This window comes from Vibrio ostreae (assembly GCF_019226825.1).
GTDB lineage: Bacteria > Pseudomonadota > Gammaproteobacteria > Enterobacterales > Vibrionaceae > Vibrio > Vibrio ostreae.
Genome location: NZ_CP076642.1, coordinates 1,326,017 through 1,410,506, shown reverse-complemented (window position 1 = coordinate 1,410,506; position 84,490 = coordinate 1,326,017). Strand labels below are relative to the sequence as shown.

At 49.5% G+C, this 84,490-nt stretch carries 68 protein-coding genes, 10 pseudogenes and 1 riboswitch (1 of these 79 only partly in view); of the genes and pseudogenes, 39 read left to right on the top strand and 39 right to left on the bottom strand.

All coding sequences use genetic code 11. From position 1 onward, the window contains the following. Positions 1-176: 176 nt before the first annotated feature. The 5 genes and pseudogenes from KNV97_RS22220 to KNV97_RS06125 all read left to right on the top strand — a co-directional run bounded on the left by KNV97_RS22220 (position 177) and on the right by KNV97_RS06125 (position 2,267). On the top strand, positions 177-302 hold the full coding sequence (locus KNV97_RS22220) for a TAXI family TRAP transporter solute-binding subunit (protein ID WP_407701884.1): 126 nt from the start codon (positions 177-179) through the stop codon (positions 300-302). Positions 303-865: 563 nt separating this feature from the next. Beyond that, positions 866-1,153 (top strand): annotated as a pseudogene (locus KNV97_RS22215) (TRAP transporter large permease subunit); the annotation flags it as partial. Between the two features lie 19 nt (positions 1,154-1,172). Next, on the top strand, positions 1,173-1,484 hold the full coding sequence (locus tag KNV97_RS21925) for a TRAP transporter large permease subunit (RefSeq protein WP_256611604.1): 312 nt from the start codon (positions 1,173-1,175) through the stop codon (positions 1,482-1,484). Further along, positions 1,420-1,611 carry a TRAP transporter large permease subunit gene (locus KNV97_RS22210; RefSeq protein WP_218561800.1) on the top strand — a complete coding sequence of 64 codons (192 nt, stop codon included), beginning with the start codon at positions 1,420-1,422 and terminating at the stop codon, positions 1,609-1,611. Before KNV97_RS21925 ends, KNV97_RS22210 begins: the two co-directional genes overlap by 65 nt. Next, on the top strand, positions 1,545-2,267 hold the full coding sequence (locus KNV97_RS06125; protein ID WP_322972680.1) for a TRAP transporter large permease subunit: 723 nt from the start codon (positions 1,545-1,547) through the stop codon (positions 2,265-2,267). Before KNV97_RS22210 ends, KNV97_RS06125 begins: the two co-directional genes overlap by 67 nt. 458 nt (positions 2,268-2,725) lie before the next feature. Here KNV97_RS06125 and KNV97_RS06120 read toward each other — a convergent pair whose 3' ends face one another. The 6 genes from KNV97_RS06120 to exaC form a co-directional block, all read right to left on the bottom strand. After that, on the bottom strand, positions 2,726-3,637 hold the full coding sequence (locus KNV97_RS06120) for a hypothetical protein (RefSeq protein ID WP_218561798.1): 912 nt from the start codon (positions 3,635-3,637) through the stop codon (positions 2,726-2,728). Between the two features lie 114 nt (positions 3,638-3,751). Further along, positions 3,752-4,138 (bottom strand): hypothetical protein, encoded by a 387-nt coding sequence (locus KNV97_RS06115; RefSeq protein ID WP_218561797.1) that lies wholly within the window; start codon positions 4,136-4,138, stop codon positions 3,752-3,754. 55 nt (positions 4,139-4,193) lie between these two features. Continuing rightward, a complete protein-coding gene (locus KNV97_RS06110) occupies positions 4,194-4,490 on the bottom strand; it encodes a hypothetical protein (RefSeq protein ID WP_218561796.1) in 297 nt (98 codons plus the stop codon). 839 nt (positions 4,491-5,329) lie between these two features. Continuing rightward, a complete protein-coding gene (gene tdh, locus KNV97_RS06105) occupies positions 5,330-6,361 on the bottom strand; it encodes an L-threonine 3-dehydrogenase (protein ID WP_136486928.1) in 1,032 nt (343 codons plus the stop codon). 123 nt (positions 6,362-6,484) lie between these two features. Then, positions 6,485-7,678 carry a glycine C-acetyltransferase gene (locus KNV97_RS06100; protein WP_218561795.1) on the bottom strand — a complete coding sequence of 398 codons (1,194 nt, stop codon included), beginning with the start codon at positions 7,676-7,678 and terminating at the stop codon, positions 6,485-6,487. Positions 7,679-7,948: 270 nt separating this feature from the next. Beyond that, complete coding sequence (gene exaC, locus KNV97_RS06095; protein ID WP_136486932.1) at positions 7,949-9,469, bottom strand: acetaldehyde dehydrogenase ExaC; 1,521 nt, start codon at positions 9,467-9,469, stop codon at positions 7,949-7,951. Positions 9,470-9,808: 339 nt separating this feature from the next. On the opposite strand from exaC, the pseudogene KNV97_RS06090 reads away from it, so the two are divergent. The 3 genes and pseudogenes from KNV97_RS06090 to gloA2 all read left to right on the top strand — a co-directional run bounded on the left by KNV97_RS06090 (position 9,809) and on the right by gloA2 (position 13,347). Then, a pseudogene (locus KNV97_RS06090) lies at positions 9,809-11,556 on the top strand (sigma-54-dependent Fis family transcriptional regulator). Positions 11,557-12,013: 457 nt separating this feature from the next. Continuing rightward, positions 12,014-12,944, top strand: a pseudogene (locus tag KNV97_RS06085) (LysR family transcriptional regulator). Between the two features lie 19 nt (positions 12,945-12,963). Beyond that, the gene (gene gloA2, locus KNV97_RS06080) at positions 12,964-13,347 is read left to right on the top strand and encodes an SMU1112c/YaeR family gloxylase I-like metalloprotein (RefSeq protein ID WP_218561794.1); all 384 of its coding nucleotides are present in this window, start codon (positions 12,964-12,966) and stop codon (positions 13,345-13,347) included. A gap of 115 nt (positions 13,348-13,462) precedes the next feature. On the opposite strand, the pseudogene KNV97_RS06075 reads toward gloA2, so the two are convergent. The 4 genes and pseudogenes from KNV97_RS06075 to KNV97_RS06060 all read right to left on the bottom strand — a co-directional run bounded on the left by KNV97_RS06075 (position 13,463) and on the right by KNV97_RS06060 (position 16,972). Next, positions 13,463-14,964, bottom strand: a pseudogene (locus KNV97_RS06075) (PepSY-associated TM helix domain-containing protein). A gap of 182 nt (positions 14,965-15,146) precedes the next feature. Further along, positions 15,147-15,530, bottom strand: coding sequence for a DUF2946 family protein (locus KNV97_RS06070; protein ID WP_218561793.1), 384 nt, complete (start codon positions 15,528-15,530; stop codon positions 15,147-15,149). 200 nt (positions 15,531-15,730) lie between these two features. Continuing rightward, a pseudogene (locus tag KNV97_RS06065) lies at positions 15,731-16,116 on the bottom strand (cytochrome b562). A 112-nt stretch (positions 16,117-16,228) separates the two neighbouring features. Further along, complete coding sequence (locus tag KNV97_RS06060; protein WP_136486946.1) at positions 16,229-16,972, bottom strand: phosphatase; 744 nt, start codon at positions 16,970-16,972, stop codon at positions 16,229-16,231. 228 nt (positions 16,973-17,200) lie between these two features. On the opposite strand from KNV97_RS06060, the pseudogene KNV97_RS06055 reads away from it, so the two are divergent. The 5 genes and pseudogenes from KNV97_RS06055 (at position 17,201) to KNV97_RS06035 (ending at position 24,301) form a co-directional block, all read left to right on the top strand. Next, positions 17,201-20,079, top strand: a pseudogene (locus tag KNV97_RS06055) (HD domain-containing phosphohydrolase). A 291-nt stretch (positions 20,080-20,370) separates the two neighbouring features. Next, on the top strand, positions 20,371-21,873 hold the full coding sequence (zwf, locus tag KNV97_RS06050; RefSeq protein ID WP_168797043.1) for a glucose-6-phosphate dehydrogenase: 1,503 nt from the start codon (positions 20,371-20,373) through the stop codon (positions 21,871-21,873). Beyond that, a pseudogene (gene pgl / locus KNV97_RS06045) lies at positions 21,870-22,585 on the top strand (6-phosphogluconolactonase). The gene zwf and the pseudogene pgl overlap by 4 nt, the downstream one beginning before the upstream one ends. A gap of 10 nt (positions 22,586-22,595) precedes the next feature. After that, positions 22,596-24,044: a decarboxylating NADP(+)-dependent phosphogluconate dehydrogenase gene (gene gnd, locus KNV97_RS06040; protein WP_218561792.1), complete on the top strand. Its 1,449-nt coding sequence runs from the start codon at positions 22,596-22,598 to the stop codon at positions 24,042-24,044. Between the two features lie 119 nt (positions 24,045-24,163). Beyond that, the gene (locus KNV97_RS06035) at positions 24,164-24,301 is read left to right on the top strand and encodes a hypothetical protein (RefSeq protein WP_168797053.1); all 138 of its coding nucleotides are present in this window, start codon (positions 24,164-24,166) and stop codon (positions 24,299-24,301) included. A gap of 88 nt (positions 24,302-24,389) precedes the next feature. On the opposite strand, the gene KNV97_RS06030 is transcribed toward KNV97_RS06035, so the two are convergent. Next, the gene (locus tag KNV97_RS06030) at positions 24,390-24,632 is read right to left on the bottom strand and encodes a CG2 omega domain protein (RefSeq protein WP_218561791.1); all 243 of its coding nucleotides are present in this window, start codon (positions 24,630-24,632) and stop codon (positions 24,390-24,392) included. 437 nt (positions 24,633-25,069) lie between these two features. Between KNV97_RS06030 and KNV97_RS06025 the strand changes: the two genes are divergently transcribed. Then, the gene (locus KNV97_RS06025) at positions 25,070-25,981 is read left to right on the top strand and encodes a homocysteine S-methyltransferase family protein (protein WP_206208439.1); all 912 of its coding nucleotides are present in this window, start codon (positions 25,070-25,072) and stop codon (positions 25,979-25,981) included. Between the two features lie 68 nt (positions 25,982-26,049). After that, a pseudogene (locus tag KNV97_RS06020) lies at positions 26,050-27,326 on the top strand (basic amino acid/polyamine antiporter). 87 nt (positions 27,327-27,413) lie between these two features. Here the strand turns inward: KNV97_RS06020 and KNV97_RS06015 are convergent. Beyond that, a pseudogene (locus KNV97_RS06015) lies at positions 27,414-28,210 on the bottom strand (DUF6279 family lipoprotein). 281 nt (positions 28,211-28,491) lie between these two features. Between KNV97_RS06015 and KNV97_RS22205 the strand changes: the two are divergent. Genes KNV97_RS22205 through KNV97_RS22200 form a run of 3 tightly spaced genes read left to right on the top strand, consistent with a single transcriptional unit; the run spans position 28,492 to position 29,594 of the window. After that, entirely contained in the window at positions 28,492-28,707 is a 216-nt protein-coding gene (locus KNV97_RS22205; RefSeq protein WP_407701876.1) for a sugar diacid recognition domain-containing protein, read from the top strand. Beyond that, entirely contained in the window at positions 28,616-29,494 is an 879-nt protein-coding gene (locus KNV97_RS06005; protein WP_407701883.1) for a PucR family transcriptional regulator, read from the top strand. The genes KNV97_RS22205 and KNV97_RS06005 overlap by 92 nt, the downstream gene beginning before the upstream one ends. Continuing rightward, complete coding sequence (locus KNV97_RS22200) at positions 29,451-29,594, top strand: helix-turn-helix domain-containing protein (RefSeq protein ID WP_218561787.1); 144 nt, start codon at positions 29,451-29,453, stop codon at positions 29,592-29,594. Before KNV97_RS06005 ends, KNV97_RS22200 begins: the two co-directional genes overlap by 44 nt. 4 nt (positions 29,595-29,598) lie before the next feature. Here the strand turns inward: KNV97_RS22200 and KNV97_RS05995 are convergent, their stop codons facing one another. The 13 genes from KNV97_RS05995 to garD all read right to left on the bottom strand — a co-directional run bounded on the left by KNV97_RS05995 (position 29,599) and on the right by garD (position 41,490). Next, positions 29,599-30,525 (bottom strand): glycerate kinase, encoded by a 927-nt coding sequence (locus KNV97_RS05995; protein WP_322972672.1) that lies wholly within the window; start codon positions 30,523-30,525, stop codon positions 29,599-29,601. Next, positions 30,494-30,742 (bottom strand): glycerate kinase, encoded by a 249-nt coding sequence (locus KNV97_RS22125; RefSeq protein WP_322972671.1) that lies wholly within the window; start codon positions 30,740-30,742, stop codon positions 30,494-30,496. Before KNV97_RS22125 ends, KNV97_RS05995 begins: the two co-directional genes overlap by 32 nt. Positions 30,743-30,804: 62 nt before the next feature. After that, positions 30,805-31,341 (bottom strand): NAD-binding protein, encoded by a 537-nt coding sequence (locus KNV97_RS22120; RefSeq protein WP_322972670.1) that lies wholly within the window; start codon positions 31,339-31,341, stop codon positions 30,805-30,807. Beyond that, positions 31,304-31,690: an NAD(P)-binding domain-containing protein gene (locus KNV97_RS22115; protein WP_322972669.1), complete on the bottom strand. Its 387-nt coding sequence runs from the start codon at positions 31,688-31,690 to the stop codon at positions 31,304-31,306. Before KNV97_RS22115 ends, KNV97_RS22120 begins: the two co-directional genes overlap by 38 nt. A 21-nt stretch (positions 31,691-31,711) precedes the next feature. After that, positions 31,712-32,482, bottom strand: a complete 771-nt coding sequence (garL, locus tag KNV97_RS05985) for a 2-dehydro-3-deoxyglucarate aldolase (RefSeq protein ID WP_218561786.1) — start codon at positions 32,480-32,482, stop codon at positions 31,712-31,714. Positions 32,483-32,503: 21 nt separating this feature from the next. After that, complete coding sequence (gene gudD, locus KNV97_RS05980; RefSeq protein WP_218561785.1) at positions 32,504-33,844, bottom strand: glucarate dehydratase; 1,341 nt, start codon at positions 33,842-33,844, stop codon at positions 32,504-32,506. 12 nt (positions 33,845-33,856) lie between these two features. Next, a complete protein-coding gene (locus tag KNV97_RS05975; protein WP_136487372.1) occupies positions 33,857-35,371 on the bottom strand; it encodes a tripartite tricarboxylate transporter permease in 1,515 nt (504 codons plus the stop codon). Positions 35,372-35,404: 33 nt separating this feature from the next. Next, the gene (locus KNV97_RS05970) at positions 35,405-35,818 is read right to left on the bottom strand and encodes a tripartite tricarboxylate transporter TctB family protein (RefSeq protein ID WP_136487373.1); all 414 of its coding nucleotides are present in this window, start codon (positions 35,816-35,818) and stop codon (positions 35,405-35,407) included. A 385-nt stretch (positions 35,819-36,203) separates the two neighbouring features. Beyond that, the gene (gene poxB / locus KNV97_RS05965) at positions 36,204-37,931 is read right to left on the bottom strand and encodes a ubiquinone-dependent pyruvate dehydrogenase (protein WP_218561784.1); all 1,728 of its coding nucleotides are present in this window, start codon (positions 37,929-37,931) and stop codon (positions 36,204-36,206) included. A 324-nt stretch (positions 37,932-38,255) separates the two neighbouring features. Further along, positions 38,256-38,666: a hypothetical protein gene (locus KNV97_RS05960; RefSeq protein WP_218561783.1), complete on the bottom strand. Its 411-nt coding sequence runs from the start codon at positions 38,664-38,666 to the stop codon at positions 38,256-38,258. A 169-nt stretch (positions 38,667-38,835) separates the two neighbouring features. Then, a complete protein-coding gene (locus tag KNV97_RS05955) occupies positions 38,836-39,498 on the bottom strand; it encodes a hypothetical protein (protein ID WP_218561782.1) in 663 nt (220 codons plus the stop codon). Next, positions 39,461-39,874 (bottom strand): hypothetical protein, encoded by a 414-nt coding sequence (locus tag KNV97_RS05950; RefSeq protein ID WP_218561781.1) that lies wholly within the window; start codon positions 39,872-39,874, stop codon positions 39,461-39,463. Before KNV97_RS05950 ends, KNV97_RS05955 begins: the two co-directional genes overlap by 38 nt. Before the next feature lie 65 nt (positions 39,875-39,939). Next, on the bottom strand, positions 39,940-41,490 hold the full coding sequence (gene garD / locus KNV97_RS05945) for a galactarate dehydratase (protein ID WP_218561780.1): 1,551 nt from the start codon (positions 41,488-41,490) through the stop codon (positions 39,940-39,942). 526 nt (positions 41,491-42,016) lie between these two features. On the opposite strand from garD, the gene KNV97_RS05940 reads away from it, so the two are divergent. The 3 genes from KNV97_RS05940 (at position 42,017) to map (ending at position 44,904) form a co-directional block, all read left to right on the top strand. After that, positions 42,017-43,177: a 2-hydroxyacid dehydrogenase gene (locus tag KNV97_RS05940; RefSeq protein ID WP_218561779.1), complete on the top strand. Its 1,161-nt coding sequence runs from the start codon at positions 42,017-42,019 to the stop codon at positions 43,175-43,177. A gap of 77 nt (positions 43,178-43,254) precedes the next feature. Next, on the top strand, positions 43,255-43,698 hold the full coding sequence (locus KNV97_RS05935) for a GNAT family N-acetyltransferase (RefSeq protein WP_218561778.1): 444 nt from the start codon (positions 43,255-43,257) through the stop codon (positions 43,696-43,698). Positions 43,699-44,118: 420 nt separating this feature from the next. Beyond that, positions 44,119-44,904 carry a type I methionyl aminopeptidase gene (gene map / locus KNV97_RS05930; protein WP_218561777.1) on the top strand — a complete coding sequence of 262 codons (786 nt, stop codon included), beginning with the start codon at positions 44,119-44,121 and terminating at the stop codon, positions 44,902-44,904. Between the two features lie 70 nt (positions 44,905-44,974). On the opposite strand, the gene KNV97_RS05925 is transcribed toward map, so the two are convergent. Together KNV97_RS05925 and KNV97_RS05920 are read right to left on the bottom strand one after the other, a co-directional pair. Continuing rightward, a complete protein-coding gene (locus tag KNV97_RS05925) occupies positions 44,975-45,448 on the bottom strand; it encodes a GNAT family N-acetyltransferase (RefSeq protein ID WP_407701875.1) in 474 nt (157 codons plus the stop codon). A 141-nt stretch (positions 45,449-45,589) separates the two neighbouring features. Beyond that, positions 45,590-46,837 (bottom strand): dicarboxylate/amino acid:cation symporter, encoded by a 1,248-nt coding sequence (locus KNV97_RS05920; protein WP_206208441.1) that lies wholly within the window; start codon positions 46,835-46,837, stop codon positions 45,590-45,592. 397 nt (positions 46,838-47,234) lie between these two features. On the opposite strand from KNV97_RS05920, the gene KNV97_RS05915 reads away from it, so the two are divergent. The 3 genes from KNV97_RS05915 to KNV97_RS05905 all read left to right on the top strand — a co-directional run bounded on the left by KNV97_RS05915 (position 47,235) and on the right by KNV97_RS05905 (position 50,213). After that, a complete protein-coding gene (locus KNV97_RS05915) occupies positions 47,235-47,720 on the top strand; it encodes a DUF3015 domain-containing protein (protein WP_136487381.1) in 486 nt (161 codons plus the stop codon). Between the two features lie 459 nt (positions 47,721-48,179). Continuing rightward, the gene (locus KNV97_RS05910; protein ID WP_218561776.1) at positions 48,180-49,652 is read left to right on the top strand and encodes an Lnb N-terminal periplasmic domain-containing protein; all 1,473 of its coding nucleotides are present in this window, start codon (positions 48,180-48,182) and stop codon (positions 49,650-49,652) included. 132 nt (positions 49,653-49,784) lie between these two features. After that, entirely contained in the window at positions 49,785-50,213 is a 429-nt protein-coding gene (locus tag KNV97_RS05905) for a hypothetical protein (protein WP_136487383.1), read from the top strand. A 201-nt stretch (positions 50,214-50,414) separates the two neighbouring features. Here the strand turns inward: KNV97_RS05905 and KNV97_RS05900 are convergent. Further along, a pseudogene (locus KNV97_RS05900) lies at positions 50,415-51,265 on the bottom strand (ABC transporter substrate-binding protein). Positions 51,266-51,745: 480 nt separating this feature from the next. Between KNV97_RS05900 and KNV97_RS05895 the strand changes: the two are divergent. Together KNV97_RS05895 and KNV97_RS05890 are read left to right on the top strand one after the other, a co-directional pair. Then, the gene (locus KNV97_RS05895; RefSeq protein WP_256611587.1) at positions 51,746-52,723 is read left to right on the top strand and encodes an amidoligase family protein; all 978 of its coding nucleotides are present in this window, start codon (positions 51,746-51,748) and stop codon (positions 52,721-52,723) included. Next, entirely contained in the window at positions 52,696-53,358 is a 663-nt protein-coding gene (locus KNV97_RS05890; RefSeq protein WP_136487385.1) for a gamma-glutamyl-gamma-aminobutyrate hydrolase family protein, read from the top strand. The genes KNV97_RS05895 and KNV97_RS05890 overlap by 28 nt, the downstream gene beginning before the upstream one ends. 143 nt (positions 53,359-53,501) lie before the next feature. Here KNV97_RS05890 and KNV97_RS05885 read toward each other — a convergent pair whose 3' ends face one another. From KNV97_RS05885 to KNV97_RS05875, 3 genes are all read right to left on the bottom strand, one after another. Further along, entirely contained in the window at positions 53,502-53,870 is a 369-nt protein-coding gene (locus KNV97_RS05885) for a DOPA 4,5-dioxygenase family protein (protein ID WP_136487386.1), read from the bottom strand. Between the two features lie 96 nt (positions 53,871-53,966). Then, the gene (locus KNV97_RS05880) at positions 53,967-54,881 is read right to left on the bottom strand and encodes an EamA family transporter (protein ID WP_136487387.1); all 915 of its coding nucleotides are present in this window, start codon (positions 54,879-54,881) and stop codon (positions 53,967-53,969) included. A 156-nt stretch (positions 54,882-55,037) separates the two neighbouring features. Further along, positions 55,038-55,913, bottom strand: a complete 876-nt coding sequence (locus KNV97_RS05875) for a LysR family transcriptional regulator (RefSeq protein ID WP_136487388.1) — start codon at positions 55,911-55,913, stop codon at positions 55,038-55,040. 99 nt (positions 55,914-56,012) lie between these two features. Between KNV97_RS05875 and KNV97_RS05870 the strand changes: the two genes are divergently transcribed. Both KNV97_RS05870 and KNV97_RS05865 read left to right on the top strand, forming a co-directional pair. Continuing rightward, a complete protein-coding gene (locus KNV97_RS05870) occupies positions 56,013-57,380 on the top strand; it encodes an NADH-quinone oxidoreductase subunit L (RefSeq protein ID WP_218561775.1) in 1,368 nt (455 codons plus the stop codon). Next, positions 57,380-59,791, top strand: coding sequence for a DUF2309 domain-containing protein (locus KNV97_RS05865; protein ID WP_218561774.1), 2,412 nt, complete (start codon positions 57,380-57,382; stop codon positions 59,789-59,791). Before KNV97_RS05870 ends, KNV97_RS05865 begins: the two co-directional genes overlap by 1 nt. A gap of 206 nt (positions 59,792-59,997) precedes the next feature. On the opposite strand, the gene KNV97_RS05860 is transcribed toward KNV97_RS05865, so the two are convergent. Then, positions 59,998-61,212, bottom strand: coding sequence for an MFS transporter (locus KNV97_RS05860; RefSeq protein ID WP_218561773.1), 1,215 nt, complete (start codon positions 61,210-61,212; stop codon positions 59,998-60,000). A 170-nt stretch (positions 61,213-61,382) separates the two neighbouring features. Here KNV97_RS05860 and KNV97_RS05855 point away from each other — a divergent pair, with 170 nt between their 5' ends. From KNV97_RS05855 to KNV97_RS05835, 5 genes are all read left to right on the top strand, one after another. Next, on the top strand, positions 61,383-62,261 hold the full coding sequence (locus KNV97_RS05855; protein WP_136487392.1) for a LysR family transcriptional regulator: 879 nt from the start codon (positions 61,383-61,385) through the stop codon (positions 62,259-62,261). 86 nt (positions 62,262-62,347) lie between these two features. Beyond that, positions 62,348-63,106 carry a metallophosphoesterase gene (locus KNV97_RS05850; RefSeq protein WP_218561772.1) on the top strand — a complete coding sequence of 253 codons (759 nt, stop codon included), beginning with the start codon at positions 62,348-62,350 and terminating at the stop codon, positions 63,104-63,106. Positions 63,107-63,311: 205 nt separating this feature from the next. Further along, positions 63,312-64,886, top strand: a complete 1,575-nt coding sequence (locus KNV97_RS05845) for an EAL domain-containing protein (RefSeq protein WP_218561771.1) — start codon at positions 63,312-63,314, stop codon at positions 64,884-64,886. A gap of 104 nt (positions 64,887-64,990) precedes the next feature. Next, a complete protein-coding gene (locus tag KNV97_RS05840) occupies positions 64,991-65,539 on the top strand; it encodes an AAA family ATPase (protein WP_256611578.1) in 549 nt (182 codons plus the stop codon). Between the two features lie 130 nt (positions 65,540-65,669). Beyond that, complete coding sequence (locus KNV97_RS05835; protein ID WP_218561770.1) at positions 65,670-66,155, top strand: nucleoside deaminase; 486 nt, start codon at positions 65,670-65,672, stop codon at positions 66,153-66,155. Between the two features lie 19 nt (positions 66,156-66,174). Here KNV97_RS05835 and amrA read toward each other — a convergent pair whose 3' ends face one another. Continuing rightward, a complete protein-coding gene (gene amrA / locus KNV97_RS05830) occupies positions 66,175-66,765 on the bottom strand; it encodes an AmmeMemoRadiSam system protein A (protein ID WP_218561769.1) in 591 nt (196 codons plus the stop codon). Continuing rightward, complete coding sequence (gene amrB, locus KNV97_RS05825; RefSeq protein WP_218561768.1) at positions 66,743-67,558, bottom strand: AmmeMemoRadiSam system protein B; 816 nt, start codon at positions 67,556-67,558, stop codon at positions 66,743-66,745. Before amrB ends, amrA begins: the two co-directional genes overlap by 23 nt. 73 nt (positions 67,559-67,631) lie before the next feature. On the opposite strand from amrB, the gene amrS reads away from it, so the two are divergent. Beyond that, positions 67,632-68,717, top strand: coding sequence for an AmmeMemoRadiSam system radical SAM enzyme (amrS, locus tag KNV97_RS05820; RefSeq protein ID WP_218561767.1), 1,086 nt, complete (start codon positions 67,632-67,634; stop codon positions 68,715-68,717). 22 nt (positions 68,718-68,739) lie between these two features. On the opposite strand, the gene KNV97_RS05815 is transcribed toward amrS, so the two are convergent. Then, positions 68,740-70,125, bottom strand: a complete 1,386-nt coding sequence (locus tag KNV97_RS05815; RefSeq protein WP_218561766.1) for an FAD-binding oxidoreductase — start codon at positions 70,123-70,125, stop codon at positions 68,740-68,742. 341 nt (positions 70,126-70,466) lie between these two features. Continuing rightward, a riboswitch (cobalamin riboswitch) is annotated at positions 70,467-70,668 on the top strand. Between the two features lie 104 nt (positions 70,669-70,772). Between KNV97_RS05815 and KNV97_RS05810 the strand changes: the two genes are divergently transcribed. The 5 genes from KNV97_RS05810 (at position 70,773) to KNV97_RS05790 (ending at position 77,879) form a co-directional block, all read left to right on the top strand. Then, complete coding sequence (locus tag KNV97_RS05810) at positions 70,773-75,089, top strand: cobaltochelatase subunit CobN (RefSeq protein ID WP_218561765.1); 4,317 nt, start codon at positions 70,773-70,775, stop codon at positions 75,087-75,089. Continuing rightward, complete coding sequence (locus KNV97_RS05805; protein WP_218561764.1) at positions 75,086-75,556, top strand: MotA/TolQ/ExbB proton channel family protein; 471 nt, start codon at positions 75,086-75,088, stop codon at positions 75,554-75,556. The genes KNV97_RS05810 and KNV97_RS05805 overlap by 4 nt, the downstream gene beginning before the upstream one ends. Further along, positions 75,543-75,863, top strand: coding sequence for a DUF2149 domain-containing protein (locus tag KNV97_RS05800; protein ID WP_218561763.1), 321 nt, complete (start codon positions 75,543-75,545; stop codon positions 75,861-75,863). The genes KNV97_RS05805 and KNV97_RS05800 overlap by 14 nt, the downstream gene beginning before the upstream one ends. A 269-nt stretch (positions 75,864-76,132) precedes the next feature. Further along, entirely contained in the window at positions 76,133-76,801 is a 669-nt protein-coding gene (locus KNV97_RS05795) for a winged helix-turn-helix domain-containing protein (RefSeq protein ID WP_136487404.1), read from the top strand. Positions 76,802-76,988: 187 nt separating this feature from the next. After that, a complete protein-coding gene (locus tag KNV97_RS05790) occupies positions 76,989-77,879 on the top strand; it encodes a LysR family transcriptional regulator (RefSeq protein ID WP_218561762.1) in 891 nt (296 codons plus the stop codon). Positions 77,880-77,953: 74 nt separating this feature from the next. On the opposite strand, the gene KNV97_RS05785 is transcribed toward KNV97_RS05790, so the two are convergent. From KNV97_RS05785 to KNV97_RS05770, 4 genes are all read right to left on the bottom strand, one after another. Next, positions 77,954-81,106 carry an efflux RND transporter permease subunit gene (locus KNV97_RS05785; protein WP_218561761.1) on the bottom strand — a complete coding sequence of 1,051 codons (3,153 nt, stop codon included), beginning with the start codon at positions 81,104-81,106 and terminating at the stop codon, positions 77,954-77,956. Between the two features lie 14 nt (positions 81,107-81,120). After that, on the bottom strand, positions 81,121-82,290 hold the full coding sequence (locus KNV97_RS05780) for an efflux RND transporter periplasmic adaptor subunit (RefSeq protein ID WP_218561760.1): 1,170 nt from the start codon (positions 82,288-82,290) through the stop codon (positions 81,121-81,123). 394 nt (positions 82,291-82,684) lie between these two features. After that, a complete protein-coding gene (locus tag KNV97_RS05775; protein ID WP_240798216.1) occupies positions 82,685-83,419 on the bottom strand; it encodes a transporter substrate-binding domain-containing protein in 735 nt (244 codons plus the stop codon). A 365-nt stretch (positions 83,420-83,784) separates the two neighbouring features. Then, positions 83,785-84,490 carry the 3' end of an aminotransferase-like domain-containing protein gene (locus tag KNV97_RS05770; RefSeq protein ID WP_218561759.1) on the bottom strand. It continues 710 nt past the right edge of the window, so 706 of the gene's 1,416 nt are visible here — the last part of the coding sequence; the start codon falls outside the window, past its right edge — the gene reads right to left on this strand; it ends in the stop codon at positions 83,785-83,787.

The following is an 84,490-nucleotide window of genomic DNA, read 5'->3' as shown; positions in this document are numbered from 1 at the left end:
ATGAAGACAAGCTCAACAAAAGACTAAAAAATACCCGTTTTATCAAGTCTCCAAATTGAAATCCGGGATATATCCAGATATCAAGCAACCGGCTATAGGAAACAATTATCCTGCGATTCTCTTTACCAGCGGAAAAGAAGATCAGACTTCAAAGTTTATAACATTGTACAAATGCTATATTTTCTCATCTTGATGAATTGGGACAGGTACACCCACAGGCGAAAAATATTCAACTTGAGACTGCGCCGAATACACCAATTGCTCTACACCCGGGTGCTCAAAAGTTCTTTGATCAAGCTTAAAAGCTAACTAGAGGTACTTAAGATGACCAGACGACTTTTAAAAAGCTCCTTGCTTTCCATCTGAATATTTAGGTCGGAAGGAGCAGAAGCCAGTTTCCTTTGTTCAGCGTATTAGCCGTCAGTATCACAGGGCTAGTACTTTATGGAGCCCTATTACGGCGGTATCACAGCTCTCCTTTTACGATCATCATTTTTCTCCCTCGTAGCTTGTGCCGCAATGATCTTCTGTGCAGCTAAGCAACGTTCATCTCTCAAAAGAGGGATTTTATATCCTGTCGTTAATAGCCCTAATACCAGGTCCGTACTTATGGAATAGCTATATCGATATCATCATGCGCGGCGCAATGTCTGTGCCGGACGATATATGGGTGTTTTTAGCATTAGTTCTGATAGTGCTTGTTCTTCGTCAAAATGGCGGTGGGACGCACATTAGTCGTAATGAATGACGGTACAAGCGTTCGCTTACGCTTATTTCGGTTATCTCATTCCCGGTCAATACGGACACGGTGGATACGATCTCAATCGCTTAACGTCAACCCTCTTGCTATCTACGGAAGGTGTTTATGGCGTACCAATGGGCGTTGCTGTTGAATACATTTTTCCTATTCGGTTTGTTTGGGGCGATTCTGACCAAAATTGGTACTGGTGAAGTTTTCGTTGATATTGCTCGTGGTCTAACCGGTCGTGTCCAAGGTGGTCCAGGGCTTTCCGCAGCTCTCTCAAGTGCATTGTTGGGCTCACTAAACGGAAGTGCTGTAGCAAACGTTGTAACAACAGGTACGTTCACAATCCCATTAATGAAGCGTGTTGGCTATAGCCCTAAATTAGCGGGAGCAATTGAAGCCGCGGCTTCTTCTGCTGGGTCAAATCATGCCACCTGTCATGGGTGCCGCTGCTTTCCTTATGGCAGAGATGATCGGTATAACTTATGCGGAAGTGGCACTGGCTGCATTAGTTCCGGCTTTGCTTTACATTCTTGCATTGATGGTTTCTGTTCGTTTAGAAGCAGGTCGTCTAGGTTTACAACCTGATACAGAAGCCGGATGGCAACTGCTTAAAGAAACGTTAAAATCAAAAAAGCTATTTACTCCTACCACTAGTCGCGTTGGTTGGGCTCATGATCTCAGGCAAGTCTCCGACTCAAGCGGCAGTGATGGGTATTGTTGTAGGCTTAGTCATTAGCCCTTGGAGAGCATCGACTCGTATTAATTGGGTTGACTTGATTGGAGTCATGCAAGAGACATTAACCAACACATTACCAATCGTTGCTGCTGTTGCATCTGCTGGTATTGTCATTGGGGGGTTCTAAACCTGACCGGTATGGGGCTTATGGTTTCAGGTCTGATTATCGAAGTGGGTGACGGGAACCTTTGGGGCGTGCTTTTGTTAACGGCACTTGCGTCTTTCATTCTTGGTATGGGCTTACCAACTTCAGCGGCCTACCTGCTACTTGCAGTTCTGGTTGCGCCAGCGATGACAACACTGGGTATGGAAACACTTTCTGCTCATATGTTCATCTTTTACTTTGGATTAGTGTCTGCTATTACTCCACCAGTAGCACTGGCCGCTTACGCAGCAGCAACTATTTCAGGCGCAGAAGCCAATGAAACGGCTATTGAATCGATGCGGCTGGGCTTCGTCAAATTGCTGATCCCATTCTTATTCGTGACTATGCCAGGAATACTGCTAATTGGTGATTCTTTAAGTATTACCATTGCCATTATTGTTGCTACTTTGGCGACTGTATCATTAAGTATTGGATTCTCAGGCTGGCTTGGTTCACCGTTGTCCTGGGTTAAACGAATTGGCTTCATCGCAGCAGGGATTCTGATTGCATGGCCAGAGACTGCGACTAACTTCAGCACAGAAATCATTGCATTACGGCTATCAGGTCTGATTCTTCTGATCGCGCTTGGATTTATTACCAGCCCTATCTGTAAACGAAGCAAAACACAAATCGCTTAATCTTTTAAAAATGCACCTTCGGGGTGCATTTGCTTTTACAATAGGCATTATAACCTTACCTATTTTCACAGGCATCGGAAAAGTGAGTGCGGCCGCTATAAAGGCAAACGAATAATCCAAGGTAGGAGTGCATCGATATCAGGCTCAGCTTTCGCCAACTCCTTCATGCACTTAACCATACAGTCGTAGAGGTCATTAAACCACTACATACACCTTACGATCTAAAAGTCTTCTGTCAGATTAGGAAAAGTATGTTGATTCCTTGAGCGTTTGTTATACACTTCCTGCTTCAAAACTTAATAGTTCATCCATAGCATGAAACTCTAATTGCTTTGGGCTGCTTTTAACATTTAAGTACTCAGTTATTGATTCAAACAAGGCATCATGGTCAGCTAAATCAGAATCAGTGAAAACAAGGATTGAGATACCAAATTTTCTGAAATATGACTTTAACTTTCTCATTTCTTTTCAAAATTTGCTAAAGCTTCTTCATTGATTTCTTTTTGCAATTTACCTTTGGTACCAGTTAGGGTACCGTGAGTTGACCATGGTGATAACTCAAAGCCAACCTTAGTCATGTTATAAGGGTTGATCACTGTAAAATCTAAACGATATTCGTGCTTCTTCTCTAACCCACCATAACGAAATTCAGGGATTAGGAGTGGAACGTTTTCAGGGTTATCGCTCGCTTTAACAAACTCGCAGTATCGTTTTGCAAACTCCATTTCATGTGTAGAACCAGAGTTACGCACTAATGTATTTTTGAAAAAGCTCAAGTATTGGTCTAAATCTGAAAAGGTTATTCTCTCGTCTTCACTTGGTACAACAAAACCAGTTTCTAGGATGTGCCCTATTGTCCAGTACGTTTTCTTAAAACGTCGAATTTCGCTCTTGTCATTTTCCCATTGACCATTGCTAAATCTAGGAGTTACCAATATTCCATATGACGCATTTTCCTGACCGATCCACATCACTGACTCTTCAACAGTAGGACGGACTTTTGAAAGCTCCTCATAATTTCTTAAGTACGTTCGTTCTAGAAACAGGTGTAACCACTCCCTAACTTCTTCATGGTCGCGATAATGGGAAAAGGCATCGAAATACTTATTTCCAGGTTTCGCGGAACAACCAAGTTCTTCAAGCGTGTTCAAAAAGCCTTTTAAATAGAGTGAACGAAACTGCTGTGGTGTATCAATCACCTCATTTTTAAGATCAATATACTCTGCATACTTACCACCAAAAGTCGCGTTCAAAGAATGCTCATTTCTATAACCAGTAAGCTCTAAAATTTTGGGAAGCAAAGATTTAATCTTTGCTGACAAATTGCTAATCTCTTTGTTTCTTCTAGTTTTTTCGATCTCTTTTGCCATAACATTCTCTTTCTTTACTATATTTTCCGTACCTGACGAAGTGTATAACGCCCGGCTCACGCGCCGGGGTGGAGCCGCGAAGCGGTGGAAAACCGGTCGCTGTGCAGCCGATTGTTAAGAGTTTCCACTTTCATGAGCAATTATTATTTCGCTGTAGAATTTGTCCGCAGCGAAGGCCCATTCATTCACCATATTTAAAGCGTCGCCAATTGGAACGCTGTGCGTTTCATAGCTCGGAACCCAAGAACCTATCAGAATTATATTGGTGTACTCATCTGGCTTTTCTTCATCAGCAGCATAATCAATGTGCGTAATGCTTGTTTGACTCAATGCTCGGACCAACTTTTTAATTTGCTCGTCAGAGAAGCCGCGGCCAATTGATGCTGTTAGGCCAGGAGGCTTGAGGCCTGCGGGCCCGCCAAAGTATGAAGTGATTGGAATACCTTGAGACTTGAGCTCTTCATCTATAGCCTGCGCCCCTTCGATGTTTTGATTGAGCATAATACTATAGCCATCCCAAATTCCCCCCTTTTCCTTCGGCGCGCTTTCTAAAGTTTCATGAGGTCGGCTTTTGTCTCGCCCCGTCTTTCGCAATCAAGTATTCGTGATAAAACAAGTCTTCTTGCATTTCTGGTCGGAACCTTGTCTGAAGAAGGAATAGACAAATTAGAAAAATCGGCACGTTGAGTACAGCAGCAATTACAAGCGTGCTCCTTAACCAGACTGGGGTTTCTATAGCTATCGCAGCTCCTAGAAAACTGCCATTTACGATAATCAAACCGACAAGCCACGCAGCCAGTAGCTGTATGGGCTTGGTGATTCGTTGAGGCTCAATCTTTTGACGCTGAGACATAATTGTTTCCGCTTAACGTCTAATTCAATGGTGCATAAACACCGCTATTACAAAACGCATGTAACTTAAAAACAATAGCGCCCGACGTTATATGTATCCATTGCAATTTTTTGTTATGTTACCTACCAGTAACTTTTAAAAAATCAAGAATATCAACCATTAATGAGACCTTTTTCCGAATAATTTCTTCAAGGGCATTATCATCTCCGGTTGGAGTATGGGTAATTGATGCTATTTTATCTTTAAGTAATGACTCATCAACTGAATGCCCAGGTCATTTGCATACTGGTTAATAAATTCAAAGAACCTATGTAAATCAAGATCATGATTCGAAGACCACGTATCCATATTTGCCCAACTTTCTAACTTCGCTTCTGATTCAGTTGATAAATTCATAATGCCTCACTTTGATTGGTAACATAACAGTGCTTTTTCAGCAGACATTGTCTTTATAATATTTTCAGAAAATACAGAAACCAAAGAAGCAACATACTGTTCTATAGGTCTTATACTTCCTTCCACTCACAAATTGCAGAACATGTCTGTATAAACACAAGTGCTCAATTAGTTTTATATTCTTCCATTAGGGAAAGTAGGTCAAGAATTGACTTAGGAAAGTGGTCAGGAAATTGATACCAAATGATTTTGGGGCAAAAGTGAGATAAGAATTCTTGGTTTTTTTTTGGGCGCTCGTTGAAGGGTGACTTTCGCTTCTGGGCCTAAATTGGGGCTTTTTGGGGCACTAAATGGGACTATATTTTCCATTTTACTGTTTATACACCCAGTATTATCCCAAACAAAAAGCGCCCCAACCGGAGCGCTTCAGATTCAATTTTGGGTTATTCCCAATCAAGGATAACTTTGCCGGAAGCTCCGCTACGCATGGTGTCGAAGCCTTGTTGGAAATCATCCACCTTGAAGTGGTGGGTGATGATTGGCGTCAGATCCAGGCCAGATTGAATCAGGCTCGCCATCTTGTACCAGGTTTCAAACATTTCACGACCGTAGATGCCTTTGATGACCAGGCCTTTAAAGATCACCTGGTTCCAGTCAATCGCCATGTCTGATGGCGGAATACCCAGCAGAGCAATACGGCCACCGTGATTCATGGTTTGCAGCATTGAGCTAAACGCACTTGGTACACCGGACATTTCCAGGCCAACGTCAAAACCTTCAGTCATGCCCAGTTCTGCCATCACGTCTTGCAGTTTTTGCTCAGCCACGTTCACTGCGCGGGTCACGCCCATTTTACGCGCCAGTTCCAGGCGGTATTCGTTCACATCAGTGATCACCACATGACGGGCACCAACGTGTTTTGCGACTGCGGCGGCCATGATACCGATCGGGCCGGCACCGGTGATAAGCACGTCTTCACCAACCAGGTCAAACGACAGCGCGGTATGCACTGCATTACCGAACGGATCAAAAATAGACGCCAGATCATCAGAAATGCCTTCCGGGATCTTAAATGCGTTAAACGCAGGGATCACCAGATATTCAGCAAACGCACCGGTACGGTTTACACCCACACCAATGGTGTTACGACATAAGTGAGTACGGCCGCCACGGCAGTTACGGCAGTGACCACAGGTAATATGACCTTCACCAGAAACACGGTCACCGATTTCGAAACCACGAACTTCCTGGCCAATCGCAACCACTTCACCCACGTATTCGTGGCCGACAACCATAGGAACAGGAATTGTCTTCTGTGACCATTCATCCCAGTTGTAGATGTGAACATCAGTACCACAGATCGCCGTTTTCTTAATGCGAATCAACAGATCGTTGTGGCCCATTTCTGGTTTGTCCACTTCGGTCATCCAGATGCCTTGTTCTGGCTTTAGCTTAGATAGCGCTTTGATTTTCATGTTCTTCACTCAATATACCCCGCGCTGTGCGAGGCAAAAAATACGATGTTTTCGGCTCAAGGCCGTATCACTTCGGGCGGAGTTTTCTCCTCAGCCTGAATCAATACGGCTCCGCACCGGGGATCAGATAAGCCCCATCTCTTTACCGACTTCGATAAAGGCATCAATGGCTTTGTCGAGTTGCTCACGAGAGTGTGCCGCAGACATTTGAGTACGGATACGAGCCTGGCCTTTAGGGACCACAGGGAAAGAGAAGCCAATCACGTAAATACCTTTCGCCAGAGCGCGCTCGGCAAATTCCGCAGCAACCTTCGCATCACCCAGCATAATTGGAATGATGGCATGGTCTGCGCCTGCCATGGTAAAACCGGCCTCAGTCATACGAGCACGGAAGTGCGCCGCGTTGTCCCACAAGTGAGTACGCAGTTCACCGCTTTCCTGCAGCAGATCCAGCACACGCAGAGACGCAGAAACAATGGCCGGAGCCACAGAGTTAGAGAACAGGTAAGGGCGAGAACGCTGGCGCAGCCAGTCGATCACTTCTTTCTTACCAGACGTGTAACCGCCTGATGCACCACCCATCGCTTTACCCAGAGTACCTGTGATGATGTCAATACGATCAATCACGTTGTGGTATTCGTGGGTACCACGGCCGTTTTCGCCCATGAAACCAACCGCGTGCGAGTCATCAACCATCACCAGCGCATTGTATTTATCCGCCAGGTCACAAATCGCCGGCAGGTTAGCCACCACGCCGTCCATTGAGAACACACCGTCAGTCACGATCAGTTTGTTCCGTGCGCCTTTTTCATCGGCGGCGATCAGTTGCTCTTCCAGCTCCTGCATGTTGTTGTTGCTGTAGCGGAAACGCATCGCTTTACATAAACGCACACCATCGATAATCGAAGCATGGTTTAGTGCGTCAGAAATGATCGCGTCTTCTTTGTCCAACAGGGTTTCAAACAGACCGGTGTTGGCATCAAAACATGAGGTGTAAAGAATGGTGTCTTCTTTACCCAGGAACTCAGACAGTTTTTGTTCCAGCGCTTTGTGAGTATCTTGCGTACCACAAATAAAACGTACCGATGCCATACCAAAACCGTGCGAGTCCATGCCCTCTTTCGCGGCTTCAATCAACGCCGGGTGGTTAGCCAGGCCAAGGTAGTTATTAGCGCAAAAGTTGAGAACATCTTCACCAGAGGAGATATGAACCGACGCTTGCTGTTGCGAGGTGATAATGCGCTCAGATTTGTAAAGACCCTCAGCTTTGACTTCCTCAAGCTGGTTGCGAATCTGTTGATAAAAAGCAGAAGACATTGCATTTTCCTTCTTTGTTCTTAGGTTGACGTGCAGTCAGTAGGGCCAGAGAACCGATCCTGTTTAGGATCCATTTACACTGTAAACATTCACTACCAGTAAGTGTAATCCAAGCGCCAGAAAGGGATTATCCTGATTTGCGGAAAAACATTAGTGAATCATAGGAATAAATAGAGTTTATTATTTTAACATCGCACAAAAAACGCCCTTTCGGGCGCTTTGGTGTTGAATCTAAGCGGCTAATCAGCCAGGGAAGTGATGGAGCCGAACTTAGAAGAAACCCAGAGGGTTAACATCATAGCTCACCAACAGGTTTTTGGTGTTTTGGTAATGATCCAGCATCATCTTATGGGTTTCACGGCCAATACCTGATTTTTTGTAGCCACCGAATGCTGCGTGTGCCGGGTAAGCGTGGTAACAGTTGATCCACACGCGCCCTGCTTCAATATTGCGCCCCATACGGTAAGCCAGGTTGGTATCTCGGGTCCAGACACCGGCGCCGAGGCCGTATTCGGTATCATTGGCGATAGCCAGCGCTTCAGCTTCATCTTTAAAGGTGGTGATCGCGATAACCGGGCCAAAGATCTCTTCCTGGAAAACGCGCATTTTATTATGACCTGCCAGCATGGTCGGCTGAATATAGTAGCCTTGGCTGATATCGCCCTGTTGCAGCGCAGCAGCGCCTCCAAGCAGCACCTGAGCGCCTTCCTGACGGCCAATCTCCATATAGCTTAGAATCTTATCGAACTGTTCCTGTGAAGCCTGAGCGCCGACCTGGGTATCGGTATCCAGCGGGTTGCCCTGCTTGATGGTTTTCGCACGCTCCACCAGCTTGGTAATAAACTTATCATAAATGTCTTCATGCACCAGCACCCGCGAAGGACAAGTACACACTTCGCCCTGGTTGAAGAAGCCCAGTAAGGTACCCTCCAGACATTTTTCCAGATACGCATCTTCATGATCAAAGATGTCAGCAAAGTAGATGTTTGGTGATTTACCGCCCAGCTCAACGGTGGATGGAATCAGGTTGTCAGCGGCACATTTGAGGATATGGTTGCCCACTTCGGTCGAACCGGTAAAGGCCAGTTTGGCGATGCGGTTGCTGGTCGCCAGCGCCTGGCCTGCTTCAGAACCGTAGCCATTAACCACGTTCACCACACCTGCTGGCAGCAGATCGCCGATGGTTTCCATCAGCACCAGAATAGACGTTGGCGTCTGTTCGGCAGGTTTGAGCACCACACAACAACCGGCCGCAATCGCAGGAGCCAGTTTCCATGCTGCCATCAGCATCGGGAAGTTCCATGGGATAATCTGGCCTACCACACCGATAGGTTCCGGGAAATGGTAAGCGGCCGTTGTCGCATCAATTTCGGCCGCACTGCCTTCCTGGGCACGAATACAGCCGGCAAAGTAACGGAAATGGTCGACGACTAATGGCAGGTCAGCCGCCAGTGTTTCACGGATTGGCTTACCGTTTTCCCAGCTTTCCACATACGCCAGTTTTTCTAAGTTTGCTTCTACGCGGTCAGCAATTTTAAGCAGCAGATTGGAACGTTCAGTCACACTGGTTCTGGCCCATTCTGCACGCACTTCATGAGCCGCATCCAGCGCCAGGCTGATATCTTCCGGGCCGGAACGTGCCACTTTACAGAACGGCTGGCCGTTGACCGGCGATGTGTTATCAAAATATTGGCCGTTGACTGGTTTTACCCACTGGCCGCCAATGAAATTATCGTAATGACTTTTGAAGTTGAAAATCGCGTTGTCCGATCCGGGTTGTGCATAAATCATCGTTCGTTCCTTCTTACTTTCTCGTTCACGTATAAATGGAGTGTTTATGTTTCAACAGCGCCGTTTGAGCTGATTATTGTGGTTATCGATGTTGGGTTGATGATTGCGCAGCAGGTCGCGATAAAAGACAGCATTGCCATACCTTGCTGCACCGTTGCTTTACTACACAACGCAAATCACAGGCCAGAATGAGAAATCTTGTTGTTAAATAAATGTAAAACTATGATTACCAATATGATTACAAGAACAGTGTCATCCGGGAACCGAAGTTGGGTACTGCCACCCAGTGTTCCAGTGTGCCAAAATGACACACTGCCACTGTGACAACATGGAACAGTTATGCAAATTCAATCAGTTAATCAAGACTGGCTGACCACGTCCTGGCACAGAAGCCAGCAAGCAGGTCTGAACCAAAGAAGTCAGCCAGAGCACATTCGCCTGCCAAACTATCAGTTGAAGGAACGTCAGTGGCGCGCGACCTCTCTACTCGCTGCGGTAGAAAAATACGCGTTGCCCCTGTTTAACCAGATGTGCGCACACAGTGACAGTCGTCTGATTGTGACCGATCAGGAAGGCGTTATTCTTTCCAGCTGGGGACAATCCCGTTTCGAACAGCGTTTGACCGAGATAGCGCTTGAATCCGGTGCCTGCTGGCAGGAAAAAATCAAAGGCACCAACGCCATTGGCACCGCGATTTTTGAAGCCAGGCCAGTCAACATTATCGGTGACCAGCATTACATACGGCAGCATCACTTTATCAGTTGCTCCGCCTGTCCGGTGTTTAACCACCAAGGCGAGTTGATCGGTGTGCTGGACATTACCAGTGAGCAAAAACAGCACGATTTATCCACTCAGGTTCTGGTGCAAAACATGGTACAGCTGATCGAAAATCATCTGCTGTGCGATATTCCGCAAGGTACGATGCGAATTGATCTGGCCTGTGATCGCTCACTACTCAACAGTGGCTGGCAAGGCATTGTGATTGCGGATGAGAGCGGAAAAGTGCTGGCCCATAACCACATCGCCGCTCAGCTGCTGGCGCAACACTCCGTGATTGGCCACTCGATTGAAGATTTGTTCGGCGCGCATTCTGCCGCTTTCGTGTATGAAAAGCATGAGCTAAAGTCACCACCGCACAAAGCGCGTCACTACTCTGCATCTTGCGACTTACATTTTGGCGATATGACGACCGAGCGAGCCTGGCAACAAGCCAACAAATTGATTGATAAAGACATTACGTTGTTGATTCTGGGCGAAACCGGCGTGGGTAAAGGTGAGTTCGTTAAGGCTCTGCATCAACGTAGCTCACGTAAAAACCAGACTCTGGTCAGTGTTAATTGCGGCGCGCTGCCTAAAGATTTGATTGAATCAGAGCTGTTCGGATATGTCGGGGGGCGTTTACCGGAGCGAACAGTAAAGGCTATCAGGGCAAAATCAGACAAGCCGATCAAGGCATCTTGTTTTTAGATGAAATCGCCGATATGCCGCTTGAAGCGCAATCAAGGTTACTGCACGTACTGCAGGATAAACGGGTGGTGCCGGTGGGATCCAATCAGAGTTATCAGGTTGATATTCAGATCATCGCCGCGACACACAAAGATCTGCAACAGGCCGTGGCTGAAGGTCGTTTTCGCCAGGATCTGTTCTATCGCCTTAATGGCTTGGTGTTGCCGCTACCTGCACTGCGCGAGCGCCAGGACAAAGCCGCATTAATTGAACATATTCATAACAAGTACCGGCTGGGTCAACAGACTTTGTGCCCTCATCTGATGAGCTTATTGTGCGGGTATGATTGGCCTGGCAATATTCGTGAACTCGATAACCTGATGAAGGTGGCTTGCCTGCTGGCGAGCGATGAGCCACAGCTCAGGCTTGAGCATGTACCAGGTCATATCAGTCAGTCTCTGACCGCCAAAAAACGACGCGAGCTGGCGACAGAAAGTGTTGATCTCAAAACCACGGTAGATGATACCCTGCTGCAAGCCTATCAGGCCAACCAGGGTAATATCAGCCGCACATCGAGAATGTTAGGGATAAGCCGCAACACCTTGTACCGAAAACTTAAAGCACTCGGCATACTCCAATAAGCCGATTGCTCTTGCCACTGATGTTCCTGCCAACTTCGGCTACGCAGTTGGCACGTTTTTTAACAGCATGAACGGTCTGCACGCCCCGTTTTCGCTGAATAATTCCGCAAAAAACGGCCAATCTAACAAATATCTATGACCTGAATTCACAAAATAAGCTAAAATAAATACTTTCCTATCAATAACATATGTAGCCAAACTTTCTTTTTACCCCTTCCTGTTAACATTTTTTTTGGCACAGCGCACAGATTGACAGATAAAAAGCAATCACTGGACACTCATTACACATAAATCTGCAAGAATGAGACACTTTATCATGCTGTCACATCGTACTTTAAATCGAGCGTGACGACAGATTGTCATCGAATTCAATTCGTTGCCGGCTTGACCGCACAGCCAAAGAGCGCCTGGCAAATCCACATTGAATTTTAATTTAGTAACTGAAGAAAAATCGGACATGCTCAATACCAAACTGATAGGCCTGCTTCCTGACTTAGCGACTTTTATTTTAGTGGTCAACGAAGGCAGTTTTACTGCTGCAGCAAAAAAAACTCGGAGTGACCCCCTCGGCGTTAAGTAAATTGATCACGCGTCTGGAGCAGGCGCTTTCAGTCAAACTGTTCGAACGTACTACTCGTAAGCTGGTGATCACCCAGGCGGGACAAAAGGTCTACGACCAATGCCTGGTGATGGTAAATGCGGCGCAACAGGCGGTGGAATTATCGGGATCAGACCATACGGAACCGTCAGGTTCATTGACCGTTGCCGCTCCTGAAGCGTTTTTAAACTCGGTGCTTCAGCCCTTTGTTATTCCATTTCTAAAGCAATATCCGCAGATCCAACTTAAGTTGCGCGCCGCCGATGGTGAGATAGATCTGTTTAAACATGACATTGATGTCGCATTTAAACTGACTGATAAACCGGATGAAAATCTGGTGTTGCGTGAGTTGTGTAAAACCAATCTGGTGCTGTGCGCCAGTCCGGAATATCTGGCTGAACGCGGTAATCCCGCCCATCCGACTGAACTTGCCCAGCATGACTGTTTGTATCTCGCCGAAACCAACAAAGACCACCTCTGGGATTTTCTCAAAGATGACGAGTTCCATACCGTTGCCGTGAGCGGGCGTTATGCCGTGAACCATTCGCAAATGCGCTTAAACGGGGTAAAAAACGGCCTGGGCATCGGTATTTTTCACGATTTTGTGGTGCAGGATGATTTGGCCAGCGGTAAAGTCGTGCAGTTACTCAAAGACTGGACGATCAAGAGTAACTACCATGGTGCAATTGCGATGCAATATGCGCAAACCAAATACATGCCGGCGCGGTTACGGGTGTTTATCGACTATGTGATGACACACCTGAGCGTGAAGTTAAATGACAAAGGCTGAATTAAGGACTGATTAACGGATGCTGAAGCGGTTACATCATGCAGCGATTATCTGCGCTGATTACCAGCGTTCTAAATACTTCTACAGTGAGATATTAGGGCTGGAGATAGTCGCAGAGAATTACCGTGCCGCGCGCGACTCATACAAACTTGATCTTGCTCTGCCGGATGGTGCACAAATTGAACTGTTTTCATTTCCGGATGCACCGCCACGCCCGAGTTATCCGGAAGCTCAGGGACTCCGCCATCTCGCTTTTGCCGTTGAGGATGTCAGGGGAGGTAAAAACCATCCTGGAATCACAGGGATCGAGGTAGAGCCAATCCGAATTGACGAGTACACCGGGCGCATGTTCACCTTTTTCCAGGATCCCGATGGATTGCCACTGGAAGTTTATCAAGCCTGATGGATCTCCAATCATGTCATGACCTGCAGGTAAAAAGCCAGAATTTTGTCATTCTGGCTTTTTTGCATCCATTGTCTCGTCCTGAAATGTGTTTACACATTGAGGACGACACACATCAACTCAGCATATAACGCAGGCGTGCAACACGGCTGAACAGCAGCCAGTCGAGCAATAACACGCTGATAATACTCAGCCCGGCCAACGGAAAAGCGACGCCTATCAGAATGAGCGTCACCAGCCCTACTTTCCAGATCCCCGCTTGCTCAAAACGCGGCGGCACGCCCAATTTTCCTTTGCCTGCCGGACGACGAATCCACCACATAACGCCCCCCGTCACTGCAATCAGAATAAACGACAAACAAAACACCACATTTAGCCATTTGTTTAGCGGGCTCAGATCACCCCTGGTGCAGCGATACGCCAGCTGCCATCGCCTTGGCAAACAGAGTGTAGTCCTGCCAGGTCACGCCCATCAACACCTCGCCACTGTACTGGTCGAAATGCATCGTTTGATCGTCACGCGGATCATGAATATCGCCGGCCATGGTATTGGCGGTGACAGTGTAAACGCCTGTCGCGCCGGTCGGGAAAAACACCCGATAATAACCAAATCCCATCTGCTTGGCCTTCGCCATGATGGTATCGATATTCAGCGCGCCATGCCCCATGGCATGCACTTCGCCCATGCCCATTTTGGAGTGATCATGCGCCTCTTCCGGTTGCCCGCCGGCCATAGAGGGCGCGCCGGCAGCCATCGGCTGCTCCTCCATTACCGGATGCGTCGACTCGGGCATCGGCGTCAGTTCCAGGTTCCACGGCAGTTCTTTTTCTGTACCGTGGTTAAGGCTGGCATGCGTCATCGGCTTGGATTGCGGTTTTTCACCGTAGGTGTAGTAAGTCGGAAATGAGTTCCAGGTCTGAACAAACGTCTTGCCCCAGAACCCGGTCCAGGACAGACCGGAAATCAGGAAAAACAACAGGACAATAGAAAGCACGCCACCCAGATTCGCGTGCATATCACGCATCACGATGCGTGAGCCGCTGCCGAAACGGATTTTGAGAAAGCCCGAACGACTGGCGTTATCACGTGGCCACCATAAATATAACCCGGTCACGAGCAGCAAAATTCCCAGGCTGGCAGCAATTTCCAGCAGATAGTCTCCGGCATCACCGATCAACAAAGTGGCATGAATGCCATTCGCCAGCTGGTACCAGCTTTGAGTGCGGTCGATACTGCCCAGCACTTCCCCGCTGTATGGATTGACGGTAATAAACCGATCGCTGCCATCAGCCATCCGCACGGAAAATTTATTGGCAACATCAACGGCCTGCGCCGGGATAAACTCCGTCACAATGCCATGAGGATAAGCACTTTGCACCGCGGCCAGTTGCTGCGAAACCGCCACCTGATGGTGTTGGGGTGTTACCTGCAGGATATCGCTGTAGCGAGCCTGCTCAATTTCACCGTCAAACATCATCACGATGCCAGTAACCGCCAGGATTAAAATAAACGGCACGACAAATAGACCGGCGTAAAAATGCCAGCGCCAGGTTAAAAAAGTAGAGAGATTTTCCGCGCTCGACAGATTCGTGAGACGCGGCAGACATTCTCGACATGGAGTTTCCTTATACGATTCGGACGAACGGCTCCCTTCCGCTAAGACTGCGGGGAACCGCCTGAAATATGAATTATTTTGGGTTATTAAGATTTAACGTCGAGTCCTGGCAACGCCCGCCAGCCCACAATCATCGTTGATGCATCAAGAAGGCTCGGACGGCTTGCATCGGCAATATAACGCTCAGGACACATGACCGAATGGCGGGGCGCGGGGAATCGATAAGCCAAAGCGCTGCTTGCGCGCAGTGAATGCATAACGCTCTGCGGTGAATAGCGCTCTGCTTGCAACAGACTGAATGGTGGTCAGCCCGGCATAGTGAAAATTAGAGAAGTGCGCGCACGGGCAAGGTTTACCATGCTGCGAATGAACTTTGGTGTGTTTGGGGTGAGTATGACCTTCAGACGGATGCGCCGTCTCTACATCACCGCCGGCCAATACGCAAAATGTTTGCCAGATATTCTGCTGGCCGCTGTGCGCATTGAGCACCGGCATCAACGTCACCAGCAGCCAACTTAGGACACTGGTACAGATCATAATGCGGTGAAAACGGCAAAGGAGGTTCATAAAGGTTCTCAAACAAATTGCCGCTACTATACAGACTCAGCAAAGTACACCGACTCAGCAAAGTATACCGACTCAGCAGAGAATGTATATCTGATGGCAAAAATCAGCCCCGTAGTATCGGCGTAGTATCGGCGTAGTCTCGATCAACGTTCGTTTAACCGGCACTACGGAGCAGAATAAACCACAATAATGGGTAATGATCAGCCGAACAGGCGTTTCCAGATACTTGGATTACGGCCTTCGTGATACTCTTTTTCAGATTATCGACACCACGCAGTGACGTTTGCGCCGCTTCGAATTCACCATTTGCTAGTTCGTTCTCGATTTTATCCAGCGCGACACTCAGCTTATTAAAGCCTTCCAGGTAATAATCCTGTTTTTCCGGCGGATACTCACCCTGTTTGGCATGGGAGATCAGCTCGTTGAGTTGCGCGACCGGCGCTTTCATTTCCTCGATGCTCTGAGCCTCAGCGGCATGTTTAAATGCCACTTTCATCTGTTTCATCGTCTGCTTCAGATCGACCTCAGCAGCAAAAACCTGGCTGCTAAGTAACAATGCAGCACTCAGTATCATGCCTTTCTTCATTATATCTGCCACCCTTTGAGTTCAGTCGCCATAGTGTACTTGAATCTGATCATCCAATTTAAGCTGAAATTGTTTCAAATACTTACATTCGCCGCCCGGCTGACCAAAAACATTAAAGGTTCTGAAACGCTTCAACCGGATGACGTCCACGTAAAGCAAGAAATTGCACAAACTGCGCTGCGGTATGCGTGATGACTTTTTCCGACGCGATTCCTACCCGGTCCAAAAGCTCGCTGGCCAAGGCTAAGTTACCGACATCCTGGCAAAAATGCGCATCACTGCCCGTGGTAATCCAGGCTCCGCACGCTTTGGCAATTTGTGCAATTTCATAGCATCGGTCAACGCTACCTGCGCGGCTGTGCCCCTTCAGAGTACTGTTATTAATTTCAATCGCGACATTGTGCTGTGCGGCACAATCAATCACCGGCTGAAAATCAAAGTCAAAATGCGGATTACCAAGATGGCCCAGAGCATCAACACGGCCGCTGCGAATGACGTTCAGCAGCGCTTCGGTATGTTGTGCTTTCGTGCCTGGGCGAAATACCGGCTCGTGAAAACTGGCAATGACCCAATCTAGGTTCTGATCCACTGAAGGATGGATATCTATCTCTCCGGCGGTATTGAGTATATTGGATTCAACGCCACGAACCACCGCGACACCGTGCAGAAAACGCGGTAAAACGCGTTGATTGGAGAAGAACCAATAGTGCGGTGCTCCGGGCATCGACTCTGAATGGTCTGTGGTACAGAACATGGTCAGATCCTGCTTGGCCGCTGACTGGGCATTCTCAATCAATGTGCTGTAAGCATGCCCGCTGGCATACGTGTGGGTGTGGGTATCAACCGCTAATTTCATCGCTACTTCCCTCCGTTATTCAATCAGTTTAACAATATCCCCTGGTGGATACCAATCTCTGAATGGTGCTGCTGATGACGACTGAGATGTGAACGGCCCTGCTTAACGACACGAAATTTGTGAGCCCTAAACAACTTTCAGCAAAATAGAAACTCGCTAATTGGTTGATTTTTGCAAGTTATGGAACTTGAACAATACTTATACCATCGTCGAACTAGAGATGGCTTTATGACCAAACGTTGCTACCCGCTGAGCATTCAAATCAGTACATTATTTGTCGTTTTAGTAACATTAGTTGGATCAGCATTAATTGCTGTCAGTTACTATCATTCACAGCAGTTACTGACCACCAGTGCCAAAGAGCTCAGCCATGAAAATAGCCGCAAACTTGAAGCAGCGTTTAGTCAGAACGCGTCACCGGTACTGACGACTCTCGATTTCATGGCTTTTTAGTCACTTTGTCGATCAGGGGTTTGCCGCCCCAGGAAGCGAAAAACTGGTTTGCGGCGCTAAGCCTGGTGTTTAAACGTAATCAGGATTTAATTGCACTGTATTACGGTAATAATCAGGGCGACTTCACGATGATAAGGCCGCTTAACAGTGCCGAATCACGCAAACAGTTTGACGCACCTCCGGAAGCACAACTGTTTATTAACCGCACCCGGATGGATGGCAGCAGTATCGTATTATTTGTCGATAGCGAACTGAATACTATGATGACTCGCCAGAGCCACGACAATACATACGACCCACGAGAGCGCCCGTGGTACATTCAGGCTCAAGACGATGGCATCACACGACTCACCGAGCCCTACTCTTTTCACTTTCTCCAAACCCACGGTGTCACACTTTCCAGACGCTCTTATGATGGTCAAACCGTGGTAGCGGCAGACTTCACGTTAAATTCACTCTCTAACCAGATGGCCCGTATCGGTTATTCGCCCGATGCCAAACTTGCGCTGTTCGATCATCAATTCCGCCTGCTGGCTGAACACAATACCGGGATGACGGTGAGCGACAGCGATCAGCAAACCAAACAAAAACTGGCCTCCGGTATTTTCGGTTCGATAGCCAACCGTATCAGCAGCCAAACCTTATACACCACCACCCATTTTGCCTCTGACGAATGGTCCGTCACCCTGACCCCGGTGACGCTCAACGAGCACGTCCATCTGCTCCTGGCGGAAGCAACGCCTCAAAAAGCGCTACTAGCTAACCTGCTGTCTATGCGCGATCAGCAAATCATGGTCGCCATTTTTCTACTGATGGGCTGTTTCCTGATTGTCTGGTTCACGGCGCGGCGTCTGGCCAGTCCGCTGGAAAACCTGGTGGTACAGACAGATAACATCGCGCGCTTTGATTTTCAGAAAACCCGCTATCCGAAAAGCGTGATCAAAGAGGTGGCCGATCTTACTCAGTCCATCGAATTGATGGAACACACTCTGCACGACCTGCTGAAACTATTGCGTGAAACCGCTTCGAATCAGGACTTTGATGTGCTGGCGAAAACCATTACTCATCAGAGTTACATCGTGACCAGAGCGGAAACCATTTTGCTCTATTTGTATTCGAATGAATGTCAAACGTTCACGATTGCCGCCAATCATGCAATTATTCCGTTCAAAATCGATATCAATCAGTTAGTTCAGGACACACCCTGGCTACTTTCTGAACTGAAGAAAGGGGAACTGGTTCACCTGACTCGTGATGACAATATCCTGCGCAAACACAAAGACTATTTGTTTAACAGCGATATCTATCTTTTTCCGTTACTTAACCGCCATCGTCAGCTCGTCGGCGTACTCAATCTCAGCTATGAACGTACCACCACCAAGGCACAACTCGATAAACACGCGTTTTTACGTGAGGTACTCAGTTTTGCTGAAATAGCCAAAGACAATATCGACAAAATGCAGCAGCAAAAAGATATGCTGAATGCCTTCATCGCCTTGATCGCCTCTGCCATCGATACCAAATCTCCATACACTGGCGGACATTGCCAGCGTGTCCCCGAGCTCGCCAAGATGCTGGCCAAAGCTGCGGTGGAGGATCATCATTACTTCCCACGCTTCACCATGAACAGTGAACAATGGGAAGAGCTTAATCTGGCCGCCTGGATGCATGACTGCGGTAAAGTCACCACGCCTGAGTTCGTAGTTGATAAAGCCACCAAGCTCGAGACCATTTATGATCGTATCCATGAGATACGCATGCGTTTCGAACTGCTCAAAATGCAAGCTGAAGCCGAGTATTGGCAAGCCGTTGCTCAGGGCGGCGACCCAACTGAACTTCAACAGCAACTGGACAGCACCCGACACACGTTAGACGAGGAGTTCAGTTTTGTCGCTCAATGCAACATCGGCTCTGAATTTATGCGTGATGAGGACATTGAACGCTTGCAACAAATTGCCAGGCGTCAATGGAAACGGACTCTGGACAACAGGCTGGGCGTTTCCCATCTGGAACAACAACGTTACCCTGACAATGAGAGCCTGCCCGTTATGGAAGGCTTGCTGGCCGATAAACCAGAGCACCTAATCACCTGGGCCAAAGACACCCAACCAGCAGCGGTACAGCAGTCAGAGTTCACACTCAAACCGCTCGATGTCCAATACAATCGCGGCGAGCTACATAATTTGAGTATTCGCAGTGGTACGCTGACCGATGAAGAGCGCTTCGTCATTAATGACCATATTATTCAGACTATCGAAATGCTGCGTCGCCTGCCCTATCCGGAACATCTGCAGAATGTGCCGGACATTGCCGGCAACCACCATGAACGTATGGATGGGAAAGGTTATCCGCGCGGGCTGAACGAAGAGCAGTTATCAATCCCGGCCCGGATCATGGCCATCGCTGATGTGTTTGAAGCTCTGACATCCAGTGACCGGCCATACAAAAAAGCCAAAACGCTGACTGAGTCGATAGCCATCATGACCCAGATGGCAACCTCGGGCCACATTGACCCTAAACTGTATGTGCTGTTTCTGGAGACCGGTGTTTATGCTGAATACGCCCAGCGCTTCTTAAATACGCAGCAATGTACCGAGGTCGATATTGGCGAAGAGATTAAAACCGTTAAAGCCTTTATGAAGGCTCAGTTTTAAAAACAAGGCCGGTTCGGAGATAAATTCAAACTAAGTTTACCAGTCAGTACCTTTAAAAATTAGTAAGTTAGCTAAAAAATAACTCAATTATTGGTCGATTGCGCTATCAATAGTTGATGTGTGTCAAATTGTCGTAGACAATACCCCTCCGGGCGAGATCTCATATTTGCTATTTATGTGATCTCCTATCGGTTTTGCCTATCGACAATATAGGCATCACCTTCTTTCTATTTGTGTATTGCGCTGCTAGGGTTGGCGCATGCTAACTACCTCGTTTTTAAGGGAAAGATGATGGTAATACCTGAAAACAGCAGCATCGTGATTTTTGGTGCTTCGGGCGACTTAACTTACCGTAAGTTGGTTCCTGCTCTGTATCATCTGTATGCAAGCAAGCAATTGCCTGAGTCCTTTGCTATTTTGGGCGTGAGCCGTACTGAATACAGTGATGAATCATACCGCGAGAAGCTGAAACGCTCGCTTCAGGAACTGGAGAAAACAGAACCTGAAATCCTTGATGCCTTCTGTGAACACCTTCACTATCAAGCTATTAATACATCCGACCAGGATGATTACTCAAAACTGACCACCCGCCTTGACCAACTGGCTGATAAATACAACCAGACTGAACGCAATACACTCTTCTATCTCGCGACGCCGCCAAGTCTTTACGGTGTGATCCCTGCGTGTCTTGCCTCTCAGGGTCTGAACGATGAATCCAATGGCTGGAAACGCCTGATCATTGAGAAACCGTTCGGTTACGACCTTAAATCCGCTCAAGAGCTGGATATCGAAATCCATAACCACTTCAAAGAACATCAGATTTACCGCATTGACCACTATTTGGGCAAAGAAACCGTGCAAAACCTACTGGTTTTCCGTTTTGCTAACGGTATGTTTGAACCACTTTGGAACCGTAACTTCATCGATTACGTTGAAATTACCGGTGCGGAGTTCCTGGGCGTAGAAGGCCGCGGTGGTTATTACGATGGTTCAGGCGCAGTGCGCGACATGTTCCAGAACCACCTGCTGCAAGTTCTGGCCATGGTGGGTATGGAGCCGCCGGCGGCTATCAACGCCAATTCCATTCGTAACGAAGTGAATAAAGTCCTGCAGAGCCTGCAACCGCTCTCCGATGACGACTTGCGTAACAACCTGGTATTGGGTCAGTACACCGAATCTGAAGTTCGTGGCAAATTCCTTCCGGGCTACCGCGACGAACCGGGCGTGGCTGAAGATTCACGTACCGAAACCTATATGGCACTGAAGATGTTTATCAACAACTGGCGTTGGAATGGCGTACCATTCTACGTGCGCAGTGGTAAACGCCTGCCAACCCGCGTGACTGAAGTGGTTATCCACTTTAAGCGTACGCCGCACCCAGTGTTTGGTCAAAATGCGCCAGAGAACAAGCTCATCATCCGTATTCAGCCTGACGAAGGCATTCTGATGAGCTTCGGTCTGAAAGAGCCGGGCGCAGGCTTTAAGGCAAAAGAAGTGTCAATGAACTTCCACTATGCCTCTCTGGAAGAGACCAAAATGCTGACAGCATACGAGCGCCTGCTTCTGGATGCACTGAACGGTGATGCGACACTATTTGCGCGCACGGATGCCGTGGAAGCGTGCTGGCGATTTGTTCAGCCAATTCTGGACTTCAAACAAGATCCTCAATCTCTGTACGGCTACGCCTGCGGTACATGGGGACCTAAAGAATCCGATGACCTGCTGAGCAATGATGGCCGTGAATGGCGCTTCCCTTGTAAAAATCTGACCAATACGGACTATTGCGAACTATGATCAATCACAAAATTCTGCCAACCGCGGATGCCGTTAGGAATCACTCGCGAATGATATGAAGTCATTCAGCGAGCTGGGCCGCCCGGTACACATTTCTCTGTCTGGCGGCAGCACACCAAAAATGCTGTTCAAACTGTTGGCTTCTGAGCCATACGTAAGCTCTATTCAGTGGCAAAACCTGCACTTCTGGTGGGGTGATGAGCGCTGCGTAGCGCCGGATGATGCAGAAAGCAACTACGGTGAAGCGAACACTCTGCTGTTCAGCCAAATCGACATCCCGGCTGGTAACATTCACCGTATTTTGGGTGAAAACGAGCCTCAGGCAGAAGCTGAACGCTTTGCTCAAGAAATGGCTGACGTGATTCCATCAGACAATGGGACGCCTGTCTTTGACTGGATCCTGCTGGGTGTCGGCGCTGACGGCCACACTGCTTCTCTGTTCCCGGGTAAAACCAACTACGATGATGAGAACTTGTCTGTCGTCGCCTCTCACCCTGAATCAGGCCAGCTTCGTGTGTCTAAAACCGCGAAGGTACTGGAAGCAGCAAAACGTATTAGTTACCTTGTTCTTGGCGCTGGTAAGGCCGAGATCGTTTATGAAATTCACACCACTCCTGCTGAAGATCTGCCGTATCCAGCAGCGAAAATCCAGTCTTCGGCTGGTGAAACAGAGTGGTTTTTAGATTTAGACGCAGCAGCGAAGATTGCGTGAAGGAGAGAAAATGAAAGGCGATATTGGTGTAATTGGCCTGGCAGTCATGGGCCAGAACCTTATCCTGAACATGAACGACCACGGCTTTAAAGTGGTGGCACATAACCGTACTGCGGCGAAAGTCGACGAATTCCTGCAAGGCCCGGCGAAAGGCACCAACATTGTAGGTGCTTACACCCTGCAAGAGCTGGTCGACAAACTGGAAGCGCCACGTAAAGTGATGCTGATGGTTCGCGCTGGCGCTGTGGTTGATGCATTCATCGACCAACTGGTTCCTCTGCTGGACAAAGGCGACATCATCATCGATGGCGGTAACACCAACTACCCTGACACCAACCGTCGCGTTGCGGCTCTGCGTGAAAAAGGCATCCACTTCATCGGTACGGGTGTATCCGGTGGTGAAGAAGGCGCACGTTTCGGACCTTCTATCATGCCTGGCGGCGCGCCGGAAGCATGGGAAGCGGTTAAGCCTATCTTCCAGGGCATCTCTGCAAAAACTGATGCGGGTGAGCCTTGCTGTGACTGGGTTGGCAACGACGGTGCTGGCCATTTCGTGAAAATGGTACACAACGGCATCGAATACGGCGACATGCAGCTGATCACTGAAGCATACCAGTTCATGAAAGATGGTCTGGGCATGTCTGCAGATGAAATGCAGGCCGTATTTACTGACTGGAACAAAACTGAGCTGAACAGCTACCTGGTGGAAATCACGGCTGACATCCTGGGCTACAAAGACGAAGACGGCGAAGCACTGGTTGAAAAAATCCTCGACACCGCGGGCCAGAAAGGTACCGGTAAATGGACCGGTATCAACGCACTGGACCTGGGCATTCCACTGACTCTGATCTCTGAGTCTGTGTTCTCTCGTTGCCTGTCTGCCCTGAAAGACCAACGTGTTGAAGCCGAGAAGCTGTTCGGCAAAACCATCACGCCGGTGGAAGGCGACAAGCAAGAGTGGGTGGATGCACTGCGTCAGGCTCTGCTGGCTTCAAAAATCATCTCTTACGCACAAGGCTTTATGCTGATGCGTGAAGCGTCAAACGAAAACGGCTGGGATCTGAACTACGGTAACGTCGCTCTGATGTGGCGTGGCGGTTGTATCATCCGCTCTGCGTTCCTGGGCAACATCCGTGACGCTTACGAAAACAACGCTGAACTGGCTTTCCTGGGCTCAGATGACTACTTCAAAAACATCCTGACCGGCAGTCTGGCCGCATGGCGTAAAGTGGCAGCGAAATCGCTGGAAGCAGGTATCCCGATGCCATGTACTACTTCAGCGCTGACGTTCCTGGATGGCTACACCACGGCTCGTCTGCCAGCGAACCTGCTGCAGGCACAACGTGACTACTTCGGTGCGCACACTTATGAGCGTACTGACCGTGCACGCGGTGAGTTCTTCCACACCAACTGGACAGGTACCGGTGGTGACACAGCGTCAACAACATACGACGTATAAGACGTGTTGAGGGGGAATTCACCCCCCTCTTCTACGCCTGAAAATTAAGCATCAGGGAGGATGTTAACTTAGTTAACATCCTCTATTTTTTGTCTGAATTCAGTTACAGAGAAACCACGATGACATTTTATAAAGACTATGTATTTGTTCCACAGGAAGCGGAACATGAAACACATAACGGAAATGAGTGTTCATCTGAGCAGAAAGCTCTGCGCCTGGCGATGGTAAAACACGCCCAGCAACAAGGTGGATGCTAATCCCGCTGAAAAAGAGACTCTCGTTTCGATTTAGCACGGCGGAACAGGCTGAAGGCATAAATAAGAAAAGCACCCTGCGGTGCTTTTCTTATTTATGCTTCTTGTTATGGCCTTTACCCGGGTTGTTGTGTCCATTAAAGCTATGATTATCCTTTTTACCGCCTTTGGCTTTATGCTTATGAGTATCACAATCGCCGCCACCCACTTTTATGCCACCAGCCTCAACGGACATACAGTCAGTCGAAATATCTAACTTATCGCCGATGCTGATCCCGGCCTGTGCGCCGCTGCAAGCCATCAGTAAGGCCAGAACAATTCCTGTACGTTTCATTCTAGTTATCCTTGTCAGTTTACTAAGCTGCGCATTTAACTATTGTCCGGCGCTGACCTCAATAGCAGACACCAAGCCTGACAGTAAAATGACTCGCTCTATACAGGCCACTTATAATATGGCATAACACCGTGCGTCTGAATGCACAGATCCGACACTAGAAAGATGACTTCAGTCCATCACATTGCTGACGGGCTTCATTATTCTCAGGTCCACTTTACGGCACCGTTTAAACATTGCGCTTAAACACGCACCCGCGGGTGCGTTTTTCATTGTTGTCACTCCGTCAGCAACAACGAACAAAACTTCAGCATCTGAACATCAATTTACGATTACAATCGGGTTTTGAGTTGAATGTTATCTCAATAACCTTTAGTTTATAGACGTCTAAACGTCTTTGCGCTTAAACATCCAAAACAACAACAGAGGGTTTATTTATGTCAAATCATACAGTCAGTGTTCTCGATGGTGGAATGGGTCGTGAATTAGAAAAACGTGGCGCGCCGTTCCGTCAGCCCGAATGGTCAGCACTGGCGATGATCGAAGCTCCTGACATTGTCCGTGATGTTCATTGCGCATTTATTCAGAGTGGCTCTCAGGTCATTACGACCAACAGTTATGCCTTAGTTCCTTTTCATATCGGTGAGGAACGCTTCAAGCGTGAAGCTCAGTTACTCGCTCACCGCGCCGGTGAAGTGGCTCGTCAGGCTGTAGCCCTGGAAGGTAACACCGCCCGGGTCGCCGGCTCACTGCCACCGCTGTTTGGTTCTTACCGCGCTGATCTGTATCAGGCCGATCGGGTCGCAGAGATCGCTACACCTTTGATCGAAGGACTGAAAGATAATGTTGATTTTTGGCTGTGTGAAACCCAAAGCCTGATTGCCGAACCAGTGGCGGTCAAAGCACTGCTCGACAAACTAGATAGCGAACACAAACCGCTGTGGGTATCATTTACACTAGAAGATTCAGAGCCGACTGATGTACCGCGCCTGCGCTCAGGCGAATTGGTTGAAGATGCCATCAATGCGATGCTGGCTCTTAACGTTAGCGCCATCTTGTTTAACTGCTGCCAGCCTGAAGTGATTCAGGAAGCCCTGACCATCGCCAAGCGTTGCCTGGACACAGCAGGGGCACAGCAAGTTCAGCTTGGTGCGTATGCCAACGCATTTCCTCCTCAGCCAAAAGACGCGACCGCCAACGATGGCCTGGATGAACTGCGTGCCGACCTGACACCGCCAGCCTACCTACTGTGGGCAGAGAAGTGGCAACAACAAGGCGCCAGCCTGATTGGCGGCTGCTGCGGTATCGGTCCGGAGCATATTGCTGCGCTGCATCAGCACTTCGCTTAATCGGAGCGAGTGATGCAACAACCGCAAAAATCGGCCTGACCACGCTGACTGCTCTGGTGTTCAGCTCCATGGTCGGCGCCGGTATTTTCAGCCTGCCACAAAATATGGCAGAAGTCGCTGGTGTGGATGCCATTCTCACAGGCTGGCTTATTACTGGCGTAGGCATCTTACTGCTGGCCGGCTGTTTTTTACATTTGTCCCGTCTTAAGCCTGAACTGGATGGGGGGTATCTATACCTACGCCCGCACAGGCTTTGGCGACACTGCAGGCTTTTTTATCCGCCTGGGGCTACTGGCTGTGTGCCACAATTGGCGTGGTCGGTTACCTGGTGGTTGCCTTTGCCGCCATTGGCGCCTTTGTCGATACACCACAATCGGTCATTTTTGGCGACGGAAACACCCTGCCCGCATTTATCGGCGAATCGCTTATCCTGTGGGCGGTACACTATCTGGTGCTGCGCGGTATCAAACAGGCAGCCTTCATCAACCTGCTGGCAACCCTGGCAAAATGTCTGCCACTGATTGTGTTTATTGTCCTCGCCTACTGGGCATTTGAGCCGGCAACGTTTAACTTCGACCGTGCGGGTCAAAGCTTACAAACCCCGTTCATTGAGCAGGTAAAAGGCACCATGCTCATTACGCTATGGGTGTTCACCGGCATTGAAGGGGCAATCGTATTATCGGTGCGTGCCAAACGTCGCAATGATATCGGTAAAGCGACCTGTCTGGGTGTGATATTTGCGCTGATTCTGTATGTGTCCATTACTCTGCTATCTCTGGGCGTAATGAGCCGGGCAGATGTCGCCGCCCTGAATAATCCATCCATGGCCGGGTTGATGGCACACATGAGTGGTAGCCTTGGCCAGTGGGTAATCAGTCTCGGACTTATCGTATCAGTTCTGGCCTCTTACCTGAGCTGGATCATGTACTCAGCAGAGGTGCCGTGCACTGCTGCACAGCATGGCGCTTTCCCGCGCTTTTTTGCCAGACAGAACGAACAAGGCACATCACCGGCCTCGCTAACGCTAACCAGCGTGACAGTCCAGTTATGCCTGGTGCTGATCATGTGGACCGGGGAGAGTTATAACACTCTGGTACTTATCTCGACTTCGATGATCCTGATACCTTACTTCCTGGTGGGTGCTTATCTGGTCAAAATCGCCTTCGGACAAGCCGCAAGTTGGAACATCAAAGCCATTGGTCTCGGCGCCAGCCTGTATGGTTTGTGGCTGATTTACGCCGCGGGCCTCAACGCTCTGGTCTTATCCACCCTGCTCTATATTCCGGGTCTGATGGTGTTTTACTACAGCCGTCGTAAACATCGTCAACTGGCATCGGCCACATGATCTGCTGACACCCCCTGCTCATCAGGGGGCTGTCGCACACTAGTGCCAACATCCGCGCTGAGTTCCTGCACCAACTGTTGCCAGTCGTTAATCTCCCCCTCGAAAATAGGCAATTTGCTTATCTGACGCCAAGCGTACAATCTCAACCAGATACTTATCGGAAATGGCTTGATTGTATTGAAATTTAGCACGCAGAACCGGACTGTAGAACTGCTCGGGAGCAAACAATAACGCCTGTAACTGCGCGCTGAACAAAGCTTCATTGTGTCGCAGTGTAAACAAATGAGTTAACTCGCGCCGCAGGCGGCTGTGAAAGGCAACCCAGTCTGCCGTGGTCACTTTCATCTCGTTTACCCACTGCGAAACCACGTCCTCTTGCTGAGCGCTAAGGCTGCCAAACCACTCCTCCAGATTGTCTGTTATCCGTTCCCGATAACGTACGCGAGCCTGACTTTGAGTCGTGTCACGATACTTTTCGGCAAACTCTTGCTGGCGCTCAGTTAATCCCTGCATAAATTGCTCAATCTGAGCATCGCTCAGAGTATTAGCCAACAGATACGCATCCGGCAGGAGATGCATTACCAAGCGCTGATAATGCTGCTGCACCTCCGTTCGGTGCAGTCGAGTTGCCGTGGGCTAAATTGATCCGGTTGCAGTAAGGACAGCTGCTCTAACTGATGCAGGTAACGTGGCATCTCTTCCTGTTGTTGCCAGGTACTGAACGAGGCAATTTTATCGCTCAGCAATGCTTTCTGCGTCGAGTTCAATTCCACGTAATCTTCAACATAATCAATCACAAACCAATCAATATTGTTGTAGACAAACTTGGCACCGCAACCGGTCAGCACCAGCGCAGTGATGATTATTGCTATCCATCTTACCATCGGGCACGTCCTTTCTCGCTCTGTCAGTAACCATAGACTGCGTTCGAAGCTTATGCGACTTTTTAGCGTATTCCTCGCGACATTCTGCTTCAGAAAATTCTTTTAACTTAACAACATAATCTATTTATTATACGGCAGGATTGTTGGTTTTTTGAGCTTGGGAGTTGGATCTCATTAAACCGTTTTTACTTCGGTTAGTCTGGTCAGGCACTCCAAAAATTAGACCATGTATCAACATGGCTGCTTGTCTGAACAAACGCTACCAATAAAAAAGTGAACCTATGCAGTTACACGAGCAATTAGCGCAGCGTATCGTCGATCGCGCGCAGAAAATCATCAAGTATCCGCTGAATGTCATGGACGAGACCGGCATCATCATTGCCTCCACTAATCCGGCGCGGCGCTATCAAAAACACGGCGGAGCCGTTCTCGCCCCTGACGGAACTCAAACCTATCGAAATCTCCGAAACCATGCTGCCAGAGTTCCCCAATGTTAAGCCGGGCGTCAACTTACCGATTGTGTATAACAACGCAGCGATTGGCGTCATTGGTATTTCCGGCCCCTTGGTGGAAGTGCGTCCGTTTGGCGAAATGGTAAAAATGGCGGCTGAAATGGTGGTCGAATACACCTCGATGATGGAGATGACCCGCTGGAGTGAACGTAAGCTTGAAGAACTGCTACTGGAATGCATTGACCGAAGTTCCTCGCTGGAACACATCACCAATATGGCCGCTCAGCTCAAAGTCGACATCTTCAACCACCATGCGATGTGTGTGATTGAAGTGGACAGTTCAGAGGCGCAAAAAGAGGTGGTCAAAGTACTCAACAACTGGTCACGTAAGCGACTGAAAGCCGAATACTCTTATAAGTCGAGCGTAGTGCTGCTGAATGTCTCCGAATCGGAACGCGAGGATGGCAAAGCGATTGATGACTGGCAAAGTATCCGCAGCTATTTGAGTGAGTCGCTGAAGGTACCGTTTCAGTGCTCTCTGGGCGCGGTTTACAGCCAACCTAAGGAACTGCCGTTTGCGTTTGAAAGCGCGATGGCGGTGATGAAATGCGGGCAACGTCTCAATCCGAAGCAGCAGTTCTACCCTTACCACGAATACGAGCTGCCGGCACTGTTTGAGGGCTGCTTATCTCACTGGCAACGAAATAAGCTAGCCACTCATGCACAACAGCTTGAACTCCACGATCCGACACTGATCAATACTGTGTTGTGTTGGTTTGAAAATAACTGTGATATCAAAAAAAACGTCTGCAAAATTATATGTTCACCCTAACACGCTGCGTTATCGCATAAAAAGGGTGGAAGAGATCTGTAACATCAATTTGCACCACTACAATGACATGTGTTGCCTGTATTTTAGTTTGATTTTATAGAGTATTAGCAGAGCTGTTGCCCGACTTTCAGGGCAGCAGCAATATTGTGTGCGCTGCGAATCACGTTGAATTTTGCCTGAGCAACAATCTCCTCAAAGGTCGTCACCTTGTAGACGGAGTCAAAGGCAGCATCAATTCCGTGGGAGTACACGGCCTCGATATCATCCCCCAACGCACCGACAATGGCGATAACAGGGAGATCATAACGTTTGGCAATACTGGCAACACCAACCGGTACTTTGCCATTCACACTCTGACTGTCGAGGCGCCCTTCTCCGGTAATCACCAGATCCGCTTCTTTAATCAGCTCCTCCAGCCCGACCGCTCGAGTCATGATCTCGATACCTGGCTTGAGCTCTGCATCGAGAAACGCGTAAAACGCGGCTCCCATCCCGCCCGCAGCCCCTGCACCCGGAATGTCACTCACTTTACGCTGCAGATCTTGCTCGACAATTACCGCGAAGCGGGTCAATGCCGCATCCAGTTGCTCGACCATTTGCACAGTTGCCCCCTTTTGCGGGCCGTACACATGTGAAGCGCCATTACTTCCGGTCAGCGGATTACTGACATCACAGGCCACTTCTATCAGACATTCTTTGAGGCGGGAATCCAGCGCGCTGACATCGATATGAGCCAGCTCCTGTAACGCAGCACCGCCAAACGGCAACTCGATTCCGCTGGCATCGGTGAACGACACCCCCAATGCCTGCAGCATGCCACAGCCTGCATCGTTGGTCGCGCTGCCGCCAATACAGAGGATCAAATGACGGATACCCTGATTCAAGGCATGCTCGATCAATTGGCCGGTTCCGTAACTGGTCGCGACCAGCGGGTCACGTTTTGCGCTCGGAATCAGTTCAATACCGCTGGCCGCCGCCATTTCAATAAATGCGGTTCTCTTATCTCCGGAGACACCATAAAAAAGCATCATGTTGTTCACCGAGTGGCCCGACCACATTCACCGTGACCCGTTCGCCACCGGAGGCATCGACTAATGCTTCCACGGACCCTTCTCCTCCATCCGCGGTCGGACACTTCACATACTGCCAATCCGGAAAAACCTGTCGGAATCCCGTTTCAATCGCTTCTGCGACTTCAATCGCGCTTAAACTTTCTTTGTATGAATCAGGGGCGATAACAATTTTCATCAATAAGCACCACTTGATAGAAATTATGAAGCAGCAGGTTGTCACAACCTGCTGCATTTTATTTAGCTCGCTACCGTAACCTTAGCCAGTTTTTCGTAATGCAACGCTAAAGCACAATGATCTTTTGATGCCAGGTCATCCGCTTTCAATGCCTGCATCATCTCCATTACTTGTGCGGTAAGCGGCAATTGTGCCCCAACTCCGTGCGAAGTATCCAGCGCGTTAGCTAAATCTTTAATATGCAGGTCAATGCGAAACCCAGGTTCAAAATTACGATTCAGTACCATAGGCGCCTTGGCATCCAGTACGGTACTGCCGGCCAAGCCGCCACGAATAGCTTGATAAACCAGTTCAGGGTTCACACCTGCTTTGGTTGCCAGAACCAAAGCCTCAGACATCGCAGCGATATTGAGCGCAACAATCACCTGGTTAGCCAACTTAGTGACGTTGCCAGCACCGATATCACCGGTATGCACCACAGATCCTGCCATGGATTTCATCACATCGTAATACTGTTCAAACAAACCCTTGTCACCGCCGACCATGACGGACAAGGTGCCGTCAATCGCCTTCGGCTCCCCCGCCGCTGACCGGTGCATCCAGCATGCTCACACCCTGCTCGGCCAGCACTCTGGCGATCTCCTGGCTTGCCAACGGAGCAATGGAGCTCATGTCTATCAGGGTCAGTCCGGCATGCGCGCCTTCAATTAGGCCATGCTCACCCAAGGCAACTTCTTTGACGTGCGGTGAGTTCGGCAACATGGTGATTACCACATCACACTGCTGTGCAACCGCTTTTGGTGATGTGGCCGATTCTGCACCAGCATTGACCAGCTCATTCACTGATTCCTGATTGCGATCCAGTACCACCAGAGAGTAACCCGCTTTAAGCAGGTTTTTGCTCATAGGTTTACCCATAATGCCGAGGCCAATAAATCCGATTTTCATAACACTTCCTCTTGCCTTGATTTACTTAATAAATTTCTGACACAGTGCCTGTGTCGCTGCTTTGAATGCGCCTAAATCACTCCCCACCGCCACTAAGTTGGCACCCCATTCGAGGTAACGCTGCGCGTCTTCATACACCGGAGCCAGAATGCCGATGGTTTTGCCTTTCGCATGACCTTTTTCAAACACCATACGAATGGCACCCTGCACGTCCGGATGGTTAGCATTGCCCAAATGCCCCAGTGCGGCCGCCAAATCGCTCGGTCCGACAAAGACCCCGTCAATTCCCTCAACACTGAGAATACTGTCGAGGTTATCCAACGCTAACTGGCTCTCGATCTGCACCACCACAGCAATGTTGTCGTTGATATCCTGAAAATAATTGGTGGTTGTACCGTAGCCATTACTGCGGTGTCCGACCGAAACGCCGCGAATGCCCTGTGGCGGATAGCGCGTCGCCGCCACCGCAAGTTCCGCTTGTTGCTGTGTTTCCACAAACGGGACGATAAGATTGTAAAAACCGATATCCAGTAAACGCTTAATAACAACCGGATCGTTCACTGGCGGGCGAACAACAGGCACACTGCGACTGTCCTTGAGTGCCATTAACTGCGGGATGAAAGTCTGAATGTCATTCGGTGCATGTTCACCATCGAGCAAAACCCAGTCAAAACCGGCCAGGCCAAGGATTTCCGTGGTGATGGGACTTGCCAGGGCACTCCAGCAACCGATTCTTTGCTCCTGATTCAGCAGCGCACGCTTAAAATGATTCGGGTAAGTGTTTTCGTTCATTACGTTATCCTCTGTCTGCGCTTAACGAACCAAGCACGGTTTTTTGTTATCGAATGTCCAGTTAGGAATCAGGTACTGCATGCCAATGGCGTCATCGCGTCCGCTCAGTCCCATATTTTTGTAAAGCTCATGTGCTTTCTCGACCTGAGCCATATCAACCTCAATGCCCAGGCCCGGCTTATCAGGCACAGCAACAAAGCCGCCACGAATCTGCAATGGCTCTTTAGTCAGGCGCTGATTGCCTTCCTGCCAGATCCAGTGGGTATCAATGGCGGTAATGTTGCCCGGTGCCGCGGCGGCAACCTGGGTAAACATGGCAAGCGAAATATCGAAATGATTATTGGAATGTGATCCCCAGGTCAGGCCCCATTCGTGGCACATCTGCGCCACACGTACCGAGCCTTCCATGGTCCAGAAATGTGGATCTGCCAAAGGTATGTCGACCGACTGGAGCGAAATGGTATGCCCCATCTGACGCCAGTCGGTGGCAATCATGTTGGTTGCAGTCGGCAGGCCTGTGGCGCGGCGAAATTCGCTCATCACTTCACGGCCGGAATACCCCTGTTCTGCACCACACGGGTCTTCGGCATAAGCCAGAACACCTTTGAGTTCTTTCCCGACCCGAATCGCTTCTTCCAGAGACCAGGCACCGTTAGGATCAAGCGTCACCCGAGCCTGCGGGAAACGGGCAGCGAGCGCTTTGATCACTTCCGCTTCTTCCTCGGCGCGCAGTACACCGCCTTTCAGTTTGAAGTCGTTGAAGCCATACTTTTCGTAGGATGCTTCCGCCAAACGCACAACCCGCTCAGCGCTTAACGCTTCTTCATGGCGAATGCGGTACCAGTCGCAGTTATCCTGCGGCTGACTCTGATAAGGCAGGTCGGTTTTGTTGCGGTCACCGATAAAGAACAGGTAACCCAGCATCTCGACTTTATCGCGTTGCTGACCCTCACCCAGCAGAGACGCCACCGACACGTTCAACGCCTGGCCGAGCAAATCAAGCATCGCAGCTTCAATAGCGGTCACAGCATGGATGGTCGTTCTAAGATCAAAGGTTTGCAAGCCACGCCCACCGGCATCACGCTCAGCAAACGCGTGGCGCACCTGATTCATGATATTTTTATATTCACCCAGGCCACGGCCGATGATAAAGCCGCGCGCATCTTCGAGTGTTTTACGGATACTCTCTCCTCCCGGAACTTCACCCAAACCGATATTGCCGGAATTATCCTCCATAATGACAATGTTGCGGGTAAAGTAAGGGGCATGTGCGCCACTGAGATTGAGCAGCATGCTGTCGTGACCGGCTACCGGAATCACCAACATATTTTCAATAACAGGCATACCTTTTTCAAAATTCATACTATTCATCCTTTAAGCTATTTTTTTATCAGCACGCGTCTGCTTCTTTGTTTTAAACACTGAGCGAATTGCATACATGACCGACGCCAGAATAATCACCCACAAGCACATGGCGATGGGGCTCTTGGTGAAGAACACCGACAGGTTTCCGTAAGACTCAATACTTTTGACGAAATAGACTTCGGCCGATTTGCCTAAAATAAATCCGATAATAAACGGCACTACTTCGAGACCAATTTTGGGGGCCACCACGCCGAACACACCAAATAACACCAGAGTCCAGACATCAAACATCACACCGTAGTTAATGGCATAGGCTCCGATGACACACATCATCACAATGATTGGATAGAGAATGTACTTAGGAATCATCACCACTTTAGCGACGTGACGAATGGCGAAGTACATGATGGCAAACATGACGAAATTGGCGAAAAACAGTGAGAGGATCATAAAATCCCAGGTTTCGAGATTTTCGTTAATGAACAATGGACCGACCTGAATACCCTGCAGGGTAAAGGCACCAATCAATACCGCGGTTGTTGAATCGCCCGGAATGCCCAGCGACAGCAAGGGAATCAATGCGCCACCAGTCAGACCATTGTTAGCCGATTCGGAAGTAATAATGCCCTCTGGACAGCCCTTACCCATTTGCTCCTTATTCTTACTGATGTTCTTTTGCTGGGTATAAGCCAGCACCGAAGCGGCACTACCACCGATACCGGGTAACATACCGACAAAAGTCCCAATCGACGAAGAACGAATCAGGTTAAACCACTGCCCGTTAAAGACTTTCCAGTCAAAGCGCGTTTTGCGATCCAACTGGATCATGTCCCCTTGCACATGATCAGCCTGGCTGACGCGGCAACAGGCGGTGATGATCGCGGCAAGCCCGAACATACCGATCAGCACAGGAAGCAGCGAGAAACCAAAACTCAGTTGATCTTCCAGTGCCTGTGGCATGAGACGATATTCGCCATTACCGCCAACAGAAATGTCGTACGCGCCGATTAGGCTGATCAAAATGCCAAGCAAGCCACTGAAGATGCCCATCAGGATGTGTTTTGAGAGTGAGGAGATCACTGTCAGTGCCAGAAAAATGAGCAGGAACTTTTCAACCGTCGAAAATTTAATCGCAAAGTTTGCTAAGAAAGGGGCAAAGAAATACAGCACCACCGCACTGAACAAACCGCCAAACAGTGACGAAGCGACCGCCACTTTGAGTGCTTTTTCTCCTTGCCCTTTCTGGGCCATGGGATAACCATCAAATGTTGTGGTGATGGAAGAAGGCGTACCGGGAATATTGAGCAGTACTGCAGGAACCAGGCCTCCCGAGATGCCACCGACGTACAGTCCAAGCAGCAGTGCCAGGCCATCATTCAGACCGAGTGAGTAGGTTAATGGCAGGCAGACCGCAACCGCTAACGTCGCTGTCATACCAGGTATGGCACCAAAGATAATCCCAATCAGGACCCCGATGGAGCTCAGTAAAAACATATTGACAGATAAATGTGACAAAATTTCCATAAGATATTCCACATTCAGTTTCACGTAATAAATTTAAGGCAAGGTAATACCAAACATCTGCCCTAAAACGACCCAGGCAATCACTGGTGATAAAATTGAATTTATTGTTATATAGATAACTTTTCTCTGCGTTATTTCTTTTTCCATTAGAAATGGAATGATGAAGAGAAAAGGAACGGTCGCAATCAAAAACGCATAGCCAGTATTAGGGAAAATTTCTCCCAGCTGTTGCATAATTAATATGTAACCACTAATAAGGGCCAGAAAAAAGTAAGCTTTATAGTTGTTATTATTGATGATCTTTTGCCAGGAAAATGACTTCACACTGGCTGCTATTATTTTTCTCTCTTTGACCAAAATAATCATAAGCAGACAGATTAAACAGGTGATGATTATTTTTGGAAAAAACCAATGCGATTGTGCAAAGTCAATATTTACATCGAGCATATCGTTTCCTTGTGTAGGGTAGTTTTGATTTTGTTTGAATTAGTATATGACTATCGACCAAGCGAGGGCTTTATTAAAAACTCCAAAAATAGCATTAAGTTAACGGGCTATTTTGTAGGATCCAACAACAGGGTGTGACACGGACACAAAACAATTAAGCTATTGTTTTTATTAAATAAAATAAATACCTATAATAAATTCATGCCAGGGTCGCTTTTGTGCTTCTTTACAAAATGCAGATGCAAGTAGAAATCTGATAGCCATCACAATCCTTACCGTAGCCAGATCTGTTTTCTAAAAAATGGCCTGACGGAATTACCGTCAGGCCATTTTTACTAAGTAGTGAATAGTGAAATTACTTATCCACTGATGGGCGTGTTGGTTGCTAACGCAGCCAGTTGGTTTTACTCAGTTCAACAATCTCATCGCCACGACCGTTAATGATCGCTTTGAGCATGTAAAGACTAAACCCTTTCGCGTGCTCTATATTGATCTGGGGTGGCATCGCCAGTTCTTGTTTTGCGGTATCCACTTCCAGAACCACCGCCCCCGGATAATGCAGCGTTTCGCTCAGTGCCCCCGGCAGCGCCTCGGGATCAGTGACATGAATACCTTTGATACCACATGCCTGGGCGATCTCGGCAAAGCTCGGGTTCTGCAGATCGGTATCATCTGATAAATAGCCTCCGGCTTTCATCTCCATCGCAACAAACCCCAGAGAACGGTTATTGAATACGATGATTTTAACCGGTAAATCCAGCTGATTGAGAGACAACAGATCCCCCATCAGCATAGAGAAGCCACCGTCACCACACAGGGCAACAACCTGACGAGTGCGATCCAGCGCCTGCGCGCCCATCGCCTGTGACATCGCATTGGCCATTGAGCCATGGTTAAACGAACCGATCAGGCGGCGCTGACCATTCATTTCCAGATAACGGGCCGCCCACACAGTCGGGGTACCGACATCACAGGTAAATACCGCATCCTCTGCCGCTTGCTCACTAATTAAGCGCGCCAGATATTGCGGGTGAATCAGACCACGTCCGGTTTTACCACTGGCCAGATCATCCAGACCTTTACGCGCCTGCTTATAGTTCGCAATACAGTCGCTCAGATGTTTGGATGAACGGCCACTACTGATAAAAGACAGCAGCTTGTCCAATGTCGCTTTCGTATCCCCCAGCACACCAAATTCTATCTGAGTATGACGACCAAGAGAGGCGGGGTTATTGTCGATTTGTACAATTTTGGCATTCTCCGGATAAAATGCCCGGTACGGGAAGCTGGTACCAATAAGCAGTAAAGTATCCGCTTCACGCATCGCGTGGTAACCGGAGGCAAAGCCAATCAAACCGGTCATCCCTACGTCGTACGGATTGTCATATTCGATGTATTCTTTCCCGCGCAGAGCGTGCACAATCGGTGCCTGCAGTTTTTCTGCCAGAGCCACCACCTCTTGATGCGCACCTTTCACTCCGGCACCAACCATCAGCGTCACTTTGTCGCTGCTGTTGAGATACTGCGCTAACTGTTCAATATCCGATGTATGCGGCGTATACAAAGCCGGTTTAGGCAAACTCCACTTCGGTAACACCCCTTCCGGCATCGGTTTCAGCGCTATATCGCCTGGTAGTACCAGCACGGCCACATCATTGTGCAGGATAGCCTGACGCATCGCGGTTTCAAGCAAGTAAGGCATTTGCTCTGGGTTGGAAACTAACTCACAGAAAACACTACATTCTTTGAATAATTCCTGGGGGTGAGTCTCCTGAAAATAGTTGGTTCCTATTTCTGCAGAAGGGATATGTGCCGCAATCGCTAACACGGGAACCCGATTACGGTGACAATCAAACAGGCCGTTAATCAAGTGCATATTGCCGGGCCCGCAAGAACCGGCACACACAGCCAACTGCCCGGAAAGATGGGCTTCAGCGCCGGCGGCGAACGCCGCCACTTCCTCATGGCGGGTTCCCAGCCATTCGATCTGACCAATTTTTCTCAGGCTGTCACTCAGCCCGTTCAACGAGTCGCCAGTGACTCCCCAAATGCGTTCCACGCCAGCCTGGCGCAACGTATCTGCGATAAAATAGGCGATAGTTGGATTACTCATACGAAAATCTCCACGTCGGTGATTGATGCGAAAAATCTGCAAAGCAAAGGAGTGCATTCAAAAAAACCGTGCGTGTTATCTCGTTTTTTATCATCCTCTCTCTATAAAACTTGTTCAATATCAATTTATTTAAATTCTTGTAATGTTTTTTTATAAAAGATGATTTTTTAGGCATAAAGAGCATAAGCAAACCGCAGATAGCAGTTAGTTGATAGCAGCCTAAGGAGCAGATCAGCCGCACATATGGTGAGTAAGAGGCCACTCGGACAAGGCAGAAGCCAGATAATGCTCCCGGCGAGCGGGAGCACTGAGCGGGAAAGTATGTTAAGAGATGATGCTGTAAAACTTCATGTCTGCTGTCAATCTCTCGGCTTGATCCTGAATGACGTGATCCGGAACATTCTTCTTATATTCATCACAGCATTGGTTAGTCATCACCATACTGAAAACGGTGTATTGATGCTGTTCTGCCAACTGGTAAAAATATTCCATATCTTCACATTTGGAGAAGGAATTGGTGACCGCTATCTTGTTAGCCCCCTGCTCCATCAGATTTTTGACTCCGTTGCGGCAATACTCATCCGCATAAGGTTTTAATTTTTCATTCCATCGGTTCTGACCATACTGCCGATAGTAATCCCAGCACGAGACGATATTGTCATTGGCCAATAAGGTCCGGATAAATTCTGTTTTACCGGTGCCAAAAGGCCCACGAAGAATATACAGGTATTTCATGACATCTCCTCAAATCAAAGGGATAGAAACGCAGTTATGATTGAGACCTGTCTTTGCGGATCACTCAATCTTTGCTGCAAAAACGATGAACAGTAGCATCGCCCCTGATGATTAAGCCCACAGAGTGGGCTTAATCATGGCTATCACCACCATAAAAAGCGAACTCTCGTCACTCGGTGATATTGGCAAGCACTTGTTTGTATTTATCGTTTTTCGCCTGTAGATGCTTGAGGGCATCCGCTGAATCGCGATAGTTAGGCACAAAGAAAGCCTTCTCAAACGTTTTTTGAATTTCGCCCTCGGCATAAATCTCTTTTAACGCTTTATCGATATAGGCGATCTGGTCTTTCGGCATTTTCTTGTTGTAGAGGAAGAAAAACTCTTTATCGAACGTGAAGTTACTTTGCGCATCCATCGGCACCACTACATTGGGCTCAGCATAAGAGAAGATCTGTTCCTGACTCAGACTACCAAAGCCGTTTTTGTTGACGTCCGCAATGGTATCTTTGGTTGAGGTTAACCAGACAAATTTCATCGCCTTCTGATCCGATTCAGGCAAGCGGGTAAATTGTTCATTCGCCGGTAAACTGCCCTGGATCATATCAGCCAAACCATCAAACAGCTGTTGGTTCTTATCAGCCTGAGAACCGGTATTCACCGCAATAAAATGACTTTCCTGCCCCGGATACTTCATCTTAATGGCATTTTTTACCGCGCTGTAGCCAATTTCAGAAACACCACCCGGCTGAATCGCTACGCGGATTTCTTTGCCTTCACCAACAGCATTGATGATGTCATCCAGCGTATTGTAGGGTGATTTTTTTCGGCACAAGATAAGCGTTAGCCGGGTTAATCGCGAAAGTGGGGCCAATAATATATTGGTTGAAAATATCGTAGTAACCGCGAGTGCCGTACAGATTACCCAGGTATGACTGATCGTGGAAAATCATAATGGTGCTGCCGTTGCCAACACGTTTCAGCGTGCTGAATGCGGCACTTGAGCCCACCGCATCTACTTTGATGTTGGTATCAAGTTTTTTTGCCAGCGCTTCAGAAATAATGGCTGCGGCCTGATAGGTATCGCCTCCGGTCGATTTCGAGCCGATCACCACACGGATATTGCCAAAGTTCGGCTTATCAGCACTCATCGCGACCATAGGCAATGCCATTAAAGAGAAGGCAATCGCATGTTTAATCAGTTTTTTCATAAATTCCTCTCGTTTCACGTTAATTGTTGTCTTTGTTATATCTCTTCTATCGGTTATCTCGGTTATCAGGTTACCGGAGCCGGATTAAACACAGCCAGTGCGTTATGCAAGCCCCACTGGTCGGAATACGTTTGCTTATCACCGCTCGCCACGGCCAGAATGTGGTTAAAAATTTCCCAGCCCATCTCTTCGAGTGAGCTTTCTCCGGTCGCCACCGTACCAGCATTGATATCCATCAGATCATGCCAGCGGCGCGCCAACGAGGAACGTGTCGCCACCTTGATGACAGGCACTGCTTCCAGTCCGTAAGGTGTCCCACGGCCGGTGGTAAACACCTGTACCGTGATCCCCGATGAGACTTGCTGAGTGCCGCAGACAAAATCGCTGGCAGGCGTGGCCGCAAAAATTAAACCTTTTCGGGTCGGACGCTGCCCCGGAGAAAGAACTTCAACAATCGCGCTGCTGCCTGACTTGGCAATGGACCCAAGCGCTTTCTCAACCACGTTGGCCAGTCCGCCTTTTTTGTTACCCGGAGAAGGGTTTTCTCTGCGATCGGTTTTTCCGAGGCTAAGATAATGATCGTACCAGGCCATCTCTTCCATCAGGCGCCGGCCAACCTGCTCATCAATACAACGGGGCCCCAGCAGATAAACCGCATCACGCACTTCAGTGACTTCCGAAAACATCACGGTGGCGCCACAGCGGACCAGCAGATCGGACGCATAACCCACGGCAGGGTTCGCCGTGACACCTGAAAACGCATCACTGCCGCCACACTGCATGCCCACCACCAGCGCAGATACCGGACACTCTTCACGCTGGCGCTGATTGAGTTTTTTCAGATGCATTTCAGCGGTTGCCAGAATGCTGCGCACCATGGATTGAAAACCAATATGGTTTTCACTTTGCAAGGAGATAATACTTTCGGGTGCGACGTTAATCGTCTCGACATCATCCGTTCCCTGCAGCAGCCTTTCCGGCTGTAACTTTTCACAACCGAGGCCAACCACCATGACCTCGCCGCCAAAATTAGGGTTCAGAGCCAGATTATGTATGGTGCGGATCGGCACCACAGATGCAGGAGCATTGATCGCCACACCACAACCGTACAAATGATTGAGTGCTACTACGCCATCCACATTCGGATACTTAGGCAGCAGATCCTGTTTAATCAGGTTCACCACGTAATCAACCACACCGGCAACACAGTGAACGCTGGTGGTAATACCGAGCAGATTTTTCGTGCCGACACTGCCGTCCGGATTGCGATAGCCTTTGAAGGTGTAATCTGACAAAGGAGGCAATGGTTCGGGGACTTTTGTGGCGAGAGGAATGTCATCCAGCGGCGGGGCTTCCGGAATGTCGACTAAAAATTCGTTGATCCATCCACCCTTGGGGATTGAAGCGTTAGCAAAGCCAATCACTTCACCATAGCGCACGATGGGCTCGCCGGGAGCGAATGGCGCCAGGGCCACTTTATGGCCCTCGGGAATGTCTTCCTGTAAGGCAAAATCGTTATTAAATAAGGTTCCCTGCGGCAACCCACCATCGTTGACCACAATAGCGACATTGTCTTCCGGATGAACTTTGATATAGCGAGGCAGCACATTTTTCATAATCTGACTTCTTATTTTTATTCAACTCATAAAAATTAAAACATCAGACCCTGCATAACATCAGAACTATTATCAAAAAATTTACTTTTTATTCAGCCCGGTTTTGTAATAATTCACAAAGGCAGAGATACACATCACAAGCGACCCACAAAAATAGAACTTTGGTCTAAGAGTGATTCAATGTCACTAATTTTTAATAATTAAAATTTAGTTATATAAAGAGATCGCAGTCACAAATAAAATCACGTCACGATCACACAGAACTAACTCATCATCATTTATAAATAAAATTCACTTAAACAGCGAACTATTTACTAATTTAATTTATTCAACAAAATCATTTGAAATAATTTAAAATGATCATACAGTGGCATAATAAATCATATAACGATAATCAGTTGGCTTTAATATCTGTTGGCTGTAATAGACCGGAAATATATAGTGATGTGGTTAATCATTTTGCGTATACGGTTTTACTGGCCCGGATTTAATGCCGTCCTACCTTGCTAAAATCAGGAGATTGGTAATGAAACCCAATGTTGTACTGTATAAATCCATTCCGGATCCGGAACTCAATAAATTACATCGTCACTTTAATCTAACCTGCTTCGATGGCGTGAATGCGCAGAACCGTGAACAATTTCATCATGCTCTCACCCATGCCGAAGGCATTATTGGTTCGGGGGTCAATATGCCGGCACCGTTGCTCGATACCGCCACCAATCTCAAAGCCGCAGCAACCATTTCCGTCGGTACGGATCATTTTGATCTTGATTACCTTACTCAGCGCGGTATCCCGCTGATTCATACACCTGGCGTATTAAACGAAACGGTCGCCGATACAGTGATTCTGTTGGCATTGGGCGCCGCCCGCCGCGCAGTTGAACTGTCTAATATGGTTCTGGATGGACGCTGGACACAAAACATCGGACAGCAACATTTTGGGGTTGATCTGTACGGCAAGACCATGGGCATCATCGGTATGGGCCGTATTGGCTGCGCAGTCGCAAAACGTGCCCATCATGGCTTTGGTATGTCGATTTGCTATCACAATCGCTCGGCTAACCCGGAAGCAGAACAGGATTTCGCGGCTCAGCGTCTGGAACTGGATGAGTTACTGCAAGTCTCAGACTTCATCGTTGTGCTGGTGCCTCTCAGTGAGCAAACCACCAAATTGATTGGCGAGGCGCAGTTTGCCCGGATGAAACCCAGTGCTGTCTTTGTCAACGCGGCACGCGGTAAGGTTGTCGATGAACAAGCCATGATCACGGCTCTGAAAAACAACATGATTCGGGCTGCCGGGCTGGACGTGTTTGAAGTCGAACCTCTACCCGCCAACTCTGAGCTCACCAAACTCGACAACGTATTTCTGCTGCCGCATATCGGTTCAGCGACCAGTGAAACACGCCTTGCAATGGTGGAGTGTGCGGTCGACGGGTTTATCGCTGCGATGAACGGCGACTACTCGCAAGCGTGCGCCAACCAAAAAGCGCTTGGCGGCCTTAGCAGAGATCTGATCGCTCGTCAGGATCTGCTCACAAGCCGCCACTGTTCTTTCTCTGAAAAAAGCCCGGGCAATCTTGATTATCTCAGCCATCAGGGTGGCGAATTTGGTGTGATCCTATACAGTGAACATATTGATACTTTATCCTGCGTTAACTGGGTATTGCTCATAGTTAGCGCATGATAGCAGATGTGTGCTGATAGCCATCTTTCGTCTTTGTCCTGACTTTGTTTTGGATCTGATTTTCTATATGGAACGGTATGAAGCTCTCCTTGCGCCCCGCGACCGATGCAGATTACCTGTTCGCGTTTGAACTCAAGAAACTGTGCGAGCAGGATGTCATCACCCGTCAATTTGGCTGGGATGAAGAATTGCAACTGGAGTTACATCGCCAGGAATGGCGTTCAGGCCTGCCGACCCTGATTTGTGCTGACGGGATTGCTGTCGGCACTTTTCGTCTTCATCTTCATGATGATCGTTTTCATTTTTCGCGCTTTTTTATTCTCCCCGCCTATCAAAACCAAGGCCTGGGCAGTGAAATACTGACATTCGTAACGAAACGTTGCACCCAGTTACAACGTGCCTGTCTGCTGTGCTGCATTCAGGGTAACCGTGCGACTGAGCTGTATCAACGTTTTGGATTCAAGACTTATCGTCAAGATTGTCAATTTATTCATATGAAATTTCAGCCAACCGATGATTAATGATCTTTTCTTTCACCGACAACGCCGTATCGCTGATGCAATTAAGTCAGAGCAGCGCAGACATCACAAAGCACTAAGGACTTGCCCCAGTTAGCCACTCACCTCAAACAACAAGTCAGCTTTTTCAGATAAGCGCCGGCTCGTTCGGATGACAAATTGCGATCCGCACGAGTGTTTTTCATCCCGACATCAGGCTGGTCAGTTCGAATTAAGCCCAATCGCCTGTTATAACATCCGCTTTATCTTGACGCCTTTCCGACAACTCATACAATCAAGCTATTAATCATTAAGCTGCTGGCACCGCTAAACGAAGCGTTTTTGTACATCCGATATCTGCCGCACAAACGCTGTTCCCCCGAAAAATAGACAGCAAGGTGCTCGCTGGATCTGATGCAAAAACTGGCGTAAGGAAAAACCGCTATGGACAGAACGGTACACATCAAAAACGCGCAGGAAATAGCCCAAATGCGTACAGCAGGCAAACTGCTGGCACAAGTGTTCGACATGCTTGATGAGTTCGTCATTCCCGGCCGTTCGACCATGGAAATCAATCATAGAGTTGAGGATTTTATTGTCCGGACTTTAGGTGCACGCCCTGCCAGCAAAGGGCAATATGGTTATCCCTATGCGATTAACAGCTCTGTTAATGAGGTTGCTTGCCACGGCGTGCCGGCCCCCGAACAGATCCTGAGCGAGACAGACATCCTCAATCTGGATGTCACACTCGAACATGAGGGTTTCATTGTTGATTGCAGCAAAAATTATCTCATGCCGAACGCCGATGCGGCCGCCAGAGCATTGGTCAGTGCGAGTCATCAGGCGTTGTGGGCAGGGATCAGGCAAGTCAGGCCCGGTGCCATGCTGGGCGACATTGGCTACACCATCCAGCGTTTTGCTGAATCACATGGTTACAGCGTTGTTCGCGAATACTGTGGGCACGGTATTGGCCGCGAAATGCACGAAGCACCGCAGGTTTTACATTACGGCCTGCCCAACCGCGGCCTGACACTGCGCGAAGGAATGGTATTTACCATCGAACCCATCCTCAATCTCGGCGGTGACAAAGTCTATACCCGGCAAGATGGCTGGAGCGTCGCGACTTCAGATAATCAACTCTCCGCCCAGTCAGAGCACACGGTACTGGTGACCGCCACTGGCTACGAAGTCCTTACCGCTCAGCATCCGATTGGCTCACCGGCAGCGTAACGCCGCAGTTCAGCGACACGGGCTTGGTCAACCCTGTCTTAGCCAGGCTTTAGGTACACTGACGTAAACGCTACACATCGATGTGGCGGGCAATCATAATCACTTCGTCGGCGCTATAGAGATCGCTCAGGGTCGCTTCGACTTCCGCTCCCAACGCCTGGCGATATAGATTCTGAGCCCGGTTATCGGCCCGGGTAGTGATAAGGATATGTTTCAGAGTGGAACCCTGATTACGTAACTGCTCTTTGACCAGAGGCAGGGAATCGGTGAGTAGCTGACGACCAATCCCCTGGCCCTGATGAGAGGGTTCAACGGCCAGTTGTTCCAGTTCCAACACGACCTGGGGACGAAAGCCGCTTTTCTGCGCCCAGATGATATAACCGACCACTTCCCCTCGTTTCTCTGCGACCAGACAAAACGTACGTGGCGCGGCTTTAAAACTGCACTGGAGCCATTGCTGTGAATATTGCTGACGCGGAAAAGCCACCTGATGGATCAGAGCGGCCGCGGGGACATCCTGCGCCAACATAAAACGAACTGCCATAATCACCTCTGTTTCGGTTTTGTGCCTGACCACGATACCACTGCACAAATCAAATTTCTTTTCTTTTCAAAGGCTATTTTCATTGCATAATAAAAACCCCGGCACAGGCCGGGGCTTTGCAGAGATCAGGCGTGGCGCTGATTAACTGTTATAGACATTCTCGTCCAGTTCGCGTTCGCTTTTCGCAACCAGAACGGCCACCATCATGTCACCACAAACGTTAATCGTAGTACGCGCCATATCCAGAATACGGTCAATACCGGCCACAATCGCCAGGCCCTCTACAGGCAGGCCAACCGTGCTCAGTACCAGAGACAACATGATAAGACCCGCACCCGGTACACCCGCAGTACCAACCGATGCCAGTGTCGCGGTCAGAATAATGGTCAGGTAGTCTGAGGTTTGCAGATCGATACCAAATGCCTGCGCGATGAACAGCGCGCACACACCTTGGTAGAGTGCCGTACCATCCATGTTAATGGTTGCCCCCAGCGGCAGAACAAAACTCGACACACCTTCAGACACACCCATGTCCTGGCGAGTCGCTTTAATTGTCGCAGGCAAGGTACCTGAACTGCTCGATGTGGTAAACGCAACCGCTGCAGGGTTAGTAATCGCACGCAGATATTTGATTGGGTTCAGTCGACCCAGCACGCTCAGCACGCCGGAATAGAACACCAACACATGGATCAGCGCACCCAGGTACACTGCACCAATCACTTTGATCAGTGGCAGAAGGACGTCCAGACCATAAGTACCGGCAACCCAGGCCATCAGACCAAAGATGCCGTACGGAGCCAGTTTCATCACCAGTTCAGTCAGCTTGTACATGGCTTCCGCCAGGCTCTCAAACAGTTTCACTGCCGGTTCACCTTTTTCACCCACCAACACCAGGGAAACACCAAGACCAACCGCAAAAACGATGATTTGCAGAATGTTACCCGCCGCCAGAGCATTGACCGGGTTTTGCGGGATCATCGCCAGCAGCGTCTGCACCAGCGGGGGCGCACTCTTACCAGCATCATCAAGATCTTTCGCAACCATGTTCAGTCCGGCGCCAGGTTCAAGCAGAGCAGAAAGGCCAAGACCAATGGCAATCGCAACGGCGGTCGTTCCCAAATACAACACCACGGCTTTGACGCCAATACGCCCCATCTTGCGGGTGTCTTTCATCGATGTAATACCAACGATCAGAGAACAGAACACCAAAGGCACGATCAACATTTTAATCGCGTTAATAAAGAGAGTACCGATTGGCTTAAGCAATGCAGCACTCGGGCCCATCAGCGCACCAACGATAATACCGGCCACCATACCAATCAGGATTTTTTTCCACAGCGCCATGCCTGACCAAAAACCCTGACGGGATGACTGTACTTGATTGTCCATTTCTTTCCTTGTGTGTTGATAGTGTAAACGACTAAAAAAAGCAAAGGCGTAATTACACAATAAAAGTCGCCTGACGTAAACTGTGATAAATGACTATTTTCACTCCCTGACAAGGAATAATTATCCAACAAAACTGACTCAGAGCTGGGTCAAATGCAACTTTCCCCATATAAATTTTCATTGATCTTGTGCGTTTTATTTCTATTTAACCGTACGCCGTTTAAAAAACAGCTCACACTATTCGCGACATATTCAGGGCAATATTTGCCAAATCGCTTTGATTTTAATCCCATTTCGCCAACATGACATTGGAATATCACCGACTTTTTCCTATCTTCATTTAGTGGTAATACGTTTTATGACCACCACTTTTTGACCGAACTAAGGGATTATTAATATGAAAAAGTTATTCGCAGTGGCTACGTTACTCTCTACCTTGCCGTTTGCTCAGGCGGTTATGGCTGATGATGATATTGGCTGTGGTTTGGGTACCATGATTTTTGACGGTAAATCCGGAAAAGTGGTCAAAGTGCTCGGCGCGACAACCAACGGTACATCAGGCAACCAAACCTTTGGTATCACATTCGGAACTCTGGGCTGTGATGGTACCGGCACGATTGATTCACGTCAGAAGCTGGCGATGTTTATTGACGGTAACATGGACAATCTGGCACGTGATATGGCCAAAGGTCAGGGTGAAACACTGGCAACCTTGTCTGAAGTCTGGGGCATCCCGAATGAAGATAAAGCAACCTTCAACACCATGGCGAAACAAAATTTTGCCGTGGTTTATCGTTCTGAAAACGTCACCTCTAATGAGGTACTGAATAACCTCAACACATTGATGTCGAACGATTCTAAGCTGTCTGGCTACGCAATGTAACCGCTTCTTTCGTCTTACCCTTCTGTGCCTCGTTGCAACAACGAGGCACCTTTTTATTTCAAGAGTCGTTATGCAGTGGAAGCGTTGTATTTTCATATTACTGGGCGGATTACATTCGTCCCTGAGCTTTGCCTCCGTAGAGCCCGGACCGTTACCTGAACTGAACGTCATAGCCTTAAGCCAGGATAACTATTGGCTCAAATTGGGCCATTACCTGCCCGCGCTGAGCGGCGGTTACGTCAGCACCATTGATTCGGATAGCTTTTTTTAGCATCGCAGGGCAAACATCAACCTGCGCAGGAGCTTCAAGCAACGATTCAGGCGCTGTATCAGGGCCCAGCGCAAAGCCGCCATCAGGCGCGCTGCACGTTTCCGGCCCGTTATCAATGGCTGGAACAACAACAAGGCAAGGCACCGCCTGAGTTAAATTGCCCTGAATTAAAAAAGTGGCAGCAGGCGATGGATCCGGAAAAACTGACCCTGGTGTTTCCAACTGCCTTTATGAATAATCCTTCGTCCATGTTTGGCCATACCCTGCTACGGGTCGATGCCAAGAATCAGAACCAGAACAATGCACTGGTCGCTTATGCGATCAACTTTGCCGCAGAACCGGACAGCGCAGATAATCCGGCCCTTTATGCACTCAAAGGATTGGTTGGCGCATATCCAAGCCGCTTTACCGTCATGCCGTACTACAAAAAAGTGCGTGAATATAACGATATCGAGTCGCGGGATATCTGGGAATACCCGCTCAATTTCACCGCTGAAGAAGTGGATAGAATTTTGCTTCATCTGTGGGAAATGGAACAAGCCGAGTTCGACTACTACTTCCTGGACGAAAACTGCTCTTATCAATTATTGGCTCTGCTGCAACTGGCCAATCAGAATCTCGATTTAGTCAGTCAGTTTCCGGTCACCGCCATTCCTTCCGATACGGTGAAAGTTCTGGTTGAAGCCGGATTAACTCAGCCTCCGCACTATCGGGCTGCGTTTGGTACCCGGCTGAATCATGAATCGGATCTGGTCAGCGAGCGTATTTACCTCGCCACGCGGCGCCTGAAAGAGCAAGGTATTTACCCTTCCAAAGCCGAGTTTACTGAGTCAGAGCGGGCGGCAATTCTCGAATTCGCATATGAATGGCTTAATTTTGAACTTTACGATGACGGCCTTGAACGCGATATAACCGCCAAACAACTGACCCAAATCTTGATCAAGCGCAGTCAGATCAACCGAGAATCCCCTTTTCCCTCGGTGGTGCGGCCGGAAACGTCACCGGAACAGGGACACGGGTCAGCTCGTGTCGGCGTCGCGCGTAATCTGTATCAGCAGCAAACCCACTCAACATCTGTCGAGTGGCGTCCGGCTTACCACGACATGTACGATGCGCTGGATGGCTTTATTCCCGGCGCGCAAATTAACTTCCTCGACACTAAACTGAGTCTCGACGACAGCGGCACCAGCCGGCTCGATCATCTCAATATCATCGACGTACTGGCCTTGGCGCCCAGCAACCGAGTATTTGACAGCCTGGCATGGGGATTAAAAATCGGCTTCGACCGACCCGATGCCAATACCGACAGCCGCTGGTTTGTCGAAGGCGGAGCAGGCAAAGCCTGGGGACAGGCTGATGGATTACATTTCTATACCCTGCTGAAAGGCGAACTCAGTCAGGGCAGATTAACCGGTTATGATGTTATCGCCGGGGCCGGTCTGCAGTCAGGGCTATTCTACTCGATCAATAACCGCCAGAGACTGGGTTTGAATGCAGCCTGGATTGCTTTGGCAGGCGATGAGGTCGATGACCATTTCTCCGTAAATGCGACCTGGAACTGGAGCGTACGGCCTAATTTCGCTTTCAGGGCCAGCCTGAATTATCAGCAATGGCATCAGGAAGAAGTAAGCTCGCGCCTCAGTGCTTACTATTATTATTGAGCCTGAACAATGAGCCAATCCATCAAAAACATACGTAAAGCTGATGGTTTGCTGATAAAACTTGATTAATCTGACCTATGATTGAAACAACCTTTGAGATGATGACTTGAGCGCAAAACTTAAGGAGAGCCAATGAAAAATAAAACGTTAATGTCTGCTTTTATTGCTATTTTAGTTACTCAGCTAAGTGGATGCGGGGTATTGCTGCACCCGGAGCGGGAAGGACAGCGCGGCGGTAAAATCGACCCGGCGATCGCGATTCTCGACGCTGCGGGCTTAATCCTGTTCATTGTTCCCGGGCTAATCGCGTTTGGCGTTGACTTCTATTACGGCACCATTTATCTGCCAAATTCAGCCTCGATTGATCTGGACGAAGATGAGCTCAACATGCTGAAACAGCTTGACGAGTCGCAACGGATGGATGCGATTGCCAAAATCGTGTCGGATAAGACCGGTCAGCATATTGCGGCCAAAGATTTACAATCTTATCAGGCCAACTCTATCGACGAGCTCAGCTTCTACGTTAACAACAGCGAAGCAACTCCAGTGCAAGCAGGTTAAACCTATTTTGCGCAGCGGCCACGTCATTGAGACGTGGCCGTTTTTGTACACACCAGTAGACATCGTAAAACGCCAGCGCTATGGTTGATAGGAATATTGTTGCCTTCCAGCAGAGACCGCATACCGTGGCGTCACGCTATCCGCCTCCTGCCCGCAGCGTACGAGCAGGATCATTATCCATTTAATCTACGACCACTTAACTTAAGGAAGTTTAGTCATAAACGTCCCTTGCGGAACAACCGGCAGATACTTTTCATAGAATTGCAGGTAAGCCTGCTCCGGGTTCAAATCTGCAAACAACTCCGGATACAGAGCTTTGGCGTAAAACTGAATCATTGCGCCATCCATAATCGTTCGGCATGCGCCGTGATACGCAGCGTACATGCGATTATTTTTCACCGCATTCAGTGACGACCAGCCCAAACGCTGTTTAAACCCTGCTAAAGCCCGCTGCGAGACCTGCTCTTGCACACCCTGCCCTATCTTCATCCCGTTGTCAGCACTGCTGGTTTCATAACCGGTAATCACAATCACATCCGGGTTGCTGGCAATGATCTGTTCCGGGTTGAGTTTACCCCACCATTCGACAAACGGCTTAGAGATGTTCTCACCACCAGCCGTGGTGCTGATCGCCCCCACATATTCTTACCAAAGGTGTAACCAATATCAGCCACGCCATTGGCGCCAAATTCCGTGTAGATCGTCGGCTTCGCAAGGCCGGCTTTCTCCAATCGCTGTGAAATCATCGCCACATTATCCTGATATTCAGTGGCAATCTTTTCAGCACGCGCCTGCTGACCGGTAATCTCGCCAATCAAACGGGTACTTTTCACATGCCGCTCAACCGTCTGCGCATTGTAATCGACCACGACCACTGGTATACCGATTTGTTCTAAGCGTTCCATTTCTGACGACAACGCTTTATATTGCCAATCGGCCAGCATGATCAGATCAGGCTGCAACCCAAGCACCTTTTCGAGAGAAAACGCGTTGGTGTCCACCCGGCCAATCTCCGGAATGTCGTCTAATGATGGACGGTGCTTAACGTACATCTCCCAGTTCATCGCCCTGGCCTGCCAGATATATTTAGACATACCGACGACATTGTCGTATGCCGCTTCCGTACCGATAGCCATATAATCTTCAGGATAAAAACCGACAATAACCCGTTTGGCGGGGGCATCGAATGTCACCTCGCGCCCCAGAACATCAGTGACGGTCGTCACCGCTGAAAAGGCAAAAGAACTGGTCGTCAGGGAGATAAGAAGTAAAAGCTTTCTGAGCATCGAAAATTCCATCTTCAGGTTAAAGCGAATAGCATTGATATGACTAAAATTGTCAGTGATTATGCATCACATTATAAATGGCCGCAATGAAAATCATTATCAGTTAATCGCTACACCAATGTATGATTGCGCTATACGCAATCTCGATACATACCGCCTTGTAAAGTTTCACATTTTTTGTCATGGTTTTAGAGTAATCTTTCGTATAACGGTCAAAGTCTATTCCCCAATCAACGAGTGGAGGCAATGATGGCTTTTAAAACTCCGCCTTTAACAACGACCGACGATGGCGCTACCCGCCGTGTTGGGTTCGAAATCGAGTTTACCGGGCTGACAATCAGCGCAGTGACACAAATTATGCAGGATACTTTCGGCGGTGAGCTAGAGAAGAAGTCCGCGGTTGAGTATGACTTGCAGACCCCAGAATATGGCAAGTTTAAAGTTGAGTTAGACTGGGAGTTCCTCAAGAACACCGCGCTGGAAGCCAAGCTTAAGGATCACGGACACGAGTGGGTCGATTTTTTACACAAAATTGCTCTATCAGTGGTACCTATAGAAATAGTTACTCCTCCATTCCCTCTCGATAAACTGGATCATTTAGATAAACTGATACCAGCCCTGAGAAATGCCGGGGCAAAAGGTACAGATGATTCTGTCATCGCCGCTTTTGGTGTTCACATTAATCCGGAAACCCCATCATTAGATGTTCACACCCTGCATGCCTATCTGAAATCGTTCGGACTATTACAGTGGTGCCTCGACAAAGCGCATGACGTTAACGTATCCCGCAAAATCAGCCCGTATATCCAGTTGTATACTGAAGATTACGTTGAAGTACTGCTCACCAAACAGTACCAGACTATCGATGAGCTGATGGATGATTACCTGGAACATAATCCAAGTCGCAACCGCGCTTTGGATATGCTGCCGCTGTTTGCGTCCATTGACCAAGACAAAGTCAAGCAGACGGTCAAAGACACCAAAATTAATCCAAGACCTACATTTCATTATCGCCTGCCCGACTGCTTGATCGAGAATACCCACTGGAGTTTTGCAAGCTCATGGAACATCTGGCATTTAGTTGAGGTATTGGCAGCAGACCCAGAAGCGTTAAACTTTTTAGCCCGCCGCTTTAAAGCAATGTCTCTGCCTGTAATCGGCGTGAAACGCAATGATTGGATCAAGGAAGTCAAACAGTGGATAAAAAGCCGAGAATTGGAGTAACCGGTAACCATCGCAGTTGGTCACCCTCCTGGTGGTGCACGAAGCTGGCGCTGGCACTTGCCGGCGCTCAAGCAGAAAGGATTAGCGTTAAACATCATTGGTCCGGTCAGCCACTGGATGGTCTGATCGTGGGCGGGGGCGATGATATCGATCCCGAGCACTATGGAGGCCAAGCCAGTGAAAAAGATGAGTTTGACCCCGAGCGGGACACATTAGAGATACGTTGGATCAAGTGGGCATTAGAACGCAATACTCCCTTATTAGGGATATGTCGCGGCTCGCAACTAATCAATGTCGTTCTCGGCGGCAACTTATATTCCGATATTTCCGTATTGCGCAAACGAACCTATAACCGCCCGGGCCTGCTGCCAACCAAGCAAGTCTTTGTCGATACAGACTCACATTTGTTTGCCTTGTGTGGCAAATCGAAATTACGGGTCAACAGCCTGCATCATCAGGCGATCAAGGATGTCGGTAATGGCCTGCGCGTCGTCGGTCGAGATCTTGACCAATTCACTCAGGCAATTGAAAGTAATCAAGAAAAGCCTATCTACGGCGTGCAGTGGCACCCTGAATATCTGTTTTATCTTCCCAGCCAATTTAAGCTGTTTCGCTGGCTGGTGCGCTCAGGCTGAGCGTATGGGTGAAGTATTTACCCAGGATGCAGAAGTGAAAGTGACCGCCAGTTCAATGCGGTGATTGGCAATAACATCAAAACGAGCCGTAATGCGGCGCTTTGCCTCTGTAACTCAGTGGCTTTGGCCCCAAGCGCTGCAACTCAGTCTTCAATCGAAGAGCTGTCAAATACCGACAGGTCCAGTTTCAGGCTGTCACCCAGCCACCAGGCATACAGAGTATGATCTTCGATTTCATCACCGGTTAGCGCATGAACCAGTACCGACAAACCATTACGGTTTTCGTCCAACCAAGGCACTAACTGATCGAAATCGTGTGAAGTAAACTTAATCTGGCAACTCCATTTCGGGTGAGGGCCCACCAGTTTTTCGTGCACCCGACCGATTTTCACAGGGAAACGCTCCCCCGCTTCATGCACCAGTCGTGAGGCAAACTCCAGCGTTTGCGCATCAAAGTACACATGAGCATGGTAAGCGCGATGGGAATTTACCGGTCGTTTATTCTCTGTCATTATTTTTGCCTCCACGTCTTAAAATAGTAAAGAATTCATTAAGGATCGAGTCGCTTGCCCTTTCCGACCACGTTGTCTCATCCGTATATCGATGGATTATCTGGCCAGAGAAGAAGCCGGCTCAGCTTGGCGACCAAACCAACGCTGGCCAAAAACGTTAATCACCAGCCCGACCGCAATGACCACTACGCCTGCGATTTGATACAGAGTAAGGCTCTCATCCAGCAGCAGCCAGGCGCTCAGTAGTCCGAATACCGGAACCAGCAACGAAAGCGGAGCAACCAATGCGGTGGGATAACGGCTCAACAAGTAGCTCCAGCCGCCATATCCGACGATCGTGGCAAGTAAAGAAAGGTAAACCACCGAGAACAAATTATGCCACTGCATATTGAGCAGCGACTCAGCAATGGTCTGAGGTCCTTCAATCCAGAGTGAAGCAACAGCAAACGTGAACATTGGTACTAACGCACTCCACACGATCAAAGACATGGTCGGAACGGCGTAGTTTTGCATGATCACCTTATTGGTGATGTTACCCAATGCCCAACAGGTGGCCGCGCCGATGATTAACAGCAAGGTAGCAGCTGTCAGTGATGCGGTTCCCGCGCCTTGCGCCACTGCGAGCAGATAAATCCCCGCTCCCGCAGTGATGACCGCTATCACATTATGGCGACGAATTTTTTCTTTCAACAGCACACAACCAAACGCCAGAGTAATAAAAGCCTGCGCCTGTAACAGCAACGAAGCTAATCCTGCGGCAAGGCCGATACTCAGCGCCCAGAACAATAAGGCAAACTGACCAAAACTGATGGTCAGTCCGTAGGCCACCAGCCATTTCAGCGGTAAGGTGGGACGCTTGATAAACAGCAGGGCAGGAAAGGCCACCAAAGCAAACCGCAAGCCTGCCAGCAGCAGCGGTGGCATCCCCTGTAATCCGACTTTGATAACCACGAAGTTCACACCCCAGACCAGCACAATCGCCAGGGCCAGGAATCTGTCTCGTAATGACATCTTGTATCCTTACAAACGTCCGACAGTGTCAGGAGAGACGCGAGCAGCCACCTGCTCAGCGTTTGCCTTTCAAGGGTAAGTTTGACATTGAGTGAGAAAAAGGAATCCTCAGACTGCCCTATTCCCGTATATAAAACAAGCGCCAGACAGGACGGGTCATAATAATGGCCTGAACAAGGTATCCAGCTTAGGATGCACCACACGCCGCTTGACCGTAACCGCGTAGAAGTTTTCGAATACGCTTGGCAGTACCAGATAACTTTTCAGAATGCCGTTATCGAGTTCGTCTTTTACTACCACGTCCGGCATTACGGCCAGTGCGCCGGTGTCACGGGCCAAAAGACGCAGCATCGCCATATCATCAGATTCGGCGATAATGTGGGGATGTAGCTGATATTGAGCCGCAAAAGCATCAAAAGCAGCGCGCAGCGGATTTTCTCCGTACGGTAAAACCCAACGGCGGTCGCGATAACTGGCGCCGAGATCTTTGCCCAGATCTAACCCCGGCGGCCCGATGATCGACACCGCCTGACGCGCCAGAACCCGGCTTTGCCAGTTCTGTTTATTCGAACCTCTGACCGGAATGTTAGTCAATGCCATATCGAGCTGGTGTTCTCCCAAAGCGGTCAGCAAACCGGTCTGACTCATCGACTGTAGGGTGTAACGACAGTCTTCCTGGTTGATAAGTGGCTGAATAAACTGCTCTATAAAGTTACGCGAGATAGTCGATAGGATTCCAATCCGGATGGTTGCGCCAGGTAATGCTTTGCCACTGGTCAATAATTTTTCCAGCTCTTCACCATTTTTGAAGATTTCTTCGGCATAGCTCAGCGCATGATATCCGCTCTCGGTCAGGGTCAGTGCACGCCCTTTTCTGGTGAACAACTGCACATCCAAAGTTTGCTCTAACTGCTTGATTTGTGAAGAAAGAGCAGACTGAGACACATGCAACTTCTGCGCAGTCTGAGTCAGGTTACCCTGCTTGGCGACTTGCCAGAAATAGTACAGATGATGGTAGTTTAAACGACTCATAATTCTCTAAAACAGAACGATTCATAAATTATTATATATTTTACTTAACAATCAGACAGTTTCACAATAGCCGCGACTTTTGGAACTGTGAGGATAGTCATGTTTTCTCTGTTTTTAGTGACGCCCCTCAAACTGATGTTACTCGGTTTGGTGGCGATTTTAGGATTCACTATCGTACGTTATAGTTGGGTGGCCTTCAGTGGCGAAGCGGATCGCGCTCGCTTTCTTCGTTCCCTTATCATGACAATTTCAGCCGTCGTTGTAGTGATACTCAGCGACCACCTGCTGCTGTTCTGGGCAGCCTGGGTCAGTGTCAGTCTATGTCTGCACCAACTGATTCTGTTTTATCCGCAGCGCCCGCGTGCTCAATTGGCTGCGCACAAGAAGTTCCTGCTGGCTCGTTTCAGCGAACTGCTGCTGGCCGGTGCCTTCTTTGCGCTTTACCATCAGTTCCAGACACCTTACATCAGCGACATCGTCCGCCAGACTTCGTTTGCTCACAGCAGTCTGCACCTTAATATTGCTGCAGTACTTTTGGCATTGGTCGCGATGATCAAATGTGCTCAATTGCCTGTACACGGCTGGCTGATGCAGGTGGTGGAAGCACCGACTCCGGTCTCAGCACTGCTGCACGCCGGTATCGTCAACCTGGGCGGTATCCTGCTGCTGTTCTTCGCACCGGTATTGGCATCCAGCAGTATCGCTTGCTGGCTCATCATCGTCTGTGCCGGTATCAGTACCGTCATTGCTGGTCTGGTCAGCACCACCCGCATCAGTATCAAAGTGAAACTGGCATGGTCGACCAGCTCGCAAATGGGTCTGATGCTGGTTGAAATTGCCCTGGGTCTGTATGAGATGGCTCTGCTGCACCTGTTTGCCCACTCGTTTTATAAAGCGTACTCGTTCCTTAACAGTGGCAACACGGTTAACCACTATCTGGCCGCCAAACTGGCCGGTGAAGTCAAACCTAAGGTTCGTAACTGGTGTGTCGCGTTGCTGCTCTCTTCACTGATGCTGGCTGTTGCTCAATGGCAGTTTGCTGTGATGACCAGTTTTGCCGCCACCATATTGGTGTGGTTCGCACTAAGTGCTTTGATTGTGCCGAGCGTGACCGCTTGGGATAAAACCATGCTGCCACGTCTGATGATCACATTGGCATTCGCGGCAGGCCTCTTGACCCTGTACACCACAGCCAAACATTCACTGGCACAGATTACCGGCTTGAACGTCCCGCTCAACCTGGCCGCTGATGGCCTGGTCGCGCTGATGTTTATCCTGCTGTTTGCTCTGTCACTGGCACTACAATATAGCCCGCATGTCGGTTGGGTTAAACGACTGTTTATCTGGCTCAACGCCGGTGCGTATTTGGACGAATGGGCGACCCGCCTGACCCTGAAATGGTGGCCAAGCCAGTCACTGCTTGAACTGCAACAAGCTCAAGTGCAAATGGAACCAGAGGCAAAATAATGATCGAACAAAAACACGCGCTTCCATACGCAACAATCGCCAAACAAGTTTCCGCTTCTATCGCACCGGCCTGGCCGCTGGATCAGTCCATTGCGGTTAACCCTTGGTGGCAACAACGTCATGACAGTATTGAAAAGACCTTCGCCGAGCAGGCGGTTCTGACCGGCGAAACCAGCCTGATGGACAAAAGTTACTATCAGCAGCGCTGGAAGACCGAGATTCAGCCGCAACATCTGGCCTCAGCGATTGAGCAGCTTGGCGTCGACATGACCATAGCCCAGCTGGAAGAAGACATTCAGCGCCCGCAAGCACCGCTGACCCGCTGGAAAACTCTGGGCATGTTGATGGATGAAGAAATCCCTTCCACTCAAGGGCACAGCTGGGTGCAGGAAATCGTTCAGCAGGTCAGCCAGTTCATCGCGCTGTACCACCAATACCCGGAACGTTTCGATTCTGAAGGTAAAAACGGTGAACACCTGTACCAGAGCTGGCTTGAAGTCGTTGCACGCGACAAAGGGATCAAAACCTTGCTGGGCGTCGATCTTTTGCCTTATTTCCGTACTTTACCCGGCTCGATCTATGACCTGCTTGATACCGTCGGACCGCTGTGGCAGGACATCTGGACCGATGAAGACGGCGCTTACGCATCGCTGCGTGCCCTGTTACATCAATTGTCCGGCTGGGCGGGATGGCAATCCTGGCAAGACTGGCAGGCTAACCTTGCCAATAAGCAAGCCGATCTGCCCCATGCGCTGGGACTGACTGCTATCTTGCTGGCCTGGAACAGTGTCCTGATGCAGTGGCTGCAGAAAAATCATCTGGAAACCGCGCTGAAAATCCGTCAGTTACTGCGCCATCAAGCGACTAATGTTCGCCAAATGTACCAGTTAGCGGAACAGCAACTGGCACCAATCTGGGTATGGCAACGCGCCCTTGAACTGAGTGTACAAAAAGACTGGATCACTCAAGTGCAGAACGTCACTACTCAGCAAGACCCGAATCGTCCTGAACTGCAGGCTATTTTCTGTATTGATGTACGTTCGGAACGTATGCGTCGTGCGCTGGAAGCACAAGGCAGCCACATCGAGACACTGGGTTTTGCCGGCTTCTTTGGTATCCCTATCGCTTATCAGACTCAGGATGGCAATATTCATCGTCCTCAGTTACCGGGCCTGTTGGCTCCTACTCTGGTTGCGCAGCAGACCCAACTGCAACCGGATCGCTGGCTGCGGGTGACAAAACTGGGCTGGCAGAACAGTCTGGAAAAACCATCCTCCAATCTGGGCATGGTCGAAGCCGGTGGCCTGCTAAAACTGGTCAGCCTGTTTAAACGGGTAGTGATGCAAGATGGGACTGAAAACCCGATTAACCGCGATGCGCGTGGTAACGAAGAGTGGCAACTGAAACGTAACCAGATCACGCTTAGCGTGCGTGAGAAGGCAGAACTTGGCGCCGGGATTCTTAAAGCAATGGGCATCAGCCAACGCCTGGCAAAAGTCGTGCTGTTAACCGGTCACGGTAGCCAGACCTGCAACAACCATACGTCATCGGGTCTCGACTGCGGTGCGTGTGGCGGTCAAACCGGCGAAGTCAACGTGAAAGTCCTGGCGAGTCTGCTCAACGACTCCGCTGTGCGTCTGGTTATGGCAGAATTTGGGGTGGTTGTTCCGAAAGACACCCACTTCTTTGCCGCGCTGCACAATACAACCACCGACGATTATCAGGTGTTTGATGCGCCCGATGCACCGCTTTCCTGGAAACAGAACCTCAGCGCAGCCAGTGACCACGCGCGCCGAGAACGTGCCAAACTGTTCGATGGCACCAAAGCGGAAGATAATGCGCAATTAAGCCGCTTCTTTAAGCAACGTGCCACCAACTGGGCTCAGATGCGTCCGGAATGGGGTTTGTGTAACAACGCTGGCGTGTTTATCGCACCACGTCACCTGACCCGCGGACTCAATTTTGACGGCCGGGCCTTCTTACATGAATACCATGTCAGTCAGGATCCGGAGTTCAGCCAACTGGAAAAGATCATGACTGCGCCTCTGCTGGTGATGAACTGGATTAATCTGCAATATTATGCGTCAGTCACGACGCCGGAAAAATACGGCAGTGGTAACAAACTGCTGCATAACGTGGTCGGTGGCCATATTGGTGTGTTTGAAGGCAACGGCGGTGACCTGCGTATTGGTTTATCTCAGCAATCCGTGCATGACGGCACAGAGTACCGTCATCAGCCTGTGCGCCTGAGTACTTTTATTCAGGCTCCACAGTACGCCATTGAGGCCATTATGGCTCGCCATCAGGACGTTGCGTCTTTGGTGGATAATGGCTGGCTGTTCCTGTATCAGATTGATGACAACAACCAGGTTTGGCAGTATCACAACAAGCAGTGGGTAGCCGCAGTCTGATGGCACCAAGCGTTTACGCAAAGAGCCGCTCGCGCGGCTCTTTTGCTTTCCGGAAACCTAGGTTGTGTTTACTGACACCCGGAGTTTATTGCCAGATAATCTGTTGTTCTTCCCTGCGCCATCCATTCCATACTCTAACCGCCTTTCCAATCAGGCAGAGTCGGTTAGCTACCAGCGTTCAACCAAACTAAACCTATTTATAGAGCTTAAGACATTGCGTGAGAATGGCTGTCTTTATAGGCGCTGATCCACTGGTAAATAATGACGAGCAAAATACACAACGCCAGGGCGATACGGGTCGCCCCCAGAATGCCCTGCCAACCCCAGGTTTGATAGAAAGGCTCCAGAAAGAACACACCTAAGCTGGCACCGGAGTAATAGAACAAACTATAAAGTGCCTGAGCGCTGCCTTTTGATTGGGTCACTTTACGACCAATCAAAGTACTGGCCTGAGCATGACAGAAGAAGAAACCGACCGACACCATCACCATACCAATCACCATACCAATCACCATGGTATAGATGTTCGCCCAGCTCATCAGGAAGTTGGCCATCAGCATGATGACGGCGCCAAACGCAACACCCGCGATCTGGCTGAACTTCTTGGCAAATTTACCGGCCAGCGAAGAGCTGGTCGTTCCGCCGAGCAGAGTCAGGAACATCAGACTGCGCACATCACTTGGCAGGTTATACGGAAACTCGCTCAGCACCAGCATCAGGTAATTAGACAAGTTAACAAAAGTGCCGAATGCCAGACCAATCAACAGATAAAGGATCACTAACTGCGGATTTTTCAGATGATAGCCATACGCTTTCAAACACTTACCCACTTTAAGTGGCGCCGGCTTAAAGTGGCGTTGCGCAGGTAACAGATAATAGATGATGGCATACAAAACCAGGCTGAGGCCGGCAATCACATAACCGGCATAGTTCCAATTGCCCAGATATTCGGTACTCAGGCCACCAAGTAAGCGGCTGCAAATCCCGCCCAGCGTATTCGATGCCACGTAAAAACCAACCGCACCGGCGAGCCAGCTTTTTCTCAGCTCTTCGCCCATCAGTGGCACCGCCAGCGCCGGCGTCACCGCCAGAAACACACCCTGCAAAAAGCGCAGCGTAAGAAACAGCTGATAGTTGTGCACCAACGGCAAAACCACAGACACCAATAAGCCAATCGCCGTCCCGACCAGCAGCACTTTACAACGACCTATCGCATCCGACACGCTGGCGAAAATAAGCAGTCCTAATCCCATACCCAGCAAAGGTGCAGACATAGCCAGGTTAGCGGCCAGAGAGCTTACCTCAAATTCTTTCTGAATCACGGGCAACAACGGCTGCAACCAATAGATATTGGCAAAGGTGACTATCGAAAATAGACAAACACAAATAACGACTCGGCTGTAATGGGCTGTTTTTTTCACTGCTAACGACTTACTCAGGTGACGGAACAAGGGAACGGGTTACAGCGATAGGGTATCGGTCCATAAGCAATAAAAAAAATATTTTGTATTTATCTAATCCATAGATAAAATTTATACCCTAAGAAAAAACAATGACATCGGCATTCAGTTCAGGTAAGGGATGAACACATATGGAACTCAGACAGTTAAAGCACTTTGTCACTGCCGTGGAACAGGGGTCGATTTCAGCCGCAGCCCGGGTACTCAATCTGGCTCAGCCAGCCATCAGCAGCAGCATCAAAAAGCTCGAACAGGAGCTGAAAACACCGCTGTTCAACCGCCGTGACCGCGGCATCAGTCTGACCAAAGCGGGCAGCGAATTCGTATTGCATGCACGGCAAATATTACGCCAGGCAGACGACGCTAAACTGGCGATGCAAGCCATGGAAGGGTTGGATCAGGGGCAGGTCGATATTGCCGTACCGAGCATGCTGGGCTCCTATTACTTCCCGCCTCTGCTGATGGCCTTTCGCCATCAATATCCCAATATCGATATGAGTATTCAGGACACTGGTACCCGCAATATTCGCCGTATGCTGCTTGATGGCGAGGTTGAACTCGGTGTGGTAGCAAGTAAAGATCTCACTCCGGAACTCGAAAGCGGCCCGTTAATTCGCGAAGAGATGGTCGTCTGTATGTCGGTCGATCACCCGTTGGCCGAAAAAGAGGTCATCGAATATGCCGACTTTCTCTCCCATGATTTGGTGCTGTTCCGCAAGGGCTACTATCACCACATTCTGCTCGATCGTATCTGCCGCAAAGAGAACATCAAGCCACGGGTGGCATTTATCAGTAACCTGTTACCACTGATCAAATCCGTTATCCGCCAGGGCTACGCCATTTCTCCGATGTGGCAGGTTGCCATCCGCGAGGATGACCAGATAGTCACCCGCCCATTTGCCGAAACGTTTGAAATAGATCTGAGCCTGGCCTGGCGCAAAGACAGTTACCTCTCGCGCGCCAACCAGGTATTCCGTGATTTCATTTTAGCTGAGGTGAATGGGCATTAGGGCTTTCCTCACTTACCTTCTACATAAACAGCTAAACCCACCTCTGCTAAGCTTAAGTAACAGATAAAGTTGAGGTAGCAAGAAGGATGAACGCGCTGGAAAAACTGCCATTACATCGCTCTATCAGTGCCAATATCTCGGGGCGGGATCTGTTTATCGGGGATGTGCACGGTGACTTCACTTTGCTGATCCATGCGCTGAAGATGGTTCATTTTGACAAGTACCGCGACCGGGTGTTTGCGGTGGGCGATCTCACTGACCGGGGCAATGACTCCTGGCAGTGTCTGACCCTCGCCAGAGAGAAATGGTTTTATCCGGTATTGGGTAACCATGAAAGCTTCATTCTGCAACGTTACGATGAATCGCCCGACCGGCAAAGCAACTGGCTGCTCAATGGCGGTGAATGGTGGCTACAACTCAGTCCGGCACAACAAGCCCTTGCGCGGGAAATCGTAGTGAGCCAATACAGTCTGACGCTCAGTGTCGCGGTGGGCAATAAGACGATCGGTGTTTTACATGCCGAGTACCCGTATTTCAACTGGCCACCACAGGCTGAGTTTATTGATGAGGAATTGCGCCATCGGATGCTGTGGGGAAGAGACGATATTCTGAGAAGCAGCGCGCAGTTAATTGATAACGTGGACTTTGTCGTGTGCGGACACACACCTCTCGATTGCCCTAAGATCAGAAAAAACAAACTGTTTATCGATACAGGCTCCGGCTACGAACCCAATAATTTTATCCCTGATCCTCGGCTGAGCGTCTGCGAGTTTCATCCGAACGCCATCGAAATACGTTCGTTTAACTTACACGATGAGAAACGCACTGAAATCGAATTGGTCTAGCATGCAGACTTCAACGCTTAGTCATGCGTTAAGGCTTATTCTGGCTTTGTTTCGACTAAACGCACTTTCTTACCTTTCACGTACCATAATTAGTCTCACCCTTAACAGACAGCAAGGCGTAAAAGACATCACATTTCTCTTGCATGTGAATTAACAAACGATCAATAGTAATACCACTCAGAAATTGTCCTGCCTTGACGTGGAAATGGATATAGTAAAACGTTTTTATCAATGCTTAGTTTTTTTGACTATCACTGTCATTACAATCTTAGTCGTTGATTATATTACTTATCATATTCAGAAAGACGAACAACTGAGATTTAATCAACTTGCCTATGAAGAAGCGGTGCAAGTCGCCGAGCAAATTATCGCGGTATTGAATACAGCGCAGACTTTGCCACAGCCTAAATGTGACTCAGAGACCTTAAATTCTCTCAGAGTACTCACTCACCATAACAGTAAAATTTATGACCTCGGCCTTATCGAAGGCGATACCGTGATGTGCTCTGCAAACTGGGGCAAACTGGGTCCGATTAAAATTGCTTCCAATAATGAAACTGCATTTTTAAGCTTTGTGTTTTACTCACAAGTCAGTCATCTGTTTCCGACCGATCAAACCTATAGCCTGGTACAAAAAGGTCGGTTTTTCTCTGTCGATGAACCCAATCTCTATGCATCTTTGATAAGACAGCAACCTCATTTCTGGTTTCAAATAAGCACCCATGATGGCCAGCACGTGTTTTATCGTTATCAACCAAACAAATCAAAGAAACTATTATTCCCGCCATTAGAAATACATACGAAGTTATGTCATGATGATTACAATTTCTGTGTCTATATTGATAATTACGCTGCAGGGTTAGCGCATTATCCTCCTGGCATATTTTTTGTTTTATTATTCATCGCAGGGTTGTTTGGTCTTATTGCCACCTATGCCTGGTTCAGTTTTTTTCAAAAGCGTAATTATCTGGAAAGCCGCTTTCGTAAAGCATTAAAAGAGAAAAGCTTAACTATGGAGTACCAACCAGTAATCGCGGTGAATGACCGCCACATTATTGGTGTTGAAAGCTTGGTACGCTGGCATGACAGCAAGTTTGGCCGAGTATCTCCTGAAGTATTTATTGCTATTGCAGAAAAGCTGCATCTTTATCCGAAGTTATCTTATTTTATCGCCGAACACTCGGTTACAGAAATGGCGCCGATATTACAGAGGTATCCAACCTTTGCATTGGGCATAAATATTGATACCTATGAAATACAGGATCAGAAATACCTGCCTTACCTGTTTGAACTGGTTCAATGCTACAACATTAATCCGGATCAGATCAAAATCGAGATCACCGAGCGCATTTCTCTGCCACTAACTGAACTGTCGGATTTTTCCCAACGGGCAAAATCGTTCGGTTTTAATGTGGTGCTGGATGATTTCGGCACCGGTGTCGCCAACCTGGTGTGGCTGACCGAGCTCGATTTTGACTTTATCAAAGTAGACCGGATTTTTGTGAATGCATTGAATTACGATGTGAAACGCAAGATGGTTGGGCCGATAATGGAACTGCTCACCAGTTTAAACCGACCAGTGATATTTGAAGGGGTTGAAACCCAGCGCGAGCACGACATCATCAAGCAAAACTGCCATTGGGGCTATATTCAGGGTTGGTACTTTTACCGTTCAATGCCGAAACCCGAACTGGACCAACTGCTGGCTAAGCAAGCGTTAACGCCCGGGATTCACAATGGCCCACAGACACCAAATCTGGCACAACTAAAAGTAATTTAATAACCGACGATCTTTTCGCTCACTTTAAGTCATCTATCTTTACCGCCCTACCTGGGTGCTCTTGGCTATGCTTAAAACAACACAAAAACGCAACCGAGGCACTGATGAAAAAGCCATTACAAGTGGTAGTAACCGGAGGCCCTGGCGGCGGTAAAACCACCGCTCTGGATCTGTTTCGACGCGAACTGGGAAAGCAGATCGTTGTGGTCCCCGAAGCGGCAACGCTGCTGTTTTCAGGCGGCGTAACCCGCTGTAATAACGAGCAGGCGATAAAAATGGTGCAGAAAACCATTTTTCAGCTGCAGAGAAACCTGGAAGATATTCATAAACTGCAGTATCCGGACCGTTTATTAGTCTGTGATCGTGGCTCTCTCGATGGCCTCGCCTATTGGCCCAATTCGGAAAGTGACTTCTTCAAGCAGGTTAACTCCACTTTCGAGAAAGAGATCGCCCGCTACGACGCCGTGATCTTTTTGAGTCAGCCGCGGCTTCGGGTAAAGACATCAGCAGCAATAATCCAACCCGTAATGAATCTCTGGCTCAGGCGGCCAAGTTGGATAAAAAGTTACAGCGTATCTGGTCACGCCATCCACACTTTTATTTTGTCGGCAGCTCCGAATCCTTTGTCAGAAAAATCATGTTCGGCATTATGACGCTGGAGAATGTGATTAATCGCTACCCTGCGCCTTAAGCGGGTTCAAGCGGATTTGTGGCAAAGCATGTTAGAACGACATCCTATATAATTCGTGACTTCACTTTCCTTAACAACTGCGGATCATCATTATGTGTCAAACGGTGCCAACCCATCTCGATCAATATTTTCAGCTCGCCTGCGATACCACCATCGAAGGTTTGAGAAAAGGCACCGGCGGCCCATTTGGCGCCACATTAGTACGCAACGGTGAAGTCATTTGTGCGGTCGGCAATACGGTGTTGGAACAAACCGATATTTCCGGCCATGCCGAAATGGTCGCAGTGCGACAGGGGTGTAAAAAACTCGACACCCTGGATCTGTCCGATTGTGTGATGTACGCCACCTGTGAGCCGTGCCCGATGTGTGTCGCGGTGATGATGTGGGCCGGTATCAAAACCTGTTATTACGCGTCGTCACACCGTGATGCGGCCGCGCATGGCTTTTCCGACCAACACCTGCGTGATTACCTTGATGGCTCGGACAAATCGGCCTTCGACATGATTCATGTCACTCAGGGAAGAGAAGACTGTCAGGCCATCTGGGATGAGTTCACCCGGCTGAGTGCTAAACCATAAGGTGTTAACACGAGCGAATTTATACCGAGCCTGCGTTGTCACTGATGACCGTGGTCGCAAATAAATGGATGTCGATGTCCTTGCTCCAATAGCCCGGCGGCCAGCCACCTTTGGCTTTTAACGCGGCCACGAACTGATCGGGCTCGGGCAAGGCTTGCCATACCGAGGGCAGGAAGACGGCGCGATGACGCTGATCTTCAAGCAATAAGCCATCGATGGCTGGCCTGAGCCGCTGCAACAATTCAACCTCACCCAGATTTTCGACGGGAGTGAACGTAGACAATACTGAAACCTCAACGCTTAATCCCGCCTTGTCTTGCACTGTCAGCGGCGCAAAGCGCGCGTCTTTAAATCCACTGGCGTAAGCATTGTGACAGACGTTTTTCCATAACGCTTCATCGGCCGACAACGAACCAATACAGCCGCGCAGTTGCCCGTTGTGATGCAGAGTAACAAAGCTGGCGGCAGGTTGGCTCAGGGTTTCACTTTGCGGCGCATTCGGCAGCTGAAAGCCCCGACCAGCGAGCGCCTGTTCCAACACCTGCCACACCAAATCGAGCAATGCCCGGCGCTCGTCATCGCTGAGCTTAATACAAGACAAAACTGGCATAGCCCACCACTTCCTCATCAGCCTTGACAGCGCGATGCTTGCGTTTTGCCATCACCTCACCTGAGTTGGTCTGAGCCAGACACTCAATCTGCCAGGCCTGATCTCGGGCCAATTCCAGTAAGCCGTTAATGGCATAGCAGCCACAAGCCTGGTGAGAATGAATATCCGTACTCAGGGCAGACACCCGCTCAACCGTATCGGCGTCAATACGCTGCGCCTCCTGATAAGGATGATAATGACTCAGGTCACTGCTCACCACGATCAACGTCTGGTCTCCTAACGATGATAACGTCAGTATTTGTTTCAGCTTAGTCGGCTCACTCGGACCGACCACCAACGGCAAGACAGTAAAGTTGGCAAGGCAATGCTGCAAAAACGGCAGTTGCACTTCCAGTGCATGCTCCCAATGATGAGCGCGCTCAGATTGAATCACCAATTGCCGCTGCAATAACATTTCAACACCTGCCTTATCAATCTTTACCTCACCTAAAGGCGTGATAAACACATCACTGTCAGGTACAGCTGCGCCCTGCAAGGCGACATGATGACTGGGGCCGAGCAACACAACATGAGTGATCACCGAACGAAACGGTGCCAGACACTGATACGCCTGTGCGGCCACCTCACCGGAATAAAAGTAGCCGGCGTGAGGAACAATCAGCGCCTTAGGCTGATTGTATTGCCGATGTCCAGAGGCAGGTTCATGGCCCAGATAGAGCGTCATTTGACGTCTCAGTTCATTCGGGGTGCTCGGATAAAACTTTCCGGCCACGGCGGCGTCACGATACTTCATTAGCTTTGTGCCCACATCCCATCAACTATACTTTCAGTGTAGGTCATGATGCAGCAGACAGAAGGTATCGGTTATGCAAGGTTCTCCACCCGACTATTTCCCGACCCGTTACTGGCATAAACTGGCCGATGGCCGGGTATGCTGCGATGTCTGCCCGCGCCAATGCACCCTGCGTGAGGGCAAACGCGGCGCCTGCTTTGTGCGTATTCATCACCAGGGCGAGATCGTTCTGACCAGTTACGGCCGTTCATCCGGCTTCTGTATTGATCCGATTGAAAAGAAACCGCTCAACCATTTTTATCCCGGATCCAGCGTACTGAGTTTCGGGACGGCTGGTTGTAACCTCAGCTGTCAGTTTTGTCAGAACTGGGATATCAGCAAATCACGCCAGTTCGATACCCTTTGCGATACCGCGATGCCCGAGGAACTGGCGCAAACCGCACTCAAATACGGCTGCAAAAGTCTGGCGTTTACTTATAACGATCCTGTGGTGTTTATGGAGTATGCCATGGATACTGCGCTCGCCGCGCACCAACTCGGACTGAAAAGCGTGGCAGTCAGTGCCGGATATATCTGTGACCAGCCAAGAGAAGCGTTTTATCGCTGTATGGACGCCGCTAATATCGATTTAAAAGGCTTCAGCGAGCATTTCTATCACAAGATCTGCCATGGCCATCTACAACCGGTGCTCGATACGCTGCTCTATCTGAAACAAGAAACGGATGTGTGGCTGGAAATCACCACCTTACTGATCCCGGATGAAAACGACAGCGATCAGGAGCTGCATGCGATGTGTCAGTGGATTGCCGACCATCTCGGCCCGGATATCCCCTTGCATTTCAGCGCCTTTCATCCCGACTTTAAAATGCGCAATAAGCCGAGAACACCGCTCGATACCTTGCTGCGCGCCCGCGCTATCGCCCTTGCTCACGGCCTGCACTTTGTCTATTGCGGCAACGTACATGATCCTGCCTCGGATGCCACCTATTGCCCGGCATGCCATCAACGGGTGATTGAACGTGACTGGTATCAGCTTGGTGATTATGCCCTCGACGACACCGGGCACTGCCTTCATTGCGGGCATCAGCTGCCCGGCCGTTTTGCCGGGCCACGCGAAAATTTCGGACCGCGCCGCATCCCGGTCGCGATCCATCGTTAGCGTGGCATAGACCGATCCGCCGTCAGGCGGGCTTGATATTCTGGTTCATACGGAACAAATTATCCGGGTCATATTTTTTCTTGATCGCCTGCAATCGCTTGAAGGTCGGTCCGTAAGCGGATTCGGTGCGGTCGGCTTCATCCTGAGTGAGAAAATTAATGTAGGCCCCGCCACTGGCAAATGGTTTGCTTTTTCTGAAAAATTCACGCGCCCACTCAATACAGGCTTCATCATCTTCTTTCGCATCCCAGCGACCGTGAACATTGAGTACATAATTAGCATCACGGCTGGAATATGCCATCGCATCCGGTTCGGGGCGTCCGGTGGCACAGCCCAGTGAGGCAATAAAAATTTCGCACTGCGGCGATGGCAGGCTGGCCGCATACTCAATCGCGCAATCAATCGCACCTTCACTTAGCTCAGTAAAGTTATGTGATTTCCAATAATTGCGAGCCCCCGGCGTCAGCAAGGGATCAAACGCCTGTTGCCAGTCACAGAATGGCTGCACGCCAATATGTTCACCATGCACATCACCAAACTGACGTAATGGCGCAATCAGTTTTTCGCCTTCCGCCGGATCGCCGACGTAGCACATCGCCAGAGCAATGATTTCCTTACCATGCACGTCTTCGGATAAAAACGGCAGTGGCGGTGCTTTACGGGCCACCATCCACACGCTCAGTTCATCCGGCGCGGTTTGGGTAAAGCGGGCAAACTGCGTCAGAATCGATTTGGCCTGCGCAAAAGGGAATACCATCAAGCCGCTCAATACATTTGGCCCCACCGGATGCAGTTTGAACTCAAACTGGGTCACGATGCCAAAGTTACCGCCGCCGCCGCGCAGCCCCCAAAACAGGTCGCTGTTTTCTGTTTCGCTGGCGAGGATCTGACGCCCGTCCGCAGTGACGACGTGAGCACTGACCAGACTATCGATGGTCATGCCATACTTGCGGCTCAGCCAACCGAATCCACCACCCAGGGTTAAACCGGCAATCCCGGTAGTGGAATTGATGCCGACCGGCATTGCCAGCCCATGCTTCTGGGTCGCCCCGTCCACATCAGCCAGGGTGCAGCCCGGACCGACTCTCGCCAGACGCTTATCGGGATCAACTTCGACCTGATTCAATAGCGACAGATCAATCATCAGACCTTCATCGCACACAGCATTACCCGCAATATTGTGGCCGCCACCGCGCACGGACAATAACAGTTGGTGCTCGCGGGCCAGATTAACCGCCAACACCACATCGTCCGCACATGTGCAGCGTGCGATGATACCGGGTTTACGGTCAATCATGGCATTCCAGATTTGACGAACTTCTTCAAAGGCGGGATCGGTCGGCAAAATAACTTCACCACCAAATTGATTTTTAAAAGCCTCAATTTCTGAGTTTTGTAAGTTTTTCATACGATTTACCTCTCATGTTTTCCATGAGTCATCGCAACAGTGAAACCAAGCTAATTCGAACTGCGTCCAGCGTACTATTTATCAGACTTAGAGTTAGCGTACCTGTGTCGTGCTTAATCGCGACAGCGCCCGAAATGATGCAGGCACTTTATGAGTTAAAAGCCTAGCAGAAAGAAACCTCTTTATTTGAGTGGATAAAAAAATTAGCCCCCATAGATAATTCAGAACAAATAAAAATCATAGCTTTATAACAACAATATAAAATGATAAAAATATTAATTAATCGATAAAACCCATTCACACAGCCAAGCCGTGTTGACCTTTCAATCAGAACTCTCTATAACTACGCGTTTCGAGCTGGATGCAAAATTCTCATCCGCATCAAGGAAGATGGTGTAATTCCGTCACTGTACCCGCAACTGTAAATAGCCAGCCAATTGAGCGTTATTCATTTTTAGCAGCCGCTTGTTCTAAACAGTCACTTTGCTTTTGAAAATGCGTTCCTGGTTACAAGTCAGATACTTGAAGCTCAAATTTTACCAAGCAACACCGGGCGGGAAGACCTGGTACTGGTTTATGATTGGCTTCGCCCATAATGTCAGTAGTCAGTTTTCTTTGCCTTAAGGTTTATTCTCCTTGAGGTAACAATGCGTTTTCTATTTGTGTTATTTTTCGGGTTGTTCACGGCTCAGGCCGTAGCGTCCCCCACTCTGTTTCTGCTGGTGTCACAGCGTAATGCTGAGACGATTGCCCAGGCAGCGCAGCAATTTTCCTCCGCGCACGATAACCCGATTATCGCCCGCTCAGATACTCAATGGCTGGAAATGTCCCCGGACGACAGACAGCGGATCCTTAAACAAGCCGATGCTATGGTCGGTATTGGTCTGTTTGGTGCATCCGTCAGTGAAGTCGCCAGTGATCTCCAACGCCACTCGCCATCGCAGGTGATGATTTTCAGCAGCGATCACCGTCTGATCCAGCTCAGCCACAGTGAGCGGGCGCGTCCGTTTGCGAATAGCGATGAAGTGACCGAAATAGCCGCCACACGTCCGGGGGATGATCTGTCACCCTGGCTGAAGAGCTTAAAACAGCAATATCCCAAACAGCGCGACTGGCTCGACGCGCGCGCCTACTGGCAGGCCGGCGGAGTCCATAATACCGTTGAGCTGATGCGCTGGATGAGTCATCAGGTCGACGGAAACATCACCCTTCACCCGCCGCAACCGCAGCCACGCCTGCAATGGTGGTATCAGGGTCAGTATGTAGAAACGCTGCCGGAGCTGAGTCCGGACAAAGCCGTGGTCACGCTTATCGATCACTCAGGCTCTGACCGTCCGGGCGATCGTCTGGTCTTTCAGAATCTGTGTGACACTATCAGCCGTTACGATGACGTGCATTGTCTGGTCGCTCTGGCCAGTTGGGGCGCGCCTAGCCTTGAAGCAGTGCAAAGCCTGAAAACGCTCAGCGCGCCGCTGGCCGCGATTGTGATGTTACAAGACTTCGTTATCGGTGGCGGTGAAGGACGTGAGCAGGCAACCCGGGTATTATCTGAACTGAATGTACCGGTGCTCAAAGCCCTCAAGCTGCGTGACCGCACTGAGCAGGAATGGCTTAACTCGTCCGACGGCCTCGCCTCAGATAAAGTCTACTATCAGGTTTCCATGCCGGAAATTCAGGGAGTCAGCCAGCCGATCGTAGTGGCAACGGCGGGTGACATTCAGGATGACGCCATCAGCGGCATTCGGATTCAACCGATCAGCAGCGCGCAGGATGGCATTGATCTCATCAGCCAACGGGTCCATCGCTGGCATCAGTTGCAGGTTAAAAAGAATCGCGATAAGAAGATCGCGATCATCTACTATAACCACCCCCCAGGTCGCCACAATATCGGCGCCGATAACCTCGATGTCCCGGCCAGTTTGTGGCAAATCCTGCAATCGTTACAAACCCAGGGTTACGATGTCGGCACCCTGCCAGAGAGCCAGGAAGCACTGCTGGACCAGATTCAGCAACGCGGGGTCAATTTACCCAATGACCGAGCGGCACTGGATGCGATGAGCAGCAATATTTTATCCATGACCGCTGAGCAGTATCAGCCTTACTTTGCTTCTCTGCCGGGTGAGGTTCAGCAAGAGATCATCTACGGTCCGATGGGACGCCTGCATGCCCAGCTCAAATTTAACCTTGAGCACAAACAGACCGACTTTGCGCGTCAGCTACTTAACTCAACGATTGAAGAGATGTTCCATCTGATTGAAGGGGTGGATCATCCGGGCCGCGCCCGCGCTCTGGCGCTGCTCAATCAACTGCGGGATACCTATCAGCAGGAGTTGGAGTCTTACTCAGAACAAGGCTGGCAACAGGCACAAACTATTATTAATGCGTTAGGTAAAATCGGCATCGAAGCGTTAGGTGGCTGGGGCCAAGCACCGGGCAACGTGATGGTGCATGACGGCAAAATGCTGCTGCCGGGCCTGCAATTTGGCAACATCTTTATCGGACCGCAGCCGCCGCGTGGCTGGGAAGTGAACGAAGAGCTGCTGCATGCCAACCTGGCTTTCCCGCCGCCGCACCAGTATCTGGCCTTTTACCACTACCTGCGCGATATTTTTCAAGCCGATGCCATGGTGCATCTTGGTCGCCACTCGACCTATGAATTTCTGCCGCATCGCTCAGTCGGTCTGGCCGGAGACGACTACTCGCGCCTTATCGCGGCCGATATTCCCGGCGTCTACCCGTATATCGTGGATGGAGTGGGTGAAGGCATCCAGGCCAAACGCCGCGGCCTGGCTGTGATGGTCGATCATCTGACGCCGCCACTGGAAAGTACGCCATTATATGATGAACTGCTGCAGCTGCGTCAGCTGATCGAAAGCTACGAGGCCAACCGCGATAACCAGAACCAATCACTGCCGAAAACCCTGATCAAACGCATTCGCGATAAAGTCGACACACTGGATCTGCGCGATGAACTGGCGCAGTCGATGTCAGCCGAACTGGCAGTGATGGGCATCAGTTTTGAGGAAGTAGACGATGCGATGCTGGTACATGAGATCGGCCACTACCTCACCAGCCTGCAGGAAAAATTCATGCCTTACGGTTTACATATCTTTGGTAAACCGTGGCAGGATAACGCAATTGAAATGATGCTGGCCTCAATGTCGGCCAAAGATGGTCAGCCGCATCAGGAATGGCGTGATAACCTGACCGACTCGCCAAAACAGGAGATGATCAGCCTGCTGGCCGGTCTCAATGGCCAGTTCATTAAACCAGGTAAAGGTAACGACCCTATCCGCAGTCCGGAAAGTCTGCCGACCGGGCGTAACTTCTACGCCCTGGATAACAGCCTGATCCCAAGTAAAGTCGCCTGGCAGATTGGCCAGAGCATGGCGCAGGATGCACGCCGGTCAAACCCGTTTCAGGCTGACAAACGTGAAGCTCAGGTGTTGTGGGCATCAGACGTAGTGCGCGACGAAGGGGTAATGGTTGCCTTTGCGCTCGATATGCTGGGATTTGAACCGGTATGGAACAGCCGTGGCCTTGTCACCGGTCTGCGCTCACAAGCGCTGCAGCCAGGACGACACCGCCGTGACATGGTGTTTACCACCTCTGGTCTGTTCCGCGATCTGTATGCCAAACAGCTGCACCTGTTAGATCAGGCCGTGCTTTTGGCACTGGATGCCTCGGCCGATGAGATCATTGCCAAGTACCCGGCACTGACGGAAGCACTCAACAGCGCTTTATCACCGCTTGGTAAGCTGCAACGCGGCGGCAGCGAATCACTGCAAGTCAACCAGGTTGCCGCTCATTGGGTGGAAGATACCCGCGCGCAAATCAGCCAGGGGATTACGGCCAAACAAGCGGCCAAACTCAGCACGCTGCGTATTTTTGGCGATGCGCCGGGCAGTTATGGTGCCGGAGTCAACCGTCTGGTCGAACGTTCCGGAGCCTGGCAGCAACGTGAAGAACTGGCGGATGTCTACCTGCGCCGTCTCGGCCACGCCTACACCTCTGATTCATACGGTCTGCCGGCACAAGAGACGTTTAAGCACGTGCTGTCCAATGTGCAAAATACCTATTTTGGCCGCTCCAGTAACCTCTACGGTTTGATTGATAACAACGATGCGTTTGACTACCTCGGTGGTCTGAGCCTGGCGGTCGAAAGCCTGTCCGGGCAGGCACCGAATAACTTTGTACTCAACCACGCCGACCCTGAAAATATCATCACTCAACCGCTTAGTCTGGCATTACGCCAGGAGTTACGTGGCCGATTCCTTAATCCGGAGTGGCTGCAAGGACTGATGAAACATGGCTACGCGGGCGCACGAACCATGGGTTCTGAGTTTCTTGAATACCTGTGGGGCTGGCAGGTGACCAACCCGTCTCTGGTCGGAAATTGGGCCTGGGAAGAAGTGAAAGATGTCTATCTCGATGACCGCTATGACATCGGCATCGATGAGTTTCTCAAGCAAGGTCACAACGTCCAGGTACGTACCAACATGCTGGCAATTATGCTGGTCGCGATTAACAAAGGCTTCTGGGATGCATCGCCGCAAACCATTCGTGACATCGCGACCGACTTTGCCCAGTCAGTCGCTGAGCACGGTTTACCGGGCAGCGGACATACCAAGCCCGATCATCCGATGATGCCGTGGCTGGAACAATACCTGCAGCCCAAAGACTGGCAGGCACTTAAATCTGTCCTCGACCAGGCATTACAACCTGAACAGAAACAGCAGGAACAACACTCAATTAAAGAGCTGACCATCAGTCAGGACAATCAGCCCAATGAGGCGCCAACCGCTCCTCAGCAATCCGGCGACGCCGAGCAGCAAGAAAGCCAGGGCGAAACCGAGATTCCGGACTGGTACTGGCTGATTGGGCTACTGGCCGTACTGACTCTGGTGGTTGCCTGGAGACGCAACCGTCACATTACACTGAAAATGAAAGGAAAAATGTCATGATTCATGGTCTGACAATCGGCATACTTCATCATGTTGTCGAATGGTTACTGTACCCGGTGTTGCTCGCGCTTGGCATCGCTTTACTGGCGGTGATCTGGGAGGCTGGCACCTTCATCAGTGAGGGGTTAGGCAGCCTGCGTCATCTCTCCCCGACCAATATCGGACTGTTTGCTGACTACGCGGAAAAACGCCTCGAGCGGGTGGATCTGCTGTCGCGTACCGGCCCGATTCTTGGCCTGATGGGCACCCTGATCCCACTGGGGCCAGGACTGGCGGCGCTGTCAAACGGGGACCTTTCTCAACTCGCCACCGCGATGATGGTGGCGTTTGATACCACAGTACTTGGCCTCGGCATCGGCCTGGTCGGCTACACGCTCGGTCGGGTCAGACGCCGCTGGTATGAGCAAATCTTCCAGCAACTGGAATCGGGGCAGGCAAACGCGGAGGCGCTCCATGAACCAGCCTAAGCATCATCCGCGTCCGTGGGAGCGCAGGCGTTTTGCCGAACAGGATGTCGACCCGTTATCCGGCTTTGCCAACCTGATGGATGTGATGCTGGTATTTGCCCTCGGACTGATGGTCGCACTTATCAGCCAGAGCCAGTCGCTGCAGCAGCATTTTGGTCTGGAAACCGTATCGGTAACCACCAGCGAAGAACTGATTGACATGCCGGAAAGTATGCAGGGTAGCGGCACGGATCAAGACGGGATGGAATCGGTCGGCAAAGTCTACCGCGACGCCCGCACCGGTAAGCTGATCTTAATCGGCAATTAACGGCGACGATCAATCGGCATCAGCCTTAGGAAGACATCAAGAACAGGGGCAGGATGTTATGTCATGCTGCCCCTGTTCTAAGTTCTGTTTTGGCGACCACATCCCAGCCGAGGCGTGGTCGCCCAACTAATATCAATAACTATTAAGAGGTTAAAGTTTTTTATTAATTAGCTGACCTAATAATACCATTCAGATAAAACCACTAATTATCATTGTCCATTCGTTTATAATCCCAGTAAATTCAATAACTATCATAATTATTTATTGCAATGATGTTGGGCACGTTTCAAACCAAAGTCAGTCAGGTAAAGGCTATCATTAATGGTCAGCTGGTTTTTAAATCAGAAATCAATACGTTAACGATTGCCGGACAAGATTATATCCTGGGTGAAAATGAAAGCCGGTTACTACACTTTTTTATCCTTAATCCACATCGCAGTATCAGTCGCGATGAGCTGTATGATTACGTCTGGAAAGCAAGAGGCTTTGAGGTCGATGATTCCAGCCTGACCCAGGCGGTATCGACGCTGCGTAAGAACCTGCGTGATTCCGCCAGAAGTCCGAAATGTATCCGCACCGAACCTAAAATAGGTTATCGATTTATCGCGGACGTAACTATTGTCGAACCTGATGTACGTTCACTGGCAGAGGATGACGCCGGTCAGCCGTTGTCAGAGGTCGTTGCGCCGCAGATGAGCGCTCAGCCACGGGTCACAAAACCTGCGCTACAAAATAACAGCGGCGCCACTCCGCCTGCACCCGAATGCCAGATAACGCCGGGCACAGCAGAGGCGGCCACAATCGCCGCTAATAACAAAGTTACCCGTCTGTTTTTTCTGTCACTGATTACCTTGCTGTTGCTGATCTCGACGCTGATTTCGATGAACGTCAATAACTCGCGCTATGTGCTGTTTTACCTGCTCGATCTGCTGCAATAACTGGTAAGCACAAGCAGACTCAGCAACGAGAACTGGCAACTTCAATCTTAGCCATTACCGCTTCAAGACGAGCCAAATCAGCAGCTGCCCTGAGCATCAACTTAATCAGAATAACGCAATTTTAAATGGTCTTCGCTGCCTTGATTAGATAGGATAATCATCATGAGTTAATAAGAAATACTAATAAATGATTCGCGAAAACTTTAATGATCTCTACGCCTTTGTCATTGTGGCGCAGGAAAGAAGCTTTACCAAGGCGGCAGCTAAGCTCGGTGTGACTCAGTCAGCCTTAAGCCAGACCATTCGTTCACTGGAAGAACGCCTCAATCTTCGTTTACTGGCCCGCACCACGCGCAGCGTATCGCCGACCGCAGCGGGTGAAAAACTGATGGGCTCCTTAGAGCAGCATTTCAGCGACATTTCTTCTCATGTGTCTGAGTTATCTATTTTCAAAGATACGCCGGTCGGTAACATTCGCCTCACCTGTGGCGAACACGCATTCGACAGCGTAATTTACGCTAAACTGGCTAAATTTATTGCCCAGTACCCAGACATTCATGTCGAAGTACACATGGACAACACCTTGACTAATATCGTCGATCAACGTTTTGATGCCGGTGTCCGATTGGGTGACATGGTTGAAAAAGATATGATCGCAATACCAGTCGGCCCGCCGATGCGTGTGGCCGTGGTCGGCTCGCCCGATTACTTCACCCGTTTTGATAAACCGACACAGCCGAAAGATCTGCTCGAACATTCCTGCCTCAATCTGCGCCTGCCGACATCCGGCGGTAATCTGATCTGGGAATTTGACCATAACGGACAAACGATCAACATCCGTCCCAAAGGTCAGCTGACGTTCAATACTTATATGCCAATTGTCCGCTCAGCCCTATCCGGACTTGGCCTGGCATACTTAACCGAAGACATCGTCGATGAATACGTCGAACGCGGTGAACTGGTCAAAGTGCTGCAAGAGTGGTGCGATCCGTTTCCCGGCTACTACCTCTATTACCCGAGCCGTAAACAACCGTTGCATGCCTTCAAGCTGTTGATTGAGGCATTGCGCCACGACTAAACAGTGCTCGAAACAATGAAAAAAGGCCCTTAATTCGCTGTGAATTAAGGGCCTTTTTATTCGCTCAAACAATTTTAATTTGGTTTAAGACTCGGCTTTCGTTGACGCTTGGCCGTCATCATCATGTAGAACAGCGGAGTAAACAGCAGGCCAAACAAGGTTACACCAATCATACCAGAGAACACGGCAATGCCCATCACGTGGCGCATCTCAGCGCCGGCGCCTGTTGCGGTAATCAACGGCACAACACCCGCGGTAAAGGCAATCGACGTCATCAGGATTGGACGCAGACGCAGACGACATGCTGCCAGAATCGCGTCCAGACGGGAGCTGCCACTCATTTGCGTATCCCGGGCAAACTCTACCATCAGGATGGAGTTCTTACACGCCAGTGCCACCAATACAATCAGGGCAATACCGGTGAAGATGTTGTTATCACCGCCAGTCAGCCACACACCGGTCAGGGCCGACAAAATCGTCATCGGCACAATCAGAATAATTGACAACGGCAGACGCAGGCTCTCGTACTGAGCAGCCAGAATCATGTACACCAGCAGTACCACCAGCGGGAAAACATACACCATGGTGTTACCAGCCAGGATTTGCTGATACGTCACTTCCGTCCACTCGAATGTCATGCCATCTTCCAGCTCACTGTTGAGCACACGTTCAATCGCCGCCTGAGCCTGATCCGAACTGTAACCCGGTGCCGGACTACCGTTCAGCTCAGCGCTCGGAAAGCCGTTGTAGTGCATGACACGATCCGGGCCCGTCGTTGCTGTCACGCGCAGAACAGAGCCCAGTGGCACCATATCACCGTTAGCGTTACGCACTTTCAGGCGCAGAATCTGTTGTGGATCGACACGATAGCGCGCGTCCGCTTGTGCATTCACCTGATAAGTTTTACCCAGCATGTTGAAGTCATTCACATACATAGAGCCCAGGTAAACCTGCAGCGTATCAAACACTTCGTCCAGCGGGATGCCTTGAATCAGTGCCTGTTCACGGTCGACATCGATATCCATCTGTGGCACCTGAATACGGAAACTGGAGAACAGACCAACCAGTTCAGGCTGTTGCTGCGCTTTAGTAATCACACGTTGCAGGTTATCAAACAGTGCCTCAAAACCCAGGTTGCCGCGGTCTTCAATTTGCAGTTTGAAGCCACCGGTACTGCCCAGACCAAGAATCGGCGGTGGCGGGAATACGGCCACAAAAGCTTCATCAATTGCTGAATATTGCTGGTTGAGAGATGCGACGATCGCATTGGCGGACTTATCTGCACTTTCTCGCCGGTCAAAATCGTCCAGCATCACAAACACAATACCGCTGTTGGTACTGTTGGTGAAACCATTCACAGACAGACCAGGGAACGATAACGTATCGGCAACTCCCGGCGTCTTCAGCGCCATCTGCTCCATACGGGCAACCACGGCCTGTGAACGATCCAGACTGGATGCATCCGGCAATTGAGCCACCGCAACCAGGTACTGCTTATCCTGCATCGGGATAAAGCCGCCCGGAACAGAATCAAACAGTTTCGCTGTAGTCAAAAGCAGTCCTAGGTAGATAATCCCGATCACCGCACCCAAACGGATAATACGTTTTACGCCTTGTTCGTATTTATTGGCACCCGCGTCAAACAAGCGGTTAAACGGCTTGAACAACCAGCGGCCAAACAGACGATCCATACCGCGCGTCAGAAGATCCGGCTTATCGTGATGACCTTTCAGCAACAGGGCTGACAGCGCCGGAGAAAGAGTCAGTGAGTTGAAAGCCGAGATCACAGTTGAAACGGTAATCGTCAGCGCGAACTGCTTATAGAACTGTCCACTCAGGCCCTGAATAAATGCGGTCGGAATAAATACCGCACACAGCACCAGCGCAATCGCAATAATGGGGCCGGTTACCTCCTCCATCGCTTTTTTGGTCGCTTCAAGCGGATTCAGGCCAAGCCCGATATTACGCTCAACGTTTTCTACCACCACGATGGCGTCATCGACCACGATACCGATAGCCAGTACCAGACCAAACAGCGACAGAGTGTTAATCGAAACCCCGAGCCAGTTCATCACTGCAAAAGTACCAATCAGAGAAACCGGCACCGCGATCAGAGGAATAATAGACGCACGCCAGGTTTGCAGGAACAGGATCACCACCAGCACCACCAGCACAATCGCTTCCACCAGTGTATGCACTACCCCTTCAATCGAACCACGTACAAAAACGGTCGGATCATAAGCGATACGGTACTGGACACCGCTCGGAAACGATTTTTCCATCTCATCCATGGTCGCACGAACCTGATTAGACAGCTCAATCGCGTTCGAGCCGGGACGCTGAAAAATACCCAGACCGACCGCTGATTTACCGTTCAGCATCGCGCGCAGCGCATAGCTGTCTTCACCCAGTTCAACCCGGGCCACATCTTTCAGACGAGTAATCGCCCCACTGTCATCGACACGCACCACAATGTTTTCAAACTCTTCCGGTGACTGCAGACGACCTTTGACATTGAGCAGATACTGGAACTGATTATCCAGCGGCACAGGTTGCGCGCCCAGTGTACCGGCTGCCACTTGACGGTTTTGCTGCTGCACAGCATGCACCACATCCATTGCTGTCATCTGACGCGAAGCGAGCTGATCCGGGTTAAGCCACAGACGCATTGAGTATTCGCCGGCGCCAAACATTTGCACCTGTCCGACACCTGGCAGACGCAGCAGGTTATCCTGTACGTTCAGGCTGGCATAGTTCGACAGATAATTGGCCGGACGCGAGCCGTCTTCTGAGATAAGGTGAACCACCATCACCAGGTTTGGTGACGATTTCTCAGCAATGACACCCAGTCGCTGCACTTCTTGCGGCAGACGAGGCAGAGCACTACTGACCCGGTTTTGTACCGCAACCTGCGCTTTATCCAGATCAGTGCCGAGAGAAAACGTAATGGTCAGCGTCATGGTGCCGTCAGAAGTTGCCTGGGATGACATGTACAACATGTTTTCCAGACCGTTCATTTCATCTTCTAGCGGCCCGGATACCGTTTCACCGATCACCTTAGGGTTAGCGCCCGGATAACTGGCGGTCACCACTACAGTCGGCGGAACCACCTCCGGGTATTCACTGATTGGCAGGTTAAACAGTGATATCGCACCGCCTACCAGGATCAGCAGGGACAGCATGGCCGCAAAAATCGGCCGCTGTATAAAAAAGTGACTAAATTTCATCCGCAATAACCTACTTACTGTACTTGCTTGGCCACAACCTGTTCGAGTTGTGAATCGATATCGACCACTTGAGGCGTGACTGGCATACCTGGCTGGACTTTAGCCGGGCCGTTCAGTACCACCAGTTCGTCAGGCTTAAGACCCTTGGTCACGATACGCAGCGAACCAACACGATCACCCAGTTCCACCAGACGGTACTCAATCACACCATCACTGTTGACCACATAAACAAAACGGTTAGCAAGGTCAGTACCGATGGATTTATCCGGCACCATCAGTTTCAGTGCATCAGCCTGAGTATCGTTCAAACGGATACGAACGAACGAGCCAGGACGCAGCGCTTGTTCAGCATTGTCAAAACGGGCACGAATGCGCAGCGTACCGGTCGCGCTGTTGACCTGGTTATCGATAAAGTCAACCACACCAGGATAGCTATGACTGGTATCACCATTCAGCACCGCGTCAACCGGGGTATGACTGTCGGCAGTTACATTGGCAAAATGCGCGTTCCAGGTACGCTCATCCACATCGAAATACGCTTGCAGTACATCGGTTGAGACCAGCGACGTCAGGATGGTGCTACCCGCCTGAACATAGTTACCCTCGGTAACATAGGCACTGGAAATTCGCCCGCTGATCGGTGCTTTGATCTGGGTGTAGCTCAGATTTAACTTCGCGGTTTCCAGCTGCGCTTTCACCGACGAGAGTTCAGCCTGACGCTGGGTTGCCAGATACATGCGCTGCTCTGCCTGTTCAATTGGCATCGCTTTGGTTGAGCTGAGGCGTTTAGCACGCTCCGCCTCTGACTGAGCCTGAGTCAGTGCAACACGTGCCGCCTGGTATTCAGATTCCAGGCGCTGCATTTCAGCCAGAAATGGTTTGTCGTCGATTTGGAACAACAAATCACCGGCTTGCACGCTACTGCCTTCTGTGAATACGACTTTATCCATCACGCCATTAACGCGAGGACGGAGCTCAACGTTCTGCGGGGTTTCCAGACGTGTGGTGTACAGAAATGGTTGCTGATAAGAAATCTGGTGTACTGCCACAACATCTGTTGCCATCGGTGCAACGGCCTGAGCACTGTTACCGGGTGAAGATTCACCGGGTGAAGAGTCCGCCTGTGCGTAACAACCAGCCAACATCGCCGCGATTAACGCGGTTGAGACCAGACGATAGGACATATGAGTATTCTCCGATTTTGAGCTGCACTTTGAGTGTTATCTGACACAGTTCTCACTATGTCATTTAGGACGGAGCACTATACCGACTTGACACTTTTTTATTAGTCCTCTATTTGTGATTAACTTTATTAGAAAAACTTATTAATAAACCTCAATTATTGAGCAAAATTACACCAAATCGCTAAAATAATAATCAAACTGCTGACTTAACAGTATTTTTCCTCGTTTTACGTGCGGGAAATACCGTTATCGAAAGGGAATTTACTTGGGCGGACAACCCCAACATAGAGCACTCAATACCAATCTGAGGGTTGCAGCAGGCCAAACGAAGTAAGCCAGGTCTAAAAACAAAAAAGCCACTCAAATGAGTGGCTTAAAAAATATTAACCGCAGATTACTGGACGCTGTCCAGCCATTTATCCGACTTAAACCATTTGTCGTAAATACGCTGATAGGTGCCGTCACCTTTAATTTGCTGCAGGTAGTTGTTGAGGAAGTTAAGGAAATCCGGATCGCCCTTACGCACCGCCCAGCCCAGCGGCTCAAAAGTAAATGACTCATCTAAGTGAATCACTTTACCCTTATGCTGCGCTTCATACAGCGCGTTGTAAGGCAGATCGTACACAAATGCGTCCGCTTTACCGTTCGCGACTTGCAGCGCGGCATCAGCCGAGGTGTCATACAGATCAATCTTAGCCGCTGACAGATACTTTTTGGCCGCTTCTGCGCCAGTCGTCCCCAACTGAGTCGATACTGTGTATTTGCCGTTGTTTAAATCACGGTAAGAATTGACTTTACCTGCCAGCTCAGGCGCGATAAGCACCGTTTGTCCAACCTGAGTATAAGGGTTAGCAAAGTTGACACTCAGGTTACGCTCCGCGGTAATGGTCATCCCACCGATAAAATCACATTTACCCGTTTTCAGCGCAGGCACAATCCCGTCCCACGCGGTATTGACCGGCACAAACTTCACATTCATTGAACGAGCCATATGCTTGGCCAGATCAAGATCAAAGCCAACATAACGACCATTCTTGTCTGTCATTTCAAACGGGATATAACCCGATTCAAAACAAAACTTCAGTTCGCCTGATTTTAAAATGCCTTCCAACGCCGGCTCAGTCGCCATCGCATTGGCAGAAGAAAAAAGAGTAACAATCGTCACCGCTGACGCCAGTGCGCCGCGAACTCCCTGCTTAATAAATTGTAACTTCATCAATATACATCCACGTCTTTGTTATTTTAAGTGATCTACAGTAGCAACGGCTGCCAACTGTAAGAAATAGGGATAATGAAGAGTTATACACATTTATCAAAGGATAATTCTTCATAACATATTCCAACCATTGAAAAATGGTGATTATTTAGCCGCAGTTTAGTCACTTCATCTAGCCGGCGAGCCGTCATTCAGAATAAGCAGACTTGTTAAAGACATCTCTGACACTAACAAGAATGAGTGCCGGACTGAATCATCGCTAATAGACGCTCACCAGACTACTCTTGAATCTGCGCCGCGATTCGCTCGCACAGGAGCTTCAGAGCCTGTTTGCGTGGCTGATCGAGCTCAAATGACGCATTTAAGCGAATGCAGTGATTGAACTCATCGGTCAGGGCGAACATTTTGCCCGGCGCGATACTAACATTGTCACGGAGCAGCGCCTGATAGATAACCATCGCATCGATGTGTTTGGGCAGCTCCAGCCACAGAAAATACCCACCGCCCTGGTTGAGCACTTTTACCTCATCCGGCAATAGCGAGCTCAGCAGTTGCGCCATTTTCGCTTTGCGATCATGCAGCTTTTTGCGCAGTTGCCTGAGGTGCGATTCATAATTTCGGCTGGTCAGGTAATGCACCAGCGTTCTCTGGATTGGCGCACTGGTTGCGAGCGTACTCATCAGTTGCAGCTTTTGAATCTCAACAGCACGCTTGCCGGCTGCGACCCAGCCGATACGCAGCCCAGCGACCAGCGATTTAGAAAATGATGAGCACAGCATGGTGTTACCGCTGTTATCGAACGTGCGCATCGCGGGAAGCGGCTCATTGCCATGATACAACTCGCTGTATACATCATCTTCAATCAATGCAACCTGATAACGCTGCAGCCGCTCAACAATACGCTGCTTTTTATCATTGCTCAGGGTGAAACCGAGCGGATTCTGATGATTCGACATCAGCCAGCACGCTTTCACATCATGCGAT

Bases quoted from the DNA above. Each gene is read 5' to 3' on its own strand.
- KNV97_RS21925 (WP_256611604.1), top strand. From the start codon at position 1,173: ATGCCACCTGTCATGGGTGCCGCTGCTTTCCTTATGGCAGAGATGATC.
- KNV97_RS22210 (WP_218561800.1), top strand. From the start codon at position 1,420: ATGATCTCAGGCAAGTCTCCGACTCAAGCGGCAGTGATGGGTATTGTT.
- KNV97_RS06120 (WP_218561798.1), bottom strand. From the start codon at position 3,637: ATGGCAAAAGAGATCGAAAAAACTAGAAGAAACAAAGAGATTAGCAAT.
- KNV97_RS06115 (WP_218561797.1), bottom strand. From the start codon at position 4,138: ATGCTCAATCAAAACATCGAAGGGGCGCAGGCTATAGATGAAGAGCTC.
- KNV97_RS06110 (WP_218561796.1), bottom strand. From the start codon at position 4,490: ATGTCTCAGCGTCAAAAGATTGAGCCTCAACGAATCACCAAGCCCATA.
- tdh (WP_136486928.1), bottom strand. From the start codon at position 6,361: ATGAAAATCAAAGCGCTATCTAAGCTAAAGCCAGAACAAGGCATCTGG.
- KNV97_RS06100 (WP_218561795.1), bottom strand. From the start codon at position 7,678: ATGTCTTCTGCTTTTTATCAACAGATTCGCAACCAGCTTGAGGAAGTC.
- exaC (WP_136486932.1), bottom strand. From the start codon at position 9,469: ATGATTTATGCACAACCCGGATCGGACAACGCGATTTTCAACTTCAAA.
- gloA2 (WP_218561794.1), top strand. From the start codon at position 12,964: ATGCTGAAGCGGTTACATCATGCAGCGATTATCTGCGCTGATTACCAG.
- KNV97_RS06070 (WP_218561793.1), bottom strand. From the start codon at position 15,530: ATGAACCTCCTTTGCCGTTTTCACCGCATTATGATCTGTACCAGTGTC.
- KNV97_RS06060 (WP_136486946.1), bottom strand. From the start codon at position 16,972: ATGAAATTAGCGGTTGATACCCACACCCACACGTATGCCAGCGGGCAT.
- zwf (WP_168797043.1), top strand. From the start codon at position 20,371: ATGGTAATACCTGAAAACAGCAGCATCGTGATTTTTGGTGCTTCGGGC.
- gnd (WP_218561792.1), top strand. From the start codon at position 22,596: ATGAAAGGCGATATTGGTGTAATTGGCCTGGCAGTCATGGGCCAGAAC.
- KNV97_RS06035 (WP_168797053.1), top strand. From the start codon at position 24,164: ATGACATTTTATAAAGACTATGTATTTGTTCCACAGGAAGCGGAACAT.
- KNV97_RS06030 (WP_218561791.1), bottom strand. From the start codon at position 24,632: ATGAAACGTACAGGAATTGTTCTGGCCTTACTGATGGCTTGCAGCGGC.
- KNV97_RS06025 (WP_206208439.1), top strand. From the start codon at position 25,070: ATGTCAAATCATACAGTCAGTGTTCTCGATGGTGGAATGGGTCGTGAA.
- KNV97_RS22205 (WP_407701876.1), top strand. From the start codon at position 28,492: ATGCAGTTACACGAGCAATTAGCGCAGCGTATCGTCGATCGCGCGCAG.
- KNV97_RS05995 (WP_322972672.1), bottom strand. From the start codon at position 30,525: ATGATGCTTTTTTATGGTGTCTCCGGAGATAAGAGAACCGCATTTATT.
- KNV97_RS22125 (WP_322972671.1), bottom strand. From the start codon at position 30,742: ATGAAAATTGTTATCGCCCCTGATTCATACAAAGAAAGTTTAAGCGCG.
- KNV97_RS22120 (WP_322972670.1), bottom strand. From the start codon at position 31,341: ATGCACCGGTCAGCGGCGGGGGAGCCGAAGGCGATTGACGGCACCTTG.
- KNV97_RS22115 (WP_322972669.1), bottom strand. From the start codon at position 31,690: ATGAAAATCGGATTTATTGGCCTCGGCATTATGGGTAAACCTATGAGC.
- garL (WP_218561786.1), bottom strand. From the start codon at position 32,482: ATGAACGAAAACACTTACCCGAATCATTTTAAGCGTGCGCTGCTGAAT.
- gudD (WP_218561785.1), bottom strand. From the start codon at position 33,844: ATGAATTTTGAAAAAGGTATGCCTGTTATTGAAAATATGTTGGTGATT.
- KNV97_RS05975 (WP_136487372.1), bottom strand. From the start codon at position 35,371: ATGGAAATTTTGTCACATTTATCTGTCAATATGTTTTTACTGAGCTCC.
- KNV97_RS05970 (WP_136487373.1), bottom strand. From the start codon at position 35,818: ATGCTCGATGTAAATATTGACTTTGCACAATCGCATTGGTTTTTTCCA.
- poxB (WP_218561784.1), bottom strand. From the start codon at position 37,931: ATGAGTAATCCAACTATCGCCTATTTTATCGCAGATACGTTGCGCCAG.
- KNV97_RS05960 (WP_218561783.1), bottom strand. From the start codon at position 38,666: ATGAAATACCTGTATATTCTTCGTGGGCCTTTTGGCACCGGTAAAACA.
- KNV97_RS05950 (WP_218561781.1), bottom strand. From the start codon at position 39,874: ATGAAAAAACTGATTAAACATGCGATTGCCTTCTCTTTAATGGCATTG.
- garD (WP_218561780.1), bottom strand. From the start codon at position 41,490: ATGAAAAATGTGCTGCCTCGCTATATCAAAGTTCATCCGGAAGACAAT.
- KNV97_RS05940 (WP_218561779.1), top strand. From the start codon at position 42,017: ATGAAACCCAATGTTGTACTGTATAAATCCATTCCGGATCCGGAACTC.
- KNV97_RS05935 (WP_218561778.1), top strand. From the start codon at position 43,255: ATGAAGCTCTCCTTGCGCCCCGCGACCGATGCAGATTACCTGTTCGCG.
- map (WP_218561777.1), top strand. From the start codon at position 44,119: ATGGACAGAACGGTACACATCAAAAACGCGCAGGAAATAGCCCAAATG.
- KNV97_RS05925 (WP_407701875.1), bottom strand. From the start codon at position 45,448: ATGGCAGTTCGTTTTATGTTGGCGCAGGATGTCCCCGCGGCCGCTCTG.
- KNV97_RS05920 (WP_206208441.1), bottom strand. From the start codon at position 46,837: ATGGACAATCAAGTACAGTCATCCCGTCAGGGTTTTTGGTCAGGCATG.
- KNV97_RS05915 (WP_136487381.1), top strand. From the start codon at position 47,235: ATGAAAAAGTTATTCGCAGTGGCTACGTTACTCTCTACCTTGCCGTTT.
- KNV97_RS05910 (WP_218561776.1), top strand. From the start codon at position 48,180: ATGGATCCGGAAAAACTGACCCTGGTGTTTCCAACTGCCTTTATGAAT.
- KNV97_RS05905 (WP_136487383.1), top strand. From the start codon at position 49,785: ATGAAAAATAAAACGTTAATGTCTGCTTTTATTGCTATTTTAGTTACT.
- KNV97_RS05895 (WP_256611587.1), top strand. From the start codon at position 51,746: ATGATGGCTTTTAAAACTCCGCCTTTAACAACGACCGACGATGGCGCT.
- KNV97_RS05885 (WP_136487386.1), bottom strand. From the start codon at position 53,870: ATGACAGAGAATAAACGACCGGTAAATTCCCATCGCGCTTACCATGCT.
- KNV97_RS05880 (WP_136487387.1), bottom strand. From the start codon at position 54,881: ATGTCATTACGAGACAGATTCCTGGCCCTGGCGATTGTGCTGGTCTGG.
- KNV97_RS05875 (WP_136487388.1), bottom strand. From the start codon at position 55,913: ATGAGTCGTTTAAACTACCATCATCTGTACTATTTCTGGCAAGTCGCC.
- KNV97_RS05870 (WP_218561775.1), top strand. From the start codon at position 56,013: ATGTTTTCTCTGTTTTTAGTGACGCCCCTCAAACTGATGTTACTCGGT.
- KNV97_RS05865 (WP_218561774.1), top strand. From the start codon at position 57,380: ATGATCGAACAAAAACACGCGCTTCCATACGCAACAATCGCCAAACAA.
- KNV97_RS05855 (WP_136487392.1), top strand. From the start codon at position 61,383: ATGGAACTCAGACAGTTAAAGCACTTTGTCACTGCCGTGGAACAGGGG.
- KNV97_RS05850 (WP_218561772.1), top strand. From the start codon at position 62,348: ATGAACGCGCTGGAAAAACTGCCATTACATCGCTCTATCAGTGCCAAT.
- KNV97_RS05845 (WP_218561771.1), top strand. From the start codon at position 63,312: ATGGATATAGTAAAACGTTTTTATCAATGCTTAGTTTTTTTGACTATC.
- KNV97_RS05840 (WP_256611578.1), top strand. From the start codon at position 64,991: ATGAAAAAGCCATTACAAGTGGTAGTAACCGGAGGCCCTGGCGGCGGT.
- KNV97_RS05835 (WP_218561770.1), top strand. From the start codon at position 65,670: ATGTGTCAAACGGTGCCAACCCATCTCGATCAATATTTTCAGCTCGCC.
- amrA (WP_218561769.1), bottom strand. From the start codon at position 66,765: ATGCCAGTTTTGTCTTGTATTAAGCTCAGCGATGACGAGCGCCGGGCA.
- amrB (WP_218561768.1), bottom strand. From the start codon at position 67,558: ATGAAGTATCGTGACGCCGCCGTGGCCGGAAAGTTTTATCCGAGCACC.
- amrS (WP_218561767.1), top strand. From the start codon at position 67,632: ATGCAAGGTTCTCCACCCGACTATTTCCCGACCCGTTACTGGCATAAA.
- KNV97_RS05815 (WP_218561766.1), bottom strand. From the start codon at position 70,125: ATGAAAAACTTACAAAACTCAGAAATTGAGGCTTTTAAAAATCAATTT.
- KNV97_RS05810 (WP_218561765.1), top strand. From the start codon at position 70,773: ATGCGTTTTCTATTTGTGTTATTTTTCGGGTTGTTCACGGCTCAGGCC.
- KNV97_RS05805 (WP_218561764.1), top strand. From the start codon at position 75,086: ATGATTCATGGTCTGACAATCGGCATACTTCATCATGTTGTCGAATGG.
- KNV97_RS05800 (WP_218561763.1), top strand. From the start codon at position 75,543: ATGAACCAGCCTAAGCATCATCCGCGTCCGTGGGAGCGCAGGCGTTTT.
- KNV97_RS05795 (WP_136487404.1), top strand. From the start codon at position 76,133: ATGATGTTGGGCACGTTTCAAACCAAAGTCAGTCAGGTAAAGGCTATC.
- KNV97_RS05790 (WP_218561762.1), top strand. From the start codon at position 76,989: ATGATTCGCGAAAACTTTAATGATCTCTACGCCTTTGTCATTGTGGCG.
- KNV97_RS05785 (WP_218561761.1), bottom strand. From the start codon at position 81,106: ATGAAATTTAGTCACTTTTTTATACAGCGGCCGATTTTTGCGGCCATG.
- KNV97_RS05780 (WP_218561760.1), bottom strand. From the start codon at position 82,290: ATGTCCTATCGTCTGGTCTCAACCGCGTTAATCGCGGCGATGTTGGCT.
- KNV97_RS05775 (WP_240798216.1), bottom strand. From the start codon at position 83,419: ATGGCGACTGAGCCGGCGTTGGAAGGCATTTTAAAATCAGGCGAACTG.